This window comes from Mucilaginibacter ximonensis (genome assembly GCF_042686265.1).
GTDB classification, from domain to species: Bacteria; Bacteroidota; Bacteroidia; order Sphingobacteriales; family Sphingobacteriaceae; genus Mucilaginibacter; species Mucilaginibacter ximonensis.
In genome coordinates, this window is sequence record NZ_JBHUPD010000003.1 from 112120 (window position 1) to 227462 (window position 115343).

The 115343-nt window shown below is 44.6% G+C and carries 103 protein-coding genes, 1 tRNA gene and 1 pseudogene (2 of these 105 only partly in view); 57 read left to right on the forward strand and 48 right to left on the reverse strand.

The features are described 5' to 3' along the window. Positions 1–1359 carry the 3' portion of an FG-GAP repeat domain-containing protein gene (locus tag ACFS5N_RS14425; RefSeq protein ID WP_377186902.1) on the forward strand. The gene continues 273 nt to the left of window position 1, outside the view, so 1359 of the gene's 1632 nt are visible here — the last part of the coding sequence; its start codon lies off the left edge, out of view; its stop codon occupies positions 1357–1359. A gap of 332 nt (positions 1360–1691) precedes the next feature. Then, entirely contained in the window at positions 1692–1868 is a 177-nt protein-coding gene (locus ACFS5N_RS14430) for a histone H1 (RefSeq protein WP_377186905.1), read from the forward strand. A 114-nt stretch (positions 1869–1982) separates the two neighbouring features. Here the strand turns inward: ACFS5N_RS14430 and dapA are convergent, their stop codons facing one another. From dapA to ACFS5N_RS14460, 6 genes are all read right to left on the reverse strand, one after another. Continuing rightward, positions 1983–2864: a 4-hydroxy-tetrahydrodipicolinate synthase gene (gene dapA / locus ACFS5N_RS14435; RefSeq protein ID WP_377186908.1), complete on the reverse strand. Its 882-nt coding sequence runs from the start codon at positions 2862–2864 to the stop codon at positions 1983–1985. A gap of 69 nt (positions 2865–2933) precedes the next feature. Further along, positions 2934–5378, reverse strand: coding sequence for a DUF5686 and carboxypeptidase regulatory-like domain-containing protein (locus ACFS5N_RS14440; protein ID WP_377186910.1), 2445 nt, complete (start codon positions 5376–5378; stop codon positions 2934–2936). Between the two features lie 218 nt (positions 5379–5596). Next, entirely contained in the window at positions 5597–6472 is an 876-nt protein-coding gene (gene sucD, locus ACFS5N_RS14445) for a succinate--CoA ligase subunit alpha (RefSeq protein ID WP_377186913.1), read from the reverse strand. Between the two features lie 480 nt (positions 6473–6952). Further along, on the reverse strand, positions 6953–7321 hold the full coding sequence (locus ACFS5N_RS14450) for a hypothetical protein (protein WP_377186915.1): 369 nt from the start codon (positions 7319–7321) through the stop codon (positions 6953–6955). Between the two features lie 205 nt (positions 7322–7526). After that, positions 7527–8756: a C4-dicarboxylate transporter DctA gene (gene dctA, locus ACFS5N_RS14455; RefSeq protein WP_377186917.1), complete on the reverse strand. Its 1230-nt coding sequence runs from the start codon at positions 8754–8756 to the stop codon at positions 7527–7529. Positions 8757–8874: 118 nt separating this feature from the next. After that, entirely contained in the window at positions 8875–9177 is a 303-nt protein-coding gene (locus tag ACFS5N_RS14460) for a hypothetical protein (protein WP_377186920.1), read from the reverse strand. Between the two features lie 166 nt (positions 9178–9343). Between ACFS5N_RS14460 and ligA the strand changes: the two genes are divergently transcribed. The 8 genes from ligA (at position 9344) to ACFS5N_RS14500 (ending at position 18793) form a co-directional block, all read left to right on the forward strand. Next, positions 9344–11359 carry an NAD-dependent DNA ligase LigA gene (gene ligA, locus ACFS5N_RS14465; protein ID WP_377186923.1) on the forward strand — a complete coding sequence of 672 codons (2016 nt, stop codon included), beginning with the start codon at positions 9344–9346 and terminating at the stop codon, positions 11357–11359. Positions 11360–11712: 353 nt separating this feature from the next. Further along, on the forward strand, positions 11713–12075 hold the full coding sequence (locus tag ACFS5N_RS14470; protein WP_377186926.1) for a methionine-R-sulfoxide reductase: 363 nt from the start codon (positions 11713–11715) through the stop codon (positions 12073–12075). 429 nt (positions 12076–12504) lie between these two features. Further along, positions 12505–13476 (forward strand): ribonucleoside-diphosphate reductase small subunit, encoded by a 972-nt coding sequence (locus tag ACFS5N_RS14475; RefSeq protein WP_377186929.1) that lies wholly within the window; start codon positions 12505–12507, stop codon positions 13474–13476. An 86-nt stretch (positions 13477–13562) separates the two neighbouring features. Continuing rightward, positions 13563–15941, forward strand: a complete 2379-nt coding sequence (locus tag ACFS5N_RS14480; protein WP_377186931.1) for a ribonucleoside-diphosphate reductase subunit alpha — start codon at positions 13563–13565, stop codon at positions 15939–15941. A 99-nt stretch (positions 15942–16040) separates the two neighbouring features. After that, the gene (locus ACFS5N_RS14485) at positions 16041–16298 is read left to right on the forward strand and encodes a cysteine-rich CWC family protein (RefSeq protein WP_377186934.1); all 258 of its coding nucleotides are present in this window, start codon (positions 16041–16043) and stop codon (positions 16296–16298) included. A 115-nt stretch (positions 16299–16413) separates the two neighbouring features. Continuing rightward, positions 16414–16815: a hypothetical protein gene (locus ACFS5N_RS14490; RefSeq protein ID WP_377186937.1), complete on the forward strand. Its 402-nt coding sequence runs from the start codon at positions 16414–16416 to the stop codon at positions 16813–16815. 237 nt (positions 16816–17052) lie between these two features. Further along, on the forward strand, positions 17053–17664 hold the full coding sequence (locus ACFS5N_RS14495; protein ID WP_377186940.1) for an RDD family protein: 612 nt from the start codon (positions 17053–17055) through the stop codon (positions 17662–17664). 175 nt (positions 17665–17839) lie between these two features. Further along, entirely contained in the window at positions 17840–18793 is a 954-nt protein-coding gene (locus tag ACFS5N_RS14500; protein ID WP_377186943.1) for a glycoside hydrolase family 43 protein, read from the forward strand. A gap of 96 nt (positions 18794–18889) precedes the next feature. On the opposite strand, the gene ACFS5N_RS14505 is transcribed toward ACFS5N_RS14500, so the two are convergent. From ACFS5N_RS14505 to porW, 4 genes are all read right to left on the reverse strand, one after another. After that, on the reverse strand, positions 18890–19837 hold the full coding sequence (locus ACFS5N_RS14505; RefSeq protein ID WP_377186946.1) for a sugar phosphate isomerase/epimerase family protein: 948 nt from the start codon (positions 19835–19837) through the stop codon (positions 18890–18892). Between the two features lie 90 nt (positions 19838–19927). Continuing rightward, positions 19928–21730: an excinuclease ABC subunit UvrC gene (gene uvrC, locus ACFS5N_RS14510; protein WP_377186949.1), complete on the reverse strand. Its 1803-nt coding sequence runs from the start codon at positions 21728–21730 to the stop codon at positions 19928–19930. A gap of 203 nt (positions 21731–21933) precedes the next feature. Beyond that, entirely contained in the window at positions 21934–24177 is a 2244-nt protein-coding gene (locus ACFS5N_RS14515; RefSeq protein ID WP_377186952.1) for a penicillin-binding protein 1A, read from the reverse strand. Beyond that, entirely contained in the window at positions 24177–27119 is a 2943-nt protein-coding gene (gene porW, locus ACFS5N_RS14520) for a type IX secretion system periplasmic lipoprotein PorW/SprE (RefSeq protein ID WP_449289012.1), read from the reverse strand. Before porW ends, ACFS5N_RS14515 begins: the two co-directional genes overlap by 1 nt. 65 nt (positions 27120–27184) lie before the next feature. Between porW and ACFS5N_RS14525 the strand changes: the two genes are divergently transcribed. The 7 genes from ACFS5N_RS14525 to atpG all read left to right on the forward strand — a co-directional run bounded on the left by ACFS5N_RS14525 (position 27185) and on the right by atpG (position 32995). Further along, positions 27185–27415, forward strand: coding sequence for an AtpZ/AtpI family protein (locus ACFS5N_RS14525; RefSeq protein WP_377186958.1), 231 nt, complete (start codon positions 27185–27187; stop codon positions 27413–27415). 415 nt (positions 27416–27830) lie between these two features. Further along, positions 27831–28871, forward strand: coding sequence for a F0F1 ATP synthase subunit A (atpB, locus tag ACFS5N_RS14530; protein WP_377186962.1), 1041 nt, complete (start codon positions 27831–27833; stop codon positions 28869–28871). 46 nt (positions 28872–28917) lie between these two features. Next, a complete protein-coding gene (atpE, locus tag ACFS5N_RS14535; RefSeq protein ID WP_144249961.1) occupies positions 28918–29127 on the forward strand; it encodes an ATP synthase F0 subunit C in 210 nt (69 codons plus the stop codon). Positions 29128–29222: 95 nt separating this feature from the next. Further along, positions 29223–29717 carry a F0F1 ATP synthase subunit B gene (atpF, locus tag ACFS5N_RS14540; RefSeq protein WP_377186965.1) on the forward strand — a complete coding sequence of 165 codons (495 nt, stop codon included), beginning with the start codon at positions 29223–29225 and terminating at the stop codon, positions 29715–29717. 116 nt (positions 29718–29833) lie between these two features. After that, entirely contained in the window at positions 29834–30379 is a 546-nt protein-coding gene (gene atpH, locus ACFS5N_RS14545; protein WP_377186968.1) for an ATP synthase F1 subunit delta, read from the forward strand. Positions 30380–30414: 35 nt separating this feature from the next. Then, complete coding sequence (gene atpA, locus ACFS5N_RS14550; protein WP_377186971.1) at positions 30415–31992, forward strand: F0F1 ATP synthase subunit alpha; 1578 nt, start codon at positions 30415–30417, stop codon at positions 31990–31992. 115 nt (positions 31993–32107) lie between these two features. After that, on the forward strand, positions 32108–32995 hold the full coding sequence (gene atpG / locus ACFS5N_RS14555; protein WP_377186974.1) for an ATP synthase F1 subunit gamma: 888 nt from the start codon (positions 32108–32110) through the stop codon (positions 32993–32995). A gap of 477 nt (positions 32996–33472) precedes the next feature. Here the strand turns inward: atpG and purD are convergent, their stop codons facing one another. Continuing rightward, positions 33473–34747: a phosphoribosylamine--glycine ligase gene (purD, locus tag ACFS5N_RS14560; protein WP_377186977.1), complete on the reverse strand. Its 1275-nt coding sequence runs from the start codon at positions 34745–34747 to the stop codon at positions 33473–33475. Positions 34748–34820: 73 nt separating this feature from the next. Here purD and ACFS5N_RS14565 point away from each other — a divergent pair, with 73 nt between their 5' ends. From ACFS5N_RS14565 to ACFS5N_RS14585, 5 genes are all read left to right on the forward strand, one after another. Beyond that, positions 34821–35609 (forward strand): hypothetical protein, encoded by a 789-nt coding sequence (locus tag ACFS5N_RS14565; RefSeq protein WP_377186980.1) that lies wholly within the window; start codon positions 34821–34823, stop codon positions 35607–35609. 121 nt (positions 35610–35730) lie between these two features. Beyond that, positions 35731–39039: a preprotein translocase subunit SecA gene (secA, locus tag ACFS5N_RS14570; protein ID WP_377186983.1), complete on the forward strand. Its 3309-nt coding sequence runs from the start codon at positions 35731–35733 to the stop codon at positions 39037–39039. 98 nt (positions 39040–39137) lie between these two features. Beyond that, entirely contained in the window at positions 39138–39611 is a 474-nt protein-coding gene (locus tag ACFS5N_RS14575) for an SPOR domain-containing protein (RefSeq protein ID WP_377186986.1), read from the forward strand. Beyond that, positions 39604–40788 carry a M20 metallopeptidase family protein gene (locus ACFS5N_RS14580; protein ID WP_377186989.1) on the forward strand — a complete coding sequence of 395 codons (1185 nt, stop codon included), beginning with the start codon at positions 39604–39606 and terminating at the stop codon, positions 40786–40788. Before ACFS5N_RS14575 ends, ACFS5N_RS14580 begins: the two co-directional genes overlap by 8 nt. A gap of 104 nt (positions 40789–40892) precedes the next feature. Next, the gene (locus ACFS5N_RS14585; RefSeq protein WP_377186992.1) at positions 40893–41819 is read left to right on the forward strand and encodes a hypothetical protein; all 927 of its coding nucleotides are present in this window, start codon (positions 40893–40895) and stop codon (positions 41817–41819) included. Positions 41820–41942: 123 nt separating this feature from the next. On the opposite strand, the gene ACFS5N_RS14590 is transcribed toward ACFS5N_RS14585, so the two are convergent. From ACFS5N_RS14590 to ACFS5N_RS14600, 3 genes are all read right to left on the reverse strand, one after another. Continuing rightward, the gene (locus tag ACFS5N_RS14590) at positions 41943–45206 is read right to left on the reverse strand and encodes a S41 family peptidase (RefSeq protein ID WP_377186994.1); all 3264 of its coding nucleotides are present in this window, start codon (positions 45204–45206) and stop codon (positions 41943–41945) included. Between the two features lie 302 nt (positions 45207–45508). Beyond that, positions 45509–46942 carry an asparagine--tRNA ligase gene (gene asnS / locus ACFS5N_RS14595; RefSeq protein ID WP_377186997.1) on the reverse strand — a complete coding sequence of 478 codons (1434 nt, stop codon included), beginning with the start codon at positions 46940–46942 and terminating at the stop codon, positions 45509–45511. A 95-nt stretch (positions 46943–47037) separates the two neighbouring features. Further along, a complete protein-coding gene (locus tag ACFS5N_RS14600) occupies positions 47038–47460 on the reverse strand; it encodes a hypothetical protein (protein WP_377187000.1) in 423 nt (140 codons plus the stop codon). A 99-nt stretch (positions 47461–47559) separates the two neighbouring features. Here ACFS5N_RS14600 and mtgA point away from each other — a divergent pair, with 99 nt between their 5' ends. Then, positions 47560–48249, forward strand: a complete 690-nt coding sequence (mtgA, locus tag ACFS5N_RS14605; RefSeq protein WP_377187003.1) for a monofunctional biosynthetic peptidoglycan transglycosylase — start codon at positions 47560–47562, stop codon at positions 48247–48249. A 588-nt stretch (positions 48250–48837) separates the two neighbouring features. Here the strand turns inward: mtgA and ACFS5N_RS14610 are convergent. Continuing rightward, entirely contained in the window at positions 48838–49371 is a 534-nt protein-coding gene (locus ACFS5N_RS14610) for an ABC transporter ATPase (RefSeq protein WP_377187005.1), read from the reverse strand. A gap of 22 nt (positions 49372–49393) precedes the next feature. On the opposite strand from ACFS5N_RS14610, the gene ACFS5N_RS14615 reads away from it, so the two are divergent. After that, positions 49394–49852, forward strand: a complete 459-nt coding sequence (locus ACFS5N_RS14615; protein ID WP_377187008.1) for a hypothetical protein — start codon at positions 49394–49396, stop codon at positions 49850–49852. Here ACFS5N_RS14615 and ACFS5N_RS14620 read toward each other — a convergent pair. Together ACFS5N_RS14620 and ACFS5N_RS14625 are read right to left on the reverse strand one after the other, a co-directional pair. Further along, positions 49847–50614, reverse strand: coding sequence for a (Fe-S)-binding protein (locus tag ACFS5N_RS14620; RefSeq protein ID WP_377188491.1), 768 nt, complete (start codon positions 50612–50614; stop codon positions 49847–49849). The two genes, ACFS5N_RS14615 and ACFS5N_RS14620, sit on opposite strands and share 6 nt — an antisense overlap. A 108-nt stretch (positions 50615–50722) precedes the next feature. Next, the gene (locus tag ACFS5N_RS14625; RefSeq protein ID WP_377187010.1) at positions 50723–52021 is read right to left on the reverse strand and encodes a 4Fe-4S dicluster domain-containing protein; all 1299 of its coding nucleotides are present in this window, start codon (positions 52019–52021) and stop codon (positions 50723–50725) included. Between the two features lie 200 nt (positions 52022–52221). Between ACFS5N_RS14625 and ACFS5N_RS14630 the strand changes: the two genes are divergently transcribed. Beyond that, positions 52222–52294: transfer RNA gene (locus ACFS5N_RS14630), tRNA-Phe, on the forward strand. A 135-nt stretch (positions 52295–52429) separates the two neighbouring features. Here the strand turns inward: ACFS5N_RS14630 and ACFS5N_RS14635 are convergent. Beyond that, positions 52430–52936, reverse strand: a complete 507-nt coding sequence (locus ACFS5N_RS14635) for a hypothetical protein (RefSeq protein WP_377187013.1) — start codon at positions 52934–52936, stop codon at positions 52430–52432. Between the two features lie 617 nt (positions 52937–53553). Here ACFS5N_RS14635 and ACFS5N_RS14640 point away from each other — a divergent pair. The 7 genes from ACFS5N_RS14640 to adhP all read left to right on the forward strand — a co-directional run bounded on the left by ACFS5N_RS14640 (position 53554) and on the right by adhP (position 60074). Further along, positions 53554–54957: an NAD-dependent succinate-semialdehyde dehydrogenase gene (locus ACFS5N_RS14640; protein ID WP_377187016.1), complete on the forward strand. Its 1404-nt coding sequence runs from the start codon at positions 53554–53556 to the stop codon at positions 54955–54957. Positions 54958–55011: 54 nt separating this feature from the next. Further along, positions 55012–55863: a universal stress protein gene (locus ACFS5N_RS14645; RefSeq protein ID WP_377187019.1), complete on the forward strand. Its 852-nt coding sequence runs from the start codon at positions 55012–55014 to the stop codon at positions 55861–55863. A 163-nt stretch (positions 55864–56026) separates the two neighbouring features. Then, on the forward strand, positions 56027–56617 hold the full coding sequence (locus ACFS5N_RS14650) for a YceI family protein (protein ID WP_377187022.1): 591 nt from the start codon (positions 56027–56029) through the stop codon (positions 56615–56617). 2 nt (positions 56618–56619) lie between these two features. Continuing rightward, positions 56620–57966: a hypothetical protein gene (locus tag ACFS5N_RS14655; protein ID WP_377187025.1), complete on the forward strand. Its 1347-nt coding sequence runs from the start codon at positions 56620–56622 to the stop codon at positions 57964–57966. 15 nt (positions 57967–57981) lie between these two features. Beyond that, positions 57982–58389, forward strand: a complete 408-nt coding sequence (locus ACFS5N_RS14660) for a hypothetical protein (RefSeq protein WP_377187028.1) — start codon at positions 57982–57984, stop codon at positions 58387–58389. A gap of 15 nt (positions 58390–58404) precedes the next feature. Further along, the gene (locus ACFS5N_RS14665) at positions 58405–59022 is read left to right on the forward strand and encodes a YceI family protein (protein WP_377187030.1); all 618 of its coding nucleotides are present in this window, start codon (positions 58405–58407) and stop codon (positions 59020–59022) included. A gap of 32 nt (positions 59023–59054) precedes the next feature. Beyond that, positions 59055–60074, forward strand: a complete 1020-nt coding sequence (adhP, locus tag ACFS5N_RS14670; protein WP_377187033.1) for an alcohol dehydrogenase AdhP — start codon at positions 59055–59057, stop codon at positions 60072–60074. A gap of 224 nt (positions 60075–60298) precedes the next feature. Here adhP and ACFS5N_RS14675 read toward each other — a convergent pair whose 3' ends face one another. Genes ACFS5N_RS14675 through ACFS5N_RS14685 form a run of 3 tightly spaced genes read right to left on the reverse strand, consistent with a single transcriptional unit; the run spans position 60299 to position 62469 of the window. Then, complete coding sequence (locus tag ACFS5N_RS14675; RefSeq protein WP_377187036.1) at positions 60299–61369, reverse strand: AI-2E family transporter; 1071 nt, start codon at positions 61367–61369, stop codon at positions 60299–60301. A gap of 6 nt (positions 61370–61375) precedes the next feature. Continuing rightward, positions 61376–61939, reverse strand: a complete 564-nt coding sequence (locus ACFS5N_RS14680; RefSeq protein WP_377187039.1) for a CDP-alcohol phosphatidyltransferase family protein — start codon at positions 61937–61939, stop codon at positions 61376–61378. Between the two features lie 44 nt (positions 61940–61983). Further along, complete coding sequence (locus tag ACFS5N_RS14685) at positions 61984–62469, reverse strand: hypothetical protein (RefSeq protein ID WP_377187042.1); 486 nt, start codon at positions 62467–62469, stop codon at positions 61984–61986. 128 nt (positions 62470–62597) lie between these two features. Between ACFS5N_RS14685 and ACFS5N_RS14690 the strand changes: the two genes are divergently transcribed. Both ACFS5N_RS14690 and ACFS5N_RS14695 read left to right on the forward strand, forming a co-directional pair. Continuing rightward, positions 62598–63455 carry a universal stress protein gene (locus ACFS5N_RS14690; protein ID WP_377187045.1) on the forward strand — a complete coding sequence of 286 codons (858 nt, stop codon included), beginning with the start codon at positions 62598–62600 and terminating at the stop codon, positions 63453–63455. Between the two features lie 19 nt (positions 63456–63474). Then, entirely contained in the window at positions 63475–65994 is a 2520-nt protein-coding gene (locus tag ACFS5N_RS14695; RefSeq protein WP_377187048.1) for a cation-translocating P-type ATPase, read from the forward strand. Between the two features lie 42 nt (positions 65995–66036). Here ACFS5N_RS14695 and ACFS5N_RS14700 read toward each other — a convergent pair whose 3' ends face one another. The 8 genes from ACFS5N_RS14700 to ACFS5N_RS14735 all read right to left on the reverse strand — a co-directional run bounded on the left by ACFS5N_RS14700 (position 66037) and on the right by ACFS5N_RS14735 (position 75564). Then, positions 66037–68070, reverse strand: a complete 2034-nt coding sequence (locus ACFS5N_RS14700) for a copper-translocating P-type ATPase (protein WP_377187051.1) — start codon at positions 68068–68070, stop codon at positions 66037–66039. A gap of 10 nt (positions 68071–68080) precedes the next feature. Beyond that, positions 68081–70315, reverse strand: coding sequence for a multicopper oxidase domain-containing protein (locus ACFS5N_RS14705; protein WP_377187054.1), 2235 nt, complete (start codon positions 70313–70315; stop codon positions 68081–68083). Between the two features lie 43 nt (positions 70316–70358). After that, positions 70359–70841: a DUF3347 domain-containing protein gene (locus ACFS5N_RS14710; RefSeq protein ID WP_377187057.1), complete on the reverse strand. Its 483-nt coding sequence runs from the start codon at positions 70839–70841 to the stop codon at positions 70359–70361. 117 nt (positions 70842–70958) lie between these two features. Next, on the reverse strand, positions 70959–71360 hold the full coding sequence (locus ACFS5N_RS14715) for an HYC_CC_PP family protein (RefSeq protein WP_377187060.1): 402 nt from the start codon (positions 71358–71360) through the stop codon (positions 70959–70961). Positions 71361–71469: 109 nt separating this feature from the next. Then, positions 71470–71673: a hypothetical protein gene (locus tag ACFS5N_RS14720; RefSeq protein ID WP_377187063.1), complete on the reverse strand. Its 204-nt coding sequence runs from the start codon at positions 71671–71673 to the stop codon at positions 71470–71472. A gap of 32 nt (positions 71674–71705) precedes the next feature. After that, positions 71706–72929, reverse strand: a complete 1224-nt coding sequence (locus ACFS5N_RS14725) for an acetate/propionate family kinase (RefSeq protein ID WP_377187065.1) — start codon at positions 72927–72929, stop codon at positions 71706–71708. 12 nt (positions 72930–72941) lie between these two features. Next, positions 72942–75038, reverse strand: coding sequence for a phosphate acetyltransferase (gene pta / locus ACFS5N_RS14730; RefSeq protein WP_377187068.1), 2097 nt, complete (start codon positions 75036–75038; stop codon positions 72942–72944). Between the two features lie 67 nt (positions 75039–75105). Next, on the reverse strand, positions 75106–75564 hold the full coding sequence (locus ACFS5N_RS14735) for a hypothetical protein (RefSeq protein ID WP_377187071.1): 459 nt from the start codon (positions 75562–75564) through the stop codon (positions 75106–75108). Positions 75565–75633: 69 nt separating this feature from the next. Here ACFS5N_RS14735 and ACFS5N_RS14740 point away from each other — a divergent pair, with 69 nt between their 5' ends. From ACFS5N_RS14740 to ACFS5N_RS14765, 6 genes are all read left to right on the forward strand, one after another. Continuing rightward, on the forward strand, positions 75634–77997 hold the full coding sequence (locus ACFS5N_RS14740; protein ID WP_377187074.1) for a phosphoketolase family protein: 2364 nt from the start codon (positions 75634–75636) through the stop codon (positions 77995–77997). 251 nt (positions 77998–78248) lie between these two features. After that, positions 78249–78584, forward strand: coding sequence for a hypothetical protein (locus ACFS5N_RS14745; protein ID WP_377187077.1), 336 nt, complete (start codon positions 78249–78251; stop codon positions 78582–78584). A 233-nt stretch (positions 78585–78817) separates the two neighbouring features. Continuing rightward, complete coding sequence (locus tag ACFS5N_RS14750) at positions 78818–79159, forward strand: hypothetical protein (RefSeq protein ID WP_377187080.1); 342 nt, start codon at positions 78818–78820, stop codon at positions 79157–79159. Continuing rightward, complete coding sequence (locus ACFS5N_RS14755; RefSeq protein ID WP_377187082.1) at positions 79156–79407, forward strand: hypothetical protein; 252 nt, start codon at positions 79156–79158, stop codon at positions 79405–79407. Before ACFS5N_RS14750 ends, ACFS5N_RS14755 begins: the two co-directional genes overlap by 4 nt. Positions 79408–79437: 30 nt before the next feature. After that, the gene (locus tag ACFS5N_RS14760) at positions 79438–79596 is read left to right on the forward strand and encodes a hypothetical protein (protein ID WP_377187084.1); all 159 of its coding nucleotides are present in this window, start codon (positions 79438–79440) and stop codon (positions 79594–79596) included. A gap of 482 nt (positions 79597–80078) precedes the next feature. Beyond that, positions 80079–80417: a zinc ribbon domain-containing protein YjdM gene (locus ACFS5N_RS14765; RefSeq protein WP_377187087.1), complete on the forward strand. Its 339-nt coding sequence runs from the start codon at positions 80079–80081 to the stop codon at positions 80415–80417. Between the two features lie 79 nt (positions 80418–80496). Here ACFS5N_RS14765 and ACFS5N_RS14770 read toward each other — a convergent pair whose 3' ends face one another. Beyond that, positions 80497–80997, reverse strand: coding sequence for a cupin domain-containing protein (locus ACFS5N_RS14770; RefSeq protein ID WP_377187090.1), 501 nt, complete (start codon positions 80995–80997; stop codon positions 80497–80499). 52 nt (positions 80998–81049) lie between these two features. Continuing rightward, complete coding sequence (locus ACFS5N_RS14775; RefSeq protein ID WP_377187092.1) at positions 81050–81631, reverse strand: Crp/Fnr family transcriptional regulator; 582 nt, start codon at positions 81629–81631, stop codon at positions 81050–81052. A 359-nt stretch (positions 81632–81990) separates the two neighbouring features. On the opposite strand from ACFS5N_RS14775, the gene queD reads away from it, so the two are divergent. After that, a complete protein-coding gene (gene queD, locus ACFS5N_RS14780; protein WP_377187094.1) occupies positions 81991–82347 on the forward strand; it encodes a 6-carboxytetrahydropterin synthase QueD in 357 nt (118 codons plus the stop codon). A 97-nt stretch (positions 82348–82444) separates the two neighbouring features. On the opposite strand, the pseudogene arr reads toward queD, so the two are convergent. The 4 genes and pseudogenes from arr to ACFS5N_RS14800 form a co-directional block, all read right to left on the reverse strand. After that, positions 82445–82822: pseudogene (arr, locus tag ACFS5N_RS14785) on the reverse strand (NAD(+)--rifampin ADP-ribosyltransferase); the annotation flags it as partial. Positions 82823–83372: 550 nt separating this feature from the next. Continuing rightward, positions 83373–84590, reverse strand: a complete 1218-nt coding sequence (locus ACFS5N_RS14790; protein ID WP_377187096.1) for a DUF2252 domain-containing protein — start codon at positions 84588–84590, stop codon at positions 83373–83375. Between the two features lie 195 nt (positions 84591–84785). Continuing rightward, positions 84786–85340 (reverse strand): YciE/YciF ferroxidase family protein, encoded by a 555-nt coding sequence (locus ACFS5N_RS14795; RefSeq protein ID WP_377187099.1) that lies wholly within the window; start codon positions 85338–85340, stop codon positions 84786–84788. 13 nt (positions 85341–85353) lie between these two features. Further along, a complete protein-coding gene (locus ACFS5N_RS14800) occupies positions 85354–86889 on the reverse strand; it encodes an FAD-dependent oxidoreductase (RefSeq protein WP_377187101.1) in 1536 nt (511 codons plus the stop codon). A gap of 200 nt (positions 86890–87089) precedes the next feature. Here ACFS5N_RS14800 and ACFS5N_RS14805 point away from each other — a divergent pair, with 200 nt between their 5' ends. From ACFS5N_RS14805 to ACFS5N_RS14815, 3 genes are all read left to right on the forward strand, one after another. Then, positions 87090–87740 (forward strand): response regulator, encoded by a 651-nt coding sequence (locus ACFS5N_RS14805; RefSeq protein ID WP_377187104.1) that lies wholly within the window; start codon positions 87090–87092, stop codon positions 87738–87740. A gap of 139 nt (positions 87741–87879) precedes the next feature. Then, a complete protein-coding gene (locus ACFS5N_RS14810; RefSeq protein WP_377187107.1) occupies positions 87880–88281 on the forward strand; it encodes a response regulator in 402 nt (133 codons plus the stop codon). Then, entirely contained in the window at positions 88271–88630 is a 360-nt protein-coding gene (locus tag ACFS5N_RS14815) for a single-stranded DNA-binding protein (RefSeq protein WP_377187110.1), read from the forward strand. The genes ACFS5N_RS14810 and ACFS5N_RS14815 overlap by 11 nt, the downstream gene beginning before the upstream one ends. Here ACFS5N_RS14815 and ACFS5N_RS14820 read toward each other — a convergent pair. Continuing rightward, complete coding sequence (locus ACFS5N_RS14820) at positions 88620–89267, reverse strand: response regulator (protein WP_377187113.1); 648 nt, start codon at positions 89265–89267, stop codon at positions 88620–88622. The genes ACFS5N_RS14815 and ACFS5N_RS14820 overlap by 11 nt on opposite strands. 406 nt (positions 89268–89673) lie before the next feature. Between ACFS5N_RS14820 and ACFS5N_RS14825 the strand changes: the two genes are divergently transcribed. Both ACFS5N_RS14825 and ACFS5N_RS14830 read left to right on the forward strand, forming a co-directional pair. Further along, complete coding sequence (locus ACFS5N_RS14825) at positions 89674–89877, forward strand: hypothetical protein (protein ID WP_377187116.1); 204 nt, start codon at positions 89674–89676, stop codon at positions 89875–89877. 296 nt (positions 89878–90173) lie between these two features. Then, entirely contained in the window at positions 90174–90983 is an 810-nt protein-coding gene (locus ACFS5N_RS14830) for a mechanosensitive ion channel family protein (RefSeq protein WP_377187119.1), read from the forward strand. An 11-nt stretch (positions 90984–90994) separates the two neighbouring features. Here the strand turns inward: ACFS5N_RS14830 and ACFS5N_RS14835 are convergent, their stop codons facing one another. After that, a complete protein-coding gene (locus ACFS5N_RS14835; protein WP_377187122.1) occupies positions 90995–92194 on the reverse strand; it encodes a glycosyltransferase WbsX family protein in 1200 nt (399 codons plus the stop codon). A gap of 200 nt (positions 92195–92394) precedes the next feature. Continuing rightward, positions 92395–93492, reverse strand: a complete 1098-nt coding sequence (locus ACFS5N_RS14840; RefSeq protein WP_377187125.1) for a hypothetical protein — start codon at positions 93490–93492, stop codon at positions 92395–92397. 86 nt (positions 93493–93578) lie between these two features. Between ACFS5N_RS14840 and ACFS5N_RS14845 the strand changes: the two genes are divergently transcribed. The 3 genes from ACFS5N_RS14845 (at position 93579) to ACFS5N_RS14855 (ending at position 97963) form a co-directional block, all read left to right on the forward strand. Next, positions 93579–93935 (forward strand): DUF1801 domain-containing protein, encoded by a 357-nt coding sequence (locus ACFS5N_RS14845; RefSeq protein WP_377187128.1) that lies wholly within the window; start codon positions 93579–93581, stop codon positions 93933–93935. Between the two features lie 147 nt (positions 93936–94082). Then, positions 94083–96266: a glycoside hydrolase family 3 C-terminal domain-containing protein gene (locus tag ACFS5N_RS14850; protein WP_377187131.1), complete on the forward strand. Its 2184-nt coding sequence runs from the start codon at positions 94083–94085 to the stop codon at positions 96264–96266. 176 nt (positions 96267–96442) lie between these two features. Next, on the forward strand, positions 96443–97963 hold the full coding sequence (locus ACFS5N_RS14855) for a CotH kinase family protein (protein WP_377187134.1): 1521 nt from the start codon (positions 96443–96445) through the stop codon (positions 97961–97963). Between the two features lie 113 nt (positions 97964–98076). Here ACFS5N_RS14855 and msrB read toward each other — a convergent pair whose 3' ends face one another. Further along, positions 98077–98598, reverse strand: a complete 522-nt coding sequence (gene msrB, locus ACFS5N_RS14860; RefSeq protein ID WP_377187137.1) for a peptide-methionine (R)-S-oxide reductase MsrB — start codon at positions 98596–98598, stop codon at positions 98077–98079. Beyond that, a complete protein-coding gene (msrA, locus tag ACFS5N_RS14865; RefSeq protein ID WP_377187140.1) occupies positions 98595–99227 on the reverse strand; it encodes a peptide-methionine (S)-S-oxide reductase MsrA in 633 nt (210 codons plus the stop codon). The genes msrB and msrA overlap by 4 nt, the downstream gene beginning before the upstream one ends. Before the next feature lie 167 nt (positions 99228–99394). Here msrA and ACFS5N_RS14870 point away from each other — a divergent pair, with 167 nt between their 5' ends. From ACFS5N_RS14870 to ACFS5N_RS14880, 3 genes are all read left to right on the forward strand, one after another. Further along, a complete protein-coding gene (locus ACFS5N_RS14870; RefSeq protein WP_377187143.1) occupies positions 99395–99754 on the forward strand; it encodes a hypothetical protein in 360 nt (119 codons plus the stop codon). A gap of 83 nt (positions 99755–99837) precedes the next feature. Further along, positions 99838–101166 carry a zinc dependent phospholipase C family protein gene (locus tag ACFS5N_RS14875; protein WP_377187146.1) on the forward strand — a complete coding sequence of 443 codons (1329 nt, stop codon included), beginning with the start codon at positions 99838–99840 and terminating at the stop codon, positions 101164–101166. Between the two features lie 47 nt (positions 101167–101213). Continuing rightward, entirely contained in the window at positions 101214–103352 is a 2139-nt protein-coding gene (locus tag ACFS5N_RS14880) for a DUF6259 domain-containing protein (RefSeq protein ID WP_377187149.1), read from the forward strand. A gap of 24 nt (positions 103353–103376) precedes the next feature. Here ACFS5N_RS14880 and ACFS5N_RS14885 read toward each other — a convergent pair whose 3' ends face one another. Both ACFS5N_RS14885 and ACFS5N_RS14890 read right to left on the reverse strand, forming a co-directional pair. Beyond that, a complete protein-coding gene (locus ACFS5N_RS14885) occupies positions 103377–103745 on the reverse strand; it encodes a response regulator (RefSeq protein WP_377187152.1) in 369 nt (122 codons plus the stop codon). 146 nt (positions 103746–103891) lie between these two features. After that, positions 103892–104473, reverse strand: a complete 582-nt coding sequence (locus ACFS5N_RS14890; RefSeq protein ID WP_377187155.1) for a thymidine kinase — start codon at positions 104471–104473, stop codon at positions 103892–103894. A 73-nt stretch (positions 104474–104546) separates the two neighbouring features. On the opposite strand from ACFS5N_RS14890, the gene ACFS5N_RS14895 reads away from it, so the two are divergent. Further along, the gene (locus ACFS5N_RS14895; RefSeq protein WP_377187158.1) at positions 104547–105665 is read left to right on the forward strand and encodes a hypothetical protein; all 1119 of its coding nucleotides are present in this window, start codon (positions 104547–104549) and stop codon (positions 105663–105665) included. Positions 105666–105810: 145 nt separating this feature from the next. Here ACFS5N_RS14895 and rodA read toward each other — a convergent pair whose 3' ends face one another. The 6 genes from rodA to purH all read right to left on the reverse strand — a co-directional run bounded on the left by rodA (position 105811) and on the right by purH (position 113187). After that, positions 105811–107085: a rod shape-determining protein RodA gene (gene rodA / locus ACFS5N_RS14900; RefSeq protein ID WP_377187161.1), complete on the reverse strand. Its 1275-nt coding sequence runs from the start codon at positions 107083–107085 to the stop codon at positions 105811–105813. Then, positions 107078–109075 (reverse strand): penicillin-binding protein 2, encoded by a 1998-nt coding sequence (gene mrdA, locus ACFS5N_RS14905; RefSeq protein WP_377187164.1) that lies wholly within the window; start codon positions 109073–109075, stop codon positions 107078–107080. Before mrdA ends, rodA begins: the two co-directional genes overlap by 8 nt. Then, a complete protein-coding gene (locus ACFS5N_RS14910; protein WP_377187166.1) occupies positions 109072–109590 on the reverse strand; it encodes a rod shape-determining protein MreD in 519 nt (172 codons plus the stop codon). Before ACFS5N_RS14910 ends, mrdA begins: the two co-directional genes overlap by 4 nt. Next, positions 109583–110419 (reverse strand): rod shape-determining protein MreC, encoded by an 837-nt coding sequence (gene mreC, locus ACFS5N_RS14915; protein ID WP_377187168.1) that lies wholly within the window; start codon positions 110417–110419, stop codon positions 109583–109585. The genes ACFS5N_RS14910 and mreC overlap by 8 nt, the downstream gene beginning before the upstream one ends. An 82-nt stretch (positions 110420–110501) precedes the next feature. Next, a complete protein-coding gene (locus ACFS5N_RS14920; RefSeq protein ID WP_377187171.1) occupies positions 110502–111524 on the reverse strand; it encodes a rod shape-determining protein in 1023 nt (340 codons plus the stop codon). Between the two features lie 136 nt (positions 111525–111660). Further along, positions 111661–113187, reverse strand: a complete 1527-nt coding sequence (purH, locus tag ACFS5N_RS14925) for a bifunctional phosphoribosylaminoimidazolecarboxamide formyltransferase/IMP cyclohydrolase (protein WP_377187174.1) — start codon at positions 113185–113187, stop codon at positions 111661–111663. Positions 113188–113349: 162 nt separating this feature from the next. Between purH and ACFS5N_RS14930 the strand changes: the two genes are divergently transcribed. From ACFS5N_RS14930 to ACFS5N_RS14945, 4 genes are all read left to right on the forward strand, one after another. Further along, positions 113350–113889, forward strand: coding sequence for a Crp/Fnr family transcriptional regulator (locus ACFS5N_RS14930; protein WP_377187177.1), 540 nt, complete (start codon positions 113350–113352; stop codon positions 113887–113889). 72 nt (positions 113890–113961) lie between these two features. Next, positions 113962–114327, forward strand: a complete 366-nt coding sequence (locus ACFS5N_RS14935) for a hypothetical protein (protein WP_377187180.1) — start codon at positions 113962–113964, stop codon at positions 114325–114327. Positions 114328–114405: 78 nt separating this feature from the next. Further along, positions 114406–114774, forward strand: a complete 369-nt coding sequence (locus tag ACFS5N_RS14940) for a hypothetical protein (protein ID WP_377187183.1) — start codon at positions 114406–114408, stop codon at positions 114772–114774. After that, positions 114767–115343, forward strand: the 5' portion of a protein-coding gene (locus tag ACFS5N_RS14945) for a class I SAM-dependent methyltransferase (RefSeq protein WP_377187186.1). Its footprint extends 260 nt past the window's final position; 577 of the gene's 837 nt are visible here — the first part of the coding sequence; its start codon is at positions 114767–114769; its stop codon lies off the right edge, out of view. The genes ACFS5N_RS14940 and ACFS5N_RS14945 overlap by 8 nt, the downstream gene beginning before the upstream one ends.

Sequence of the window (115343 nt, forward strand, 5' to 3'; positions counted from 1 at the left end):
GTTACTTGGCGCGACCACGTATTGCCTGTAATGGGTAGGTATATGGGCATTAAGTCTGAAATCGAAAGGTCACAGGTAGTTGACCCTGAAAGCGATGCAAGTTATCTGCCAAACACGCCGCAAATTGATTCGACGCATTGGGTGCAAATCATAGCATATTATGTGTCAAAGGCTCCTGAGCGCCTTCCTGTTCAAAAAATTGCCGAACCAATACATCAACTCCCCGTTTTTAAGATACAGCCAACAACTCAGTGGGATTCTATACATGCCATGGCATCGTATGTAAAAATTGATAATAGTGTCAGTCCGCACCGTATAATAGTAGCAGACGGGCTAAATAACCGTCTCATTACGCTTAATGATAAAGGTGAGACCATGAGCGCATCTGTTTTAGGTGGCACCGTAGTGAACATGCTGTTTCAGCAAGATAAGATCACCACTACTTTCATAGGCAAAAACTTGTGGGCTAACAATTTTAAAAATGGTTTTGTTAAAGAAATTAAAATAGCAGCCCATGGAAAGATTACCGAGGCGCCTCAGCCTGAGTATTATCAACTGGGTCGGCCCTTATCAACAGATATCGTCGACTTAAATAACGATGGTAAAAAAGATTACCTGATAGCCCAGTTTGGTAAAATGGCGGGCAGATTAAGTTGGGTTGAGCGCCCTAATGGCCAGATACAGGAGCATGTGCTCAGAGATAAGCCCGGCTGCCTGAAAACCATCATCGCATATAATTCCAAAACAAAAAGCCAGGATATATGGGCGTTGTTTGCGCAAGGCGATGAGGGTATATTCTTTTACGCTAACGACGGTAAAGGCAATTTCACTGAACGTAAAGTGCTGGGCTTCCCACCTTCATACGGTTCAAGTTCTTTTGATCTGGTTGATTTTAATGGCGATGGCTTTAAAGATATTATTTACACCTGTGGCGACAATGGCGACTTTAGCCAGATATTGAAACCCTATCATGGTGTGTATATCTATTTGAACGATGGTAAGGATAACTTTACTCAAAAATATTTTTACCCGATAAATGGTTGCTATAAAGCCATAGCCCGTGATTTTGATGGCGACGGCGATCTGGATATTGCTGCCATAAGCGAGTTTCCGGGCACGGTGAAACCCTGGCAGGCATTTGTATATCTGGAGAACAAAGGCGGGTTTAATTTTCAGGCTTATACCTTACCGCTTGACACCCCATTTAGCAATGGTATGACGATGGATGCTGGTGATATTGACGGCGATGGCAGAATAGACTTGTTACTGGGCAACGGCTATAGCAACGGCAATAATAACAGCCAAAAGCAACCATTATTTATGATTTTAAAAAATATAAGCACGCCTATAGCTAAATAGGCGTCAATTGGTTGTTTGATTTGTGTAAGCAGCAAATAGATTATATAATTAATATGTTTCTGTGCACTAAGGTTAATACCATTACCTTGATTTTCAGTGCTATCGGATGATGCTTGTGTGTATTTTTATTAAAAAGAAAAAAATATTATAATATCGATAAATAATGGTCTGAAACATTATGAATGCCAATTTCTATAGCGGGATAACCTGCTGTAAATGTGGAAAAAAAGCGTATTTAATGCCTTTTGAAGTATTTTTTTTTCAATAAAAACATTTTAGCTTAGCTACAATAAAACAAAAAACCTCAAAGTATTTTAAAAAGGAGTTAACTGATGAAAAAATTCACTGAAGTAAAGAACCTTATTGCGTCGCTGGAAGCCGATGCTGACAAGTTTTACAACAAAGGTAACAGCGCCGCCGGAACCCGTGTACGTAAAGGCATGCAAGACTTGAAAAACCTGGCACAAGCTATACGTCTGGAAATCCAGGACACTAAAAACAAAGCTTAAGATACTTTGGTATCAGCCTAAACAAAGCCCGGCTGCCTGCAGCGGGTTTTTTTGTAAACTAAAAAGGCATCCGGTAAACGGATGCCTTTTTAGTTTTTTACTTAATTAAGGTGGTTATTTGGCAAACTTTTTAAGTTCTTCAATTATTTCTTCTTTCACGCTTTCGCTAACCTGCACCAGGGGCAGGCGAACGGTATCGCCGCAGATACCCAATTCTTTCAAAGCTGTTTTAACACCTGCCGGGCTGCCTTCAACAAAGCACAGGCTGGTGATGTTCAGCAAGTCATAGTGGCCTTGCTGTGCACCTTTGAAATCGTAATTCAAGCATTTGCGAATCATATCAGAAGTTTGGCGCGGTAAGGCATTGCCTACAACTGATATTACACCCACAGCACCCAGCGCAATCATCGGGAAGCTAATCGGATCGTCACCTGATATCATCAGGAAATCTTTAGGCTTGTCGCGCATAATCTGGTTAATCTGGTCAAAATTACCAGATGCTTCTTTGATACCTACAATGTTTTTAAACTCCTTTGCCAGGCGCACGGTAGTAGCTGCACTTACGTTGCTGCCGGTACGGCTTGGTACATTATACAGCAGTATTGGCAGTTTTGAATTTTCGGCAATGGCTTTGTAGTGTTGGTAAATACCCTCCTGGGTGGGTTTATTATACTGCGGGCTGGCAGATAATATCGCATCATAACCCGCAATGTCGAATGCTTTAATCTCTTCGACGACTTGTGCGGTGTTGTTGCCTGCTATGCCTGCAACCAGGTTAACGCGACCGGCAACTGCTTCGGCGGTAAATGCAAAAACCTTCTTCTTCTCTTCGGCAGTCAATGTGGCGCTCTCGCCGGTTGTACCTAACGACACGATGTATTCCACACCGCCATTAACCAAATGGTCAATGAGTCTTTTCAGCCCGTCATAATCAACTTGCCCGTCTGCAAGAAAAGGGGTAACAATTGCTATTCCCGTTCCGTAAAATTTATTCATGTTATTATAAAATGGCTGCTAAGATAATAAATTCTCCTTTAGCGTCCATAAGCGGCATGCACCTATCTTTTAAAAGCTCAAACTAATCCTCATAGCCGAATGCACGTTGGCTCCACTGTTATGCGACTCGCCGTACAATACCCGTAAATTAAGGTATTTAATGCCTGCACCAAGTTCATAGTAATTATGCAGATCGGGCGTGGTAAGGTAGTTTACGTGGATGATCTCCTGTAGCTTCAGTTTTCTTAAGCCGGGAATCTTGTTCATGATAAAACCCGAGAAATTGTGTTCCAGGTGGGCTTCCAGGTATTGCTTATAGGTGCTGTAAGTATAGTAATTCAGCAGCAGGAAACTGTTGGGGTCTGAGCGGTAAAACAACGCCTCATTGCCATGAAATTGTGCGTAATCAGGGAAATAAACGCTGTTGCTGTTAATGAATTTGCCGATGCTCACGTAGTACGACGTTCGTCCGTAAATACCCCAGTTTAGGTCTGTTTGCTGAATATCAAAAGATACACGGTCGTAATCAACATCCGATCCAAAAATACCCTTCATACCCTTGGTATAATTAAAGCCGATAGTTGGGTATGGCGACAGTAAGTAATGCCGGCCGTTTGGATAAGTTTCATACTTATTACTAAAATCATAACTGGTGCGAAGCGTCACCTTAAATGCACGGTTATCTGGAAATAAAGCCCCGCCTGTATTTAAAGCAAGCGGGTTGTTATAGGTATAATTCCGCGTACCAAAAAAGCTATAGCCGGTAGCGTTTTCCAGCCAGTTGCGTTGTGCAAATTCAGCTGTGGCGCTGCCTTTCAAGCCTCCGCTTATACGGCCGGATAACGACGCGTCTACAAATTGTTTCTGATAAAACTTCTCAAAGTTTTGTTTAGCGAACAAACTGTGAACGGTGTTGGCCAGGCGCGATATAGGGTTCAGATCGTTCAGGTCTTCCACGTCGGATCCTCCTTTAAGCGACAGCGTAAAATTATTGCCTATGGGTATTAAACTACTGGCAACAGCATTGAGGCGGTGGTCAGAAAATCCATAACCCAGGTCCAACCCGACTCTGAAATAGCGGTTATTGATCGAGTCTGTTTGTTTGGTGAATGACAAGCCCGGGTTGATGTTAAAACCTTGTACAGTATTAAACTGCACATCGTGAATCAAGGGGTCAAAGTGCCAGTATTCTTTTTTGTAGCGATTGCGGATGTTTATACCGCCGACAATCAGCCCGAAAGGTCTTACTTTATTATATACCCGGTCGATAGAGTCGAGGTAGGGTTTTGATTCCCGCTTAATGGCCAAGGCCTCTTTGCGTTTATAGTCCGTACGTTCCTCATCGGTGAGCGGGATAGGGCGTTCTTCTGCCCAATAGGTGCTGTCTTTTTTGTTCACGCCTTTGGTTATGCGTAATGTTTCGTTAAAATCTTTTCTATTGAAGGTAGGGTTGAGATCGTAACCCTTATAAATTGAAATAAAATAGCCGCCCAGTTTAAAGCCAAACAATCCACCCACAAAATCAAAACGCAGGGTCGAGGTCATGTAGGCTTTATCATTAACCGGTACAAACTGTTGATGGATCCGAATAGTATCCACCAAACTAATGTTTGCCTTTTTAGTGATATACAGGTTTAGCCCAACCAATCGCCAGCTATCATCCTGAATATAAATGTAACCTTCAAAACATGGGTCGTGTTCGCGGCGTGGGATAACCTGGATCTTGTTCACCGTCTTGCCGTTTTCCACGCTTTCGCCCAGCCATTTGTAGTTGTAATAAAAGAATGCATTATCCGCCACCGGCGAAATTAACGGCCGTAGGCTAATGCCCCGCCATTCTTCAAAATTCTCGTAAAAATTAACTTTCAGGTCGCTGGCGCGGTTAAAGCTAAAAGCCCGGTTGCTGCCTGATACTTTTGATGAGATCATCTCCTCATGCACATTATCAGGCGACAGGAAGCTATATTTCGATTCAGACTCCGACAGGTAGATGATGCCTCTGCGGTTGGAGTCAAGGCCAATCTGTTTACCTATCTGGTCAATATTTGCGCCCAGAAACTTCTTAGGTGCCTGCAATAACTTTTGCATCCCCTTAATGTAAACCAGCACGCTGTAGGCTTTAACCTCGTTCAGGTAGGTTTTACGTTTTTTAATAGCCTTGCGCATAATAGCGTAGGCCGGGTCCTTGCCGCCTACGTTAATGGCCTGTAATTGAAATACTTCGGTATTAAAGGTTACATTAAGCGTTTGGTTTTGGCTGACGTTAAGCTCACGGCTTTCCTGTTTATAGCCAACGGCTTTAAATTGTAAAGTGTATTTGCCTTGTTTTAAGCCGATGGAATATTCGCCTTCGCTATTTGCCGATGCTCCTTGTGTTGTATTTTGAATATACACACTGGCAAAGGGTACAGGCTTACCACTGTCGTCAGTTATTTTACCGCTGACGGTAAATTGCTGGGCATATAAACAGGTACTGCTGATTAAAAGCAAGAAGAAAGTAAAGGTAAACCGCATTAAGGTAAAAGATTTATGCTAAGATGCAATTTCGGTGTCAAACGTTACGCAAAGCGTTTGTTAATTATTGTTAAACTAAAAATCCCGGCCGTTGGGCCAGGATTTGTATCAGAGGGTATGTCATTTCGACCAGCGGGAGAAATCTATACATAGACATGCCGTTTTGCTAAGCTTGTGTATAGATCTCTCACTACGTTCGAGATGACACAATTTACGGTTTATTTCTTAGCCAGCTCTTCAGCCATAGCAGCGCCAATTTCAGCAGGCGACGCCACAACGCGGATACCGCACTCGGCCATGATCTTCATTTTGGCAGCAGCAGTATCATCGGCACCGCCTACAATAGCGCCTGCGTGGCCCATACGGCGACCCGGAGGCGCTGTTTGGCCGGCAATGAAGCCAACCACAGGTTTAGTTCCATTTTCTTTGATCCAGCGGGCAGCTTCGGCTTCCATGCCGCCGCCAATCTCGCCTATCATGATGATACCATGAGTCTCTGGGTCGTTCATTAATAATTCAACAGCCTCTTTGGTTGGGGTGCCAATAATCGGGTCGCCACCAATGCCAATAGCAGTGGTAATGCCTAAGCCGGCTTTAACCACCTGGTCAACCGCTTCGTAGGTTAAGGTACCTGATTTTGAAACTACACCTACGTTACCTTTTTTAAAGATAAAACCCGGCATGATGCCAATTTTGCTCTCGTCGGCAGTGATAATGCCCGGGCAGTTAGGGCCAATTAAACGAGCGTCTTTATCTGTCAAATATTCTTTAACCGCAATCATATCCTTGGTAGGGATGCCTTCGGTGATACAAACAATAACTTTGATGCCGGCTTCGGCAGCTTCCATGATAGCGTCGGCAGCAAATGCCGGCGGAACGAAGATGATCGATACATCGGCGCCGGTTTGTTTAACGGCATCGGCAACGGTATTAAAAACCGGGCGATCAAGGTGCGTTTGGCCACCTTTACCAGGCGTAACACCACCAACAACCTGTGTACCGTACTCAATCATTTGCGACGCATGATAAGTACCTTCATTACCGGTAAAACCCTGAACTATAACTTTAGAATCTTTATTTACGAGAACACTCATGGGTATTTGATTTTTTTCCATCGCAAAGCTAAAATTATTTTTGGCCCGCTACAGTTTTGGCGTGTTAATTTTTTATTTGATGATGAAAAATTTACAAAGGGTGGTTTAGTGATTTGAGGTTAGCGGTTAGAGCGGCTTGTGAATAGTTTGTAGAATAAGTTTGATTGTATTGAATATAGTTACTCCTTCAGTCGGCCAGTTGGCGGATCTGGGCCGGTATCCGTTGCTATCCCTTAACGCAACTGTCTGAACCTTGATTTTTGGGATTAGAGGATTTAAGGATTTCCGGTCGCTTAGATAGATAAAGATGAAGGAAGATGAAGGAAAAAGTGTAGAGACCTGCCGGCCGATGCTGTCCAACAATAAGCCGACACTCTTTTCAATAACACAGGAAAAAATCCTTGAATCTCGAAATCCTAAAATCAAGGTTCAGACACTCTTGTACGTCGGCAGCTACCCTATGACAAAACGGACAAGCTCTTAACCCTTCACAATCACCGGCTCCTCGAAAGCGGCGACGTGGATGATATGATTCAAGCAGTAAAAAGCATAATGCTTCAGTTCAGCTATTGGGTCACCGGTTGTGGTGTCGAGTTGCAGGAAGTCGAGATAGTTGGATTGGGTGAAGGTGCGGAATAATGCGGCATTATCCCCGGCTTGTTTGCGGTAGGATTCGTCGATTACGCAATAGGCTGCATAATTGTTAAAATGTATATTATAGGCAGTGGCCAGTATATCGGCGCTCAGGTCGACAGCCCCGATAATGCGGATGTTGAGCGCCAGCTTAGCTTCAGTAATATTTACCAGCGATATCCACCGCAGGTTATTGATCTCCTCAAAAAACTCCATATCAGAACCTAAATGCCGTATTCACTTATTTAGAGGGGCAAATTTGAGGATATGCGTGGAATTTTAAAGGTATTGGGCTGATTTATTTTTTAATGATATAATGCCATGATTAAAAAACGGGGCCGTCACCCTGAGCCCGTCGAAGGGCGAGCGAGGGGCCTACTCACAATGCTTCGACAAGCTCAGCATGACAACGCGCTTATGCCTAATCACTATCTCTAACCACAAACTCCCCCTCACTCTTCGCAATCACCACAGTAGCTACTCCATTACCAATCACATTAGTTATCGCCCGGGCTTCAGACATAAACCTGTCTACGCCCAGCAATATTGCCACACCCTCAACCGGGATAACCTTTATAGCCGCCAATGTTGATGTCAACACAATAAAGCCACTGCCTGTAACGCCCGCGGCACCTTTTGAGGTAACCATAAGTATGGCAATGATGCTCAATTGCTGCTCGATAGTTAGTGGAATATGGAATACCTGCGCCAAAAATATGGTACACATTGACAGGTAAATGGTGGTGCCATCCAGGTTGAATGAATATCCCGCAGGGATAACCAAACCCACTACTGAACGCGAGCAGCCAAACTTTTCAAGCTTCTCCATCATCCCCGGCAGGGCCGACTCTGACGATGACGTGCCCAATACAATCAATATTTCTTCTTTAATATGCTTCAAATAAGCCCACAAACTAAACTTATACAGGCGGCAAATGATATTGAGCACTACAAAAATAAACAGCGCCATGGTTATATAAACCGATGCCATAAGCATGGCCAAAGGTTGCAACGTTTTAATGCCGTAGGTGCTTATGGTGTAGGCCATGCCGCCAAAAGCGCCGATAGGGGCTACCTTCATTACAATGTGCATAATGTTGAAGAACACTTTCGATATCTTCTCAAACAGGTCGATAACTACCTTGCCCGAGTCGCCCATACGGCTCAGGCCAAAGCCAAATAGGATGGCAAAGAAAAGTATCTGCAAAATATCGCCTTTGGCAAAGGCCTCAAAAGCGTTGCTGGGGACAATGTGGGCAATGAAGTCGGTCCAGTGCATTTCGGCAGCAGCTTTTTGGTAAACTTCGAGCTTGCTGGTATCGGCCTTAACAGTAGTTACAAAGCCCTCGCCGGGTTTAATTAAATTGGCTACGGTTACGCCTATAATTAAAGCAAACGTGGTAACGATCTCAAAATACAGTAAAGCCTTACCACCTACGCGGCCCACCTTTTTCATATCGCTCATACCGGCGATACCCAAAACAATGGTGAAGAAAATGATAGGCGCAATCAGCATTGTTATCAAACTGATAAACGTTTTGCTGATGAGTTGAGCGGTTGGGGCAAAAGGTTTGTAGTAAAGCCCTACCACAATACCCAAAACTATGGCAACAATTACCTGAAAGGTAAGGTTGGTAAATAATCGTTTCATTATAACAATAATACGATTATTGGCGGGATTTTGCTCGTCCCCTTATGACATGAGGCTGGCGCAAACAAAAAAGCCCGCCTTAAAACCAGGCGGGCTCTTTTTATAAACGGGTGATATCTTATCTCCAGTAACCCGCAATCCAAATGTAACCACCCGGGCGGCGATCCCAGTGGCCAGGTACCCATACAGCCCGCGGGCGAGGCGGCAATGCCCAATAGCCCGGGCGTTCAACATATCTGCCGTGTCTTACTACCCACTCATTTTCAACCCACACATGGCCGGCTGATGGACGTACCGGACGAACCACAACGGGACCGCGGTGATATAGGCGGGCTCTCACTACAATTTGTGCATTACTGTCGGCAGTGGCAAACACCAGTAAGGCTGCTGTTGCAAATAAAATTTTTCTTAGCGTTTTCATATAGTATTTGTTTGTTGTTAACTAAACTACAGACAGGAAAGCTAAAAGAAAGTTTAATTTTTAGCCTTGATTTTTTTTAATGTTTGTTTGTAAGGCTTTGATTTATTGGTGTTTGTAAATAACAAAATTTTAAGCGGCTGAAAGCGCAAATCCTTATCTTCGTTTTATGTCACCTGCAGAAGCGAAACAGCAAATTGAGGCGCTAAGCGCCGAATTAAAACAACATACCTATAATTATTATGTGCTGGCCATGCCCACCATATCCGACTTTGATTTCGATAAAAAACTGGAGTCGCTGGCAGCCCTTGAGCGGCAATTTCCTGAATTTTTAGACCCTGATTCGCCTACACAAAGGGTAGGCGGGTATATCACGAAAGAGTTTCAGCAGGTGCGTCACCGCTGGCCAATGTTGTCGTTAGGTAACACCTATAATGAACAGGAATTGCTGGATTTTGATCAGCGCATTCGCAAGGCCATCGGTGATAATTTTCAATATGTATGTGAGCTGAAGTTTGACGGCCTCTCCATGAGCCTTACTTATGAGGATGGTAAACTACTGCGTGCCGTAACCCGTGGCGACGGTACCCAGGGCGATGACGTGACCACCAACGTAAAAACCATACAAAGCATCCCCAAACAACTTAAACCCGGTAACTACCCGGCAGAGTTTGAGATACGTGGAGAAGTTTTTATGCACCTGAAAGCTTTTGAGCGCCTTAATAACGAACGTGTGGAAAACGGCGAGCAGCCCTATGCCAATCCGCGAAATTTCGCGTCGGGCACTATTAAGTTGCAAGACTCAAGCGAGGTAGCTAAACGCCCCTTAGATTGCTTTCTGTATTTTTTATATGCCGAAAAGCCACCGTTTAAAACCCATTGGGAAAGCTTACAGGCAGTTAAGGAATGGGGTTTTCATGTTAATGAGCATAGCCGCCTGTGTGATAACATTGACGGCGTAATGGCTTTTATCAAAGAGTGGGACAAGCGCCGTTTTGATTTGAGTTACGATATTGACGGCATAGTTATTAAGGTAAACAGCTATGCGCAGCAGGAGGAGCTGGGCTTTACCGCTAAATCGCCGCGCTGGGCCATATCCTATAAATTTAAGGCCGAACAGGTACAAACTGAGCTGCTGGCTGTTACCTACCAGGTGGGCCGTACCGGTGCGGTTACGCCGGTTGCTAATTTGAAACCGGTATTGCTGGCAGGTACTACCGTAAAGCGCGCCACGCTGCACAACGCCAATGAAATGCTGCGTCTTGACCTCCACGAAGGCGATTGGGTATTTGTTGAAAAAGGCGGCGAAATCATCCCGAAGATCATCAGCGTGAACCCCGAAAAGAGGATAGTTGGCGCTGCGCCTATAAACTATGTAACCGAATGCCCGGCGTGTGGTACGCCGTTAACCCGGGTTGAGGGCGAAGCAGCCTTTTATTGCCCGAATGATGAAGGCTGCCCGCCACAAATTACCGGAAAGATCCAGCACTTTATCGGTCGAAAAGCTATGAATATAGACGGCTTGGGTGATGAGACTATCGAAACGCTTTATCAACGCGGCTTTATCCGTCATATCAGCGATTTATATAGCTTGAACGACCATATCGATGGGCTTAAAAAGATGGAGCGCTTCGGCGAGAAATCTATCAATAACATGCTGGATGGTATTGAAAAGTCCAAACAAATGCCGTTTGAAAAAGTGCTGTTTGGCCTGGGTATCCGCTATGTTGGCGAAACCGTCGCTAAAAAGCTGACAGCATATTTTAAAAACATCGACAACCTGATGGCGGCAACGCTTGATGAGCTGGTGGTTGCCGAAGAAATAGGTGAGCGCATAGCGCACAGCATTATTGAATACTTCGGCGACGAACATCATCGCCGGGAGATAGAAAAATTACGCGCCGCCGGTTTGCAATTTGTAGCCGAAGAAAAAGAGGTTGTATTAGCCAGCAATGCCCTGGCAGGGAAGACGTTTATCATATCCGGCACCTTTGAACGCTCGCGCGATGAGTTGAAGGACATCATTGAGCAAAATGGCGGTAAGATATTAAGCAGCATATCTGCCAAGCTGAATTACCTGGTAGCCGGCGACAATATGGGCCCGTCGAAACTGGAAAAAGCAACCAAGCTTAATATACCTGTTATTAGTGATGTGGAGTTAATGGGGATGATAACACCCCTCTAAATCTTCCCAAAAGCGAGACTTTTGATTTGCATATAGGATGGTTTCACATTTAGCGAAGCCTTTTTTTCAGCCTTGTCATCCTGAGCAAAGCGAAGAATCTTATACGCTTTTCTAATCGCTTATATAAGATTCTTCGCTTTGCTCAGAATGACAGATGTTTATAAATTAATTCGTTTAGTCTCCTCTCCGCCGGCTGGCGGGAGGCCCCCGGGAGGGGTGTCACACCCATGTAAACATCCGCCCAAACCAAAATCGTGGCCAGTTTTTTGTCGTAATTTGTAGCAGAAAGATGGCCAAAACCCATCGGTGAAATCACCCCAAAAAATCTGTGAAATCATAAAGAATTAACTAATATGAAATACAACGAATTAACACCCGACGAAGAGTGGGTAATATTGCATAAAGGTACAGAGCGCCCGTTTACTGGTGCGCTGCTCAATAATAAAGCGCAGGGTTTGTATGTGTGCAAGCGTTGCGATACGCCGCTTTATACTTCTGAATCAAAATTTGAATCGCACTGCGGCTGGCCGAGTTTTGATGACGAAATACCGGGAGCGGTTAAACGTATTCCTGACGCCGACGGCCGTCGTACTGAAATTGTCTGCGCCAATTGCGGGGCACATTTGGGCCACGTTTTTGAAGGCGAATACCTTACGCCAAAAAATGTAAGACATTGCGTCAATTCCCTGTCGATGAAATTTGTGCCGGCCAACTGACAAATTGTTTGCCGATAAATTTCATATGTTATTAATATGCGCTTAATCAACTGTTTTTCAGTAAATAAGAATCCTAACAAAAAACTTGTGAATAACTTATAGGTGATGTGTAAAACTATCACTAACAAGGAGGGATGTCATCGCCTATCTTTGAATCATAAGTTCTTTAAAACGCTCCTATTTATACCGGCGACCTTGCCGGTAAATGTTTAAAAAGAGCTTCAATATCAACCGGCGGTTACGCCGACACACACTGTTTAGAGTAGTTAGTAGCGATTAGTGAGGGTGATTTAAAAAGTAGTTTAAAGGGGATGGTTTCCGGCCGTCATTTTTTTAAAGCAACTGCTTGGCGGCATTGTCGGCTAAAATTACCAGGGTTGATGTGGATGGGGTTGAAGGTTTTAAGAGTTAATAATAAAGTATAAGCGCATGGCAGAGGAAACAGAATTACTATTAAAGGAGAATAAAGACAGGTTTGTCATCCTTCCAATTAAGTATCCCGCTATTTGGGAAATGTATAAAAAATGTGAGGCCAGTTTTTGGACCGCTGAAGAGATTGATCTTTCTGACGACTTAAAGCATTGGGAAAATCTTAACTCGGGCGAAAAGCATTTTATATCGCATATCCTGGCTTTCTTTGCCGCCAGCGATGGTATCGTGAATGAGAATCTGGCTGTAAACTTTATGAGCGAGGTGCAATTGCCTGAGGCCCGCTGTTTTTACGGTTTCCAGATCATGATGGAAAACATCCATTCAGAAACTTATGCGCTTTTAATTGACACATATGTTAAAGACCCTGCCGAAAAAGACCGTTTGTTCCATGCCATTGAAACCGTACCGTGTGTAGGTAAAAAAGCCGAATGGGCGCTGCGCTGGATAAACAACGGCAACTTTGCCGAGCGTTTGGTAGCCTTTGCCGCTGTTGAAGGTATTTTCTTCTCAGGTAGTTTTTGCTCAATATTCTGGTTGAAGAAACGCGGTTTAATGCCGGGCTTAACGTTCAGTAACGAGTTGATCTCTCGCGACGAAGGTATGCACTGCGAGTTTGCCTGCCTGCTGTACAAAATGCTGGATAAAAAACTGTCGACCGAAGTTGTTACCGGTATTATTAAAGACGCGGTTGAAATTGAAAAAGAATTTATTAGCGATGCGCTGCCGGTTAGCTTGATTGGTATGAATGCTAAACTAATGAGCCAATACATAGAGTTTGTGGCCGACAGATGGTTAGGCGAACTGGGTTACCCTAAGGTTTATAACGCTACCAACCCGTTTGATTTTATGGAGATGATATCGCTGCAGGGTAAAACCAACTTCTTCGAAAAGCGTGTAGGCGATTACCAGAAAAGCGGCGTAATGAACACCGCCGAAACGAAGTCGTTCTCATTAGACGAGGATTTTTAATCGACAGAAAAAATAAGAGATTCCAGTAAATAAAATAATTAGTAACCCCAGGTTGGTTCCGGTCCAGCCACTAAAATGCCAAGAAAATGTTTGTAGTAAAAAGAGACGGAAAACAAGAGTCAGTAAAATTTGACAAGATCACCGCACGTATTGAGAAACTGTGCTATGGTTTAAACCCTCAACTGGTTGACCCGGTTGACGTTGCAAAGAAAGTAATTGAAGGTTTATTTGACGGTGTTACTACGTCAGAGCTTGACAACCTGGCCGCTGAGACAGCCGCTTCGTTAACGACAAAGCATCCTGACTACGCGTTATTGGCATCGCGTATCGCGGTATCTAACCTGCACAAAAATACGATCAAATCATTTTCAGAAACCATGCGTAATTTATACAATTACGTAGACCCTAAAACCGGCAAAAATGCTGCGTTACTGGCCGACGATGTTTACCAGATCATAGAAAAAAATGCTGAAGAACTGGATAGCAGCATTATTTATGACCGCGACTTTGGTTTTGATTACTTTGGCTTTAAAACCCTGGAAAAATCATATCTGTTAAAACTGGACGGAAAAATAGCCGAGCGCCCTCAGCATTTGTTTATGCGTGTATCGGTAGGTATCCACAAAGAAGATATCGCCAGCGCTATTAAAACTTATAACCTGATGAGCGAGCGCTGGTTTACGCACGCTACGCCTACATTATTTAATGCAGGTACACCAAAACCACAAATGTCATCATGCTTTTTATTGACTATGAAGGATGACAGTATTGATGGTATTTATGATACCTTGAAACAAACTGCCAAAATCTCTCAAAGCGCAGGTGGTATCGGTCTGAGCATTCACAACGTGCGCGCTACTGGTTCATACATCAGCGGTACCAACGGCACCAGCAATGGTATTATCCCAATGCTGCGTGTGTTTAACGATACTGCCCGGTATGTTGACCAGGGTGGCGGCAAACGTAAAGGTGCATTCGCTATTTATTTAGAGCCATGGCACGCAGATATCTTCGAGTTCCTTGACCTGCGTAAAAACCACGGTAAAGAAGAAATGCGTGCCCGCGATTTGTTCTACGCCCTGTGGGTAAGCGACTTGTTTATGCAACGTGTTGAAGCTAACGAAGATTGGAGCTTATTCTGCCCTCACGAAGCCCCGGGTTTGGCCGATTGCTTTGGTAAAGATTTCGAAAAATTATACAAGAAATATGAAAAAGAAGGTCGCGCCCGTAAAGTGATCAAAGCGCAAGAGCTTTGGTTTGCCGTACTTGACGCTCAGGTTGAAACCGGCACCCCTTACTTGTTATATAAAGACGCTGCCAACAGCAAATCAAACCAGCAAAACCTGGGTACTATTAAAAGCTCAAACTTATGTACTGAGATTTTAGAGTACACTTCGGCCGATGAGATTGCGGTTTGTAACCTGGCTTCGTTAGCGTTGCCACGTTATGTACGCGATGGTGAGTTTGATCACCAAAAATTATATGATGTAACCTATCAGGCTACTTTAAACCTGAACAGAATTATTGATAACAACTATTACCCGGTTAAAGAGGCCGAGTATTCAAACCTGCGTCACCGCCCGATTGGTTTAGGTGTGCAAGGTTTGGCCGATGCTTTCATTTTGCTGCGTATGCCGTTTGAAAGCCCTGAAGCAAAACAACTCAACAAAGAGATCTTTGAAACCATCTACTTTGCAGCCATGACTGCGTCAAAAGACCTGGCTATTAAAGATGGCGCTTACGAAACCTTTAAAGGTTCGCCGTTATCAAAAGGCCAGTTTCAGTTTGACCTGTGGGGTGTAAAACCTGAGAGCGGCCGTTGGGATTGGGAAAACTTACGTTTAGACGTAATGAACCACGGTGTACGTAACTCATTGTTAGTTGCGCCAATGCCTACTGCTTCAACTTCGCAAATTTTGGGTAACAACGAATGTTTTGAGCCATATACTTCAAACATCTATACCCGCCGTGTATTGAGCGGTGAATTCATCATTGTTAACAAGCACTTGCTGCGCGATCTGGTGAACTTAGGCTTATGGGATAACACCATGAAAGATAAGATCATCAGCGCAAACGGTTCAATCCAGGATATTGCTGAAATCCCTCAAGACCTGAAAGATCTGTACAAAACTGTCTGGGAGATCAAGATGCGCGACATCATCGATATGGCTGCCGACCGTGGCGCATACATTTGCCAGTCGCAATCATTGAACTTGTTCATCAACTCGCCAAACGCTTCAAAACTAACTTCAATGCACTTCTACGCATGGAAGAAAGGTTTGAAAACCGGTATGTACTACCTGCGTACGCAAGCAGCATCGCAAGCGGTTAAATTTACGGTTGAAAATCAAGGCGGTAAAAACATGGACCCGGTTATACCAGAAGTGGTACAACAAGTTGCCGACGAAATACCAGCCGGCCCAACCTGCTCAATGGAAGAAGGCTGCGTGACTTGCTCAGCGTAACGCCCCTCCCAAACCCTCCCCGGAAGGGAGGGCTTCAAGATATTTAAAATAAGAGGCCGGAATTTATTTCGGCCTTTTTACATTTGAAAAAACTTTATAATGCACGATGATAAAAAAGTCTCCCCTGCCGGGGGAGATTTAGAGGGGGCTACAAAACACGAAATCATATCCTGCGACCGTTGCGGCTCCCGCATTGAATGTAAGGCTAATTCTTATACCAAATGCCAGTGCAGCGCGGTGCAGCTAACCATCAACGAGGTACAATACATCAGCGAGAATTATGACGGCTGTATGTGCGCCAAGTGTTTGCTGGAGTTGCAGTCGGAGTATAGGGAGATGATGGGGATAGAACCATAGAAAATAGGGGGCTGTCACCCTGAGGCTCTCGAAGGGCGAGCGGTGGCCTTTACCCTCATGCTTCGAGAGCCTCAGTATGACACCACGCTTTTTTTGTTTTATACTAATTAATAACATGTCAACCTTTACCACCCAAATACCCTGCGAGTTCGATATCCATTATTCTTTATTAATTAAAGATGACGGCCGCGTAGCCTATGCGTATTTGCATGAGGACGAAGATGTGATTGGTGATGTTTGGCTGTACAATGTCCAGGAAGCCCCGCAAACTTCATTCTGGTTGCCTGAGGATATGCCGTTTTTGAACCCTAAAGAATATTTATCAAAAGACGCGCAGATAAAACCCATAGCGCACCAAGGCGAGATCAGGTGTGAATGGACAGAGTCAAAAGATGATGGTTTAGTAGAAGTGGGTATTTATATACGTGACAGGTTTATCGCATCGGTGGCAGCAGGTTCTAAACCGGGTTGGTCGGTACTGGTTTGTAAAGATGGCCCGCTGGCTTACGTTTATTAAAAAAGTGTTTCATTTGGGGTGTTTCACTCTAATTGCTTGAAAGTTCATAAAATCACTTAAATAACTAAAATACAAATATTTAAGTGCTTATAATTAAAGTTTTTGTGCTGTTTCACCCTGTTTCAGACACATGTCGTAACTCATTGATAATCAATAGCGGGTGCCATAAAAGTGTTCCAAGGTGTTTCACTATTTAGTGAAACACCTCATGGGTATAAATGCTATCTTTAACCAACAATGTCATCCACTCAAAATACATATCTCCTGGTCGTCAACGGCAAACCTGAAGGGCCGTTCACTATTGATGAATTGAAAGCCCGCCGCGTCAGGTTCGCCGACTTCGTCAAAACCGAAGCGATGGACGACTACAAAGAGGCGCATGAAGTTGCCGAGCTGCGCGAGCTGTTCGGTTTCCAAAAACAGGTGCTGTTGCAGTATTATGGTTCGTTTGACCAGCGCGCGACGGCTGCCTTTGTGGACTGGCTGATTGTTTCGGCGGTTTGTATAATCCCTTCATTTGCCATTACTTTATTTATTACCGATAAGCTGATTGGCCTGGGCCTGGCACTGAGCTTGTTCGCGCTGATACCGGTCGTTAATCTTATCTACCACATCGTTATGGAAAGCTCGCCAAAACAGGCCACCTATGGGAAGCAGCTGCTTAAACTAAAGGTATGCGATATGCAGGGCGCTCGTTTATCCCCGACACTTGCAGCCAAGCGCAACCTGGCAAAGTTATTATCAGTTTTGACTTTGTTTGTGGGTTACCTGTTTACATTCTTTAATAAACAGCAGCAGTGCCTGCACGATATGGTTGCCGGAACCCTTGTGATTAAGGATAGGTTGTAAAATGCTTCCCGTTTGTCATTCTGAGCGTAGCGAAGAATCTTATACGCTTTGCTAGCCGCTTTTATAAGACTCTTCGCTATGCTCCAGAATGACAACTCAATTATAACCAATTCTTTACCATGCGCAATGGGCTGTCTGTATCATAACTTCCTATCTTAGTACAAATTATAAATCCATGAAAGCTGTTTTCCTGCTTTGCGCTTTGCTGGCCGCTATGACCGCTAAGGCACAGTCGACTCAAAAAGATACCATCCAATTGGCCGACCCGACTATATTTTATGATAATGGTCAATACTATTTGTATGGTACGGGCAGCAATCGCGGGTTCCCGGTCTACCAGTCGCCCGATCTGATTAACTGGAAAGCCGGCGTCGGCAGGGCCGAAGGTGGCCTGGCTTTAGCCAAAGGCGATAGCTATGGCGATAAGTTGTTTTGGGCACCGCAGATATTTAAAAGCAATCGTAAATACTACATGGCTTATGCCGCCAATGAAGATGTCGCGATAGCAGAAAGCAACAGCCCGCTGGGGCCATTCAAACAAGCGGCCATTAAAAAGATATCAGGCCCGGTTCATCAGATCGATCCTTTTATATTTAAAGATACTGACGGTAAGCTGTATCTCTATTTTGTGCGGTTACAGAACGGCAACCGCGTGTTTGTGGCGCCATTGAAAAGCGATCTGTCAGACATCGACACCGCGGCCGCCAAAGAATGCGTAAACTCAAGCATGGAGTGGGAGAACACCGCGCACAAAAACTGGCCGGTTTGCGAGGGGCCTACCGTTATCAAACACAACGGCTTATACTACCTGCTCTATTCAAGCAACGATTACCAAAACATCGATTATGCCATCGGCTATGCTACCTCAACTTCGCCCATGGGGCCATGGACAAAAAGTCCGGATAACCCCATCATAAGCCGCCATTTGGTTGGTTTTAACGGCACAGGGCATGGCGACTTGTTTGTGGGTAAAGATGGTTATTTATATTATGTGCTGCATACGCATCATAGCAATAACCTGGTGGGCAGGCGCAAAACAGCAGTCATCAGGTTGGCTTTTACGGCAGACAAGCCTTCAAAATTGGTAGTCAATAAGGATAGCTTCAGGTTTTTGACGATCGATAAGTAGACATCAAAAGAGGGCGTCATCCTGAGCCTGTCGAAGGGCGAGCGTTGGCCTTGGCCCGCATACTTCGACAAGTTCAGCATGACACCCATTTTGATTTTATGCGCTCAAAATAGCGGCCATATATTCGCGGCATTTAGCTACCTCTTTAACGTCGGTGGAGTCCGCAGGTACCTTATATTCCAGCTCAATGGTAGCCGGGAACTTGTATTTTTTTCGTTTCATTAGCAATAACACATCTTTTATAGGGGTATCGCCTTGCCCAAATGTAGTATTTGGGCCGTTATTAACTTTACGATCCTTAATATGCATGCTAGTAATACGGTCATGATGCTTTTCAATAAAAGCTAAAACATCGGTGTTATTACCCGCCACGTAATGCCCAATGTCCAGGTTAATGCAATTGTACGGGGACTGCGACATAGCAGTGTCCCATAAAGTTGGCGTAGCCTGGGTATGGGCGTGATAACCTATACGCATTTTATGTTTAGCGGCTATGTCGCCAATTTTTTGGGTAAGTGCGTCATTATGTTCGGGCATTTCGCAATTGCAATGATTGGCCCCTAATGCTTTGGCGGCGTTAAAGGCGTAGTTAATTTCTTCATCTGTATTATTTGGTCCAAATACTACCGGTTTATAGGCGTAAATGGTAACTCCGGCGTCTTTATACATTTTGCCTATTTCCTTAAATTTATCCATTGGTACACTGGCACGCCAGTCGGCCATGGCTTTATTAAAATCGGCGCCAGATTGTCCCGGAGCTTTTTTAGGAGCACCCGCCGATAGTTCGGTAGCATCGCCACGCAACTCAACACCACTGATGTTATCCTGCAGGCAGTATTGTAACATGTCTTCGGCAGTAACATTTTTCATGTGGCCGTAAGAGTAGGTAGTAACCCCAATTAACACCCCTCCAACCACTGAATTTGGTTTATCCGTACTCAGAAAAGATCTTGCAAAATTAGTTTTAGGCAAAAACAGCATTCCGGCAGCAGCTAATGCACCGCTTCCAATAAACCCGCGACGGGACAGGTGTTTAGTTTCCATACTTTAAGATTGTGTGTTATAAAAGGTTGCGGTAAGGTAGCAAAAAATTAGAAACACAGGCTATTACCGACTGTAAAAGACCGTAACAATTTAGTTAGTACCGTTAAAATAGGCCAGAATGGCTTTGGCTTGTTTCAAGTTTACTACTTCCAAAAGCATTTCCTCATTGGCCTCACGGATCTTTTTAACCGACTTGAAATATTTGAGCAACTTTTCTGCGGTAGTCTTACCAATGCCTTCAATAAGTTCCAATTCTGTTGCCAGGGTACCTTTGTCGCGCTTTTTTCGGTGAAAGGTGATGCCAAAACGGTGAGCCTCGTCGCGCAGATGCTGGATCACTTTCAGGGTTTCAGATTTTTTATCGAGATACAGCGGATATTGATCTCCCGGATAATATAATTCTTCCAGCCGTTTAGCTATACCGATAACGGTAACTTGTTTATCGATACCCAACAGTTTCAAGCTCTTCATTGCTGATGACAGCTGACCTTTGCCACCATCAATCAAAATCAACTGCGGCAAGCCAGTATCCTCATCCAGCACCCTCCGATAACGGCGAAATACCGCTTCTTCCATGGTGGCAAAATCGTTAGGGCCTTCAACGGTTTTCACATTAAAGTGACGGTAATCCTTTTTTGACGGTTTGCCGTCCTTGAAAACCACAATAGCCGAGACGGGATATTTACCCTGGAAGTTAGAGTTGTCAAAACACTCAATATGGCGGGGTAGCTGGTTCAGGCGCAAATCTTTCATCATCTGCGTTAACAAACGCTCTGTGCGCACTTCGGGATTCAGCTTTTCGTATTGGTCTATACGCTCTTTTTTAAAGAACTGCACATTTTTTTGTGATAGATCCAGCAGTTTACGTTTCTCGCCTAACTTGGGGATGGTGAATTTGATATCTGCATCATCCAAATCAGGCTTGAACGGTACTATCACTTCTTTAGAGGTGCTGTTATACCGGCTTCTGAATTCCATTATGGCCAGCGTAAGTAACTCTTCATCGCTCTCGTCCAGTTTCTTTTTAATTTCGATGGTTTGGGTCTGGATGATGGTGCCGTTCATAACTTTCAAAAAGTTTACAAACGCCATTTTTTCTTCAGAGGCTATGCTAAACACATCCACATCAGTGATCGACGAGTTAACTACCGTCGATTTACTCTGATAATTCTCCAGCAAATCAAATTTGCGCTTTAAACGGTGGGCCAATTCAAAGTTCATGTTTGAAACTGCATTATCCATCTCAACTTTCATCTTACGTAAAACCGAACCGATTTTACCATTCAAAATGTCTTTGATCTCTTCGATATTTGATTCGTAATCCTCCTCTGTTTGAAAGTCCTGGCAAGGCCCTTTGCAATTACCCAGTTGATACTCCAGGCAAACTTTAAACTTACCTGCCTCAATATTTTGACGGGTTAACGCCAGGTTGCAGGTGCGTAACGGATAGGTCTCTTTAATCAGTCCTAATATAGCGTGCATCATGCTTACCGAGGCATATGGCCCGAGGTATTTCGAGCCGTCTTTTATAATACGGCGCGTCCAGAATATGCGGGGATAATTTTCATTTTTGATGATGATCCATGGGTAGGTCTTATCATCTTTGAGCATCACATTATAACGGGGCTGATGCTTTTTGATCATGCTGTTTTCGAGCAGCCAGGCATCGACTTCGGTGTCAACAATAGTGAAAGTGATGTTGCGTATCTTGGAAACCAAGACGCGCGTCTTGGCGTTCACATTCAGGTCTTTAACAAAATATGAACTTACCCTATTGCGCAGATCTTTAGCCTTGCCTATATAAATAAGCTCATTCGCCTCATCCCAGTATTGGTAAACACCGGGTTTATGAGGGATATTTTTCAGTGCCGCACGATAATCAAATTTTGTCATTAGTTAATTGGTTCTCAATGGTTCATAGGGCTTGAAGCCGTGGTCTTGCGAGTCCAGACCTTATGAGCCATGTCATTTCGACCAACGGGAGAAATCTATACACTTGCTATTCATAGCTTTGTATAGATTTCTCACTATGTCCGAAATGACAAACTTGTTATTAATTCCCTCCGTTGCAATGATTTGTCGGAGAATGTAGTCTGTCAGAAACTTAGTTTCTTATCGACGTCGTTAGTTCCCTTTTGCTGCTGATTGTATAAATCGCAATCAAGCACGGTATTTAAGCCGCCCTTTGGTAAATCAAAATCTAAATTCTTTTTAATGCCCAATGATTCATCAGCATAAACCTTTTTCAGATACAACGCAAAAATTGGTAGCGCCGAATTTGAGCCTTCGCCCATACGTGTGGTGCGGAAATGAAAGTCGCGGTTTTCGCAGCCGGTCCAAACGCCTGTTACCAGTTTAGGCGTCATGCCTATAAACCAACCATCCGAGTTGTCCTGCGTAGTGCCTGTTTTACCGGCAATGGGGTTAGTGAAATGATATTTCCATCTTAAACGGTTACCTGTGGCGCCCGACATGTCAACCACGCTTTTCAGCATATCAACCATTACATAGGCATTTTGGTCGTTCATTACCAGTTTTACCTTGGGTGTATAATTATATATTTCGTTTCCATTTTTGTCTTCAATACGTAAAAGATAGGTTGGCTCTGTCCATATGCCGTGATTTGCAAACACAGAATAAGCCCCGGTCATGTCCATTACTGTAGCATCAAATACGCCCAAGCAAATACTTGGATATGGGGGCACATCATTGTGAATCCCCATTTTTTTGATCAGTTCCATTACCGGCGTAGGGCCAACCTCATTCATCATATAGGCAGTCACCCAGTTTTGAGAATGCGCCAAAGCTGTACGTAAAGTAATCATCCCGGGGACGGTTTCCAACGGCGATGAACCCGGGGTCCAGTCGGGCGCGCCCGGACTTTTAATGGTAATTGGTACGTTGTCAACCTGGTAACATGGTGAATAACCATTTTCAATAGCTACCGCATAGGTAAACGGTTTAGCTGTCGAACCTACCTGCCGCGCACCTTGTTTTACCTGGTCATACTTAAAATGTGCAAAATCAATACCGCCCACCCAGGCTTTTACGTAGCCGGTGGTTGGGTCCATACTCATCATGGCGTTACGCAGCAGCATTTTGCAGTACACAATGGAGTCGATTGGTTTCATCACCATATCCGTGTCTCCCCGCCAGGTAAACATATTTAGGGTGTCAGGCGTATAGAAGTTATGAATGATATCTTCTTCTGACATACCTTCAGATTTTAATTCACGGTACCTGTCAGACTGATGCATGCCCTGGTCAATCAGCAGTTTATAATTTTTGATTTTCTCCGAGAGTTTAACACCTTTCCACTGACTATTAAATTGAACCTGCAGGTCGCGCATGTATTCGCGTTGTGCCTCCTCGGCATACTGCTGCATGCTGTAATTAATGGTGGTATATATTTTTAAACCGTCACGGTCAATATCGTAAGGCGTACCGTCAGGTTTGGTAATCGTCGACAAAATCTTTTTCACGTCATCTTTTAATACCGCCCTGAAATAGGGTGCCAAGCCATCCACATGGTTGGTTTGATGGTAATCCAATCCCAATGGTTTGGCTTTTAACTCGTTGGCCTGCCCCTCGCTAATATATCCTTCGTCAGCCATACGTTTTAAAACAAAGTTGCGGTTGGCCATAGCACGCTCCGGATGCCTTACCGGCGAGTTTCTGGTGGTTGATGTCAGCATCTGGATCAACACCGCTGCCTGGTCGGCAGTTAAGTTTGCCGGCGTGGTGTTAAAGTAAGTTTGCGCGGCCGAGGCTATACCAAAAGTGTTTGAGCCAAAATCGACCGTATTCAAATACATGGTAATTATTTCCTGCTTGGTATAATGTTTCTCAATACGAACGGCCACAATCAGTTCGCGTAGTTTTTGAATGATACGCTTAATCGCATTATGTGCAGGCTGTTCGCTCGAAAACAAATTCTTAGCTAATTGCTGTGTAATGGTACTGGCCCCCTGTTTTTTATTAAGCAGGTTATAAGGTATGATAGAAAACGTACGCCAGAAATCAATACCTGAATGGCTGTAAAAGTGATTGTCTTCCTTTGCCACCAAAGCGTTGATAACATTAGGGGATATTTCGCGATAGGTTACGCTTGAGCGGTTTTTGAAATAATATTTGCCCAATATTCGTTTATCAGACGAAATAATTTCTGACGCCTGGTCGCTTTTGGGATTTTCCAGGTCGCGCAGGGACGGTAGTGTACCAAATACGCCTAAGGCGGTAAGTCCCAGCATAATTACCACCATCACAAAACAACCAATAAAAAATCTCCAGATGTACCAATTGTATCTTCTTATATCCTGGGGCGATAGCTTTTCAATCATTATTTTAAAAGGGTTTGTTGATAATATTCAATATAATCATCCAACATTTTTTTGTCCGCTAATTTATCCAGATTTTGTTTAGTGGCGATAAAAAAACTGTATTTATCGGCTGGTACCTTCATAATTTGAGCCATAAGTGGAATAATACCACGTGCGTAAGTTTTTGCCGCATCAAAGCCTCTGAATGGCCCAACATAAATTAGTTGGTTATCAGGACCGGCATTTTTTAGCCGGTGCACAATATTACTAAACTGAAAGTTAATACGATTATACTGTCCAATACCAAAACGCGACGACGACAGATCTGTTGTGCCGGTGCTGACATCCACCACAAAAAAATAATTGGTGCTGTCGCGCTCATTAAACACGTGTGGTATTTTTCTGGAGGGCTGCGATATCGATACTTGTCTGCTGCTAGTGGTGTCTGTGGGTTTGGTAACGGGTGCTTTAGCCGTGAAAGCAGTGTCAGCCTTTTTAATTGTCGTATTGCCAACTGCTGCCAGAGGTGTTTTAATTGCTGTTGGTGTGTCTGCTTTTGTAGTTATAGCTGCTGGTTCAACGGGTTTTTCTGTCACCGCTACAAACTGGCGGTTGCGGTTTAGTGCTGCGTCTTCGTGGTTTTCAACAGGCGGACTAAACATCGTTGTGTCTGTGCCCATGATGGCAAATGGTTGTGCTGTAAGCTCAGGCAGGTTGGCATCTACATAAATTAAGTGCTGTTTCACCAATGGGGTAATCAGTGGGTCGCCTGGATATGCTATCGCGATCTGCTGAAGCTCGTCACGGAAAGATGCTACTTTTTCAAGGTGGCCTGACGCTATGGTTCGCAGGTAATAAATCTGTGCAGCGTATTTATTGCCCGGATATTGTTTCAACAAGCTATCGGCACTAATAATTACCTGTGCAAAGTTTTTGCGACTGTAAAGGTTGTATACCTGGTTATAAGCTTCATTAAGTTGTGCGTCTTTATCGCCCAGTTTTTTAGCGTAGTCAGGGTCTATGATAACCTTGGCATAAACAGTCTCCCCATATTCTTTGAGGATGCGATTTTTGTAGTCGGCAGATTTTTGCGGATCGATGTTGCTGTACAAACGATACAGGGAATAATAAATCGGGGCCTTGTCAGGTTGGTTCGGGAACTTGTTTAACAAAAGCTCATAATTGGCGATAGCGTCTTTTTTCTCTTCTAATACATCCCGATAAAAATTAGCCATATCAAGGTATGCATTATAAATCCGGGCGTTTGATTGTGCCAGCAAGGCAGGCGTAACGGGTAAGTTTTGTAATAACTGCTGACGATAATTTCCGGCAGATGCCTGACTGGCGCTTTTGCGAATATCAGCGACAGTAGCATCCGGGTCAAACAAGCCGCTTGAGGGCTGTTGTGCAACGGTTGGGTTACCGGCTAAGCTGGTGCTGGCATCGTTTTTACTGGCGTGGCGCCAGTTGTCGGTAAGTTTGCGGTCGCCCCATCTACGTTTAAAGTCATTGTATCCCTGGCTCACGGCTGCGGCATTGTAGAAATAGAAACTGCTGCCGGTTGCGGCTTGCCCTGTTGGTTGAGCCGGCGTTTTTGCAAACGGGTTATTTGCCAGGCTCTGTCCAGGGCCACCGGTATAAGTGGCCGCCGTGGCAGTTCTTTCTTGCAATATATGTTCATTTACTAATGAGTCGATTGCCTTCGCCCGGTCGGCATCATTTAGTCTGGCCAGGCTTTGCAGGGTATCTTCGCGAGCTATAATTTGTAATTTGTTAACTAATAACTGCAGGTTATTACTTTTCTTTTGGATGCTTTTATAATCCGGGTAATTTGGCGAAAGGTTGATAAGCGTGCTGTCGTAGTATTTTTTGGCGCCCACATAATCGGCTTTTTGGTTAAAGTCTATATCCGCGATACGCATATAGGCTAATCCTTTTTGGTTTTGATTTTTCAGGCTGCTGCGGGCAGACAGGCGGTAATATTTCAGTGCGCTGGAAATGTCTTTGTTAGCCGCGTAGATTTCAGCTACCTGGAAATAGATCTGATCATTAAAATCTATGTTGTTTTGATCCCTCAGCAAACTCAATAGCAAATCAACGCGATTAACCTTAATCCCATTACGCATTTCCTGCAGGCGGATTCTGTTGAGCTGGGCATTGAATGCCATCTCAAACGAAGCATTACTTTTAACAATGCTATTATAGCTTTTCAGAGCCTCGTCATTTTCACGATTCAGTTCCTGTAACTGGCCTAGTATAAAAGTCCAGCGCAAGCGTTCGTCGGTGCTTCCTGTATAGGCAATGGCATTTTTGGCGGCAACTTCAGCGTCGGCGTAGTTTTGTGTGTTGATGTTGTATTGTAATGCGGCAGCATAAATCGCGGCAGGCAAGTGTTGCTTTGGCTTTTTGGGGTCCAAATCCTGAAAGGCTGAGTCCAGCGCTCCCTTTGCCTCTTTATTATTATTTAAATACAGCAGTGATCTGATTTTCCAGGCATATGCCTCCTGGGTCAACTTAATATTAGCCGGATAAGACCGTATCACATAACTGAATAACTCAACCGCGTCAAAATATTTTCCCTTTAGGTAGTTAGCTTTACCCATAACCAGGTAAGCGGTACCCACAAATTTGCTTTGCTCTTTCTCGTTAATAATAGTATTGGCCCGAAAAATCACAGCATCCAGGTCTTTATCGTCTCCGCTGTTATGGGCCAAAGTATCCCGGTAAACACTCAGGATGTTGGAATACTGATCTATATAACTGTTTGCGTAGGTTTCTTGTTTCTGGCGCAGAATCTCGTCAGCATTATATAATATATTATACGCTGCGGTAACATTTTGCATAAAACGGTTAAAGCCTGTCTCTTTTTCGAAAGAACAAGCTGCCAGGAACAAAATAGAAAGTCCCGCTAAAAAGTTAAATGACTTATTTATACTATATATTTGGAAGCGCCCTGAGTTCAAAATTAGAATTATAAAAGCATTGCTAATTTAGTAAACATTATGATGTATGATTTATAAATTTGCGGATGGCAAAAACTGAACAAGATAACGGCGCCGGCAACAAGAATACGGTAACTAATTACGCCAGGTTTATGGGTATGGCTTTCCAGATGCTGGTTATAATTGGCTTATTTACTTTTGCCGGTTATAAAATTGATCAAAGCGCCGGGCACGATACCAAATGGGTTACTGCCACACTGGCGTTGGTTGGTGTATTCATTGCATTATTTATCGTTATCAGATCTATCAAAAATTGAAACTAGCCGTTAAAATATTCCCATTTGTTATATTTAGCTTATTATTGGCCCTAGCGCCCATATGTTTAATGTATTTTGGCGATAAAAGTTTAATTATTCCACAGTTCTGGATACTTTTTTCGTTTGTAGGCGGGTTAACCCTTTTAGCCATCACCGGCATTCTTACCGCGCAAAAAGTAAGCCCCGAATTGGGTACTCAGGCCTTCATGGCCGCAACTGTTATCAAGCTACTGGCATGCCTTGTTTTTGTACTGGTTTTTTTTCTGAAACACAAGGTTAACCGACCCATTTTTATGGCTGATTTTTTCTATTTATATTTCTTAAATACAGGCTTTGAAGTTTATGTTTTGTTGCGTAACTTGCGCAACCAAAATTTAAAGTAAAAAACTTTATTTAGATGTATAAAAGCTCAATTTTGAAATCAAAAATTTTTAGAGGTTTACAGATTTTATGCGTTTTTTTAACGCTGACGGCGTTTTTAACACCGGCAATTGCCCAGGATAAACCTACCCACGAAACTGAAAATGGCACTGAAAAGAAATTTGAGCCAAGCGAAGTAATTTTAGAGCACATTGCCGATTCTCACTACTTCCACATCGGTGGCGAAGTTTCATTCCCGCTGCCGGTTATTTTATATACTGATAAAGGTCTGGAAGTTTTCTCATCTGAACATTTTGAACACGGTAAAGCTAATTATACCGGAAAATATCATACCTATAGTTTAGTTGATAATAAAATTAATATTGTTGACGGAACAGGCTCATTAACTGATTTTTCAATCACCAAGAACGTAGTGAGTATGTGGATGTCTATTCTATTATTACTTATTATTTTCTTGTCGGTAGCATCGGCCTATAAAAAACGCGATGGTAAAGCGCCAAAAGGCTTACAGTCTTTTATGGAGCCTATTATTCTTTTTGTGCGTGACGATATTGCCCGCCCAAATATCGGTTACAAATACCAGCGCTTTATGCCGGTATTGCTAACTATATTCTTTTTTATCTGGATCAATAACCTTATCGGTTTGGTTCCTTTCTTTCCAGGCGGCTCTAACTTAACCGGTAACATTGCGGTAACGTTGGTATTGTCAGTGCTTACTTTGTTTATGGTTAACCTTAACGGTAACAAACATTACTGGGCTCACGTATTTGTACCTGCCGATGTGCCGGTTTGGATATGGCCTTTATGGTGGGTTATTGAGTTGGTTGGTATCATATCTAAGCCATTTGCATTGATGATTCGTTTGTTTGCCAACATCACTGCAGGTCACATCATTGTATTGAGCTTGATCTCGTTGATCTTCGTATTCAAATCAATGGCTATTGCACCGGTTTCGGTAGCATTCGTAGTATTTATGGATGTGCTGGAGCTATTGGTTGCAGCTTTGCAGGCGTTCATCTTTACCTTGCTTACCGCGTTATTTATCGGTACTGCAATTGAAGAGGCTCACCACTAATTAGTAAATAACTATAATACATATATTAACTTTTAAATTTAAAACAATGATTGGAAGTATCGCTGCATTAGGTGCAGGTTTCGCAGTAATCGGTGCTGGTATTGGTATCGGTCAAATCGGTGGTAAAGCCGTTGAAGGTATCGCTCGTCAGCCAGAAGCTGCTGCAAAAATCCAAACTGCAATGATTATCGCTGCTGCTCTTGTTGAGGGTGTTGCGCTTTTCGCTGTGGTAGTATCATTCTTAGGCTTGAAATAAGCCTGAGGCAAAACATTTAACCGTACTTGCAGCGGTTGGCAGCAGGTACGGTTATTTAAATTGAATTTTCACAAGTATTATATAGATATAAATAAATGAATTCATTAGTAACTCCGGATTGGGGCCTGGTATTTTGGACCACCGTATCGTTCGCGGTATTGTTTTTCTTATTGGCCAAATTTGCCTGGAAACCTATCATGACTGCGATCTATGAAAGAGAGCGCAATATTGAAGATGCATTGCTTAAAGCTGAGGCTGCTAAAGATGAAATGTCTCGTTTAACCAACGAAAACGAAGCTCTATTAAAACAAGCCCGGGCTGAACGCGATGTGATTTTAAGCGAAGCTAAAAAACTGAAAGATCAGATTGTTGCTGAAGCTAAAGAAGCTGCTCACGCTGAAGGTGCACGCCAGATTGAATTGGCCCGCGTTGAGATCAACAATCAAAAAGCTATAGCTATGGCCGATGTTAAAAATCAGGTAGCCTCTTTGTCATTAGAGATTGCTGAGAAAGTTTTGAAACAACAGCTAGCAGATAGCGCTAAACAAGACGAGTTGGTTAGCCAGCTTTTAAAAGAAGTGAAATTGTAATTTCGGATTTCGGAATTGCGATTTCGGAATAAGAAATTAGATAGTTACACAATTGAATTTGAATTGACGATAGCGGTAAATCCGAAATCGTAAATCCAAATTCCGAAATCAAAAATATGTCAGAATTAACGGTAGCATCCAGATACGCCAAATCAATTATAGACCTGGCTCAAGAGCAAAATTCTCTTGAGGTTGTAAGTAATGATGTGGTTGATCTTCTGAAAACCTTGAAAGCAAACGCGCAGTTAGCAGCGGTTTTAAGTAATCCTATCATATCGCACCAGAAAAAACTTGGTATCCTTACAGCTTTGTTTGAGGGCAAAATGAACAAGCTTACGCTGGAGTTTTTTAAGCTGATGATTAACAAAGGCCGTGGCAACGTTTTGTTTGCTACAGCGCATGAGTTTGTTAACCAGTACGATGTATTGAAACACATTACCCAGGCTACCGTAGTTTCTGCTACTCCGCTTTCAGAAGCAAACAAAGCTCAAATTTTAGCCGAAGTAAAAGCTGCTGTTGGCGGCGAGGTAACACTGGAAGCAAAAGTTGATGCGTCATTGATTGGTGGTTTTGTTTTAACCGTAGGCGACAGACAGATTGACACCAGTATTGCAAATAACTTAAGGAAATTGAAAAAGAACTTTGCTAAAGGCATCGTTTAATAATTACGTAAAAATCTCAAAATTTAAATAAAACTATGGTAGAGGTAAGACCAGACGAAGTATCAGCCATTTTGCGTCAGCAGTTGGCCGGTTTCAAGTCAGAATCTGAATTAGAAGAAGTGGGTACTGTACTCCAGGTGGGTGATGGTATTGCACGCGTCTACGGTTTAACAAAAGTACAATCAGGCGAGTTGGTTGAGTTTGACAACGGCTTACAGGGCATCGTGTTGAACTTGGAAGAAGATAATGTGGGTGTTGTATTATTGGGCCAGTCTGACGAAATTAAAGAAGGTGATACTGTAAAACGTACCAACAAAATTGCCTCTATCAGAGTAGGTGAAGGTATGCTGGGCCGTGTTGTTGACACCCTGGGTAATCCAATTGATGGTAAAGGCCCCATAGCTGGCGAAACTTACGAAATGCCTATTGAGCGTAAAGCTCCTGGTGTTATTTACCGTCAGCCGGTAACTGAGCCGCTTCAAACCGGTATCAAAGCTATCGATGCCATGATCCCTATCGGTCGTGGTCAGCGTGAGTTGGTAATCGGCGACCGTCAAACTGGTAAAACTGCGGTTTGTATCGATACCATCATCAACCAAAAAGAATTTTATGATGCCGGCAAGCCGGTAATCTGTGTATACGTTGCCTGCGGTCAAAAAGCTTCGACCGTAGCTAACATTGTAAGAGTATTGGAAGAAAAAGGCGCTATGCCTTATTCTATCATCGTAGCTGCTAACGCGTCAGACTCTGCTACCATGCAGTTCTTCGCGCCATTTGCTGGTGCAGCTATCGGCGAGTATTTCCGCGATACAGGCCGTCCTGCTTTGATCGTTTATGACGACTTGTCGAAACAAGCGGTAGCTTACCGTGAGGTATCATTGTTATTACGTCGTCCACCGGGCCGTGAGGCTTACCCTGGTGACGTATTCTATCTGCACAGCCGTTTATTAGAGCGTGCTGCTAAAATCAACTCGAACGACGCTATCGCTCAGTCAATGAACGATTTGCCTGAGTCAATCAAACACATCGTTAAAGGTGGTGGTTCATTAACCGCGCTTCCGATCATTGAAACTCAGGCAGGTGACGTATCAGCATACATCCCAACCAACGTAATTTCCATTACTGACGGTCAGATCTTCTTAGAGTCAAACCTGTTCAACGCAGGTGTTCGTCCGGCTATTAACGTGGGTATCTCGGTATCTCGTGTAGGTGGTAACGCACAGATCAAATCAATGAAGAAAGTTGCCGGTACCTTGAAACTTGATCAAGCTCAATACCGCGAGTTAGAGGCTTTCTCTAAATTCGGTTCAGATTTGGACGCTTCAACTAAAAACGTACTGGACAAAGGTGCACGTAACGTGGAAGTATTGAAACAAGGTCAGTACTCACCAGTATCGGTTGAAAAACAAGTAGCTATTATTTACCTGGGTACTAAAAACTTAATGCGTAGTGTACCCGTAAACAGAGTTCGCGATTTCGAAGCTGAGTATACTACTCAATTAGAGTTGCGTCACCCTGAGGTATTGGCAGGTTTGAAAGCCGGTAAATTTGACGACTCTTTAACCAGCGTGTTAGAAACCGTTGCTAAAGAAGTTGCAGCGAATTATAATTAATGTGCGAATGTGCGGATATGCAAATATGCAGATGATTGCATAGCCGCACATTTGAAATAAATACAAGCAAATTCATTTGCACATCTGCACATAAGCAAATTTGCACATTCAATAAATGGCTAATTTAAAAGAAGTAAGAAACAGGATAAGCTCGGTTAACTCAACTCAGCAAATCACCAAGGCAATGAAAATGGTTTCGGCTGCAAAGTTGAAACGTGCTACCAATGCTATTGTTGAGTTGCGCCCATATGCTAACAAGCTGAAAGAGTTGCTGTCAAACTTATCTTCAAGTTTAGAGGATGGTTCATCACCGTTTTTAGAGCAGCGGGAGCCGGTGCGTGTATTGGTGGTAGCTGTTACCTCAAACCGTGGTTTGGCCGGTGCTTTTAACTCTAACGTTATTAAAACCGCTAACAACCTGATTGCAGAGAAATACAGCGAGCAGTTTAAAGCCGGTAATGTTTCTATCATTGCTATTGGTAAAAAAGCGCAGGAGTTTTATGAGCGTCGTAAATACAATGTTATTGGTAACAATAACGAGGTTTATAACGATTTGAACTTCAATACCGTTTCAGCTATTACCGAAGCTATTATGGAAGGTTTCCTGAAAGGTAAGTATGACCGTGTTGAGGTTGTTTATAACCACTTCAGAAATGCTGCCGTACAATTCCTGATCACCGAGCAGTTATTGCCTGTGCCAAAATCAGAGCAGGAGCAAGAGAAAAAAGACGCTAAACAGGTTGACTATATCCTGGAGCCATCTCAAGCAGAGATTGTTGAGCAGCTGATCCCTAAAAACATCAAGATACAATTGTATCGTGCGGTTTTAGACTCAGTAGCTTCAGAACACGGCGCACGTATGACCGCCATGGATAAAGCAACCGAAAACGCAGGCGACCTGTTGAAAGCCCTGAAGCTTTCATACAATCAGGCCCGCCAGGCAGCCATCACCACCGAGCTTACCGAGATTGTGAGCGGTGCGGCAGCGTTATCGGCAGAATAAGGACCTTGATTTTTAGGATTTAAGGATTACCCCGATTATAACAAAAGGCTTACCATTGGTAGGCCTTTTTTATTTATTCCCCTTTTGTAGAGACGCGATGCTTCGCGTCTTATGCGGTAAGCAATTGCACATAAATCAATATTCCCGTTACAAAGGGTTACTTTTCTAAATTCCCGGTATCAATAAAAACCGAAAAAAGCACTTGCCGGTGCAGTAATCTTGACCTTGATTTATAGGATTTAAGGATTGCCGTGATTAAAAGCAAAAAGGCCGCACAATGTGAGGCCTTTTTGCTTTTTTAAATTACTCGATAAACAAAATCAAGTAATCTCTTAATCTTGACCTTGATTTATAGGATTTAAGGATTGCCGTGATTAAAAGCAAAAAGGCGTCACAATGTGAGGCCTTTTTGCTTTTTTAATTACTCGATAAACAAAATCAAGTAATCTCTTAATCCTATAAATCAAGGTCATGACATTATATCAAATCAAACCCAATATCTTTTCTAAAATAACAACCGTCATAATATATACGGCTGGCATCGGCGGTAGCCTGCTGCAGGGCATCGAACATATTATCGCGTAGCGCAGTGACCATCAGCACACGGCCACCTGTTGCTAAAACCTCGTCGCCGCTTTGGGTAGTGCCAGCCTGGAACACGTGCGAACCACGTACATTCTCAATACCGCTGATGGCTTTGTTTTTCAAATACTCGCCCGGGTAACCACCGGCCACGCAAACTACGGTCGCAGCAACTTTGTTAGATACCGCAAAGTCAACTTCGTTGAGGTTGCCGTTAGCCACGCCTAATAACAGGTCGACAAAGTCGGCTTCAATGCGGGGGAGTACGCTTTCGGTCTCCGGGTCGCCCATGCGGCAGTTGTATTCAATCATGTATGGGTCGCCACCGCAATTCATCAGGCCGATGAAGATAAAGCCCTTATAAGGGATGCCTTCCTGTTTCAAGCCGTTGATGGTTGGGATGATGATGCGATCTTCAACCTTTTTAATAAAAGCTTCGTCAGCAAATGGAACAGGTGATACCGAGCCCATGCCGCCAGTGTTTAAGCCGGTATCGCCTTCGCCTATACGTTTATAATCTTTGGCCGACGGTAAAATTTTATAGCTGTCACCATCAGTTAAAACAAATACCGATAGTTCGATGCCCGATAGAAACTGTTCGATCACGACTTTAGCGCTCGCTGCGCCAAATTTGGCTTCGGTCAGCATTTCTTTTAATTCTCTTTGGGCCTCTTCAAGCGTGGTGCATATCAATACACCTTTGCCGGCTGCCAGTCCGTCGGCTTTGAGCACGATAGGTAAACCGATGGTCGGCAAATAATCCAGGCCTTCCTGTAAAGTATCGGCAGTAAAGGTTTGCGAAGCCGCCGCCGGGATGTTATGGCGAGACATAAACTGTTTTGAAAAATCCTTGCTGCCTTCCAATTGAGCGCCTTCTTTCTGCGGACCGATAACCGGGATGCCTTTAAGCTCATCATCCGCCAGGAAAAAATCATGAACGCCTCTTACCAACGGTTCCTCCGGGCCTACCAACACCAGGTTAATACCGTTGCTTAAAACGCATTCTTTAATGCCTTCAAAATCATTCACGCCAACGTTAACGTTAGTGCCGTACTGGCCGGTACCCGCGTTACCGGGAGCAATAAACAATTTGTCGCATTTGGGGCTTTGAGCTATTTTCCAGGCGAAGGCGCTTTCCCTTCCGCCCGAGCCGAGGATCAGGATATTCATGGCGGCAAAGATAATTATTTGGTGGTAGTTATGATATTTAATAACTTCATAATACTAAACCTCTAATAGCGCTATGAGCCAAATTGTCAAATATATTCTGTGCTTTTTTTTGCTGATGATTGCAGCGCGACTTTCTTCATTCGCACAAACTGCGCTTGATAACCCTTTCGAAGTTTTTCACGGTGCTAAACCCAGAGGTAAAGTCGATTCAGTTTTGATCTATCAGTATCCTTACGAAGGTTCTCAAAACTATCTATATGTTTACAGCGAAAGCGGCCAGCTTATAAAGTTTGATTTATATAGATACTGGATCAATCCGGATTTTGGAACAAAGAATCGCGATACGCTAAAAATGTTCTATAACTATAACAAAGCCGGAAAACTGGTTTCGAAAACTGCAAGGTATGGAGGGAAGCCGGTAGCCTACCAATATTTACCATCCGCATACGGATATGCCATACGCACGTCAACTTACGATTCTACCAAAATCTACGAAATGCGGTTCAATAAATCGGGGAAGATGATTCAAAGTGGTACTTATAGTCGCGATGGTAAGCCTTACCGGCAATATGGAAATTACGACTACCAATATGATAGCAGGGGACATTTGATTGGAAAAATCGAATATTATAATGGCTCAATTCCCTTCTCTAAAATAACTTACAAATATAATGGTGATGGCGACGAAGTAGAAACGAAACAAGTTCTTCCCACAGCGCAGAGAATATATACTTACAAATATTCTAATTACGACAAAAAACATAACTGGACGCTGCAAGCAGTCGATTTCGCGAGGGTTATGGATGGAGATACCATCCATAATCAGATTACATATAGGCGACGTATTACCTATTACAAATAACCCCATTTTAACCTTTTTCTCCTTCTCCCTTTCGCCTCAAAAACGTACCTTTGCCTGTCATAATGACTTTAAAAATACAATGGCTTAATTATTGAGTTTGAGCCGTTATATAAAACTAAATATGTTAAATTTTATAAGTAAGCTTTTCGGAAGCAAATCAGAACGCGATGTTAAGGCGTTAATGCCTTACGTTGAAAAAATAAAGGCCGAGTATGCCAAGCTTGACCAGATTACCAACGATGAGCTGAGAGCCAGAACAGCCATTTTTAAGCAAATAATTAAAGATGGTTTAGCATCAATAGATGAAGAGATACAAGGTATTAAAAGCCAGACAGAGAACGCTGACATAGATGTTCATGAAAAGGTTGAGCTGTATACTCGTTTAGATAAATTACAGAAAGACAGGGACAAAGAGCTTGAAGTTATCCTGTTAAATATACTGCCTGAGGCATTTGCCGTGGTAAAGGAAACCGCCCGCAGGTTTGCCAATAATGCAACTTTAGAAGTTACTGCTACGGATTTTGACCGTAACCTGGCTGCCAAAAAAAGTAACGTGGTTATAAAAGGCGATAAAGCTATACACGCCAATACCTGGGTTGCTGCCGGCAACGAGGTTACCTGGAACATGGTTCATTACGATGTACAGCTAATTGGTGGTATTGTGCTGCACCAGGGTAAAATAGCAGAGATGGCCACAGGTGAGGGTAAAACACTGGTAGCTACGCTGCCTGCCTACCTGAATGCGCTGGCTGGTCAGGGTGTGCACATTGTAACGGTGAATGATTACCTGGCACGCCGTGACTCGGAGTGGATGGGGCCGCTTTATGAGTTCCACGGCTTATCGGTTGATTGTATTGACAAACACGAACCAAACGGCGAAGAACGTCGCGCAGCTTATTTAGCAGATATTACTTTTGGTACTAATAACGAGTTTGGTTTTGACTACCTGCGTGACAATATGACACGTAGCCCTGAAGAGCTGGTACAACGCAAGCTGCACTATGCCATGGTAGATGAGGTTGACTCGGTATTGATTGATGATGCCCGTACGCCTTTGATTATTTCCGGCCCGGTGCCACGTGGCGATGAACATGAATTTTATGAGTTGAAACCACGTATTGAGCGCTTGGTAAATGCGCAAAAAGCGTACATCAACAATGTGCTAAACGACGCTAAAAAAGCTATCGCCGAAGGCAAAACCGGACCTGAAGATGGTGGTATGTCATTATTACGGGCTTATCGTGGTTTGCCAAAAAATAAAGCACTGATTAAGTTCCTGAGCGAGGGCGCTAACAAGCAAACCTTGTTAAAGTCTGAAAATTACTATATGCAGGATCAGAATAAAGAGATGCACAAAGTGGATGCAGAGCTTTATTTTGTGATCGACGAAAAACAAAACTCGGTCGAGTTGGCCGAGAAAGGCATTGAACTGATCACTTCATCGGGCGAAGATCCTAACTTCTTTGTAATGCCCGACGTAGGTGTTGAAATTGCTGAGATTGAGAAGTCCGATTTGTCTGACGAGGAAAAGATCGCCAAAAAAGATGAGCTGATGCGCGATTTCTCGATCAAATCAGAACGTATCCACTCTGTAAACCAATTGCTCAAAGCTTATACTTTGTTTGAGAAGGATACCGAGTACATTGTTGACGAGGGTAAAGTAAAGATCGTTGACGAGCAGACAGGCCGTGTATTGGATGGCCGCCGTTATTCAGACGGTTTGCACCAGGCTATTGAGGCTAAAGAAAATGTGAAGGTTGAAGATGCCTCGCAAACTTTTGCAACCATTACCCTGCAAAATTATTTCAGAATGTACCACAAGCTTTGCGGTATGACCGGTACTGCGGTTACCGAAGCAGGCGAGTTCTGGGAAATATATAAATTGGATGTTGTTGAGATACCAACCAATACGTCAATCAGTCGTAAAGACATGGAAGATCTGGTTTATCGCACCGTCCGCGAAAAATACAATGCTGTTGCCGATGAGATTGTTAAACTAACCCAGGCCGGTCGTCCGGTGCTGGTGGGTACAACATCGGTTGAGATATCTGAGTTGCTGAGCCGTATGCTTAAGCTACGCGGTATTAAACACCAGGTATTAAATGCTAAATTACACCAAAAGGAAGCCGATATTGTTGCCGAAGCAGGCAAGGCCGGTACCGTAACCATTGCTACCAACATGGCTGGTCGTGGTACGGATATTAAGTTGGGCCCTGGCGTTAAAGAAGCCGGAGGTTTAGCTATCATCGGTACAGAGCGCCACGAGTCTCGCCGTGTCGACAGACAGTTACGTGGCCGTTCAGGTCGTCAGGGCGACCCGGGTTCTTCTCAGTTCTTCGTATCGTTAGAAGATAACCTGATGCGTTTATTTGGCTCAGAACGTATATCAAACCTGATGGTGCGTATGGGTATTGAAGAAGGCGAAGTAATTCAGCACTCAATGATCTCAAGCTCTATTGAACGCGCACAAAAGAAAGTTGAGGAAAACAACTTTGGTACCCGTAAGCGTTTGCTGGAGTATGACGACGTTATGAACTCTCAACGTACCGTGGTTTATTCAAAACGTAAAAATGCCCTGTTTGGCGAGCGTTTAGATGTGGATCTGAATAACACCATTTTTGATGTTGTTGAAGACGTAGTGACCGAGTATAAAGAGCAAAACAACTTTGAAGGTTTCCGCCTGGAAGTTATCCGTTTGTTCTCTGTTGACCTGGAAATTAGCCAGGAAGAATTCACGGGCACATCTGTGCATCAGTTAGCCGATAGGGTTTTTGCCGAAGTAACTGAGTTTTATAAACGCAAATCGGACGCTATTGCACAGCAGGCTTACCCGGTTATTAATGATGTTTACACTACCCGGGGTAATGTGATTGAAAGCATCGTAGTGCCATTTACCGATGGCGTAAGGGGCTTGCAGGTAGCCGTTCCATTAAAAACTGCAGTTGAGACACACGGTCATGAAGTAGTTAAATCGTTCGAGAAAAACGTTACCCTTGCTTTGATTGACGACGCCTGGAAAGAGCATCTTCGCGAAATGGACGAATTGAAACAGTCTGTACAAAACGCGGTGTACGAACAAAAAGACCCACTGTTGGTTTATAAGTTCGAGGCGTTTAACCTGTTCCGCTCAATGCTGGCTAATGTGAATAAGGATATCGTAAGCTTCTTATTCAGAGGTGGTATTGCGGTACAACAATCGGCCGGTGAGGTGCAGGAAGCACGCCCTCAGCCAAAAACTGATATGCGCCAAATGCGCACTTCAAAACCAGAACTGGTTGGCGATGGGAGCGGTTTGCCGGAATTTGAAGATACCCGCGAAGTGCAAAAACCAATGCCGGTACGGGTAGAACAAAAAATAGGTAGAAATGACCCTTGCCCTTGCGGTAGCGGTAAAAAATATAAAAGCTGCCACGGCATAGGCCAGGCGTAAATTCTGACCTTGATCCACTTGATTTAAGGATTACCAAGATTATGTAGGGTAACCTAAAATCCTTTAATCAGGCGAATCAAGGTTAAGACACTTTAACAATGAAAAAAGCATCCATTCATAAAGCAATTTTTAGCGGTATGATTGGGTGCCTTTTTTTTATCGCGATGTTTGTTGCCACAACCGCCAGGGCCCAAACCCGTGGCACAGTTGATTTGGTGAAAGACCCGCGTATTGATACTTTAGCCGCGAGACGCGCAAGTTTAAAGGTTGCCGGTGGGCACGCAACCGTAGCAGGAGGATATTCAACCACAGGGTACGGCTATCGGGTGCAGATTTATAACGGGACAAGCCGAAAGGAGGCTTATGATGCACAAGCCCGCTTTAATAACGAGCATCAGAGCATGCGCACTTATATTAGCTACGCTGAGCCAAATTATAAAGTACGTGCCGGAGATTTCAGGACCCGCCTGGAAGCCGAAAAATTATTACAGGAGCTAAAAGGTAAATTTGCAAGCCTTTTTATTATACCGGGAAAAATAAACCCACCCAAAATATCTACAGGAAATGATTAAACAGAGGATACAAGAACTTTCGAAAAACCTTTTTAATGAAGTGGTGGCTAATCGCCGGCATATTCATAGCCACCCGGAGTTATCTTTTCACGAGGTTGAAACCTCGGCTTTTGTAGCTAAGAAACTTGATGAACTGGGCATAGGCTGGGAGCGCATGGCCGATAACGGCCTGGTAGCCTTGATAAAAGGAGAGAAACCTTCTGACAAAGTTGTGGCCCTGCGTGCCGATATGGATGCCTTGCCAATCCTGGAAGCAAATGATGTGCCTTACAAGTCGCAAAATGATGGCGTGATGCACGCCTGTGGACATGATGTGCATACGTCATCGTTACTGGGAACCGCAAAAATCCTCACCGAATTAAAAAGTGAATTTGGCGGTACGGTAAAACTGATCTTCCAGCCGGCCGAAGAAAAGCTACCGGGTGGCGCCAGCCTGATGATTAAAGAAGGTGTGCTTGAAAATCCAAAACCTGATGCGGTGCTGGGCCAGCACGTTATGCCGCTAATTGATGCTGGTAAATTTGGTTTTCGTGCCGGTCAGTATATGGCCTCAACCGATGAGCTGTATGTCACCGTAAAAGGTAAAGGCGGTCACGGGGCACAGCCTCAGCAAAATATCGACCCGGTATTGATCACAGCACATATTTTGGTGGCTTTGCAACAAATCGTTAGTCGTAATGCGCATCCTGCAAACCCTACTGTGCTGTCGTTTGGCAAAGTGATTGCCAACGGCGCCACCAACGTCATTCCAAACGAGGTGAAGCTGGAAGGTACCTTTCGCGCTATGGATGAAGAATGGCGGGCCGAAGCTCACACAAAAATGAAGAAAATGGCCGAAGGCATAGCTGAATCAATGGGAGGTAGCTGCGAATTCAACATCATGAAGGGTTATCCTTTCCTGATCAACGAACCTAAGCTAACCCATGCTACCCGGGCTCATGCTGAAGATTACCTGGGCAAAGAAAACGTAGTTGATCTGGATATCTGGATGGCTGCCGAAGACTTTGCTTATTATTCGCAAGTGTCTGACGCTTGTTTTTACCGCATGGGCACACGTAATGAAAGCCGTGGTATTACCTCAGCGGTTCACACCCCGACTTTTGATATCGAAGAAACTGCTTTGGAGCAAAGTATCGGTTTGATGGCTTATCTGGCTATTAAGCAACTAGGTAATTAATTAAACCAGTTTTGTCATCCTGAGCGATAGCGAAGGATCTGCGAACTTTGCATTCACCGTTTTGGCAGATGCTTCGTTCCTCAGCATGACAAATCTCTAAAATCATGGTCAAAAAAAACCTTTTAGCTTTCTGCTTTTTGCTTTGCGCTTTCAGCTCAAAAGCTCAGCAGCCGCAACGCCGTTTTAATCCCGATACGGTATTAAACGTTGTCATCGACTCGCCTGTCAACATACGGTCGCATAAACTGAATGCGCAGGATTTTATTGATGCGGTACTGGCCGATACAGGTTTCTATAAAGCCTTTCGCAATATGAAACGTTATGGCTTCCTGGCGGCTAATGACATTTACACCTACGATAAAAAGAATAAGATCGACGGCGAGATTCATCGGCGTATCAAACACAGTATTGTAAACGGTAAACTTCAAACCGAATATCTTTTTAAACAAGATAAAGGGAATGTCTATAAACACAACGGCAAGTATGAGCTATACACTGTCGAGATGTTTGATTATATTTTCAATAACGCCTATAATTCTGGCTTTTCTGCTGCAGACCCATTGGCCGGCGTGGGCAAAAACGGGTCGTATAAAGACAAGTTGAAGACGCTGATATTTACGCCCGGGCGTAAAGTAACCGGCATTCCATTCATCAGCGGTAAAACAGAAATTTTTGGCCGCGATATGCGCCAGTTTTATTACTATGAATTTGCCCGCGGAAAATATCTCGACACTATACCCGTTTACCGCTTTAAAGTTATCAAAAAACCAAGCGTAGCCGATGGCGACGTTATGATACGTGAACTGACCACCATTTTTGATATGCGTACGTTCAAAATACTGGGTCGGTATGTAGATATGAAGTACAGCAATTTTCTTTTTGATTTTGATGTGAAGATGAATATCGAATTGCTGCCGTTTAATAACGAACTGCTACCTGCTAAAATCAGCTATCAGGGCAGTTGGAATGTACCTTTTCATAAAGAAGAGCGTGCCAGCTTCCTGATTGTGCAAAAAGATTATAAAAAATAATACGTAAAGAAAAAGGGTGTTACCCTTCGAGAGCCTCAGGGTGACACCCGCCTTTATTTTAATCGAAAAACAAAAAAGCCCGGCTATTACAGCCGGGCTTTTGATTTATCGCGTTAGTAGTTTTTACTTGCTTACTTCTTTCAACATTTCTTTAACGGCTGCCTCCAGTTGCTGGTCTTCGCCGGTTAAAACCTTATTATATTCGTTAGCTACGCGGATATCAGGTTCAAGTTCATGGTTTTCTGTAGGATGGGTTTCGCCATTACCCCAGCTTGATACCATAGGGATACCAAAGATGATCGAATTGTCAATTTGATTTTCCCACCATACTGCTGTACCTGTACCAGCCACCGGCATACCGATTAATTTACCAATACCCAGCTCCTTATAAGCATACGGGAACATAAATGCGTCTGAGTAATTGCCTTCGCTCATCAAAACGCAGCTTGGTTTGGTCCATTTATCGGCCGACTCGCCACCATAAGTTGAGTGACCTTGCGGACGCAGCTCAAAATAACGTTTGCCGCTCAGGAAGGTAACCAATTGATCATGCAGCCAACCACCGCCGTTAAAGCGTGTATCAACAATGAGCGCTTTTTTACGAATGTTTTTACCTAATACCTTATCAAAAAATACGCGATAGCTGCCTTCGTCCATGCCTTGTACATGCACGTAACCTACTTCGCCATGCGATAAGCTGTCGGTCAGATGTTCCATTTTACGTACCCAACGATCATATAGCAGATTGTTTTCAGCGCCGACTGCTATAGGTTTAACTGTTTCGTTATAAACCGTTTTGGTAGCCGGATCATGGAAGGTGATTAGTGTGTACTTACCGGCTTTGCCGTTTAGTAATTTGCTCCAGTCGGTATCGTCAGTAATTGCCGTGTTATCGATCTTGTCGATAACGTAACCCGGCTTCATTTTGGTTCTGGCAATAGCAAACGGCCCGCCGGTGATGATATCTTTAACTACCAAACCGTCGCCGCCTTTGGTGTAATCGTACAGTAAGCCCAGGGCAGCAGTACGCTCTCCGTCAGGAAAGTTGGCCACATAAATACCACCGGTGTGCGATACGTTAAGCTCGCCCAACAACTCGCTCAGCAATACCTGGAAATCATAACCATTGCTGATGTGCGGCAGGAATTTGCGGTAGTTTTCAGTATAGTAGGTCCAGTCGGCACCGTTTAATTTAGGGTCATACAGCTTTTTAGGAATCTCTTTAGCAGCGTGCTCAAAAATGTAAGCGCGCTCTGCCGATGGGTTGAGTACGAATGTGCTGTTGATTGGCACCGGCGTAGCACGGCCGTCATCAACACCAATTTTCATGATTCCACCGCCCGAAAGCATAAACAGTGTTTTACCATCCTTACTCATTTCTAACGATCCGCCACCTGAGTTGATCTCGGCCAGTATACGGCTTTCGTGCGTACGGGTTGAAAGCACCCAAAGGTTAAAGCCTTTGTCAAAGCGAGCTAAATAGTAAAGCTTCTCACCATCTTTTGATAGTTTTGAATCGCCGATATAGCTTGATACCAGGGTTAAACGGGTAGTACGATCCTCAAGGTTATCCAGGTTTGGCATAAACTCAGGGATTGCCGGCGGAGTGATCTTTTTCTTTTGTGCTTTGGCAATGCTGTCGGCTTTGGCAGCAGCTTTTTTAATATCTACCGAGTCGCGTTTGTCAATCTCGGTTCTAAGACCCAGGTCTTCTTTGCTCATTTCAAATTTATCCCAGGCCGCCTGGTCAAAAAACATGGCGTAAATATCGCCCTGCGCACCGCGGCTCAGGTTTTTCATGCCCTCTTTGTCGCTTACCCAGTACATCATCTTATCGTTCATGCCAAATTGTGGGTTGCCATCGTCAAAACCACTTTGCGTTAAGTTTACACGACCTTTTGAGCCATCAGCTTTGATCAAAACGATCTCGCTGTTACCTAATGCATTTGCTTCAGATGACTGGGCCAAAATATATTTGCTGTCGGCCGACCAAACAAAGTTCTGGTCGCCATCGGCATACGAGTAGTTTATACCCTCAGGCAAAATATCAATTGATTTTTTGCTGGCAATGTCATAAACCTTGATCACGTTACGCTCTTCCAGGTAAGCAATCTTCTTACCATCCGGAGATGGCACAGGCTGAAACTCGTCTTTATCTGTAGCAATCAATGGTTCGGTATTTAAAGTAGTTGCCGCATAGAAATAAGGCTCGCTTTTGTTAGCGATAGTTACTTTGTAAATATCCCATGATTTAGCATTTTCAACCGAGTAGATAATGCTTCTGCCGTCTGAAGAGAAATTGATCATACGCTCCTGGTAAGGAGTATTAGTGATCCTTTTCACAATACCGCCTTCAACCGATGTAGCGAAGATCTCGCCGCGGTAAACAAAAGCGATCTCTTTACCATCAGGCGATACTGCCATTTGAGAAGCGCCGCCTCTTACCGCAACGTTTTGTGTTTGGTCGCCGTCAAAATCGGCATTGATATCAATATTAATACGCTGCGGTTTGCCGCCTTCCTTAAGCGTATAAACCTCGCCGTTTTGGGTAAAGGCAAAAGTGCCGTTTTCTGCACGCGACAGGTTACGCACCGGGTCTTTTTCAAATGTGGTTAACTGGGTAATTTTGTTTATGTCAGCTTCGCTGGCGCGATATAGGTTTTGGTTGCCGTTACGCTCGCTCAGGTAATAAAAAGTACCGTTATCGCCCCAAACCGGCTCGCGGTCTTCACCTTTGTAAGTTGATACTTTGGTGTAGCTGCCGTTTTTGGTATTATAAACCCAAATGTCGCGGGTAATACCCGAGGTATGGTGTTTACGATAAGGGTTCTCATAACCTTTACTATCCTGGAAAATAAATTTGTCGCCGGCTTTGTTGTAATGTACAAACTCTGTACCGGCCGAGTTTACCATCACTGCGCGACCACCCTCGGCAGGTACTTTATACAATTTAATGAAGTAAGCATCCTCCGGAAACCTGACAGATGCAGCTACATCATGACGACGGGTGCCAAAATAAATGCTTTTGTCATTACCAGAAAACTCGAATGGAATATCACGGCCCGAATCGAAAGTAAGGCGTTTAGCGACGCCACCATCAGCAGGCATGGTATAAACATCAAAGTTGCCATAACGGTCGCTTGCAAAAGCAATGGTCTTGCCATCATGGCTCCAAACCGGGTATCCGTTGTATGAACTGTTAATGGTTAGCGGAATAGCGGATCCGCCGGTTGAGGCTACTTTAAAGATATTGCCTTTATATTCAAAAGCTATCCATTTGCCGTCGGGCGAGATAGCGGGCTGTTGCATCCACAAAGCGTGGGTTTGAGCAAATGATTGGCAAACAGCCATGCCCATCATCAGCATAATCAGTGAGAACTTTTTCATTATGATAAGTTAATTTCAAGGCGTAAGATAAGGAAAGAACCTGCAAAACACAAGATGTTTAAACGCAGATTAAGAAAGTTTTATGCTTTTGATAATTTGTGGGGTTTGGGATAGAGAGGACGCGTTAAAATAGGGAACGACACAGTATATGGGTGATAAAAAAGCGCATGGGGTAAATGCGCTTTTTTTATTTTCAAGCCTGTCATCTCGAACATAGTGAGAGATCTATATATATGCTAAGCGTAGTAGCTGGTCAGTGCATAGATTTCTCGCTGTTGCTCGAAATGACAAGTGGGATATTATCAAAACTCCGCGTTCTTAGGGAAACGTGGGAAAGGAATTACATCACGAATATTACCCATGCCGGTAACAAACAGCACTAATCGCTCAAAGCCTAAGCCAAAACCGGCATGTGGGCACGAGCCAAAGCGGCGGGTGTCTAAATACCACCACAATTCGTCTTTTGGTATGCCCAGTTCATCCATGCGTTGCTCCAGTTTGTCTAAACGCTCTTCGCGTTGCGACCCGCCCACGATCTCGCCGATACCCGGGAAAAGTATATCCATAGCGGCTACGGTTTTGCCGTCATCGTTTTGGCGCATGTAGAAGGATTTGATGTCCTTTGGATAATCAGTCAGAATTACCGGTTTTTTGAAATGCTTTTCAACCAGGTAACGTTCGTGTTCAGACTGTAAATCAGTGCCCCAACCTTCAACCGGGTACTGAAATTTTTTCTTTTTGTTCGGGGTTGATTCTTTCAGGATGTCGATTGCCTCGGTATAAGTTAATCGCTCGAAATTATTAGCTAAACAGAACTGTAGTTTTTCAATCAGGTTCATTTCTGAGCGCTCGTTCTGTGGTTTCTGCTTCTCTTCATCCAGTAAACGCTGAGTCAAAAACTCAATATCTTCTTTGTTCTTATCCAGCGCATAGGCAATTACATATTTCAATAAAGCCTCGGCGGTATCCATATTATCGATAATATCGGCAAAAGCCATTTCCGGCTCAATCATCCAAAACTCGGCCAGATGGCGGGTAGTGTTTGAGTTTTCGGCGCGGAAGGTTGGTCCAAACGTATAAATATCGCTTAGCGCCATGGCGCCCAGTTCGCCTTCCAACTGGCCAGATACGGTTAAGTTAGCCGAGCGACCAAAGAAATCCTGTTTATAATCAACCTCGCCATCAACCTTCGGTACGTTGTTCAGGTCGAAGTTGGTCACATGGAAAGTTTCGCCGGCGCCCTCTGCATCGCTAGCGGTGATGATAGGGGTGTGCAGGTAAACAAAGCCGCGTTCCTCAAAAAACTTATGGATAGCAAAGGCCAGGCTATGCCGCACTCTGAAAATAGCGCCAAACGTGCTGGTGCGGAAACGCAGGTGAGCGTTCTCACGCAAAAACTCCAGGCTGTGTTTTTTGGGTTGGATTGGGTATTTCTCCGGATCACTATCGCCCAAAATCTCGATAGTTTCTGCAATAACCTCAACAGTTTGTCCCTTACCTTGCGAGGCAATCAGTTTGCCATAAACACTGATAGCAGCGCCAACGGTAATGCGTTTTAGCAGGGCAGGGTCGGTGTTTTCAAAATCAACCACAATTTGTACGTTATTATTGGTCGAGCCATCATTTAAAGCAATGAAACGATTTTGGCGGAAGGCGCGAACCCACCCCTTAACGGTTACATCAATGTCTGTTTGTGTGCTTTCTAATAATGCTTTAATCTTAATTCGCGTACTCATTGTAGTAAAAAATTTAGTGCGCTAAATTACAATTATTTGCCTTAATGACGATGTAAATGCACCGCTAATTTGCCTCGCTCTTTAGCGGTATTTTCTCAGCAAACTCTTGCAATGCCGTTATCTACGCCGGCTTTGATCATTTTGCCGTAGCCATCATTTGGTAAAAACGATGTGAAGTTTAACGCCAGTTGATAATTTTCAATGGCTTTGCCAATATCACCCATGTCCTCATGGCATTTGGCGATATTTAGATATAATGAAGGATACACGGATTTTATTTCGTTTCCATCTACACTTAGTGCGAAGTTTAAGGCAATTTCATCCCATTTTAATTTATCTGCAACGCTTGTTTGGTGCCTTGCAATGTAGTGGGCGGCTGTAAATTTTTCAATGGCATTTGCGGCTTCGTTCCAGGCCTGCTGAAACACCCGGTCAGCTTCTTCTGGTTTTCCTTCGCCCTCAAACTGCATTCCTAGCGCACAAAGTTTATTGATATTGTTTTCAGGGTCAAATTGCATAATGTGCCTCGATGATATTTATAGACGGTGAATTTATATTTTTAACGGAGCTACTACCTAATTTCTGACATCCCGAATAAAAATAATAATTTAGTTGCCATGAAAGGCATAGGTAAGCTTATTTGGCGATTTGTTAAGTTATTCCTTATTCTATTTATCGCTATTACTGTTTTTTGGGTGATATTATATCGCTTTGTAAATCCGCCGATTACCTGGCTCATGATTACCCGTGGCTTTGAACGCAAGGCCGATGGCAAAGAATGGAAAATTGACAAACAATGGCGCGACTTTGACGACATTGCCGACGGTATGAAACGTGCCGCCGTAGCAGCCGAAGACCAGACTTTTTTGGAAAATCATGGTTTCGACTTTCACGCTATCGAAAAAGCTATCGAGAAGAACTCAAAAAGCCGCAAGCTAATAGGTGGCAGTACCATATCGCAGCAAACGGCTAAAAACGTTTTTTTGTGGCCTGGGCGGTCATGGGTACGTAAGGGCTTTGAGGCTTATTTTACATTACTGATTGAAGTTTTTTGGAGTAAGCGGCGTATTATGGAGGTATACCTCAATGTTATTGAAATGGGCGATGGTATTTATGGCGTACAAGCAGCCGCACAAAATTATTTTCATAAAGATGCCTTTGACCTTACCCGCGCTCAATGCGCAGCTATAGTTTCTATTTTTCCGAGCCCGCTTAAATGGTCGCCTACTAACCCGAGCGATTATGTGCGGCACCGCCAGTATTTGATCATGAAGAATATGCGGAGGTTAGGGCCGTTGGATTTTTAAGGAGGAGAGTTTATTCTTCAGTACATAATGATGATGGCGTTTCCCCACGGGCCGCGCTGTTCGCTCATACGCCACAGGGCCTTAAGCGCTTTGGCCGGTATCTGCTTCCATCGCTAACGCAATTGTCTGAACCCTGATTTTAGGATTCCAGGATTGCAAGATTATTTATTTTATAAAAAAGTGCGGTGGCCTGTCAGCTGGACAGCTTCGGGCGAAAGGAGGTAAAACAATGCTGGCTAGTGCGGTTGCAGGGCTGTTGGGAATGTTGTCTGAAGCGAAAGCTTAGTGCGACAAATTGGGGCAACAGGCCTCTGCCCAGGTTTTACCGACTTTGCAGGGCAAAGGCCAATGAGCGCAAAGAAGCATTCCAGATGACTTGATTATTCACAGGTTGTTTATTTTTGGTGTGAATGAGATCGCTGCGCTAAGTATTTGGTTCTTTTCATCAAGGAAAAGAACGAAGCCTACCCGCGGCAATTGAGCGGGACGATCTGCAAATTATAAATATTCATCAATGATAGCATGAAGCTGCAGAGATTGCTTGGTACCTCGAAATGAAATGTGTTTATAAACAACCCAGAGAACAGCTTAATGACTAACTAAATCCCGAAACAATTGGATATGCCAGCTATCCTTAAACGGCACTTCCCATTTGTTTTCTAATTCAGTAAGGTTCTGTACCAGATTGTTGTAAACAACGGTGTCTTTGTTAATACTGCCGTCCTTCAGTTTATCCTCAAACTGATGGCGTGGGAGGGAAAGAACTTCGCCTGCTTCGTTATAAGCCAGGTTAAAGCGGTCAAATAGGCTCAAACCAAATTCCTGTTCAAGGCGTTTCATGAAATTAACCGATTTGTCGATTGAACAGCCGCTGGCGCCCGCTTGTGTTTCATCGACAATAAGGATGAAAAAGCGGTTGTAACGGATCTCGGCCCTGGCTTTAAGCTGATGGTTGTGGGCGGTCCACTCGGCGGCAAAAGCGTTAAGTCGCTGTTGAATTTGTTCAACTACGGCGTCTGCCAATTTTTTGTCAGACTGGTAGATCCATACTCTCGAATTTTCAGAAAATTGCATGGACAAAAATACCAAATAATTAAATTCGAGCGTTATTTTTGTTGTCATGGTAAAATCAGTTCTGCCAAAAATGAGAAAGACAGTATTCTTATTTTCCATTATAGCTACCGCTGCGGTTAGCTTGTGTTTTGTGACTGGCATGACCGACCAGGACTGGTTAAACTGGGGCAATAAATGCCTTAATGAGTCGTACGACTCGTCGGCAGATCTCAAAATCAAAAAGTGGGAGCTTAATTTGACCGGAGATTCTTTTATCCGTCTGCGCAAAATCTATCAAAACGGCAAACAGGAATATTTTTCATTGTATCTGCAAAAACTGGATGATATGGATTATCTGGGCAACGTCAATAGCGGTACGCTGGAACTTAAGGCCAAATCAGACGATATCATCGTGCAAACCTATAATGACCGTCAGGGAAATGTGGACTCGATGGCTAACGTTTTAAAAATTCCCGTAAAAAACATGCAACCCGAGCGTTTGGATAGCTTGGAGCATGCGTTCACTTACTTTAAATCAAAAGGATTATAGTCCGTTTGCCCTAACCGTTATTTCGGCAATATCCAATATTTTTATCTCCTGCTCTTTGTCGTGGTTTTTTACGCCGTCGCTTAACATGGTCATACAGAAAGGGCAGGCCGCAGCTACTACCTGCGCGTTTACAGCTATCACCTCGTCAATACGTTCCATGTTGATGTCTTTGTTGCCTTTTTCGGGCTCCTTAAACATTTGTGCGCCGCCTGCGCCGCAGCATAATCCGTTACTGCGGCAGCGTTTCATTTCAACCAGTTCAGTGTCTAAAATTTCGAGCGCCCGGCGTGGGGCTTCATAAACATCATTGCCCCGACCCAGATAACACGGGTCGTGATAGGTAATACGTTTGCCTTTGAAACTTTCGCCCCCCTCAGCTTTTAGCTTGCCGGCGTCAATAAGTTGCTGTATTAGTTGCGAGTGATGGATAACCTCATAATTACCACCCAGGCCCGGATATTCATTTTTTATAGTATTGAAGCAGTGGGGGCAACCGGTAACTATCTTTTTAATATGATAAGCATTCAGCATCTCAATATTCGTCATGGCCTGCATCTGGAATAAAAACTCGTTACCGGCACGTTTGGCAGGGTCGCCGGTGCAGCTTTCTTCAGTGCCCAGTACTGCATAGCTTATACCAACGTGGTGCAGGATTTTGCATATGTCGCGGGTTATTTTTTGCGCGCGTTCATCAAAACTTCCGGCGCAACCCACCCAAAACAATATTTCAGGTTCTTTGCCTTCAGCCATTAGCTGGGCCATGGTTGGAACCTCACCCCAGCCCTCTCCAAAGGAGAGAGAGTTTTGATTTGCATTATTTGTCAGGTCTTCCATATTTAAGTTTTTGAAGTCCTCCTCTTTGGGGTGGACTTAGGTGGGGTTTGCCCAATTGAAGCGATCGGCGTTGCTGTATTTCCACGGCGCGCCGTTGTTCTCTACATTACCAAACATGTTATTCAAACTGGCCGGCGCCTGCGACTCTTCCATTACAATATAACGCCGCATCTCTGTAATAATTTCTAACGGATTTATATTTACCGGGCAAGCCTCGACGCAGGCATTACAACTGGTACAGGCCCACAATTCTTCACGACTGATGTAGTTATCCAGGAGTGATTTTTCGTCCTGAAAATCCTTGCCGTGTCTGTCAATGTTGTTACCTACCTCAGTGATGCGGTCTCGGGTATCCATCATGATTTTTCGGGGCGATAAAAGCTTACCCGTAATGTTTGCCGGGCAAACTGATGTGCACCGCCCGCACTCGGTGCAGGTATAGGCATCCATAAGGTTTTTCCAGGTCAAGTCAAGTACATCTTTGGCGCCGAAACGTGCAGGCTGGGTAAGCTCAGGTACAAATGAAGGATCAAGCATGGCTTTTACCTCGGCCGTTACCGACGGTAGGTTGCCGAATTTTCCTTTAGGATCTAAATTAGAATACCAGGTGTTTGGGAAAGCCAGCAAAATATGAAAATGCTTGGAATAGGGCAGATAGTTCAGAAAAGCGAAAATCCCTACAATATGGAACCACCAGCACACACGCTCCACTATTACCAGCGTAGTGGGGTTGTTTGGCAAAAAAGGGGCAATCAAGCTACTGACCGGAAAATTACCTGCTTTGATGTAATGGCCGAAATGCAGTGCCTGTAGTTTGTAATCGGCCGCATTCATGGTAAGGAAGGCGGTCATTAAGCATATTTCTATGATTAGGATATAATTGGCGTCACTTTTTGGCCAGGTAGTCATTTCAACGCCGTTGAAGCGTTTTAAATGCGCTATATTTCTGCGTGCCAGGAACGTTATGCAAGCTATCAGCACCAATGCCGCCAATAGCTCAAATGCGCCAATCAGCATTCCGTACAAACTACCCAGCGGTTTTGAAAAAATACGGTGCGAGCCAAAGACACCATCGATCATGATCTCTAGCACCTCCAGATTGATAACGATAAAACCGATATAGATACAAAAATGCATCACCGCTGCCAGCGGACGTTTAACCATTTTACTTTGGCCCAAGGCTACCCTGGCCATTAGCGCCCAGCGTTCTGATCTGCGGTCAGAGCGGTTAATATCTCTGCCTAATAGGATGTTACGGCGTATTTTACCTGCGTTTTTAGCGAACAGGTAAATGGCTGAAGCTAATATAAGAATGAAGATCAGTTGTGAAATCATTATGCATGCATAGTAATTTACTCAAAGATAGGTTTATCTTGCATCTATCAAAATAATACAATGCAAATATGCTCCAAAAGTTTTTCGGTGGAATTAATGGGATGTTATACAGGTGGTTATGATAATATCGAAAGAAAATTGAAAAAAAAATTACCGCTGAATAAAAAAAACGCTACATTTGCAATCCCGAAACGGGCGATGGTATCATAGCTCAGTTGGTAGAGCAAAGGACTGAAAATCCTTGTGTCGCTGGTTCGATTCCAGCTGATACCACAAAAAAGTTTTCGCACTGTATTACGATAGTGTGAAAATTATTTAAGAATTTTTTTACAGAAAGCCTTCAGATTAATTTCCGAAGGCTTTATTTTTTATCAAGCAATCGTTCAAAATTTGTTTCAATATCCGTCGTTAGCTCGTCATAAAATGATTTCCCCCACAGATTCTGATCAGCTTCAGTAAGTTTTTTTTACTGGTATTATAAGCCTTAACTGCGATCAGATATTTCTCATACTCTTTCCATAGTTTTTCAAAATTAGTTTTGTTACTCAGCTTCGTGAAATCATTTAAAATTCCACAGACTCTTATATCGTAGACTGAAAAGTCGTCAGGATAAAGTACAGATAAAATCGCTGACGCCGTTGGCAATAAAAATTTATAATCAGTAAATAATATCCTAAGTCGTTCTTTAGCGCAAGGTGCCTTAGAAATCTTTTGGGTTAATTCTTTGCAGGTTAAATCTAAATTCGCTTTCTCTTTTAAAAGCCTTTCCGCTGTTTTCGACTTTGCTCTATTTGCTTTCCAGATAATTATGCAAAAAAAATCAAATCCGTTTATATATCCTTGTTGACCAAATTTTTTTCGAACTATATTCCTAACATAGTTTTCAAGATTATAATAGACGCTGAAATCTTCCATATTTAAATATAGATATAATTTGAACCGAAATATTTACACGTCCAAATTCGCTATCAAGCGTAAATCAGAAAGGAAATGGTTGGATGTTTGTGTAGTAGCCACCACAAAACAAAAAGCGCTTGATTTTCAAATAGTTAAGCGATTTTTGTTTTTGATGGGTACAAATTTGGTGTTCTCCCGGATATCATTATTGTCTTCTATCAGTAGGATCTTTTTTATAAGCCTGGCAGATCGTTAGACAGATGTTGAACGCCACGATAATTTTAAACTATAAATACCGGTTTAATCCTGTGCATGCCAAGACTGAGTCCGAGCGCCAGCTAGCGGGCATCAGTAATTCTATTAAAAATAAATAGTTAGGTACAGCCTCCGGTCAGACGAAGAGGTTGCACATTTGTTGCCAAAAGTCGTCGGCTTCAGCCGCCTGCTGATCGTATGCTTCATCGATCAGGTCTGAAAATTCGATTAGTTCTCTACTCATGATCTGTTGTTAATTAGACAAATGTGACGAAAAGATCCCCGGGAAAAAGTGAGCGGCCGCATTTCTCCGGATGTTCTTTGTCATTTCCTCCGGCCATCCGTCCCCTAACTTTGAATAAATTTTAATGATCAAAACCATGGAAACAGCCACTCAAAACTCACCGATCAAAACGGTCAACCCTTTCAATAACAAACTTGTCAAAACTTTCGAGGTCATGACCGATGCGCAAATCGAATCGAGGATCGCGCTGGCTGATACTACCTTTCAAACCTGGAAAAAAACGCCGCAGGCCGAGCGGGCGCTATTGCTGCGTAAGGTCGCACATCTGATGCGTGTCCGCAAAACACAGCTGGAAGAACTGGCCACCTTGGAAATGGGCAAACTAGTGAGCGAGAGCCGCGCAGAGGTGGAACTTTGCGCCGCTATTTTTGATTATTATGCCGATAATGGTGAAAAGTTCCTGGCAGATCAGCCATTGGCAACGCACGGAGGCTCAGCTTTCCTGAGCTATGAGCCTATTGGGGTTTTATTAAGTATCCAGCCCTGGAATTTTCCTTTCTACCAGATCACCCGTTCCGCAGCGCCGCACCTGATGGCGGGCAATACCATGCTGCTTAAACATGCTTCCAACGTACCGCAATGCGCGCAGATTATGGAGGATATTTTTCTGGAAGCTGGTTTTCCCGCAGGTGTTTACCAGAACTTGTTTATTCCGGGCAGCAAAATTGATGTTTTGGTTGCCGATAAGCGGATCAAAGGTGTGACGCTGACCGGCAGTGAGCCGGCAGGTTCTGCCATCGCCGCTGCTGCTGGAAAATATATAAAGAAATCTACACTAGAATTAGGCGGCAGCGATGCTTTTGTTGTGCTTGATGATGCCGATGTGGAACAAGCCGCCGAGGCTGCCGTGCGGGGCCGCATGTGGAACGCCGGCCAGGTCTGCGTATCGCCAAAAAGGGTGATTGTAGAAGAAGCGATAGCCGACCTCTTCCTGGACAAAGTAAAGGCCAAATTCGCCGCTTTAAAGGTAGGTGACCCGATGGACGAACAAACTGATCTGGCGCCCCTCAGCAGTGAAAAAGCAGTCGAAGACGTAATTAAACAAATACAAAAAGCAGTGGAACAAGGCGCGACCGTTTTAGCCGGCGGGCACCGCATTGACCGTCCGGGCGCGTTTATGGAGCCTACGATCCTGACCGGGATACAGCCCGGCACCGCGGCTTACCAGGAAGAGATATTTGGCCCGGTGTTTATGTTTTACAAAGTAAAAGACGAGCAGGCGGCTATTGAGCTGGCCAATGCCACTGACTATGGTTTAGGCGGCAGCGTATTCAGTTCGAATAATGAACGTGCAGTTAATGTAGCCAGGCAGATCGATACCGGCATGGTCTATATCAATCACGTAACCGGCATTGCTCCTGAACTTCCTTTTGGCGGCACCAAACATTCTGGTTATGGCAGGGAACAATCGCCTGCCGCTATTTACGAATTTGTTAACGCCAAGTTGATCAGAATTACAACTCCCGAAAGCGCTTATTAAGACGGATATATTTGTGGATTTGGCCAGATTTAACCGGACGTTTAAATATAATTGATGAAAACGATTTTAGTATTAACTGATTTTTCGATTAACGCGGAGTATGTCGCATACTACGCGCTCCACATGGCTCAGCATTTTCAGACGAATCTGTTGGTTTGTAATGTTTTTGAAGATGACAAAAACGAGAATGGTTCGATAAATAGTTCACATCCTTACAGCCGTGCGGAAGAAGAAAGTATTCAAGACCTCGGAGCTGTAGTCGCAGCACTAAAAACCAGTATTGACAAACAGCCCCGGTCGAACAGTTTCCGTCCTGACATCAGCCAATGCAGCGAGGTAGGCACAGTTGATAAAAAGTTGAATGAGCTCGCCCTTAAGCACGATGTTCTGTTGGCCGTGATCAGCTCACATAGCGCCAATAACCTCAGCGGTAGTTTTAAAAGGAACCATGCCCGGGCAATCGTAGAAAAAGCAAACATGCCTATATTGATCGTTCCTTACCAGGTTCGGTTCAAGCCATTTGGTGTCATTGCTTTCGCTTCCGGCATGAATAATGGTGATATCAAGATACTAAACTCGCTGACTGGTCTGGCCAGGTTCTCTGATGCAACGGTTGTGGTAGTACATGTCAGCGCAGAAGACCAAGGGAATAAAGATGAATCTGCCCTTGAACTGTTTTTTACGCAGAACGCCGGTAAAACAAATTACGCTACTACACAGTATCGACATATATGCGGGCGGAACGTAGCAGATAGCTTAAAAGAATTAACTGTTCATATCGATGTTGATTTATTAGCGCTGGTTCACCGCCGCCGCAGTAGCCTACAACAACTGTTCAACGGCGTCGTCCGCAAAATGCTGAATAGCCCATCAAAACCGTTGCTGATTTCCCCTGGATCGGTCTAACGACTCAATAACTGCTTTGAGAAAAATCAAAAAAGCCTGCGATCTGTGATCGCAGGCTTTTTTTTTCTGACCTAAAAACATGATACAGATCACGTCCTGATCTACCTGATGTCATTAGCCAGCTGATCGGCTGAAGGTAATTTTGAGCATAAATAATTAACAAATGAAAACTACAAAATACCGTTGTGCTGTACTGTCGACCTTCTTGGCAGTCAGCCTTTTTTTAGCCACCCCGGGGCGGTTGAAAGCCCAAACGTCCTATAAGCTTGTGCCGGGCAGCACCATCAAAGTACTGGGATCCTCTAACGTCCATGACTGGGTAATGACGTCAGCCGGGGCAGAAAGCCTGGGGCAATTCGATCTGTCAGGCCGAAGTTTGAACACGCTAAACCTTCGGGTGCCTTTTACCACCCTGAAAAGCGAACACGCGTCAATGGATGACCGGACCTACACCGCCGTGAATGCCAAAAAGTACCCGGACATCATTTTTAAACTCAGTTCGGCCGAAGTAACCCCCGGAGATAATAATATGTATTTCATCAAAGCCAAAGGCGACCTCACCATTTCAGGCGTAACCAAGCCTGTCAGCGTAGACGTAACCGCTGTCGCGAATCCAGATAACACGATTACCTGCAGAGGCTCCAAAAAAATTCAGCTAACCGACTTTGGCATCAAACCGCCAACTTTTATGCTGGGCGCCATGAAAGTCTACAACGACCTTAATATTCAATTCAATTTAATCTATAAAAAATAATCATGAAAAATCTTTATCTTCTACTTGTAACTATTGTAGTACTGCCGTTCAGCCTGAAAGCGCAGGAAACCATTCAGTTTTACCGTCCTAACGATCAGCGCGGTATCAACGTGTTTGAGACACACAAACAGGACACAGTACCCTTTACCGGACTGAAAGTGAAGGTCGGCGGTAATTTTGAGCTAACCTACCAGGCATTGAAAGAAAGTAATACCGCTGTTTCTTACATCCCGGCGGGCTATACCAGCAGCGTAACAACATTACAGCCGCTCACCCATGGCTTCCAATTGCCGATGGCTAACTTGAACCTGGATATCCAGCTGGCTGATGGTGTGCGCATGAATTTGACGCAATACCTCGCATCCCGTCACCACGAAAATACCTGGGTTAAAGGTGGCTATATCCAGTTCGACAAGCTGCCTTTTTTACATAGTGATGTGATCGATGACATCATGAAAAGTGTCAGTATCCGCATTGGTCAAAATGATGTGGATTACGGTGATCAGCACTACCGCCGGACAGATGGTGGTAACACCATCTACAACCCATTTATAGAAAACTACCTGATGGATGAGTTTTCGACCGAGCTTGGCGCTCAGTTTTATTACTTCCATAAATCGGGCTTATTTGTTATGGGGGGCATTACAGACGGCTTGCTAAATGAGACCGTTGTCAAATCCACAAAGATCGATGCTAAAACGGGAGCGCCGATTGCAAATGATCCTGCCTTGCTCGGCAAGATCGGCTTTGATAAACAGGTAAACAACGATTTTCGCATTCGCATCAGCGGCTCGGTTTACACCGCCGCCAGCGATTACAGCAATACGCTGATGAGCGGCGACCGCACCGGTTCTCACTACTATAATGTGATGGAGAACGCTGCAGTAGCTGCGGCCACAACGCTGAACGAAGCGGTTGACTATAACTTTACTTCAGGTAGGGTAAGTCCCGGCTTTAGCAATGAGATCCATGCCTTTATGGGCAACCTGTTCCTGAAATACCGTGGTCTGGAATTCTTCGGTACAGCGGAAAATGTGACCGGCCGGGCGGCCAGCGAGCTAAACAACCGCTGGGCTACACAATATGCAGGCGACCTCATTTACCGTTTCCCTGCAGACAAAGAAAATTTTTGGTTAGGTTTTCGTTACAACACTGTTAGCATGAACCTAGCCGGTACCGGCGATATTAAAGTTAACCGCGAAGCTGGTTCATTCGGCTGGTTCCTGACCAAAAATATTATGATGAAGACGGAATACGTCAATCAGCAGTACAAGGACTACCCGGCAAATAATATCCTGAATGGCGGCAAATTCAACGGGGTATTACTGGAAGCATCCATAGCCTTTTAATCAACTTAACCAGGCATGAGAAAGATCATCACCAGCGGCCTGATCGGCGGCTGTATCCTTTTCCCGGTCAGTTACGGGGGACTTTACCTGGGGGTAAAGTTCTTCCCCGGGCTGTTCGTAGCTTACAACAATCCCCTGTTTAATTCTGATGGCAGCCGTGACCTGTTGTTCTACTTACATGCCTTCATCATCAGCTTCGCGCTTTCCTGGTTCTGGGAAAGGTTTAAAAGCCTTTTTAAAGGTCCGCTGGTTTTAAGAGGGTTAGAGTTTGGATTAGTGTATGCCTTAACGGCGCTGCTCCCGGTCATGTGGATCTCCTTTAGCTCATTGGATATTAACCTGGTGATGGTTTCCAGCTGGTTTTTTTACGGGCTGGCACAGGCAACCATCGCCGGATTGGTATTCGCCAAAATCAATCCTTAATCAATGATCCACGCAATGCACTACCGAAACTATTTTTTCAGCGCCTTGCTCTTTTTGGTCATTAGCGGTTTTACCAATAACGATCGTGCGAAGATCAATCCGATTGTAAAAAGATGGTTAGTGAGCCAAAACAGCAGCCTAAACGTGAACGGCAGCACAAATGTCAACAGGTTCACTTGCGTGATTCCAGCCTGCCCCGGAAAGGATACCCTGACCGTCAACCTGGATAAAAGCGATCAGCCGGTCGGGTTAACCGGCCGCATTGGCTTGCCGGTCAGCAGCTTTGACTGTCACCTTTCAGCGATGACCCGTCAGTTGCGGGAAACGCTGAAGGAAAAGCAGTTTCCGGCGCTTTACATCCGGTTTTTAACGCTCAGCCGGTTGCCGCAGATCACTGATGTGCCTACGCAGGTCAACGGCCTGGTCGAAATTGAAATTGCCGGGGTGACCAGGCGATTTGAGATCAGTTACCAGCTTAACCGGGACAGGCAGCAAGTGATTCACCTAAAGGGCACACACATGGTCAATTTCTCTGATTTTAACCTGAAACCACCGACAAAATTAGGTGGTATGATCAAAACCAAAGATGCGCTGAACGTCGATTTTCAATTGAATATAACTGAATTACTATAAACTAAACAACAATTTGCATGATACCTAAAACAATGAAAGCAGCCGTGATCCACGGATTTGGACAACCGTTGCATATTGAAGAAATGCGGGTCAGAGAACCAAAAGAAAATGAAATCCTGGTAAAGGTGATCGCCTGCGGCGTATGCCATACGGACCTGCATGCCTGCCAGGGCGACTGGCCGGCCAAGCCGAAGATGCCCCTAGTTCCAGGTCACGAGGCGATCGGCTACGTCGCTGCCTTGGGCAGTGGAGTTCAGCACATTAAAGAAGGTGATGTGGTGGGGGTACCCTGGTTATACAGCGCCTGCGGTTGCTGCGACTACTGCTATACCGGCTGGGAAACACTTTGTGAGGCACAGCAAAATGGCGGTTATAGCGTGGATGGTGGTTTCGCCGAATATGTGGTAGCCGATTCTCGTTACGTGGCCCGTTTTCCGTCCAACATAAATTTCACAGAAATGGCGCCGATTATTTGTGCCGGGGTCACCGTTTACAAAGGACTGAAGCAAACTGAAGCCAAACCCGGTGAATGGGTTGCCATTTCAGGTATCGGCGGCCTGGGGCACCTGGCTGTACAGTATGCCAAGGCGATGGGCCTGCATGTCGCCGCTATTGATATCGCCGATGAGAAACTGGCGCTGGCCAAAAGCCTGGGTGCTGATTTAATTGTAAACGCCAAGGAAAATGACCCGGGCGCTTTCCTTAAAAAAGAAACAGGCGGCATGCACGGTACGCTGGTCACTGCGCCGTCGAGGATTGCTTTCAGCCAGGGACTGAGTACGCTCAGGCGCAAAGGGGTGCTTTCCTTGAATGGGCTGCCTGCCGGGAATTTCGACCTTTCTATTTTTGATACCGTCATTAATGGTACAACTATCCGTGGTTCTATCGTCGGAACGCGTAAGGATATGGAAGAAGCGATCTCGTTTGCGGTGGAGGGAAAGGTTAAAGCCACCGTTAAAGCCGCCCGGCTGGAGGACATCAATGCCGTTTTTGATGATATGAAAAAAGGGGACATCAGCGGGCGGATGGTGCTGGAGATCGCCAAATCTTAAGGCAGAGCTGATATACTAGCAAAGCCTTTGGTTTTGAACCATTTTAATTCAGCTCTAAATCTGCTATTATTTTTATATTATAAAAGAATATTGTGTTATAATTAAACTCTGCACCACTTTTTAGAAGCTCTCAGATTAATATCTGAGAGCTTTTTTTGCCTTTAGCTAAAGAGGCCTTCGGGATAAAAGGACTTTAAGGCTTATTCGACGGCTTCTGCCAGGGCCTAAACTTGCTGCCGGCTTTTTGATGGCCGGCTGTCGCCCAACAGCACGCCCCATTGCTTATAATTTTCAGTGTGGTCAAATACGAGCTTTAAAATGGATAGCAAAGGCATCGCCAGAAACATGCCTGACAGTCCGGCCATAGCCCCGCCGGCGATAATGCCGACAATAGAAACCAATGGGTTGATCCTGACTTGCGAACCCACAATGCGAGGCATCAAAATATTATTGTCCAGGAACTGCACGACCGTGATCGTGGCCAGGACGATCAGGACATCCGCCAGGCTGTCAGAGGCGGCCAGTGTCAGCAGCACACCCAGGATATTGCCGATCAGGGCACCCAGGTAAGGAATGAGGTTAAGGAAAGCAAAGATGATCCCGATCAGTAAGGCATTCTGTATACCAAACAGCCATAAGCCTCCTCCCAAAAGGATAATGATATAGGTGATTTGTATCAGTAGGCCGATCAGGTAACTTTTGACCATCACTTCGGTCTGCCGGATTACCGCTTCAACTTGTAGATGCTGTTCTTTAGGGAACCACATTAGCGTGAACCGGATAAAAAGGTTCCGGTACAGCATAATAAAAAAGATATAAATGGGCAGCAGGCCGAGAAATATGATAATGCCTGACAAAGACCCCACTGCACCGCTCAAGACGCCGCCCAGGGAACTGAAAAGTTTTTGACTCTGCGTGTTGATGAATTTTACCTGCTCTGCCGGCGAATAGCCAAAGGACCGGCTGATCCAGACACTCAGGTCGTCCAGGTGTTTGGCTACGGTACGCTGGATCTTCGGAAAGTCATCCAGCAGGGCGCTGACCTGGCTGGAGAAAAGCCAGATGAGCAGAATAGCGACGATAGTCAATAATAGGATCGGCAAAAAGACCGCGATCACTTCAGGCACTTTGATCTTTCTAAAAAAACGGAATACCGGCAAAAGCACCAGGCTAAAAAAAAAGGCCATTAACAAAGGCATGATGATGGTGTTTCCGGCCGCGATGATCGACCCCAGGACAAAGAGGCCCAGCAGTTCGATGGCCCGCTTTACGGTGACTGGCATTTCTTTTTTCATGATCACCTACGCTTTTTGTAGGCTACGTTTTTTTATTACCCAATACAGGCCTTTCACATCCGTTTCCCATTGGGCTATTACCACGACGAGAATGATTTCCTCCAATAAGTCGAGAATAGTCAAAGCTGATACCACATAGAATAGTGGATAAACCGGCTCAGGCAGCCAATAGAAAACGACCAGGAATATGCCCTGGAAAACCGTGACAAATTTGGCCAGGTAGGTGTGAAAACTGCTGATTTTATGATAGCGGATCAGTGCAGAACAAATTTGAGTGACAAAAAGTATGAGCTGTATTACAACCAACGCCAGTTCTTTTCGCAGAAACTCCGGGTTCACCAGGATGATACCGAATATCGCCACCGCGATGGTCAGGTCGTCAGAAACAGAATCCAGGATAGACCCGAAGACGCTGGTTACCTGATATTTGCGCGCTAGGTAGCCGTCTACTGCATCGGTAAGGAAACTGACAGCCAGCAGCCATTTAAAAACAGTCAGATGGTCATAGAATAATAACGTCAAGAGTACCGGAGCTGCCAATAACCTGTAAAAGGTGATTGCATTGACCATATAATAACCGGGTTTATGTATGGGCTTGATCGGCATGGCAGATTTTAGTCATTGTCCTTGCCATTTCCACCCTTCAACGGAGACATTGCGTCCGTTCCGATTTCGGTATGCCTGATCTGCCCGCCTAAATAGCCTGTCCGGGCGATGAGTCCGAAGCCAACTAATGCTGCGGTGAGTGCAAGCAATGCGACCGGCCGCGTGAAGGCAGTGCTTTTCAGCGTAACAAAAAGCCCGATAACGGCGATACCGCCCATGATCATTAAGCTGATCAACGAGATCAAGGCCGACTCCGCATGTTCTTCGATCACATTTTTCGATATGCCCGGTAAATGCTCAACCGTTTCTTCGGCACCTTCGCCGGTTGCATAAGCAATGCCGGCGCCTATGGCAGAGATGATCAGCAGGTTATAGGCGGCGGTCAAGGTCGTATCGCTTTTGTTCCATATTCCATGGATCAAAACAAGGACACCCAGCGCAGCACCAACAATAGGCAGGTGGGTAATCAGGAGATGGATATGTGTCTCGTTCATGACATTTTTTTATCGAAGATCGGTATTTGCGCACGCGGTTTAAATAATTGTTGTCAAGTGCATTACTGATCCTCGTCATTTATTTTTAGCCCATAAAGCGCCAATTTTAGGATTTAAAAAAAAGCCTTATGAAGACGATCCTGATGCTCACCGACTTTTCTGAAAATGCGGATCATGCTGCAAAAACCACCGCGAAAGTTGCCCTACCATTGAAGGCCGATATTTTGCTTTATCATACTTATTATGACCATCCTATACTCCCGAGTTATGCCGGCGGTCCCTGGGTGATAGACGAGTTGGTCTTCAGGAAAGATGAAAGCACCGCCAAACTCAGCCAGTTAGCTATTCAACTGCGCCAGATGATGGCAGAATTGGCCAAAGACGGGTTTAAACCAAAAATCGATTATCAATGCGGGGAAGGTTCGCTGGGAAAAAATACCGCGGCGATCATCAGGGAAAATAACATAGGGCTTGTAGTGATTGGCAGCCGTACCGGCAGCGCCATCGATCACCTGATCTTTGGCAGCGATACGATGGATGTGATTGATCACGCGAACTGCCCGGTGCTGATCATTCCGCTTAAGGCCGAACTGAATGCGCCTAAAAAAGTAACACTTGCCATTTCCTTTGAATTATCCGCGATAAACGCAATCAGTTACCTGATCGACTTAGGTAAACAACTCGGCTTCCACCTGGAGATCGTTCACGTTTCCCTGCGGGAAGAAAAGGACGATCCGGTAAAAGAAGGGGCCATTCTGGCGTATATCAACTCGATCAAACAGCAGGATATCACCTACCGGGAGATCAGTGGGAAGAATGTTACGCAACAATTAAGCAGCCTATGCAAAGGCGATGGCTCAGACCTGCTGGCATTAGTTCATCACCGGGACGGTTTTTTTTCAGGGCTGTTCGATCGTTCTACAACGGCGGCTGCTTTGGATAACCAGCATATACCGTTAATGGTTATTCCTGCTGAAATGAACTGATGATTAATCTATCAAACAGATGGCCGTAAATAATTTTAACTTATCCGGACTAAGCAACAAAGAGGTGGTTGCTGCAAGGGCAAAGTATGGAGCAAACAGCCTGTCATTTAAAAAACAAAACGGGTTTGGCGATGCTTTGAAAGGATTGGCAAAAGAGCCGATGGTGATCTTACTGCTTATTACCTCAGGCATCTATTTTATTAGCGGAAATACAGGCGATGGCATTTTTCTGGCTTCTGCCATTGTACTGGTTGCTGGTATCTCTTTGTATCAGGATTCCCGAAGCCGAAACGCGCTCGAAAAGCTGAAGGACTTTTCACAGCCAAAATGTAAGGTCATCAGGGGCGGAGAAATTTTGGAAATAAAAAGCGAAGAATTGGTGGTTGGCGATGCGCTGATAGTTGAAGAGGGAACTTCGATAACAGCAGACGGGATCATCGTACATTCACATGATTTTTCAGTTAACGAAAGCATTCTCACCGGTGAATCGCTGCCGGTATATAAAGATAAGGCCGCTGATGATCCTTTCATCTTTCACGGGACGACCGTGGCCAGCGGTCTGGCCGTCGCCACGATTACGGCCATTGGTAACCAAACCCGTTTGGGCCAGATCGGTAAGAGCCTGGAATCCATTGAAGAAGAAAAAACGCCCCTGGAAAGGCAGATCAATAATTTTGTCAAGAAAATGGTGATCGCCGGCCTGATTGTGTTTTTGGCGGTATGGGCGATCAACTATGCGCATACCGCGAATATTTTGGATAGCCTCATCAAAGCGCTCACGCTGGCGATGAGCATTTTGCCAGAGGAAATCCCAGTCGCGTTCACCACCTTTATGGCGCTGGGCGCGTGGCGGATGATGAAAATGGGCATCGTGGTTAAACAAATGAAAACGGTAGAGACCCTCGGTAGCGCCTCGGTGATTTGTACGGATAAGACCGGTACTCTAACCGAGAATAAAATGAGCCTGGCCAAAGTGTATACCCTTCAGGAAAACCGTATCATGGATGCTAACGCAAAGCTGTTTGCTGCGGCAGAACAGCAGTTGTTGAGCCTAGCCATGTGGGCCAGCGAACCGATACCCTTCGATCCGATGGAGGTGGCTTTGCACGCGGCCTATACCAGCTCCGGGCTTAAAGATGAACGGCCTGATTACCAAATGATCCATGAATATCCGTTGGGCGGCAAACCGCCCATGATGACCCATCTGTTTGAGAATGCAACCGGGCACCGGATCATTGCCGCTAAAGGCGCACCGGAAGCATTGATAAGCATCAGTCATTTAAACAGTGATGAGAAAAAGCGGATTGCCGGCGCCATTGAAGTAATGGCTGCGGACGGGTACCGGGTATTGGCTGTGGGGGAAGCCAGTTTTACACGAAATGATTTTCCTGTCAAGCAACAGGAATTTGACTTCGAGTTTAAAGGACTGGTGGCCTTTTATGATCCGCCTAAAAAGAATATTAGTGCTGTTTTACAGCAGTTTTATCGCGCTGGTATCGCGGTTAAGATCATTACCGGCGATAATGCGGCAACCACCGGCGCCATTGCCCGGCAGATTGGTTTTCAGGGCGCTGATCAATGCATAAGCGGTGACGAACTGATGGCCCTTCCTGATAAAGCGCTTAGCACTCAGGTGGAAACCGCGAATATCTTTACCCGCATGTTCCCGGAAGCTAAGCTAAAGATCATTGATGCCCTGAAAGCAAAAAATGAAATTGTGGCCATGACCGGCGACGGGGTTAATGATGGTCCTGCGCTGAAGGCTGCCCATATTGGCATTGCCATGGGTAAAAAGGGTACTGAGATCGCTAAACAGGCCGCATCCCTGATCTTGCTGGAAGATGATCTTTCGAAAATGGTCACAGCCATCGCTATGGGCCGGCGAATTTATGCCAATTTGAAAAAAGCCATTCAATACATCATCTCCATTCATATTCCGATTATACTGACGGTGTTTATCCCGCTGGCCTTAGGCTGGGTATATCCTAATATTTTTTCACCCGTGCACATTATTTTCCTCGAACTGATCATGGGGCCTACGTGCTCGATCATTTACGAGAACGAGCCGATGGAAAGAAACACGATGCTGCAAAAGCCGCGACCTTTCAGTAACACTTTCTTTCACTGGAAGGAGTTAATGGTAAGCGTAATACAAGGCCTGGTGATAACCGGGGGTACCCTGGCCACTTATCAATATGCGGTCAATCATGGGGCTGGCGAGCCACTGACGCGGACAATGGTATTTGTTTGCCTGATCACGGCTAATATTCTGCTCACCCTGGTCAACCGTTCGTTTTATTATTCAATATTGACAACTATCAAGTATCGAAACAACCTGGTGCTGCTGATCATCGGGTTAACAGTAGCACTTTCTGCAGCGTTGATCTTTATTGGCCCCCTGCGGAATTTCTTTGGCTTCGTACCGCTAAACGTTTCGGAATCGGCCGTCAGTATTACAATCGGGCTGCTATCTGTCAGCTGGTTTGAATTGCTGAAATGGCGGAAGCGAAAAAAGATGGATCATGGCTTTAAGGTTTAATTTCCCGCACCCGGTGCAGGTTCCAGTATTACGTTATTCCATTTAAGACCGAACTCTCAGCAAACTCGCGTTAATAGCTACTACCACCGTGCTAACGGTCATCAATACTGCCCCAATTGCCGGACTTAACAAAATACCCTGGTTATACAATACGCCGGCGGCCAGCGGTATGGTGACCACGTTATAGCCGGTTGCCCAGGCCAGGTTCTGCATCATTTTCCGGTAAGTGGCTTTACCAAACAGGATCAGGTTAACAATGTCTTTAGGATTACTGTTGACCAAAACAATTCCGGCGGTTTCAGCTGCAATATCGCTGCCAGAGCCTACGGCGATGCCAATATCGGCTTGCGCTAAAGCCGGGGCATCATTTACCCCGTCGCCGGTCATGGCCACGAATTCGCCTTTTTGCTGGAGCGCTTTGATCTTCTCCAGTTTCTCATGAGGCAACACCTCCGCAAAAAATCCATCCATTTTCAGTTGAGTGCTTACACTTTCAGCCACCTGCCTGTTGTCGCCAGTGAGCAGGATGGATCGAATACCGTTTTCGTGCAAGGTGGCAATGGCGTCTGCCGATTCCGGCCTGATCGCATCGGCCAGGGCCACAAAACCAGCCAGTTGATCATTGATCAACACAAACACCACCGTCTCATTACCAGCCGCTATGTAATCCGGAGGCAGCTGCAAGTTATTTTCTTTAAGATAGCCGGGACTAACAATCTTAACTTGTTTCCCTTCTGCCGCGCCCGCTACACCTTTACCGGTGATCGCACTGAAATCTGTAACCTGTGGTAGCGTCAGATTCCGTTTCTTTACTTCACTCATGATTCCAGTTGCAATGGGATGCTCAGAGTTAGCTTCCAATGCCCCCGCTAAACGGATCAATTCGTTGTCATTTGGTGCCTGTTCACCTATGGTAACCACCCGCGATACTTCAAACTTCCCTTTGGTCAAAGTCCCGGTCTTGTCAAATACTACCGAGGTGATATTGCGTGAATTTTCAAAGGCGGTCCGGTTTTTAATCAGCAGACCATGCTGTGCCGATAAAGCGGTTGATCTGGCCACAACCAGCGGAACAGCTAGGCCAAGCGCATGGGGACAGCAGATCACGATAACGGTGACCATCCGCTCCATAGCGAAGGCCATACCATAGCCTAAACTTATCCAGGTGACAAACGTAGCAATACCGGCTAAGAGGGCAATAATTGTCAGCCACCTGGCGGCTTTGTCAGCCAATAGTTGTGTGTTGGATTTAGCCTCCTGCGCGCTTCGCACCAGGTCAACCACCTTGAAGAGATAGGAATCCTTGCCGCTATGTGTCACCCGTACTTTCAATGCGCCGTTGCCATTTACCGAACCGGCAATCACCTTTTGTCCTTTAGTTTTTTGAACAGGCTTGGATTCGCCCGTCAGCATCGATTCATTCAGGTAACTGTCACCCTCTTCAACCAGCCCGTCTGCCGCAATTTTTTCACCGGGTTTGATCAGGATAAGGTCGCCCTCCTTCAATGTTTCTGTTGGTACGTCCGTTGTGCTATCGCCTTTGACCATGTGCGCAGTAGAGGGCATGAGTTGTACGAGCAATTCCAACTCGCGCGAAGCGCCTGCCACTGAGCGCATTTCTATCCAGTGCCCCAGCAGCATGATCAGGATCAGCGTAGCCAGCTCCCAAAAGAAATCCATCCCGTTGAGGCCAAATACTATTGCCGTACTATAGCCATAAGCAACGGTAATGGCAAAACCGATCAAAGTCATCATACCCGGATTTTTTGCTTTCATTTCAGAAAGCCAGCCGGTCAAAAAGGGCCAGCCTCCATAAACAAATACTGCTGTCGACAACAAAAAAAGAACATATTGGCTGCCCGGGAAGCTGATAGGCAGATGCAGCCACTGCTGGATCATGTGCGATAACAGTAAGATCGGTACGGTCAATATCAATACGACATAAAAACGCTTCCGGAAATCAGCGATCATGGCGTTGTGGTCGTGGCCGCCATGTCCCATATGCTGGTGATTCATACGATGATGCGCGTTATTATGATCTGCGGTTTCGGTCATGTGGTGATGCTGGTGTTCCATAGCGTTTCTTTTAATAGGTTAATGTTAATCCGGCTCCCAACCCCATATCGCTATCGTAATGGCTGGATACTGAAAAGGTCTTAGTCACAATATAACGTAATCCGCCTGTATATTCTTTATCGGTATTGGCCATCAGTGTCATGCGTAACCGGCTGGTTAATGGTATATCCTCCCGGCCGAGCTGAAATCTAAACTTCCCGTTACCGTCAATGCGAAGATCTGCCACAAATAACATTGGCAACGTATAGGCGATGCCCACAACGGCGGTGTGCCGGTTGTTTTTATTGCTGATTTGGCCAAACATATTTTTCTCTACTTCATCTGTACGTTTGTGGTGATAGTCAAAACCCGCATAAGCATAGAGCCACTGCATTCGGCCGAAGTAACGCCCGAACATGGTCTCACTCTCATAGCCTTTGGTGTCGTTAATGCCCAGGTGCCACATGGTCGAAAACTTCCAGCGGGTATTTGCCAATGCTGCGTTGCCATCGCTGCCGTTAGTTTCCAATCCCAATTTAGCGGAGGCGTAAAATTGACGGTCATCGGCGGCTACCTTTTTAAAACCAGCTACCGGATCGGGCACTTCAGGGTTCGGCGGCGAGTTTTCATAGCTAAATATCCGCCCCATACCGCTCATCATATGGTACAGGATATGACAATGAAAGAACCAGTCGCCGCTTTCCGTCGCCCGAAACTCGATGGTGTCGCGCTCCATCGGCATAATGTCCAGCGTGTTCTTAAGCGGGGCATAGTCACCCTGTCCGTTCAATACGCGGAAGTAATGGCCATGCAGGTGCATTGGGTGACGCATCATGGTATTGTTATACAGGATAATGCGGACATTTTCGCCTTGTTTGATCAGGATTTTATCGCTTTCTGAAACTGTTTTATTGTTGATGGACCATACATAGCGGTTCATGTTTCCGGTCAGCTCAAAGTTGAGCGTTTTAGTAGGGCCCTTCGGCAAAGTGGTTACATGAGCAGCCTTGAGCATGTTATAATTTAAGGTAACGATGTCACTTGCGCCAGTGCCCATATCCATGCCTTCCATCTGACCTGAAGCTTCACCAGATGTTTCAGGATACATCACGGCATTCATGTCCATTCCCTGGTTAGTCATCACCATACCCGTCATCGCTTTCATATTTCCATGCATGTCCATCATGTTGTTCATCATGTTCATGCCTTCAAAGTACTTCAAACGCCCCATTTTTTTAGCCGGATGTTTCATCCCGTTCCCTAACCAAAGGGAAGTATATTTCGTCCGGTCCTCTGGCGTAGCCAGGAATTCATAGCTGCCATCAGCGGGAATGGTTACCACCACATCATAGGTTTCTGCTACGCCAACAATCATCCGGTCTACATCAACCGGCTGTACGTCTTCGCCGTCATTAGCCACTACCTGTATTTTACCCCCGGCCCATTTGAGCCAGAAATAGGTAGATGAACTGCCGTTAACTATACGTAAGCGTACCTTTTCGCCTGCCTTAAATTGCGGAGCCTGTGCTTCAACTTGGCCATTGCTAAAAAAACGGTCGTAATAAACGTCACTTACATCCATGGCATTCATACGCTTCCATTCGTTGGTCAGCTTGGTTTTCAGGTGCCCGGTTTTCAAAGCGGCGAGGTAGTCTTGTGTACTGCCTTTACGGATGGCGTACCAGTCGGTAGCATTGTGCAGGCGGCGCTGCACCTGCTCAGGGTTCTCGTCTGTCCAGTCGCTTAGCAATAAGGTGTACTCCTTCAATATCTGCGGTTTACGCTCATGGATAATAAAAGCGCCGTACAGGCCGCTTTGTTCCTGTGTCATGGTATGCGAGTGGTACCAATAGGTGCCGTGCTGCACCAGCGGGAATTTAAACAAGTGCGTTTGTCCCGCAAGAATAGGCGTCGTCGTTAGATAAGACACACCATCGTAACGGTTAGGCAAAATCAAGCCGTGCCAATGGATGGAAGTTTCCATCATCATTTCATTATGCACATATATCTCCGCCGTGTCACCCTCGGTAAACTCCAGCGTCGGCGCGGGTATACTGCCGTTGATGGCCATAGCTGATGTTTGCTTACCGGTATAGCTTACGGTAGTATCGTTAATATACAGGTGATAGATGTCCCGGTTGCCGATCCTGGTATGCAACGGAAGATGTTTGCCTTGAGTATGGCCGCCCATCACCATCATGCGATGCTGGGCGAAGGCTGCTTCGAAAAGCAGCAAAGGCATGATTAATAAGATAAGCTTCTTCATAGTACAATGAAAGGCCAAAGCTTGCGCTCCGGCCTTTATCTATTTATTGGGCTGCAGGTAAAGTTTCCTTAACCTCGCCGCAGGTGAGCATTTGGTTACCGTAATACGGATTTTTGATGGCTGATGATTCGCTTAGCCAATAAGACTTTTTCATCGGGCAATAGTCGCGGTAAACCGGTGCACTGTTAAACTTGCCGGCTTTTACCAGGGTATATACATTCTCTGATAGCCTGGCAAAATGTTCGCGCTGGTGGGCGATATCATTGCTCTCGCCGATATGACGGGCATCGAACAGCAATTTATCTTTTTGTGCTTCGGATAATTGATCGGCAGGTACGGCATTGACCGCGCTTTGAAATTCTTTTGCTTTTGCATCGGCAGTGGCTGCATTACCACTGACGAGGGCGTTCTTTACCCCGTAATAGGCGGTCAATATGGCGTCTTTAGAGGCATTGGTTTGTGCATTTACTGACGTAAAGGAAAATAACGCCACAAAGGCACCTATGAAAACTTGAAGCTTTTTCATGTTCTTAAATTTTAAAATAAATATTATTCCTGGTGAACAGGATATTATTGAGTTTGAATGTGAATGGATGATCAAATGATCATCAGCTTCTTCAGGATTGAAGAAAATAGAAAGGGGTCAGATACGAAAAACGCAGTTACGCAAAAATACAGGGACAGCCGGCACGGATGGCGGTGCCTTACTAGCCGGGTACTGCACCGTTAGGGACACAGCATGATAAGACAGTGAGCCGAAGAAAGGAACTGACGGTAGCACAATCGGGCTGGTGCCCAGGATCAACTGGCTGTATGTAACCGAACCGCTTTTATCTGATTTGAGCTGCTGGTGCTTGTCTGTACAGCACTTTTTAGTTGATTTCGATTTAAGGTCCATACCGCAGGTATGGCATTTTTCGGTGTGACTGTGCCATAGCGATACCTTGACCAGCCTGCCCATACAGAACTGGTAATGCAGCGTGGCCCCGGAAGAAACGCCCAGGTACAGCACGGCTAAAAACGTTATGAACAGCTTTTTAATCACGATACAAATATCATTAATATAACGGAAATCGTTTTATATAATTTTCTATTCTGTTTAAAAAAAACCGGATCGGCATGGCAGCTGAGCAGCGCATAATGGTCCAATTTAATTAAAACGTACCTATTGCCACTTCGCCGCGAAACGGTTGTGTTGTTTCATACTGCAAATATAGGGCCTCTGCTGCCCGTGCTAAATGATCTTGCTTTGCGCAATTAATGACCAGCATCACCTTTTGCGATGTAAGCAGCAAGGCTAATCCCCGGTAGAGGTTTGGCGGGTCGTCCGGGAACTTGTTCGCGGAACTGTTTGCCATGCTGCAGCCTTATTACGCGGGCAATTTTAAAGTTAGGATGATTCCAGGTTAGGATGACCTTCAGCAACCAGCGTTCGGCATACTCTGGCGATCGCCAGCTCCTCATTGGTTGGCACCACTAAGACGCGGGCGCTGCTCCCCCCGGCGCTGAGATCGCGCAAGCCCTTTTCCCGCAGCTGATTTTTAGCTATGTCGATGTGGATGCCAAATACCTCCATATCGCGGCAAACCAGTTCACGCGCCAGCGCGTCGTTCTCGCCGACACCTGCTGTGAACACAAGGGCATCCAAGCCGTTCAAAGCAGCGGTATAAGCGCCGATGAACTTTTTGATCCGGTAAGTGTACAGTTCATAAGCAAGTTTGGCGGCAGGGTCGTTTTCATGATACAGCCGGCTGATATCCCGCATATCATTATGCCCGGTTAGGGCTAGCATACCGCTTTGTTTATTCAATAGTTTGGTCAGTTGTTCAGCCGTATAACCTTTTTGCTGTTGCAGGTAAAGCAGTACAGAAGGGTCTATCGCGCCACTGCGGGTACCCATCACCAGCCCGTCCAGCGGTGTGAGGCCCATACTGGTATCGATGCACCTGCCGCCGCTTACCGCAGCCATGCTGCAACCGTTCCCCAAATGAATGGTGATCAGTTTGGCTACCGGGTTTTTTAGCCAGGTCATAGCTGCGCCGGCCACATACTGGTGACTGATGCCGTGAAAACCGTATACGCGGATACCATCTTCGCGGTAAAATTTATCCGGGATCGCATACCGAAAAGCCTTTTCGGGGAGGGTTTGATGAAAGGCCGTATCGAAAACGGCGATCTGCGTGGCTGTGGGAAATAACTTTTCAGCCACTTCGATACCCTTGATATGGCCGGGGTTGTGCAGGGGAGCTAAAGGATAAAGCGCTTTAATCTTTGCTTTAACGTCTGCGGTAATGATCGTGGGTTCGGTCAGCGTTTCGCCGCCGTGCACAACCCGGTGACCTACCGTTCCAATCTGCGCCGGATCTGCTATTACGGCGATATCCTTACGGGTAAGTAAACCAGCCAGTAGCTGCATCCCGGTTTCATGGTCTTTGACGCGTTGATCCAGCTTGAGGGTTTGCGCGACATCCGCCCTAAAGATCTCGTGCGTAACCTGGCTATTGTCCTGTCCAATACGTTCGACCAGACCGCTGCAAACCGGTTGATCGCTATCCCTTGGAAAAAGCTGGTATTTGATGGAGCTGCTGCCTGAGTTTATAATCAATATATACATAAGCAATAAGAATTAGGCGGTCTCGTCCTGGCTTTGGATCGCCGTAATGATGACCGTATTAAAAATATCGTCGACCGTACAGCCGCGGCTGAGGTCATTAACCGGTTTATTAAGCCCTTGCAGCATCGGACCGATGGCTAGGGCTCCGGTTTCGCGCTGGACGGCTTTATAGGTGTTATTACCGGTGTTCAGGTCCGGGAAGATCAGTACGCTGGCCTGGCCGGCGACTTCCGAATCGGGCAGTTTCTGGCGACCCACTACCGGGTCAACCGCCGCATCGTATTGGATCGGGCCTTCGATTTTAATATCCGGACGTTTTTCTCTAACAAGCTCGGTGGCCCGTCGCACCTTCTCGACATCTTCCCCAACACCTGAGGTTCCGGAGGAATAAGACAGCATGGCCACACGTGGCTCAATGCCAAAACGTTTGGCGTTATCGGCCGAGGAGATCGCGATCTCTGCTAATTCTTCTGATGTGGGATCGGGGTTAACGGCGCAATCACCGAATACCGAAACCCGGTCGGCCAGGCACATAAAAAAAATGGAGGATACCGTAGAGATACCTGGTTTAGTCTTGATAAACTGTAAAGCCGGCCGGATGGTATGCTGGGTTGTATGGACCGCGCCTGAAACCATGCCGTCGGCCTCGCCTTTGTAGACCATCATCGTGCCGAAATACGAAACATCGGTCATCAGGTCACGCGCCATTTCCGGCGTTACATTTTTACCCTTACGTAGTTCATAAAGCGTTTGTACATAATCTTCAAATTGCATCGCCTTCGCAGGATCGACCACGCTGATTTTTTGCAGGTCAAGATCCAGACCCAGGCGCTTGATCGACGCGGCTATGTTCGCCGGATCGCCCAGCAGGATCAGTTTGACCACGTCCTGCGCGACAAGCCTGGCTGCCGCCTGCAGAATGCGGTCGTCATCACCTTCCGGTAAGACGATTGTTTTTTTCTGCTGCCGGGCCCACTGTGTCAGCTGGTACTGGAACATGTGTGGCGTCATTGCCGCTGATCGGTGCAGCACGATCTTTTCATTCAAGGCTTCCTGATCGACGTAACGGCCAAAGGTTTCTATCGCCAGCCTGATCTTTTTAGAATCGTCCGGGCGTATCCGGGAATGTACACCCGCAACTAAGTTGGTGGTTTCAAAAGTGCCGGTATTGACCGCCATGATCGGTACCACAACCTGGAGTCCTTCGATCAACCGCATCACGGGCGTTTCAGGTACGCTACCTGCAGTCAAGACGATGCCGGCTACCCGCGGGTAACTGGTCGACATATTGGCCTGCAGCGAACTGATAATGATGTCCCCGCGGTCGCCGGGGGTCACAATCAGGACATTCTCTTTTAAATAATTCAGAAAATTCGGCACCTGCATAGCCCCGGTCACAAAGTTGTCCACCGGGTTTTCCAGCAGCGTTTCTCCAAATAATAACCGGCCTCCCAGGCGGTTGAATATCTCACCCACACTCGGGTTTTCGAGGGCTTTGTCGGCAGGGATGACAGCGGTCAGGATGCCTGTAGGGAGCTGGGCGGCAAGTTGTTCGCGTACTTCGGCAACTTCTGCTGCCGCCAGGCGGTTGATAACCACGGCCAATACCGGGATGTCCTGTTCCTGGTAAGCCTGCCAGAAGTTAAGCGCGTCCTGTACGGTTTCCGCAGCGGTTTTATGGTTGCCCGATACCAGTAATATCACCGGGGCGTTTAGATTCCTGGCCATGAGGCGGTTCAGTTCGAATTCGACTGCGGTGCCGCTGCCCGTAAAATCACAGCCTTCTACTATCGTAAAATCAGAATCGGCTTCCAGGGTCTTGAACGAGTTGATGAGTTGATCCAGGAACTCGCCCTGCCGGTGATCCTTCAAATAGTGCAAAGCCTCCTGCCTGGTAAAAGCCCAGGCGTCCCTGTAAGGCTGTTTCAATTGAAAATGTGAAAGCACTGCCTGAATATGCGGGTCGGTTGGCTGTTCGGCCGAGCTAATGACCGGCTTAAAATAACGAATTTTTTGTGCACGCGCCAGCAGCATGTTGACCAGGCCTAAGGCCAGGATAGATTTGCCGCTGTAAGGTTCGGCGGAGGCAATAAATATACTTTTTGTCAATTTTCTCTGATAGCTTAATGGCTGAATAGTTAACGTTCGAGACCCTTAATTGTTGCTGCTAACGCCATCAAGCTGCCCGCCGGGCTTCGACCAAGGCATATTTGATCCCTTTCAATACGGCCAGGGCGTCCAGTACTGCGGTCTGCAGGGCAATGAAATCTTCCAGCAATTTCAAGTTTGGATCCGGATTGGTCTGCAGCAGCAGCGGTTCCAACTGATTGATAAAACCATCCAGCTGACAGCGGATATATTGGTGTACTTGCCGGGCATTCTGTAGCCGTGCAGCCAGGTTTTGCTGTTTGCTGGCTTTAAGCGGGGTATGCCCTGCCGCGCTAAGCTGTTCTTCCAAAAAGGTTGTCTCCTCTTCCAGGAAAGCAAGGTCGCTCAACCATTGCTTGCTGGTCAGGTAAACTTCCTGCAGTTCAAATTCCAGTTCCGGGTCTTCATTGATCTTTTTCATATCCTGGTTATTTTTAATGAAACAAATTTCCGCCGCAGCGCTTAAGGAATTAAGGTTCAACGTCATGCCCTAAAATGACCTTGGTCACTATTACTGAAATTCCTTTAGTTCATTTTTGTCTCATCAGAACATTTTATGCAAGATTTGATAACAGAAAAAGAAATACAGTTGCTAAACGCTTACTGGCGTGCCAGCAATTACCTTTCGGTCGGCCAGATCTATCTGCGCGATAACCCCTTGTTGCGCGAACCTTTGCGGATCGAACATGTCAAGCGCATGCTGCTGGGCCATTGGGGCACAACTCCGGGACAGAATTTCATCTACGTGCACCTTAACCGGGTGATCAGGAAGTATGCTCTGAATATGTTCTACATATCGGGCCCAGGCCACGGCGGGCCGGCAATGGTAAGCCAGACGTACCTGGAAGGCACCTATAGCGAGGTTTACCCGGATATCAGCCAGGACGAAGCCGGCCTTAAAAAATTATTTAAACAGTTCTCTTTTCCTGGGGGTATACCCAGCCATGTCTCTCCGGAATGCCCCGGCTCGCTGCATGAGGGCGGCGAACTGGGTTATTCGCTGAGTCATGCCTTCGGCGCCGTTTTTGACAATCCGGATCTCATAGCTGCCTGCGTAGTGGGCGATGGCGAGGCCGAAACTGGTCCGCTGGCTACTGCCTGGCATTCAAATAAATTCCTGAACCCGGTAACGGATGGGGTTGTTTTACCTATTCTTCATTTGAATGGTTATAAGATCGCTAATCCTACGGTACTGGCCCGCATCCCCGAAAAAGAGCTGCTCGCCCTTTTCGAGGGCTATGGCTGGAAACCTTACCTGATCTCAGGTGAAGATCCCTTAACGATGCATCGGGAAATGGCGGCACTGCTGGATAAGGTAGTTGAAGAAATTAAAGCGATCAAAGAAAGGGCAGCAACCGATGAGCACGCTGCAAGGCCTTGCTGGCCCATGATCATCCTGCGGACGCCAAAAGGCTGGACGGGGCCGAAGTTCGTGGATGGCTTACCGGTGGAAGGCACTTTCCGGGCCCACCAGGTGCCCTTATCCGATCCTGCTGCTCACCCGGAACACCTGCAGCAACTGGAAACCTGGCTGAAGAGTTACCGGCCTGAGGAATTGTTTGATGATCAGGGGCGATTGCTGCCGGAACTGTTAGCCCTGGCACCCGCCGGCGAACGCCGCATGGGTGCCAATCCACATACCAACGGTGGCTTGTTACTAAGAGACTTACGCCTGCCGGATTTCTGTGAATACGGCCTTTCGGTTAAAGAACGCGGGACCGCTGGTCCCGGCGATACGCTGGTGGCCGGCCGTTTTGTGCGCGATGTGATCCGGCTGAACCTGGAAAGCCGAAATTTCCGTGTATTTGGGCCTGATGAGACGCTCTCAAATAAACTGGATGCCGTTTTTGAGGTTACCGAACGTCAATGGGAAGCTGAAACTATAGCGACAGATATGCTGCTCGCAAAAGAAGGCCGCGTGCTGGAGATGCTAAGCGAGCATCAATGCGAAGGCTGGCTGGAAGGCTACTTGCTGACCGGGCGGCACGGGCTTTTTAACTGTTACGAGGCTTTTATCCATATTATCGATTCGATGTTCAACCAGCACGCCAAATGGCTGAAGGTTACGGCAGAACTATCCTGGCGGCGACCGCTGGCTTCACTAAATATCCTTTTGGCATCACACGTATGGCGGCAGGACCATAACGGTTTTACGCACCAGGATCCCGGTTTTATCGATCATGTAGTCAATAAGAAGGCCAGCGTAGTACGTGTTTATCTGCCACCGGATGCGAATTGCCTTTTGTCTGTAATGGACCACTGCTTGCGCAGCCGCCATTATGTGAACGTGATGATAGCGGGCAAGCATCCCTCGCCGCAATGGCTTTCTATAGAGGAGGCAACATTGCATTGTACCAAAGGTATTGGTATCTGGGAATGGGCGAGTAATGATGAAGGGCAGGAACCTGACGTGGTTATGGCCTGCGCAGGCGACGTGCCTACCCTGGAAACGCTGGCGGCGGTATCCATCCTACGGGCCGTCCTTCCTGAATTGAAGATCCGTGTGGTGAATGTGGTCGACCTGATGAAGCTGCAAGCCGAGCACGAGCACCCGCATGGTTTAAGTAACGCGGATTTCGATGCCTTATTCACGAAAGACAAGCCGGTGATCTTTGCTTTCCATGCTTATCCCTGGCTGATCCATCGGTTGACGTATAAGCGGACCAATCACGATAATATTCATGTGCGCGGTTATAAGGAAGAAGGTACCATTACTACGCCGTTCGATATGACTGTACTGAATGAAATGGACCGTTTCAGCCTGGTGCAGGATGTGATTGACCGACTGCCGCAGCTGGGCGACCGCGCGGCTTATCTTAAACAACAAATGAAGGATAAACTGATCGAACACCGCCGGTACATCCGCGAAAATGGTATTGATATGCCGGAAATCCGCGAATGGCAATGGAAGGGTAAATAACTGCTGATGTTAGCTTCAAGATAACTGGCCAAATCGACGAGACGGGAGTTAAGCAGATGCTCTGGTGAAAAAGGTCCCTGCTTTGCCGCAAAAAAGACTGACCATCAATCTATCTATTCAATTATGAGGGTTCTTTAGATGTTGTGTTGCGTCGCCCGCCTTTTTGAGTGGTGGGCCTTTTCGGTAATTTCAGCGTATCAGATGTGCAAACAACACCCCGGGTTTAGTGTTTTTTAAGAAAACAACAGACAATGACTGACGAACAATTTCGCGAACAATACCATCCGCTGCATGTTCCTGCCCATTTTGAAGCGGGTGCACCCTTAGCAGACCATATACTTTTTGCACTAGCTCAATTAGGAACCGGCACTGCAGACGAAATCATCAGCAAATTAAAAGAACTTGATGAAAGCTTGGAAGACAAGTTGCTTATAGCGGATGTACATGCACAGCTTACGCAATGGCATACCCAGGGCCTGCTAGCCGCTGACGAACAAGATGGCAGCCTTGTTTATAGCTTGCAAAAAATTACTGCAGGTAACGATGGCGCTGTTGATCCTGACCTGTTAGCTCCAGGGCTTGACTAAAAGAATTGACTATCGGGGCAACGTCGTTTCCTTTTTTGCTCATTGTTATTACTCTTGGTCACCTATTGACTGTTTTTTGTTCGTTTAGCGCGCTTATTTAAAACACCGCGATTAATTGGGCTTTATAACCGACATGTTTATTCAAGTATTTTACACCTGAAAAACAGGTAGTTTGATCCAAACTTGCGCACCTTTTTCCAAGTTATATTTAGGTAAAACATATAGAAAAAGCCATGGAAAACAATCAGGAACAACAAAACACGCAGGGGGAAATTAACCCTGGTCAGGAAGGAAACATTAACAGCAATTTCAATGAAAATGATGGCAACTCAGGGCAGCAAGGCAGTGATGAAGACACAGATACTACCGGCAGTGACTTTGCCACAGGAGACGATGCGGATGACGCGATCGAGGAGGATGACGAACTGGGCAGCGGTGGTGAGGAAGAGCCAGATGAATCTGAAGACAGTGACATTGGCGACCCGGATGGCAATTTAGCAAGTGGTCAGGATGCTGGTCTACAGTCAGATGGTGAAGAGAATGAAGAAAACCAGGATTTGACCGGCGCGCCATGAAAATTGGGAAAGAATTAGAAAAAATACTTTCCCGAACCTACTCACCCGACAGCAATATCGAGCGGCGAATGGGCCGTTACGATATTGCTGTTAAAACAGACAATCAAGGCAGGCCGATACTATTATTTATCGGCCAGAAGACGGCACAGGGCCGTATTAAAGGTGAACGATTTTCGCGCCGATTGATTGCAGATGATAGTGGAAATGTAATTAAAGATCATTGGGATAATCAGGGTGGAGTTTCATAACGCCTATGACGGTAATTAAATGTAAATAAAATGAATACCAGTTTTCAAAAAGGTCAGAAGGTATTTACACCAGATGGACAAGGTTTAATTGAAGAAGTGATTGGCGAAAAAGTAATCGTGAAATTAAACTCAGGTGAGACAGAAACTTATGGCGTTGAACAAGTTGAAGACGATTCTGATCAGGGATAATCGGTATTTATCAGACCATATAATAATAATAGCACAAGCATGCCTGAAGCTTCGATGAGATATCTCCTTTTAAAAATAAAGGAATTAAAAAGTAAACCAGTGGATAATAGACTAGCGCCAGGCTGACTGTGTTGAGTAGCGCCAGCTGAAAAATCACTGGGTTCCAAAGTTTTTATAGTAATTAAATAAGATGAACGAAGTGTACCAATAAACCAGCAATTCCAGCGTCCAGAAAAGCAGGTGCGCACTAATGCTAGTTGCGGTTGGCAGCCAGCTTACTGGTTAGGTACGCAAAATTCGTGTTCTAATTTCAGCTTCAGAAATCACTTTTACGAGTTTTTTTGACAAATGCCGTCCTGTCACCAACGAAGATACTGTAAAAGCCAACTAATGCTTGATGCTGTAATGAAGGTTTGATTTCTCATCGGGGACATTGAATGGTCAAATTGCGGATAATAATTTATCTTTGCCAAAACTTTAATATGACTGCGCTAGCTCCTTGCCCACTATGTAAATCAACTTTCACTTATGAAATGAACGGCCTGCTGGCTTGCCCGGAATGCGGACACGAGTGGAACCTGGAAGAAAATGGCAGCGAAGACCAGGAGTTTGTTGTAAAAGACAGCAACGGTAATATACTGCGAAATGGGGATGCAGTAGTCGTGATCAAAAATCTGCCTGTTAAAGGTTCGCCCCATGGTATTAAGGCAGGTACAAAGGTTAAAAACATCCGCCTGGTAGACAGCGATCATAATATTGACTGCAAGATCGATGGGTTCGGGGCAATGGCCCTTAAGTCAGAGTTTGTAAAGAAAGCCTGAACACTGTCTGCCTCCGTGGCCTTCACTTTAGGGCGCATCGGTTAACTATAGCGGCTTTGTTAAATTTCAACATAACTTATTAAGCCTTGATCTGCCGGTTATCTATATGTTTTATGCCGAATTTTTCTTGTAACGCAGCCGCACGTTTTAACCAGTCTTCCGGTGGCGGCCCCAAAGTGCCTCCGGGAAAATCCAGCTTGTCTGCAGGTTGGCTTAGTTCTATAAACATTGTTTCCAGGCCCGCCGGTGACAGGTGTATCAGCACTTTTGCTGTCGGGGTCAGAACCTTGAAGGTGTGATGCGTACCTTTTGGCAGGTGAAGGAATTCTCCTTTTTGGAGCGCATAAGTTTGGCCATCAACGGTAAACAGTAATTCGCCATCCAGCAGCTGAAAAGATTCATCTTCATAACTATGTGTATGCGCCGGTGGCTCGGCACCCTGCCGCAGGTTAGCTTCTATCAGGCTGAATTGCCCGGCAGTTTCAGCGGCGGTGGCTAAAAATGTCCAGTAACCGCCCATATAAAAACGGGTGCGGGCAAGCTTGTTGTGTAAGTGATAAACACTTTTTGTAGTTTCCATACCACGAAATTAACACTCGCATTCTTGGGAAACGTTGACTTGGATCAATAAATCAAGCTTTAAGCAGCCGTTTTTTGATACGGCTTAGTGTCTCGGTGCGGATGCCCAGGTAGTTGGCTATGTAATGCTGTGGTACCCGCAATACCAACGAAGGATGGTCGCGCAGTAGTTCCTGGTAAAGCACCTCTGGCGGTTCGGTCTTCAAACGGTTGGCCTGTTCCAGTAACCTGGCATGGTCAGCCGGGTATTTTTTCAGAAAATAGCGCTGGTACCAGGGAAACTCAACCATTCCGCGGTCAATGTTTTCAAGCGTGATCCCTAAAGCTTCACAAGGTTCCAGGGCTTCCAGAAAAACATTGGTAGGCGTTTGCGTGCGCATACTGCCAATCTGTCCCGCCCAGTTTCCTTCCTCGTTAAACAGAATGATCTGTTCTTCACCCTTCTCATTCAGCGTATATTGCCGCAGGCATCCCTTTAGTATAAAAGGGCTATAACGCGGTATCTCACCCGCCCTGTAAAAACAGTCTCCCTTTTTTAACTTGAGCGGTACCAACAATCGAATAAATTCCGGGAAATCCGATTCTGGAACGTCCACATAGGAGCGTAAGTGCTTTAAAAACAGTGCAGTTTCCATCAACTTATTTAATGCTAAACGCAAATGTTATGATAACAATGAAGCTTGTGAATACCAGATGAAACAATGCCGTCTCATTTAAAAGGAAAACGCGTAATTTCCTGATACGAAGATAACAATGCGCCGGATTTTTATTGCAGCGATAAGCTATGTTTTCTTTGTTGCTTTCTGAATAAAGTTTATAATATTTTTTTAAAAAAGTACACATCCTGTGGCCCGGTACAAGTCGGTCATCTTATTCCCTTATACCGTGTCTAATCGCAACAGTTGATACCTAATTACCGGGTGTATTTAAACGAAAATGACTTAGATCATATAGTAATCTATTAAAATTGACTTGTTTTGCCGAAAACAAATGAATGATTATTTACAAGCATTTTTCTTTCGATGCCGCACATTATCTGCCTAACGTAGCAGAAGGGCACAAATGCCGGCAGATGCACGGTCATACTTATCATCTTACTGTTTATCTTGAGGGGCAAATACAACCGCACGAAGGCTGGGTGCTTGATTTTACCAACGTCAAAGATGCGGTAAAACCCTTAGTAGAACAGCTTGACCATGCGCTGTTAAATAATATAGAGGGCCTTGAAAACCCAACTGCCGAACTGCTTGCTGTATGGATATGGGATCGTGTTAAACCGGTATTGCCTGGTTTAAAGAAGGTAGAGCTAAAAGAAACTCCCACATCTGGCGTAATCTATGAGGGTTATTAAATCCGCATGATTTCGTGTTTTTGGAACCGTTAAACGTTTAACAATCGCGGTTTTTTTAAGTGAATTACTCAGGCGTGTATAGCTGAGCCTTAACTTGCTAGTTAATGATCTCGCCTTTATTAGCTGCCAATTTTTCGCGCCATTGTTGTAATTGTTCGGGTGTTTGCCTTAACCAATCGGTTACTTCGCCGATGATTTTCAAAGGTTTTTGAGTCCTGTAAGAACGGGTTGGGTTACCAGGGAATTTTTTATTGGTCACGTTAGGATCATGCTCAAAATCACCGGTGGGTTCCACAATATAAACGCGCTCGTGGTCGTTACTTCTGGCCAAAGCGGCAGCAAGGCCAGCGCCGTTTACCAGGGCGGTAAAATAGATATGGTTCATCACCAGGCCTGATTGGTAGTTAGACATACGCCCGGCGGTCAACAGTTCACCTACGTTTAGATCGGCTCTTGTGCCATGATAAAACGGACCTTTGTCAGCGGGTTTACTAACGGATGTAAGTGCTAACTCACGTTGTTTCTTCGCACGGCCGTAGTCGCCTAATTCTTCATAACACTGAGCTATGTTAGTATACAGCGAAGGAAAAGCAGGCCTGACTACTTCGTTGTCGATATTTAAAGCCAATTGCAACGCGGTTTTATACCACTTCAGTTTCCCGGACGCTTCTGGCTGCTGTCTGGCAATATACCAGGCGGATATAAATTTTTCGAAATCGTTCGTCGCCTCGTCCCAGGCTTGACGAGATAAATTAGCGGCCTCATCAAAATTGCCGCTTTCCTCCATTTGCATTCCCTGCATACAAAGCTGAACGACGCGATTATCCGGACTAAACTCCATGTTTGTTTCCTCAAAAAATGTTGATCTTTTTCGAAGATAATCGGCCAAATCGGTAAAAAAATATGATTTGAAGTATATTTTTTTTAGCGCACTATGGCGCTAATTCATACGTTATCTAGAAGTATATTACTGATAAATAAAGCCTGCTCTCTGGCAATATCCTGCTTTTAAACTTAAAACATCTTTAACTAGCCGATTGGTTTTTCATTGATAGTTTATTTTTTATGTTGCAGAACTCGTGGTAGTATTTTTTTACCTGTTCACAATAACTAAAAGCATAATCAATTACAGCTTGTTGCCAACCACAATCTGCACCAAAAGCTATGAGGTCGTCAATAGTGGACGACCCTTGCATTCCGCCGCTGCGCAACTGCGCTGAGGCTGTCAACATGCCCATATCATCAATAACCTGGTACATATTTCGATAATCTTTTTTTAGCGATTTAAATTTGAAGGAATCTTTTACAGGCTGCAGTTCCTGTATTAAGAATGGCCTGCCACGAAATTCGCTTGTGCTAAGTAACGCAACAGGCGCATATTGCATTCTCTGCTGGATTTTGGTAACCCGTGCTGCCTCGTTATCCCAATTTAATTGTTGCGTGGGCAAATATGGGCTCAGGGAAGATGGCCTGCATTCTTTCATATCCAACAGCAGATATTCATTTTTGGTGTGGGTGCTTTTTAATAAAAATAGATAGCGTTGCACACCAATGCTTCCGGTTCCGGCTAAGCGAAAGATTACGCTCTTTACCTGATAATGATAAGGCCCGTCGTTGCTGTGGTTAATCCAATTTTGCATATGGGCTTTAAGCTCTTTTCGTAATATTTTATCGAGTTTAAAATGGCGCTCATCTTCTAGTGACAGTAATAATGTCTTTTTCTTGCTAATTGTCCTTTTCTTGAGCAATTCTTTGTAACCTGTGGCCGCTGCTGATTTTAAGAAATCGCAGACAATGCCTTTGGCTGTACGTGGTTCAATGGCCCTGGCTTTGCCTGCTGTTAATGTTTTAGCATAACTACCCAAATAAAGTGTTACCATGCGCTGGGTAATCTCTTTATCAATACCTAGTGTATCAAAAGCGACGCAAATACTGGTTACCAGCCTCACCAGTTCCCAGGATACTGGCGCCAGTACAGCCTCGTCAAAATCATTCAGGTCAAAATAAACCAAATGATCGTCGCCTCTGTAAGAACCAAAATTTTCCAGATGTAAATCGCCGCATATCCAGGCGAGCGGAGATAGCGGCAGTGGAGCCGCCGCAGCCAGATCCTCATAAAATAAATGGCAAGTTCCGCGAAAAAAGCGAAAAGCGTTTTCGGCCATCGCATCATACTTGCGTTTTACTTTATCCGGGAGCAATGGCTCGTTAAATTTTTGGAGTCTTTCGGCTAATGTATCCATGTGATAAGCAACAATATATGCCAGGCTTAGTTTGGCAGGTTGAATGGCAATAAACCGAGCTGACGTAAAGCCTTTATAATTGTTGCCGGTGTTATTGCTTCTTGATAATTACCGTTGGTTGGCCTGCTCTAAAAATTAATTAAAAAGCCGTCCAATATTAGACGGCTTTTTAATTAACAACTAATCAATCACAAATTATTCGGTTTCAGCAGCGGCCATTTCATTAATAGTATCGGCTGCTACACTTAATAATTTATCTGCATTTTTCTCTTCATCCAAAGTTTGTTGCAGCAGATCCTGCGCTTCATCAAAGCCCAAAGTACCTGCTAAAGTACGCAGTGTACCGTATGAGGCGATTTCATAGTGCTCAACTTTTTGAGCCGCCGAAATTATAGCTACATCACGCACTTCTGTGCCTTTGTCGGTTTCTTTTAATAGTTCATCGGCCTCTTTTAATAAACCATCCATAGCTTCGCATTTTACCGCTTTGGCTTTCTCACCTATAGATTCAAAAACCTGCTCAAGGCGACTTACGTGGCCCTCAGTTTCGGTTAGGTGTTGCTGGATGGTGTTTTTTAAATCGTCAGACGTAGCGCCTTTCATCATTTTAGGAAGCGCTTTTACCAGGTGCTGTTCGGCCCAGTAAATGTCTTTCAATTCGTCGATAAATAATTCTTTCAAAGCGCTTTCCGCTTCGGGAGTGCGCTGTGGCGCTGCCTTGGCAGCTGTTTTGTTTTTCGTAGTAGGCATAATAAATTGATTTTTAGATGTATTTAATTGTTTGTAATGCTTTTGTTGGCGGACCGGTGATTACCGATCCGTCAGTATTGAACCGACCGCCGTGACACGGGCAGTCCCAGGTCTTTTCGGCCGCATTGAAGTTTACAATACAGCCGGCATGTGTACAAACCGGACTTAGTGCCTGAATGCCGCCGTCTTCGCCGCAATATACTGCCAGTTTGCTACCATTAAGTTCGAGTACTTTGCCGGTTCCGGGCGCCAGTTGTTTCAAAGAATCTGTTTCGGGGATGCCGAAGCGATCGGCCACAAAATGATAGGCAACATCTGCGTTTTCCTTGACCAGCTCAGTAAAGCCGTCAATTGGTTTGAGGCGCGATGGAGAAAATATTTTACTGTAACGGTTTTCGATGCCCATTACCTGATCAGCCAGTATTTTAGCTGATATGCTGCCAAGCATCATGCCGTTTCCGTTAAAGCCTGTGGCGGTAAAAATGCCATCTGGCATAAATGGAATTTGACCAACGTAAGGAAATCCATCAGCAGGAATATAGTACTGCGACGACCATCGATACTCAATTGATGCCACATTATAATATGTGCGCGCATATTTCTCCAGATCATCAAATGCTTTTTCAGGATCATCATGCCCGGTTTTATGATCATTGCCGCCAATTAATAGTAGCGGTTCCTCATCAATTACATGCGTACGAACGTAGTGATAAGGATCTTGCAAATCGTAGATCACCGCATCCGGATAAGTATCATCGGTTAGTTTAACAGCCAAAACATAACTGCGATATGGCGCGCAGCGAAAACTAAACACATTTATGCCCGGCGGCATATGTGTAGCATAAATTATGTTTTGTGCCGCTATGCTTCTTTCGCCGGATGAAGCGACGTGTAAACCGTCATTGCTCTCGATATTATCAATAGGTGTATTTTCTAAAAGTGTCCCGCCTAGCGCAATAAATTCATCCCTTAATACCAATAGGTATTCTATCGGGTGAAACTGTGCCTGCCCGGGTAATTCAAGCGCTTTTTTAAAAGCAACCGGTGTTGGTACATTATGCTGGTAATGTGCAGGTACACCTACTTTCAGCATCGCCTGGTAAATTTCGTGCAATAGTTTAACCTGTTCATCTGTTTCGGCATACAGGTAGCCGGTTTTCTCTGCATAATCGCAATCTATTCCCAGTTCATTTATATTATGTTTAATCAAGTTAAACCCATCCCGTATGGCATCTGCGAAAAGCTGTGCTCCATCTTCGCCAAAAGCACTTTCGGCTTCGGCAAAAGTGGTGTCGGCAAAGGTGTTTATATGCGCAGAGGTGCCACCTGTAGTACCAAAACCTAAAGTATGAGCTTCGGCAATAATCACGTTTTTGCCGGCTTGTTGTAATAACAGGCCGGTTGTTAAACCAGTTATACCTGCCCCCACAATCAGGCAATCATATGTTTGCTGAGTAGAGGTACTAGTTGCGGCAGTGTATGCTGCAGTTTGCCATGGGCTCTCCAAAGCGCCGTCTCTTTTAGCAATATTTCCTGTCGTTTCGTGCATAGTAGAGGTATAACCATAGATTGTTTAAGAAGTTGAGGTTCTTTTTAGAATACGTATTTTACACGTTAAATTTACGTATTTACCGAGGGAGGGCGTAGCGGCTTAATTGTTGATGACTGTAGTTTTAATCAGCAATCAATAATCTATCTAAATTTCAGCTCTGTTAAACCTATAAGTATATTTTGGCGTTAATTGTTGATATGATCAGGATCATTCTTGCCGAAGACCACAATATCGTTCGCGATGGCATACGTAACCTTTTGGAAAAAGAAAAGGATCTTAAAATAATAGGCGAATCGCTGAACGGACAGGAAGTGATTGACTTGATAAATCAGGGCGTTATTCCGGATGTTATTTTAGCCGATTTCAATATGCCGGGGGTGACGGGTATTGAAATGTTAAGCCAATTACCATCGACAGCGAAAGAGACTAAAACAATTATTTTAACCATGCTTGATCATGAGCAGTATGTGTTACAAGCTTTTCAGGCCGGAGCAAGCGGTTACCTGCTTAAAAATATCAGTGCCGACGAGTTAATCTTTGCGATTCGTCATATCCATATTGACGGCCGCTACATTTGTTCAGAGCTGGCGTTACGGTTTCTTGACCGCTTAATGGCCCAGCCAGATCGCCGCCAACATGAAGCCGAAAGTGGCATTGAATTTTCAACGCGGGACATTGAGGTGTTGATGTTAATTGCTGACGGTTTAACCAACCAGGAAATAGCCGACCGGCTATATACCAGTAAACGAACCGCCGAAGGATACCGCCAGGCGTTAATCGAAAAAACCGGCGTCCGTAATACAGCTGCGCTAATACGGTACGCCGTTCAACACGGTTTAATAAATTGACCTAGGGGATTTATAAGGATACGTTATTTAACCAGTAGTTAAAATACGTATTTACCGAAGTGCCATCTGCGTATAAATACTGTATTTGTAAAAATTATAGGCCGTAATTTAGTGTACTTGTTCTAAATGACGTTTACCTATGACATCGAGCAAAATAAATAAAAGGATATTAGTGGTTGACGATGACAACGATATCTTGGAAGTTATAGAAGAAATACTTACCTACGAGGGATTCGAGGTACGCAGCTTGGGCGACATCAATAATATATTTCCTGAAATATCCAGCTATTCTCCTGATGTCATCATCCTTGATTATATTTTGAAGGGAATTAATGGCGGCGAAATCTGTCATCAGATAAAAGTTAACCCTCATACAGCAAAAGTCCCGGTTATTTTAATGTCTGCTTATCACCGGGTATTCAACTCGTTGGGTAACTATGGCTGCAATGCATTCATAGCCAAGCCATTCAATCTAAACGACATCGTAGACCACATACATCATTTAATTAGCTCTTCGCAAAACGTAACACATGTTAGATAAAAATACCGTAAATAAAGTAATGCTAATGGGCCGCATTGGTCAAGAACCCCGCTGGCACAATATGATGGGGCAAAAAATGTTATATTTTACACTCGTCACCAGTGAGAAAATAAAAAAGGGGCAGGAAATGATTACGCACGAAGAAACTACTACTATCAACATTCCTGAAAATTTTGTTCCTTCAGACGCATTGAGCCCCGGTACTACTGTGTATGTACAAGGGCGCCTGCAAACAAAAATGTCTTTGGATGAAAATTTTGTGCGCCATTACCGAACTGAAGTAGTTGCCACCAGTGTGGAGATTATAAGTGTGGCATTTACTCCGGTTCAGGTACACACTAATCAATAAGTTTCTTGCGCATGGCAAAGCGTACCAGCGCCGCAGTGTTTTTTACGCCGGCTGCATCAATCATCGTACGGCGGTAACCTTCCACAGTACGTTTACTGGTGAAAATGCGGTCTGCAATCTCCTGATTTGTGTAGCCTTCAGCTATCAGCCGCAATATTTCAAGTTCGCGTTCTGAGAATGATACCTGAGGTGCGTTTTCCTGGTCTATTGGAAATGGAGAGGCAAGTAATTGATTGAGTAAACGAATGGATAATTCAGCACATAAATATTGTTTGCCCCTATGTACCTGTTTAATTGCAAATACCAACTCCTCGGCGCTGATATTTTTAAGCAGATAAGCAGCTACACCGGCTCGTATAGCTTTGTTTACATATTGCTGATGATCGTGCATGGTTAGCAGAACAACTTTTATAGGGCTGGCCTCAATGCGCAATTTTTCCGCAAGTTCAATACCGCTGACGCCAGGCATATCCATGTCTGCCATAATAATATGAGGCGAAACCGTTTTCAACAGCTGTAACGCTTCTTCTCCGTTAGTGGCCTCACCAACAATACGGATATCGGTTTCTTTTTCTATCAAATTTTTAATGCCGTTCCTGACTATGCTGTGGTCATCGGCGAGTAGAATGTCAATCATTAACAGGCTATGTGCTTCCCTTACAAGTCTGTAAAATTTGCCGAATTATTAAGTATAATCAATACGGTAAATACCTAAAAACTTATCGTATTTATCGCTAAATGTTTGCGTATTTTTTGTAATACTGCATTCGAATTATTGTTTTTCTGCAAATGTTACACCTTGATCAAATAGACTGCATTTAAGGCATAGTAACATTTTGCTGTGCGATGGTTTGTTGAAAATACAAAATCAATTTCCGTATTAATCAAATTCGATTGCGTATTTATCCGGCAGACTTTGGTACTGTACTTGTTACTATTTTAGATGAATACCCATTAAGCAAAAAGCTGAACAGCTAAAGCAAGCCGTCGCACCCACGCATGCAACGACAAACAAGAACGACTGAAAGAAAGGGAGAATACAAATGAAAAAGGGAATGAATAACAGGTACAAGATGGGTAAAATTCTTCAGCTTAACCCTGCCAATATGGTTAAGATAACCAAATACATCAGCGAAGCGGTAAAGGTAGTTCAAATTACAACGCTTAAAGAAGTTTTTGCCAACCCACTGCCAAAAAGAGGCGCCAAGGTGGTTTCAATGTTTGATTATGGAAATTGTTTGGCCTGATTGACTATATTCCTGTCGAATATGACAATGAACAGCACTAAGTGTGGCATTTAATATCGAAGCTAACTAAAATAAGTCGATTCAATGATCTAGGTGGGCCATCGTGCTGATTGGAATACATCGCTTAACATAATCTGAGTTGTTTTCATAATAACATATTGTTTATGCTTCTGGTTTTCAAAGATATCAGAACAGGTATTTTTCGGTAAACCGGCCCGTAATTATTACAACACTGTGTATTTAAACTGAATTTCAGATTGTACGAACAAAGCACCAAATGTTTATGTTAAAAAGTCATGCTAGCTTTTATAACAAAACAGATTGAGATTGATAAGCTATACGATAAAGCTTACAACGCGTTGATTACTTACGGGCCAAAGTTTTTATTTGGCATTGTTGTACTTTTTATTGGGTTATGGTTTATTAAGTTAATGCTCAACTGGTCGCATAACAAAATGCACACCAAGGAGGTAGACCCTACTATCAAGCCCTTTTTAATGAGTTTGATAGGGGTAGTACTACGCGTAATGCTGATCCTTGGTGTAATGCAGATCATTGGTATACAGATGACCTTGTTTGCTACCCTGATTGGTGGTTTAAGTGTGGCTGCGGGACTTGCGTTGGCCGGAAATCTTCAAAACTTTGCCAGTGGTATTGTGATTTTACTGCTTAAGCCTTTTGTTGTAGGCGACAATATCAACACGCAGGGCACGGAAGGCACGGTAACGTCCATTCAGATATTTTATACTATTATTCTGACTTTTGATAACCGCACCGTCATTGTCCCTAATAGCCAGCTATCTAACCAAACTATTATTAATACAAGCCGCGAGGGTACGCGCAGGTTGGATATAAACTATAAGTTTCCAAACAATGTCGATATCAAACAGGCGCGATCTGTTATCGCCAAAACTTTGGACGGATCAGAGCAGTGTTTAAAATCGCCTGAAAAGCGTATTGGAATAGGCGACCTACAGCCGGATGGTTATATAATGGCCATAAGCGTATGGGTTAATGCGCACGGTTTTCAGGATACACGTTTAACTATACAAGAAAAACTTTTGCAAGATATTAAAGATGCCGGCATCAAGATACCCGGCATGTAATGGTTCTCTGCTTAATTTTGATCTAAAAACACTTTTTTAACTGCCTCCAGGTAGCCGTAACCATTCACATTGTCAGGCTGCAGGTAGCTGGTTTCTGTCCATTCGTTCCAACTGTTTATGGTAATTAGCGGCGTTTGTTTGGGATGAGCATCGGTATATTCCCTGGCCATGCGTAACGCCTTTTCAAAGTTTGCCGGTGTATTGTTTTTAACCACCGCGCTTTGCCCGGTACGCGGACTGTTATCCCAGCCTATGCTGATATGCGGATAGTAGGGTATATCAAATTCCTGATCAATTTTTGCCCATTCCTGTTTTACGGTCTCTAAAATGTTTAAATAATCATCGTTCACATTCACAAAGTGTGCAAACTGATAATGTGTGAGGCTGCTGAAGCCCAATTGCTTCAGTACTGTATTTTTAGGTTTTTCGCCTTTATCTTTATCAAAACCACTAAAATTAAAGTTACTGCCCCACATGGTAAACTGCAGGTCGAGGCCTGGAAAACCAGCTTTTTTTGTTTCATTGCAAAACCATTTCAGCGCGGATATAGTTGGTTGTAACCCGCCTAGACCATTAATCAGGTTAGGCAGGTCATATATCATAAATACAGGTTTGCCATCAATCTTATAGTATTGTGGCAGTTTAAAATATTTGTCGATGTTACGTTTACAGATCCTTTCAAATTCGGCACGATCTACGCGGCCTGTCCAGATCACATTGTCCTCATGATATTTGGCCAGACGGGTGTCCCAGGTGTTCACTACATCGTGATTAGCCCACATCAGGTAAAACTTCATTTTGTCGCGGTTGCCCGCCCGCAGAAAGCCATTATCTAAAGTAGTCTCCATAAAAGGGCGGCCATCGTACCAATACCAATCAAAAATAAATACGTTAACACCGTGTCCGGCTGCCTGATCTATTTCCATAGACATTACTGCAGAATCGGCCTCATTAATAGTGCCCCACAACGGTTTCCGGTTCCAATAATGGCCAGGGTAGCGTTCCTGTATATTAGTTACGGTTTCCCACTCTCCAATGCCAGATGGCCAGAAAGGGCGCAATCGCGGATCGTCGCTGGCGTACGCGGGGTATAAAAATGCGGCTACATCGTAGTGTTTGTGGCTGATTGGTTTTTTTTGTTGCGCTGATGCAGATAAACAGCAAAAAACAGCAACAATTATACTCCACAAGTAATTGATCTGATATTTCATGCAAAAACATAGTAGGGCGAGGTCGCCTCCAAGTCAGTTTATATATTAGTCTTAGACTAGTCTCAGTAGCTAGCCATCAGCGTAAAAATATCTAATCTGATTATATAAACCGTCATGAACTGTCTTGCTGCGCTGGTTACCAGTTTCTTCCTTAACTACTGCATAAGGCGCAGAACTGATGGATGCGATATGCACATTAATTATTGCTTCAATATTTCATCCACCGATTTAAGGCTCAAGCCATAAATAAACTTTTGGCCCGGATAGTATTTTTCACGCAGCTCAAAATTTTCAAATGCCGCGCCTCCGGGTACAGCTACGTACTTTTTTGCATCGCGACTGGCTAGGGCCCAGTACCTGGCGCGGCCGTTTACACGTACTTGCAATGAAGGGTCGTAAGCCTTGCCGTCTTTACGCCAGTATTGCGTTAACTTAAAATCAGGCCGGTAACGCCAGCCGCGTTTGGCGTAATAAGCGCTGTCAGACGGCCATGCGCTTAGTTGAGTCATGCTTTCATTCTGCGTTGCTAAGGCTATCGGGCTGCCATCTTTTAATTTTAGCATCCGGGTTACCGGGTAGGCATCTTTTTCAATAAAATCTATACCCTCAAAGCCACTGTATAGTTTACGCGAGTCAACCACCTCATTGTTTAAATGAAGCAAGCGTAAACGAGAGTAGTTGCCCATGGTAGCTGTTAGCGCACAACGATCCATAATTGCGCTGTTTGCTTTGTTATTAATTTCGAAACATATTTCCTCAGGTTTGTCACTGCGAATACTGATCTTTAAAAAAGGAGAAGCCTTGTCAAGATATTGTTCCATAAATAGAAACAACGTAAGCTGCTCAATTTGCGGATGGTTTGTATCGGGGTGCGATATTAAACCATGACTAATGTTGGCCGGGTTATACGCATCGTCACTTTCACTATCGCTTGCCCAAATTAGTTTACCCCATTTACCATCGTTATTTGAGGGCGATATCTCGCTGAATTCTATCTTGCCGTCGACAATAGGCTCAATGGCTATGTAATTGATCAGGTAAATTTTGCCTTTGTGCTCATAGCCAATACGTAGCAATCCACGGGGGCCGCCTGTACCATGGTCGCCTGTTTCAACGCCGGTAGGCCATAAGCTAAACACAATACCATCATGTATGCCCCACATTTGTTTATCGGCTGATGTTTCAGGGCGTATCCATTTTGTTTGCGCAATAGCCGTATTTAGAAGCAGGCTCAATACTATCGCGCAGCAAAAAAACAATAGCTTGTGTTGTTTATATGGTTTGTTTACAAAAAGCATTGGTGATTTTTTATCAGCGGGCTAAAGATATTTTTTATGACACAACCTGACAAGAAAATTAGTTGCCAACCTTAAATTTGTAGTAGATGACTACTATTAAAACGCTTGAAGGCTATTACTTGTCAAAACCTGAACCATACCAGAGCTGCATGCTGGCCCTGCGGGATATTGTATTAAATGCAAACCCGCATATTGAGCATATACGCAAATTCCAAATCCCGTTTTTTACTTACCGGGATAAAAAACTTGGCTATATGTGGCTGGATAAGAAAACGCTGAAGCTGGGCTTTTGTTGGGATAAGAGTTTGCAACCGATAATTGACGGCGTACGGCCTAAAGATAAATATGAGTCGATGATCATTAACCCCAATGAAGATATCCCGATAGATATTGTTCTTGGAAAACTAAACTATTACCTAACTCTGATAGATGAAGTGCGGTAGCCCCGGCCATATAACTTTAAGTGTCGTAACAATTTTGTGTACATAAGTAACGGTACTGCTGCATAATTATATTTGCTATGTTGCTTATTATAAGCTATGAACCAATTGTAGCTTTCTGACGTACAGACGCTAATTAAACCAAAATAAATGAAAGTAAACTTAAACGGTCAAAAGCTGGCCCTTGCTTTTTTGCTGGCAAGCCTTGTGGCCGGCAGCAGTGCTGTAGCTCAAACAACCGGCAAGCCTTTATATCTTGATTATAAGCAACCGGTCGAGGCGCGGGTAAAAGACCTTATATCGCGCATGACGCTTGAGGAAAAGGCTGAATATCTAAACCATGTCGGCCCGGATATACCCAGGTTTGGCATTAAATCAGATAAATGGAACCAGAGCCTGCATGGCGTAGTTTGGAACCGCCCCACAACCATGTTTCCCGTGTCAATAGCTATGGCTGCAACCTGGGACCCCAAACTTGTTTTTACAGAGACGTCAGCAATATCAGACGAAGCCCGCGCCATTTACAACGGCTGGCATAATGACCCTGACTTCCAGGGCGAAAAGAAAGGCTTGATATACCGTTCGCCAGTAATTAATATTAGCCGGAACCCATACTGGGGGCGTATAAACGAGTGTTTTGGTGAGGACCCGTATCTGGACGGCCGCATTGGTGTAGCTCATGTTAAGGGTTTGCAGGGTAATGACCCTCACTATTTAAAATTGGTATCAACTCTGAAACATTACGCGGTTAATAACGTGGAGACCGACCGTACAAGCCGCTCGGCCACGGTGAGCGAGCGCATGTTGCATGAGTTTTGGCTGCCGCATTTTAAAGATTGTATCATGGAGGGCGGTGCGCAATCAGTCATGGCATCGTATAACGCAATCAATGGCGTTCCAAACAACATCAACCACCTCATGTTAACAGACATTTTAAAAAATAGCTGGGGCTTTAAAGGTTTTGTAGTGTCTGATCTTGGAGGGGTAAACACCATGGTGAATGGTCATGAGAAAGGCCAGATGAGTTATGAAGAAGCGGTTGCTCAATCTATCAATGCCGGCTGCGATTTCTCTGATAAAGAATTTATGCAATATATACCGGTGGCTGTGAATAAAGGTTTGCTCACGATGGACAAATTGGACGAGTCGTTGGGCCGCGTTATGCGCGACCGCTTCTTGTTAGGCGAGTTTGACCCGCAAGACCGCGTGCCATATAGCAAAATACCGATGACTGTTATTGGCAGTCAGGAGCACATAGCCTTAGCATTAAAAGCAGCGCAGGAGGCGATGGTGTTGCTAACCAACAAAAATCACATTTTGCCACTGGATAAAAACAAAATCAAAACCATAGCGGTAATTGGTCCGCATGCCAATATGTTTACTGCCGGCGGTTACAGTGGTAAACCAATTAATGCGGTAAACCCAATGCAGGGTATTAAAAATCGCATGGCTCCGGGCACTGAAATTATTTATGCCGCGGGCGCCGAGATTACTCCGCGCCGCAACGGCCCTGCGTTTGACAAGGCTGCCGAGTTGCAAAAAGCCGTTGATGCGGCAAAAAAAGCTGATGTGGCCATTTTATATATCGGCACAACTTTAAATGTAGAGGCCGAAGGTAAAGACCGTACATCGCTGGGTTTACCCGGTAACCAGGAAGAGTTGGTTAAAGCTGTTTTGGCCGTCAATCCGCGCACTATTGTGGTGCTGATGAATGCAGGGCCGCTAACTATCCCTTATGTTAAGGAAAATGCACCCGCTATTTTAGAAGCCTGGTGGCCTGGCGAACAAGGCGGTAATGCCATTGCCGATGCACTGTTTGGTAACATAAATCCCGGCGGTAAAATGCCTTTGACCGTTTATGCTTCTGAGGCGCAGGTACCATCGCAGGACGAGTATGACGTAACTAAAGGTTTTACCTATATGTATATCAATGGTGCGCCGCTGTTTCCATTTGGTCATGGGTTAAGCTATACTACTTTTGCGTACAGCAACTTGAAGCTATCTGCCAAAAAAATTAAAATCAATGACGATATTACTGTATCTGTCGATGTGAAAAATACCGGTAAAATGGCTGGCGATGAGGTTGTGCAACTGTACATGCACGATGTTAAGCCAAGCCTGAAGCGCCCAATGAAAGAGCTGCGTGGTTTTGAGCGCGTTACTTTAGCTCCCGGCGAAACAAAAACAATTAAAATGAATATACCGAACAGCCGTTTGGCTTTTTATGATGAAAAGATCCATAATTTCCGCGTGGAGGCCGAGCCTATTGATGTGATGGTGGGGAGTTCATCTGCCGACATCCGTTTAAAGTCCCAGTTCAGTGTTGTGAACTAACCGCGTTTTAAACCAAGAAGAAAGCGTCGCCATGTTACCTTTGGCGACGCTTTCTTAATTTATAAATAATATTTTTTTAAATAAAGTGTTTATTTGATAGTTAATGGTTGGTTAATAACTAATTTTGGCGATCAATTTTGTAGCCCTTGAAAAAGTATTTAGTGATTTTGTTCGTCATGACGACGCTATTTAGTTGTAAGAAAAACAATGCAACGCCCGGCGACGGAAAAACTGCAGCTACTACTGCCGATATTATATCAGCCAAAATAGAAGTAAAAAATAACACCGGTAAAATTACCGCCGATGTCGATTGTACTATAGCCGGCGACTCGATAGTAGCTGTCATTCCCGAGATGTTAGGCAGCAAAAAATTAGCCCTGACATTTGCCACAAAGACTGCAGGCACGGTAGTTACTGTTGCCGATACCGTGCAAAAAAGCGGCGTAACTATCACCGATTATTCAAAAATAGTTCCGTATGCGGCTACATCAAGTAGCGGCGATACCAAGCTTTATAAGGTCATCATACGCACATTTACCGGTCTGCCTATTTTTTATATTAACACCAGTACAGGTAACGATGTTACATCAAAGGATACCTACATTACCGGTAATCTGCTGATTGATGCTAATAATGGTTATAAGCAGGATGTTACCAACATGTCTATGCAGATAAAAGGACACGGAAATTCTACCTGGACCCTGTACCCCAAAAAGCCTTATAAAATTAAGCTCGATAAAAAACAATCTATGCTGGGCATGGGCTCGGCAAAAGACTGGATACTGGTAGCCAATTATAACGACAAAACCTTGATGCGTAATAAAATCGCAATGGAGCTCGCCCGTCGCATAAAATCTGATTTTGCACCTGAAAGTCGCTTTGTTGAAGTGTTGCTGAACGGCAAATATTGGGGGAATTACTTATTAACCAGTGACGTGGAGATTAATGCCAACCGGGTTAATATCAGCGAAATGACTCCCGATGATGTTGCGCCAAATATCACCGGCGGGTTTTTGGTAGAAGAGGATTACAAGCTTGATGCGCCTGTAAATTGGAAATCTACCCAAGGGGTACCCTTTACCGTGAAAGATCCGAATGTGTTAACTAACAATCAGATAGCTTATATCAAGAACTACATGCAAGCTACCGAGGATGCGCTTTACGCAGGCAACTGGACCGACCCGAACCTGGGGTATGCAAAATATATTGATGCCGATTCATTTATGCGCTGGTACGCGGTGAATGAAACCGTCAAAAATCAGGATTCCTGGGATTTTAGCAGCATTTTTTACTACAAGGATAAAAACGGTAAATTAGGCATGGGCCCCGTTTGGGATTTTGACATCAGCGCCGGAAATTGCGATTATTCCGTATCAAAAGATCCAACCGGGTGGTATACACGCTATGGTAAATGGATGATCCGCCTGGCGCTAGACCCGGCATGGAATTTTAAATGGCGCGCCATGTGGAAGTCGATGCGCATAAAAGAAGTACAGCAGATGTTTACGGATATTGACAATACGGCTACTTATCTGAAGCTGTCGCAGGAACAAAACTTTAAACGCTGGCCTATCCTGAATACTTATGTTTACCCAAACGCCGTTGTCTTGGGTTCGTACGATAAAGAGGTGGCTTATATGAAAGATTTTATTACTCAGCGCGTAGCCTGGATGGATGCTAATATAGGCAGTTATTAAGCTCGACTAGACGCGCCAGGTCGATTTTGTAGAGACGCGATGCTTTGCGTCTCCAACCTACGCAGAAACAAAATGACAAATAAAAAGGGAGATCACCGAATCTCCCTTTTTTGTTATTGTTTAAATCCGTCAGGCAAAAAATCAAGCGAAACGGAATTCATACAAAACCTTTTACCGGTTGGCGGCGGGCCGTCGTCAAATATATGGCCCAAATGCGAGTCGCACCTGGCGCAGGTAACTTCTATACGGTCCATGCCAAATGAGTGATCTTCGTGATATTTAACGGCATCTTTGCGTACCGGCTCAAAAAAGCTTGGCCATCCGCAATCACTGGCAAACTTCGCATCCGACCGGAACAGCTTATTACCGCAAACGGCGCAGTAATAAGTCCCCTTGTCGTCGCTTTTCCAGAATTTGCCGGTAAAAGGGCGCTCGGTAGCTTGTTCGCGCGCTGTAGCATACAAATCGGGCGGCAGAATTTTTTTCCATTCGGCGTTTAATACGTTTAAATGGCGCGTATCTGTGCTGGAATAATAGGGGTTATTCTCGTGGCCGGTTTTGGTTTTCAGGCGTTGTGCATCAGCTGATAGCGCACATCCTAAAAACATTACAGCAAATAGCATTAGTTTATTCATGGCTTCAGTTTGTTTTTAAATACGGCTTTAAATTTTTCTAATTCGGGCTGTATCACATACTTACAATATGGCTGACTGCCGTTCAAATTATAGTAGTTTTGGTGATAGTCTTCGGCGTTATAAAAAACCTTAAAAGGCACCACTTGTGTTACAATAGGCGATTTATAAGCTTTCGCTGTATTTAGCTTCGCGATGTAGTAGTTGGCCTTGTTTTTCTGATCAGCATTATGATAAAAAATGGCCGAGCGATACTGCGTACCCACATCGTTACCCTGCCGATTAAGCTGAGTTGGATCATGCGCTACAAAAAAGGCTTCTAACAATTCATCGTAACTGATCACCCTGGGGTCGTAAATAATATTACAAGTTTCGGCATGACCGGTGGTGCCGGTACAAACCTCTTCGTAACTTGGGTGGGCCACGTGTCCGCCGCTAAATCCGGAGATCACTTTTTTAACGCCACGCAATTGCTGAAATTTAGCTTCAGTACACCAAAAGCAGCCCATGGCAAAGGTTGCAGTATCTACCGCTGCTGCGGTTTTAGGGTTAGCACTTTTAACCGGGGATGCAAACAGCGACATAGCGCCGGCCTGCATCAGTATTAATAAACAAATTATCTTCTTCATCATGTTTCAATTAACGAAGATAGTCGCCCTAAGGATGTTTTCCTTACAACAAATACTTGCATTTTGATAATGATCTGACAAAAGAAGAGGCCAAATTAAATATTTTGGTATTATGTATTGCATAGTACTATATAAATTGTTTAACTTTGTTTTAATAAAAAAAGGATAGTATGAAAACACTAACAATCAGTTTAATAGGAGCGTGTGTTTTGCTTGGCGCTTCTGCTTGCGAGCATTCAGGCAGGCATGTAGTAATTAAATCGGGCGATAGCTACAATACGGTGAAGATTGAATATTACGGCCGCGCCGTATTTGATCGGGAAGGCACCACTATTTTGCACATTAGCCCAAACGGCTCGGTTGAATATAGCAGTAACGGCGACCATTTGCTTGCTGAGGGCGATCAGTCGGGAAATGTTACCTATAGTATTAATGGGGGTGAAAAGGAAAAACAACTTAATAAACAGGAAAAGGCATTGGTGGCCAATGCAGTGAAAGTTATGATCAAGCATGGTCATAACGATGATTAACAGCGGCGCCGGCATAAAAAAATACGACTCTTTCTAAACATACTGGTTAACATGCTGTTTACTTTGGTGCAGCACGTTTTTGAATGACTACTTGTTTTAGAAGATATTTTTTACTGTTCCTGATTTTAATCTGCATTCAGTCTGAACCGGTCAAAGCGTATGGGGTTTTGACGCATGAGGCTGTTATTGATGCTAGCTGGAATAAGTCTTTAAAACCCGCTATTCTTAAACGTTATCCCAATCTGTCAGACGATGAGTTACGTGTAGCACATTCATATGCTTATGGAGGTAGTTTAATGGCAGATATTGGGTACTCTCCATTTGGCAGTGCATATTTTACCAATTTAGTGCACTACGTGCGATCGGGCGATTTTGTAAATAACCTGATCTCCGAATCGGGGAATGCAAACGAGTTTGCATACGCCTTGGGTGCATTGTGTCATTACATGGCAGACAGGTACGGGCATTCGGTTGGCACTAATATAGTCGTACCCATGACTTATCCTAAAGTTAAGGAAAAATACGGCGATGTGGCTACTTACGAAGAAGACCATATGGCTCACAGTCGTGTAGAGATAGCTTTTGACGTTTTGCAGGTTGCGCGTGGTAATTATGCCTCGCAGGCTTATCATGATTTTGTTGGGTTTAATGTGGCCGTTCCGGTGTTGAAAAGAGCCTTTTTGCGCACTTATGGTGAAGATTTGAATGTGGTGTTTCCTAATTTCAAACATTCTATTAATAATTACAGGTGGGCAATTAACAGCTTAATGCCAACGGTAACACGCAGCGCCTGGGTTTTAAAAAAGGGCGATATTATGAAAACTTCGCCGGATATGACGGCGCGTAAATTTCATTATAGCATGAGCCGCAAAAAATATTTTGCTGAGTTTGGCCGCGACCGTGACAGGGTTAAGTTTAAGGAGCAATTGCTGGCTTTTTTTTTAAAGATAGTACCTAAAATTGGCCCTTTTGAGGTTTTTAAATTTAGAACCATCAATAAGCAGGGCGAGGCACTTTTTGTTAAAAGTTTTGAGGACGTTACCAGGCATTACGAGGAAGCTTTGAGTGTACTTGATTATAAAAAGCCGCATTTGCCCAATGTTGATTTTGATACAGGCAAACTTACCGTTTACGGCGAATATCAATTGGCAGACCAAACCTACGACGATATGCTTGACCAGTTACAAAAATGCAATTTCGCGGCGCTTACAAAATCGCTGAAGGATAATATAGATAATTTTTACGGCAAAGCTGATACTGCTATTCTTGCAAAAAAATATACAGGCAACTGGCCTCATCTAAAAGAGTTACTTAAAAGTATTTCCTCGGCGCCGGTAGTTGTTTTGGCAGATACACTGACTACCATCCCTAGCGGAAATAGGAAGGCTATGATTATTCAGCCAAATCACTAACTTTACGTTGGCCTGTAAGGCTTTATATACCAATATAACCTGCTTTCATGAAAATTATTGTGCAATTAGCTCTTGCTATGACATTGCTGTGTCCTGCTTTTGTGGCGCAAGCCAAACCTGTTGCTAACGATGAAATAGTTATCCAGGACGATTCATTATTGGTTGCTTTTGATACGGCTACTGGCGCGCTGGTGCGTATGGAACGTAAAACTACACACTGGGTTATTGAGCGCCGCCCCGAATTAGGCACCACGTTCAGGATGCTGGTACCGCTGCCAAACCAGCGCAGCAATTATATAATGGGTACCGGCCAACCTGCAAGGATTGAAAAAGTATCAGGTCATGAGGTACGTATTCATTGGGATAAACTCACCAGCGACCACGGCGGCGCGTTGCCCATTAAGTTTACAGGCGATGTGGTGCTTAACCATGGTCAGCTTACTTTTTCAGGAATATTGGAGAACCATTCTGCTTTAACTGTTGAGACAATTGATTACCCTTATCTGGGCGACTTCAGTCGTCCGGACAAAACGTCAGCCATGCAGGTACGTACTATGTGGTATGGTAACCTGGAATCGGCAGAGCTTTTTCCTAATTTTGGAAACGACAAAGGTTACTGGGGCACCTTTACACCGATAAAGACTTTCGATACCAACCGTAGTTTGTTCTGCCTCATTCAGACGCCGGGGCAGGGGATGTATGTGGAAATGCAGGACCCTTTTCAACGTTATTTGCTGGAGTTTACTTTTGTGCAAAATCCAGGTGTTGAGCAGTCTGTAAACGCGCCTGTGCCGCAGACTGATGAAATTGATGGACATCCCGTAAATCTGGAATTCAGAGTCTGTCATTTCATTTTCGCACACCCGCATAGTAAATTTAGTTTGGCGCCGGTAGTGATGCAGTGCTATAGTGGCGACTGGCACCAGGGTGTTGATCTATATAAAAAATGGCGTAACACCTGGTTCAAAGCGCCGCATGAGCCGGCATGGGTTCAGGATGTACATTCCTGGTTTCAATTGCAGATCAATTCTCCCGAACAGGATTATCGCATAAAATACAAGGACATTATACAATACGGAAAAGAGTGTGCCGATAATGGAGTGCGCGCAATACAACTGGTGGGCTGGAATGAAGACGGGCAAGACGGTGGCGACCCCAGTCAAAGTACCGACCCTAACCTGGGCACTACACAAGACCTGAAAGACGCCATAAAAAAAGTACAGGCCATGGGTGTAAAGATGATTATGTTTGGTAAACTCAACTGGGCAGATAAAACCAAAGACTGGTATAAAAAGGAACTATATAAATATGCCGCAACCGACCCCTACGGTATCCCGTACGAACACGGTGGCTACAGCTATTATACACCGACGCAACTGGCCGGGATCAATACCCGCCGGCGGGCAGTGATGGATTTCGTGAGTCCCCAATATCGTGACCTGATTACAAAGGAGTTTCAGAAATTGCTGGACCTGGGCGGCTCGGGCTGGTTGTTCGACGAGAACTGTCACCACGGGCCGGTTAAATATAGTTTCGCTACCGGTCATGGTTATACTGCGCCGGGTTACATTTATGGCGGCGATATGCCGCTGGCCGCGCAACTGCGCGAAGCTGCCGATAAGATCAGTCCTGATTTTCTATTCGCTGGCGAGGGACATATGGATTGGCTGATGCAATATTACTCGACATCTTATTTCCGTATCAATGGCGGTTCAGTACCGGTTTGCCGTTACCTTGATTCGCATTCGCCGCTTATTGTTGCCGTAAATGGTTTTGATGACCGTGAGATGCTGAACCTGATCTTGATGAATCGCTATATTATCAGCTATGAGCCATATAATTTTAAAGGCCACATCACCGATTTTAAAATGACCCTTGAGTATGGTAAAAAGATAGATGCTTTGCGTAAACGCTACCGTGATTATTTATGGGATGGCGAGTTCCACGATACCCTGGGGGCAACTGTCTCTGCTGATGGTGATCATAAATATTCGGTATTTACCACGCCATCAGGTAAACGGGCCGTGGTATTGGTAAACCCGGTACGCAAAGCAGTTCATTGCAAGGTGAATTTGCCCAACGCGGGTAAGCTGTTAATGGCATCGCCTGAACACCATAATACAACGGCTACTGACGGTAATGTGGACGTTCCCCCACGGTCGGCAGTAGTAGTGATGGAGCAATAATTATTACAAAAAATATTACAGAGGTTACTTCAAATGCTTTTCAACAATATCGGTCAACTCGGTTAAATCAAAGGGCTTTTTCAGATAGGCATCGGCAAGGCCGGCTTTGGCTATTTCTTTGATATTGCTTACTGCAGAGATAATAATCACCGGGATGTGGCTTGTCGCAGGGTCGCTTTTTAACTGGCGACTGAGTTGCTCGCCGTTGGCATCGCTTTTCCACTCGGTAAGCCAGTTATCCAACAGCACCATATCAGGCTTGATTTCGTTAATTGATTTCAGAATTTTTGAGTCCTCAGAAGAAATTACCTCATAATTTTCTTCCTCTAAAACATAAACAATAGATTCTCTAATGTCTTTGTCGTCCTCAATTACTAATATCTTTTTTGCCATTACAGTATAGGTGGTAGTGTAAGCGTATAACAATTGATTATAGCCCTTTTGTTTTAACGCGAAGCGAATTTTGGTTGATTATGACGTATTTGTCACGGTTGGCAGGCAGAAATGGCTGGTAAAAAGAAATGCTTGTCTCTTTAGTCTTAAAACGTCTTGCTATTATAACAAACCCGGCATCGCGGTTCATAGCTTTCTTTCTCGCCTAGAAGCACCTTGTCCTTGCTCGGTACAAGGCGGTAAGAATACATGGCTTGCGCACCGCAATGCACGCAAACAGCATGTACTTTGGTTACAGACTCGGCTATGGCCATTAGTGTAGGCATGGGGCCGAAGGGGCGGCCTTTAAAATCCATATCCAGCCCCGCAATAATCACCCGTATACCTTTATTGGCCAGTGTGGTGCAAACCTCGGGTAATTTGGCATCGAAAAATTGCGCCTCATCAATACCAACCACCTGCGCATGGCCGGCCAGTAATAATATTTCTGATGATTTGCCGACGGGTGTAGATTTTGCTGCTGTTGAATTGTGTGACACTACATCATTGTCATCGTAACGTACGTCCAATTTTGGCTTAAATACCTGTACGCTAAGTTTGGCGTAACGCGCACGGTTAATGCGGCGAATCAATTCTTCTGTCTTGCCCGAAAACATCGAGCCGCAAATAACCTCAATGCCGCCACCGTTCTCACTCTTTCGCTTAAAAATCTCCTCGGTGACTTGCATGGTAAACTTTTTGTAAAGGCCTAATATCAGAATTTAATGCTTAATTTTGATAAGCAATTTGTAAAGTATTGTAATGAAGCAACTCGAAGTATTTAATAAAATAGGCGGCATCCTCAAGGAGCTAAATGAGCAATATCAATATATTCAAGCTGACCCTGAAAATATTAACGACCTGGAAATGGAGCTATTCGTCGCCAACGCACATTTCCTGACAGATCATGCTGAGATTCTGAACAAACTGAATCAGCGTAGCAAGGCGCAGAAAGCGGAGGAGGCCCAGGCAGACAAAGTGGGCACAAAAGCGGACAGTAAACTGCCGCCTCGTCCTGCGGCAGTTGAGTTGCCCGAAAGAAATTTTGAGCTACCGGTAAAACCTGTCGGGTTGCAGAAACCGGCCGAACAGCCCGAACCAGAGCTGGTAAAATCAGAAGAGCCGTTAATAGTCCCTGAACCGCAAAAGATAGAAGAATTTAAAAAACTTGAAGAGCCTGAAAAAGTTCAGGAACCGGTAAAAACCAGAAGTTTTGTAGAGAAGTTTTTTGAGCCGGTAGTAAGACCCATCAAACCTAAACCAGCTGAACCTGAGCAACCGGCGCCAGTTATAGATCTTTCGGCAGAAACGCCTAAGGACAGTTACACTTTTATCATGGAACCGCCGGAAGTGATACGTCACGAATTGGAGATTGATCCGGACGATAATTTTGCCGATGACGAAGACATTGCCGACACTGCACCCATTGATGCGGAAAGGGAAGAAATCACTCCTGAACCCTTAAAAGCCGAAGCACCAAAACCTGAGGTTAAAGAGCAGCCGCAAGCCCAGGTAAAAATTGAACCCAAGCCGGCTGAAAAGAAAGAAGAATCAATTAAAAACAAAGAAGATGTGCTGACTATTAACGAGCGTATGTCGGCCCAGCGCGGCGGTTCAACGCATCATACAGAACAAGCTGCCCAGCCGGTTACTAATCTTAAGGCTGCTATTACATTAAATGATAAACTGATATTTATTAAAGACCTGTTTAACGGCTATAGCCTGGCTTACAGCGAGGCTATAGAGATATTGAATCGCTTCAATACTTTTGAAGAAGCTAATCGCTTCCTGACCAAAAATTATACTACTAAGAATAACTGGGAGAGCAAGCCGGAAACTGCTGAGAAGTTTTTTGCGTTGCTGAAGAGAAGATACGCATGACCCCTCCCAACCCTCCCCGAAGGAGAGGGCTTTGATTAGCAAATTTTTCATTCGAGCCAATTCATATAAAAGGCAAAGGCTTCACATTGTGAAGCCTTTGCCTTTTATCGTAAAGCCCTCTCCTTCGGGGAGGGTCGGGAGGGGGCTACGCATAAATCATTCCCATCCTGTTTGAGTCTAACTTAATCAGGATGAACAGCATGATGGTAAAACTAATTAATGACGAACCTCCGTAACTTATTAGCGGTAACGGAATGCCTATGGACGGTACAATACCTATCGTCATGCCCACATTGATTACCACGTGGAAGAAAATGATGGAGGCAACTCCATAGGCGTAAATACGTGAAAATGGCGATCGTTGCCGTTCAGCGATGTGTATGATACGTAGTACCAGCAAAAGGTATAAACTAAGCACAACTACAGATCCCGCAAAGCCAAATTCCTCGCCTACGGTACAAAAAATAAAGTCGGTACTTTGTTCTGGAACAAACGAATATTTGGTTTGAGTGCCGTGCATATAGCCCTTTCCCCATAACTTGCCCGAGCCAATAGCAATCTTGGATTGATTAACGTTATATCCTTTTCCGCGAGGATCGTTAGTAATACCCAATACAATATCAATACGTACCTTTTGATGGGGTTTTAATACTTTGGTATATAAAAATTGCACACTCAGTACAAAGGCTATCAAAATACCGGCACCAATACCCATGGTGACCATTAGTTTACGGTTGCGTTTAAAAAGTAAAATAATGGCAATTGCCACTAATACAATAGCTCCGATAATAAAGGGCAGGTTGCCAAACTTAATAGTTATAACAAATAACGCAATAAATAAACCTTCCAATATCAAAAAGTAAGGGGATAAGCCTTCCCTGTATAATACAAACAACAGCGAGCTAAAAACTAAGGTTGAACCTGCATCCGGTTGCAGTAAAATCAGCAACATCGGCACAAAGATGATAGCTGCCGCCGTGGCGAATGATCTAAGCTCGGTGATTTTAACGTTGGTTGCGCTTAGATATCGCGCCAGCAATAAGCAGGTAGAAAACTTGGCAAACTCTGATGGCTGCAGTCTGAAACCGCCAGGTAAAGGTATCCAGGCCTGGTTGCCGCCTACGTTTCGGCCCACTACAAGTACCAGCAACAACAATATAGTGGTGACTACATACATAGCAGGCGCCAATGCTGACAGGAACCTGCTTTCTAATAACAGAATAAATATTGCAAGGGTTATTGCCACAATAACAAATACAAGCTGCTTGCCGTAGTTGGTATCCAGGTCGAACCAGTTAGGGTTTTTAGGATCAAAAACCGCCGAGTGGATGCAAAGTACGCCAATGGTACAAAGCGCCAGGTAAATAAGCACCAATAGCCAGTCGACATTGAAAAAGAAGCTGCGTTGCTGGTTACTCATCTTTATTAGGTATTACGGCCAACAAAAAATTGGTAGCCGCCGGTTTTTTATTTTTATTCGATGCCGACTTTATCGTACGCGCTTTTTTAATGGAATCCATTCGTGCCTGGCGTATACTGTCCCGTCGAAACTGCTTTTTCTGCTGACTGATATAGTATGATATATCAGGCATGAGGTTGGCATCCATATAACGTTGCGGGCTAATGCCCGATGGACGTGCAGTAATACTGTCGCGCAGATATTTTTCAACCATAAAACTCGCTATAGGTGCGGCCCAACTGGCGCCCTGACCGCCATTTTCAACCACTACGGCTATAGCTATTTTAGGGTTTTCTCGCGGTGCAAATGCTACGAATACGGAGTGGTCCTCTCCGTGTGAGTTTTGCGCTGTACCAGTTTTACCGCACATAATAATGCCGGGTATTTTAGAACTTGCAGCCGTGCCATGATCAACTACAGCTTGCATGCCGTCAATAACCGGTTCAAAGTATTGTGCGCTAACCCCAACGTAATTTTTTACCGTGTATTCGGTTTTGATAACTTGCCGGTCACCTATAGATTTAATGAGGTGTGGTTTGTAGTAAAATCCGCGATTGGCGATAGTTGCCTCTATATTGGCCAGTTGTAAAGGTGTGGCTAACAATTCTCCCTGGCCGATACCTAAAGAAATAACAGTACTTGAGCGCCATCCGCCTTTGTGATACATTTTGTCATATAACGATGCCTGAGGCAAAAGGCCGGTACCCTCACTTGGTAAATCAAGATCAAGCTTGCCTCCTAAACCAAATTTAGCAACCTTGTCGCGCCACGAGCTAAAAGCCGAGTCGGTTTTTTTGGGACCTAAACGGTTTATTAATTTTTCAAACACCATATCGAAATAGCCATTGCACGATTCAGCTACAGCGCTTGACAGTGTTACATAACCATGCCGCTCATTGTGAAAGCAATTAATACGCCTGTTACCGGCAATGTAATAGCCCGGGCAATTATACCCAGTTTGCGGAGTGATAATGCCCTCTTGCATAGCAATTAATGCACTTAATGGCTTAAATGACGATCCCGGTGGATAACTGGCCTGTATCGGCCTAACTAAAAATGGCTGATATGGGTCGTTAGCAAGTTTTTTTATGTTAGCGCTACGGTCGCGCCCTACCAACAGGTTTGGATCATAACTTGGTGTACTTACAAAAGCCAGAATTTCGCCCGATGAGGGCTCGATAGCTACGATACTACCTACTTTATTTTGCATTAGTTTCTCGCCCAGCTTTTGGAGTCGTACGTCAAGTGATGAGGTTAGCTTTTCGCCGGGCACAGCAAGTGTATCGAATGCTCCGTTGGCGTACGAACCTTTTTGCACACCTTTTGAATCAACCAACATGTTTTTTACACCGCGGGTGCCGCGCAGCACATTTTCGTAGGCTTTTTCCACACCTGATATCCCGATGTAGTCTCCCAGTCTGTAATAACCACCAGATTTGGCTATCATGTTGTCATTAACCTCGCCTATGTAACCCAGGAAGTGTGCTGCCACTGAATCCGGGTAGGTACGGGTGGGATGGGGGCCAACCCTAAAGCCTGGAAATTCTGAAAGGCGCTCCTGCAAAGACGCATACAGTTGCGGAGACAACTGTTTCTCGAAGGGTGATTCGAGGTTTGGTGAATATTTTCTGGCTTTAGCCAATCGTTTATCAAACTCCGCTTTGTCAATACCCAGTAATTTGCAAAACTCCAAAGTGTCAAACGACTTCACTTCTTTCGGAATAACTTTTACGTCGTATACCAGCTCGTTAGTCACTAAGGTTTTGCCATTACGGTCAAGAATTGGCCCGCGGGCAGGGTATTGGATAAACTGACGGATTACGTTTTTGCTGGCAGATAGGGCATACCTGTCATCGATAATTTGAATATAAAACAGGCGGCTAAGAAGTACGAGAATTAAAATAATGAATATCCCGCCGATAACGTATCTCCGCTCAAAATACTGATTCATTTACGCTCTTTACTTTTATAGAATATCAGCCCTGAAACCAGGATCAAAAATACAGTAAAAATTGAACTTAGCAGCGCCCGGCCAAGTGTATACTGAATTTCTGAAAACCTAAATACCTCCAATATAAATAAGAAGAAATGATGGAATAAAGTAAGAATAAGCGTATAAGCAAAAAACCACCTGAAGCCCATAATACTTAACGTAGGCTCAGGCTCATTATCAAAGCCCTCTTTTTGTACGGTGATGCTGATAAACAGTATGCGTACAAAAGCCAGCAACACGCAGGCGGTAGTGTGCAGGCCGGGTGTATCATAAAAGGCATCAATAGTTAAACCTAACAAAAACGATAAAGCAAACAGCAATATGTTAGGCGTTTCAAAAGGCAGTAACAGGATGAAAAGTATATAAAGATATGGGGTCGATAAATTGTACAAACTGATGTTTTTAAGCAGAAATACTTGTACAAATACCAGCGCAAAAAAGCGGAGAATGTTAATAATAATAGTTCTACTCATCCTTTTTTTCCTGGGCCTCCAGTCCCAACTGTTCAGTAGCTAACTTATTGTTAACTACATAAACATATTGCAGTTTGCTAAAGTCGACAGATAAGGTGACATCCATATTCAGGAATGAACCTTTACCTGATTTTGAATGCAGATTGGATATTTTACCTATTGGCACGCCGGTTGGCCATAATGAAAGGTCTGATGTTACCACCAGTTCGCCAACTCTTGGCGAGGCACTGTTTGAAACATCGTACATCAGGCCCTTATGCGGGTCCATATCGTCGCTCCAAACAAATGAACCCAGATCTTTGGTGCCGGCCAACGCCGCACTGATGATTGTTTCTTTATGTAAAAGCGATTGAATAACCGAGAAATGTTCGCCCACCAAAACAACTTTACCCACCACTCCCTGCGGACAAATGACGCCCATGCCTTTAGCCACGCCGGCGCGGCTGCCTTTGTTTATAGTGATATAGTTATTACGGCGGTTTATAGAGTTGTTAATTACTGCAGCGTCAATATACTCATACTGTTGTTTGTAAACGGTATCAACCACTTTGTGTTTAGCCGCCGAGTCAACATAAAACGATGTTTTAAGTTGATTACGCAAACGGGCATTTTCGCGTGCCAGGCTGTCATTCACTTCTTGTAAAGAGAGGTAACTTTTTAGCTTGCCAACCTGACGGTACATGTTGCCGGTTACCTGGTTAGTACTATTTATGAAAGTAGCCTTTTGGAAAGAATTGTATTTAACGTAAATAACCAGCGCACTAACCTCAAAAATAATAAACAGAAAAAACGCGTTGTACTTGGTAATGAATATTAGCAGGTTACGCATTGCTGTATTTACGAATTTAGATTTACGATTTACGAATTTAGATCGACACTCGTAAATCTAAATTCGTAAATCGTAAATGAGGTTATTGCATTAAGAATTTAAAATTACCGATATTTTTTAAGGCAGTGCCAGTTCCGCGTACTACGGCGCGAAGCGGATCTTCGGCAACGTGCACAGGTAATTTTGTTTTGGCTGATATACGTCTGTCGAGCCCGCGCAGCAACGCACCGCCACCAGTTAAGTATATACCTGTTTGGTAAATATCTGCCGACAATTCCGGTGGAGTTATTTCTAACGCTTTTAGAATCGCCTCTTCAATTTTTGAGATCGATTTATCTAGGCAGTGCGCAATTTCGGTATAGGATACCATGATCTGTTTTGGTACACCGGTCATCAGGTCACGGCCTTGTACGGCGAAGTCGCCCGGAGGGTCGCTAAGCTCTGGCAATGCAGCCCCAACTTCAATTTTTATTTTTTCGGCAGTACGGTCGCCAATCATAATGTTATGCTGGCGGCGGATGTACTGAACAATGTCAGAGTCAAAGTTATCACCCGCAACACGGATAGATTGGTCGCAAACGATACCTGACAAGGCAATAACCGCAATCTCGGTAGTGCCGCCACCAATATCAATGATCATGTTACCCATTGGCTCTTCAACGTCAATGCCGATCCCTACAGCAGCAGCCATTGGCTCATGGATGAGGTAAACCTCTTTAGCGCCGGCAATCTCGGCACTGTCGCGCACGGCACGCTTTTCAACCTCAGTAATACCAGATGGAATACAGATAACCATACGCAATGACGGAAAGAACCAGCCTTTACCCTGGTTGATCATTTTGATCATTCCGCGTATCATATGCTCGGCAGCGTTAAAATCGGCAATCACACCGTCTTTAAGCGGGCGCACGGTGCGGATATTATCGTGAGTTTTGCCTTCCATTTGCATGGCCTGGCGCCCAATGGCTATAACTTTATTGGTTGTGCGGTCAAAAGCTACTATCGACGGTTCGTCAACAACAACTTTGTCGTTATGTATGATGAGGGTATTTGCGGTACCCAGGTCAATTGCTATTTCTTGTGTGAAAAAGTTAAATAAGCCCATTTTTCGTTTGCTTCAAATAATTTGCAAAGTTGTTAAATATAGTTGATTAACTTAAAATAAGTTGACCAATAAAACGCATTTATTTTAAAAATAATATAAAATATCTGCTTTTATTGGTCAAGCATCAAATTAGGCCTTAGTGTTTAAAGTGACGGACACCGGTGGTTACCATTGAAATGTTTTTTTCATTGCACATTTCAATTGAAAGTTTATCGTTGATTGATCCGCCGGGTTGCAATACGGCTAAAATGCCGGCTTCTGCAGCTAGTTCAACGCAATCAGCAAATGGGAAAAACGCGTCAGACGCCATAACAGCACCTCTTAAATCAAAACCGAAGCTTTCTGCTTTTATAACTGCCTGCTTTAAGGCATCTACACGCGAGGTTTGACCAACGCCGCTTGCTAATAGCTGGTTGTTTTTAGCAAAAACAATAGTATTTGATTTAGTATGCTTAACTACTTTGTTGGCAAAGTATAAGTCTTTCAGCTCTTGTTCGGTTGGTTTGCGGTTGGTTACCGGGGTCATTTGGTCCGGGCCTTCAATAACCTTGTCATAGTCCTGCTCTATAACACCGTTCAGCAAGGTTTTAAATTGCTTAGCCGGTAACTCGACAGGTTGACGAACCAATAAGATACGGTTCTTTTTGCCTTGCAGTATTTGTACTGCCTCGTCGGTAAACGCCGGGGCAATTAGTACCTCGTAAAATAGTTTGTCAATCTCGGTTGCCGTTTCAGCGTCAATTTCTCCGTTGGTAATAATCACGCCGCCAAAGGCAGAAACCGGATCGCAAGCCAGCGCATCTATCCAGGCGTCTTTTATAGTTGAGCGCGAAGCAACCCCGCAGGCGTTGGTGTGTTTTAATATGGCAATAGTTGGCTCTGTAAATTCATCAATCAAGGCTACAGCAGCATCCACGTCAACCAGATTGTTGTAAGATAGCTCTTTGCCATTCAATTTGTTGAACATGGCATCAAGGTTACCATAAAACACGCCTTTTTGATGCGGGTTTTCGCCGTACCGCAGGGTCTGGCTGGTTTGTATGCTGTGTTTAAATACTTGCAGCGGCTCATCCTGGTTAAAATACTGGAATATAGCGGTGTCGTAATTTGAAGTAATGTTAAAAGCTTTCTGAGCGAAACGCTTACGCTGATCGATAGTTGTAGTTCCGTTTTGCGATTTTAAAAGGTCGGCCAATTCAACGTAATCGTCTTTGGATGCCAGAATTACCACATCCTTGAAGTTTTTAGCCGCTGCACGGATCAGTGAAATACCACCGATGTCAATTTTCTCGATCACATCATCATGTCCTGCGCCTGACTCTACAGTTTCTTCAAACGGATAAAGATCGACAATTACCAGGTCGATCTCCGGTATCTCATATTGTGCCAATTGCTCTTTGTCGCTATCATTGCTTCTGCGAGCCAAAATGCCCCCAAACACCTTTGGGTGCAATGTTTTAACACGACCGCCTAAAATTGATGGGTAAGAAGTAAGGTCTTCAACAGCAATTACATCTACCCCAAGGCTGCGGATAAATGTTTCTGTACCACCGGTGCTGTAAATGTTGGCACCAAGGCGGTTTAACTCATGAATAATAGGCTCCAGATTATCTTTGTAATAAACTGAAATAAGGGCATTTTTAATAGCGACTGGCTGACTCATTTGCGAGGTGTTTTTTTGAGCCGCAAAGGTAGGCATTACAGATTAGAGATTAGCGATTGGAGATTAGTTTTTTTTATAAAAATTGACAGTGGGGCAAATCTGCTTAAAATGGCCATTGCAACGGTTTAAGTTTGTTATCTTCGTGAAGATCACAGCTATAAAATGTCAGCTAACCCCGATCAGATCAGAGCCGCCTGGCGCAAATATCACCACTTGTGGAAGCACGAGGAAGCCGGGGCGCGACAAATTTTGTTGAAAGAAGGAGATATTGGCCGTAAGCTGTATGTGATTGATAAAGGATGTATGCGCGCCTGGTTTAATCATGACGGCAAGGATATCAGTTTTCAATTTTTTTTTGAGGGCGATGTCGTTTACTCGCCCGAGAGTTTCAGGAAGAATGTTTCGAGCCCCTTTGCTATTGAAACCATTGAGCCGGTAAGCCTGAGGTGGTTAAACCAGGACGATATGGCTTTGGTACGCGGTGATGCCCTTATTTTCAGCGAAATGGTAGAGCGTGCAGCTCACAAGCAAACCGAGTTTATGTATCACTTCTTTTCATTTCTGAAAAATACGCCTCAGGAACGGTATGAAATGCTGATACGGCAACATCCTGAAATTATAAAACGGGTGCCGTTGCAACATATCGCATCCTATTTGGGCATTACACCGGTATCGTTAAGCCGTATTCGTAACCGGCAGTAGTTTTCTTAACAATTGTAAAATGAAATATGGGTTTTGAAACCGAGCTTTGTGGTAATCAAAATCAGATCAGTAATGAAACTTACTAAAGTAATTCCGAAAATATTTTATACAGACATTAAACACGGCCTGGAATGTTTTGTCGACGTTTTGGGGTTTACCATAAGTCATCAGGAAGCTAACCCGCCATTTTACATCGTTGATCGTGACGGATTGACGCTGTTTTTGTTTGAAGATGACGAATATGCCAAAAAAGACCGACCTGAAATACGTATTGTAACTGATGATATCAATGCGCTTTACGAGGAACTTGCATCTAAGGATATTAAGTTGTTTCATCCCAACCTAAGTAAAGTTACTTTACGCCCCTGGGGTGTTTGGGAATTTGCGTTGGCCGATAAGGGTGGGGTTTGTGTGGTACTTGCTCAAGCCAACAGATAATTAATTTCTTAACAATTGTAAAGTGAAGTCTGATTTAAGCGGGCGAGCTTTGAGTAAATTTAAATCGCGTTAGTAATTATGAAATTGAACAAAGTAATCCCCCAGATATTTTACTCAGATATTAACCATGGCCTCGAGTTATTTATTGATGTATTGGGTTTTACCGTAAAATATAAAGACCAAGAGCCTGCCTTTTATATCATCGACCGGGATGGGGTGACGTTGATGTTGGTGGAAGATGACGAATTTGCCAGGAAAGATCGCCCCGAAATTCGTTTGGATACAGATGACATTGAAGCATTATTCAATGAATTGAAAGCCAGGCCAAAGCAGTTGTTCCACTCAAATCTGCCCGAAGTTAAACTGCAACCCTGGGGATTAAAAGAATTTGCCCTTCGCGATAAAAGCGATGTATGCGTGATTATACAACAACATACAGGTGAATAAAGACGCAGCCAGCTCAACCGCCGTTGGTGCAGCAATGCTCAGGGCCGCGCACCAGGTTATTGATGGCGAATATAAACTTCTTGATGATCCTATAATACTGAAATTAATTGGCGAGGACGCTGTAGCGCATATTTGCGAACGGCGCAATGACTTTTATTTTCCGGGCATACTTGCTATGCGTACCCATATTGTTTTAAGAAGCCGCTATGCCGAAGATTGTCTGAAGGATGCTTACGATGCAGGTGTCGATCAGTTCCTGATCCTCGGTGCGGGTATGGATACCTTTGCTTACCGGCAACCGGAGTGGGCCAACGGCCTAATGATCGTCGAGGCTGATCATCCCGCCAGTCAGGTCAATAAGCTGGAGCATTTAACCGACGCCGGAATTGCCATCCCCGAAAATGTATCATTTGTAAAGGTTGATCTGGAGCAGGACGCTCTGGCTGAGATTTTCAAAAACAGCAAACTCAATCTGAATAAACCTGTGTTTGTAGCCTGTTTGGGTGTGTTGGTTTATTTGACGAAAGATGCCATCGCTAAAATATTCAAATTTGTTGGAGGCCTGCCCA

Excerpts from the sequence above, each read along its gene's own strand:
- ACFS5N_RS14430 (WP_377186905.1), top strand. The coding sequence starts at position 1,692 with ATGAAAAAATTCACTGAAGTAAAGAACCTTATTGCGTCGCTGGAAGCC.
- dapA (WP_377186908.1), bottom strand. The coding sequence starts at position 2,864 with ATGAATAAATTTTACGGAACGGGAATAGCAATTGTTACCCCTTTTCTT.
- ACFS5N_RS14440 (WP_377186910.1), bottom strand. The coding sequence starts at position 5,378 with ATGCGGTTTACCTTTACTTTCTTCTTGCTTTTAATCAGCAGTACCTGT.
- sucD (WP_377186913.1), bottom strand. The coding sequence starts at position 6,472 with ATGAGTGTTCTCGTAAATAAAGATTCTAAAGTTATAGTTCAGGGTTTT.
- ACFS5N_RS14450 (WP_377186915.1), bottom strand. The coding sequence starts at position 7,321 with ATGGAGTTTTTTGAGGAGATCAATAACCTGCGGTGGATATCGCTGGTA.
- dctA (WP_377186917.1), bottom strand. The coding sequence starts at position 8,756 with ATGAAACGATTATTTACCAACCTTACCTTTCAGGTAATTGTTGCCATA.
- ACFS5N_RS14460 (WP_377186920.1), bottom strand. The coding sequence starts at position 9,177 with ATGAAAACGCTAAGAAAAATTTTATTTGCAACAGCAGCCTTACTGGTG.
- ligA (WP_377186923.1), top strand. The coding sequence starts at position 9,344 with ATGTCACCTGCAGAAGCGAAACAGCAAATTGAGGCGCTAAGCGCCGAA.
- ACFS5N_RS14470 (WP_377186926.1), top strand. The coding sequence starts at position 11,713 with ATGAAATACAACGAATTAACACCCGACGAAGAGTGGGTAATATTGCAT.
- ACFS5N_RS14475 (WP_377186929.1), top strand. The coding sequence starts at position 12,505 with ATGGCAGAGGAAACAGAATTACTATTAAAGGAGAATAAAGACAGGTTT.
- ACFS5N_RS14480 (WP_377186931.1), top strand. The coding sequence starts at position 13,563 with ATGTTTGTAGTAAAAAGAGACGGAAAACAAGAGTCAGTAAAATTTGAC.
- ACFS5N_RS14485 (WP_377186934.1), top strand. The coding sequence starts at position 16,041 with ATGCACGATGATAAAAAAGTCTCCCCTGCCGGGGGAGATTTAGAGGGG.
- ACFS5N_RS14490 (WP_377186937.1), top strand. The coding sequence starts at position 16,414 with ATGTCAACCTTTACCACCCAAATACCCTGCGAGTTCGATATCCATTAT.
- ACFS5N_RS14495 (WP_377186940.1), top strand. The coding sequence starts at position 17,053 with ATGTCATCCACTCAAAATACATATCTCCTGGTCGTCAACGGCAAACCT.
- ACFS5N_RS14500 (WP_377186943.1), top strand. The coding sequence starts at position 17,840 with ATGAAAGCTGTTTTCCTGCTTTGCGCTTTGCTGGCCGCTATGACCGCT.
- ACFS5N_RS14505 (WP_377186946.1), bottom strand. The coding sequence starts at position 19,837 with ATGGAAACTAAACACCTGTCCCGTCGCGGGTTTATTGGAAGCGGTGCA.
- uvrC (WP_377186949.1), bottom strand. The coding sequence starts at position 21,730 with ATGACAAAATTTGATTATCGTGCGGCACTGAAAAATATCCCTCATAAA.
- ACFS5N_RS14515 (WP_377186952.1), bottom strand. The coding sequence starts at position 24,177 with ATGATTGAAAAGCTATCGCCCCAGGATATAAGAAGATACAATTGGTAC.
- ACFS5N_RS14525 (WP_377186958.1), top strand. The coding sequence starts at position 27,185 with ATGGCAAAAACTGAACAAGATAACGGCGCCGGCAACAAGAATACGGTA.
- atpE (WP_144249961.1), top strand. The coding sequence starts at position 28,918 with ATGATTGGAAGTATCGCTGCATTAGGTGCAGGTTTCGCAGTAATCGGT.
- atpF (WP_377186965.1), top strand. The coding sequence starts at position 29,223 with ATGAATTCATTAGTAACTCCGGATTGGGGCCTGGTATTTTGGACCACC.
- atpH (WP_377186968.1), top strand. The coding sequence starts at position 29,834 with ATGTCAGAATTAACGGTAGCATCCAGATACGCCAAATCAATTATAGAC.
- atpA (WP_377186971.1), top strand. The coding sequence starts at position 30,415 with ATGGTAGAGGTAAGACCAGACGAAGTATCAGCCATTTTGCGTCAGCAG.
- atpG (WP_377186974.1), top strand. The coding sequence starts at position 32,108 with ATGGCTAATTTAAAAGAAGTAAGAAACAGGATAAGCTCGGTTAACTCA.
- purD (WP_377186977.1), bottom strand. The coding sequence starts at position 34,747 with ATGAATATCCTGATCCTCGGCTCGGGCGGAAGGGAAAGCGCCTTCGCC.
- ACFS5N_RS14565 (WP_377186980.1), top strand. The coding sequence starts at position 34,821 with ATGAGCCAAATTGTCAAATATATTCTGTGCTTTTTTTTGCTGATGATT.
- secA (WP_377186983.1), top strand. The coding sequence starts at position 35,731 with ATGTTAAATTTTATAAGTAAGCTTTTCGGAAGCAAATCAGAACGCGAT.
- ACFS5N_RS14575 (WP_377186986.1), top strand. The coding sequence starts at position 39,138 with ATGAAAAAAGCATCCATTCATAAAGCAATTTTTAGCGGTATGATTGGG.
- ACFS5N_RS14580 (WP_377186989.1), top strand. The coding sequence starts at position 39,604 with ATGATTAAACAGAGGATACAAGAACTTTCGAAAAACCTTTTTAATGAA.
- ACFS5N_RS14585 (WP_377186992.1), top strand. The coding sequence starts at position 40,893 with ATGGTCAAAAAAAACCTTTTAGCTTTCTGCTTTTTGCTTTGCGCTTTC.
- ACFS5N_RS14590 (WP_377186994.1), bottom strand. The coding sequence starts at position 45,206 with ATGAAAAAGTTCTCACTGATTATGCTGATGATGGGCATGGCTGTTTGC.
- asnS (WP_377186997.1), bottom strand. The coding sequence starts at position 46,942 with ATGAGTACGCGAATTAAGATTAAAGCATTATTAGAAAGCACACAAACA.
- ACFS5N_RS14600 (WP_377187000.1), bottom strand. The coding sequence starts at position 47,460 with ATGCAATTTGACCCTGAAAACAATATCAATAAACTTTGTGCGCTAGGA.
- mtgA (WP_377187003.1), top strand. The coding sequence starts at position 47,560 with ATGAAAGGCATAGGTAAGCTTATTTGGCGATTTGTTAAGTTATTCCTT.
- ACFS5N_RS14610 (WP_377187005.1), bottom strand. The coding sequence starts at position 49,371 with ATGACAACAAAAATAACGCTCGAATTTAATTATTTGGTATTTTTGTCC.
- ACFS5N_RS14615 (WP_377187008.1), top strand. The coding sequence starts at position 49,394 with ATGAGAAAGACAGTATTCTTATTTTCCATTATAGCTACCGCTGCGGTT.
- ACFS5N_RS14620 (WP_377188491.1), bottom strand. The coding sequence starts at position 50,614 with ATGGCCCAGCTAATGGCTGAAGGCAAAGAACCTGAAATATTGTTTTGG.
- ACFS5N_RS14625 (WP_377187010.1), bottom strand. The coding sequence starts at position 52,021 with ATGATTTCACAACTGATCTTCATTCTTATATTAGCTTCAGCCATTTAC.
- ACFS5N_RS14635 (WP_377187013.1), bottom strand. The coding sequence starts at position 52,936 with ATGGAAGATTTCAGCGTCTATTATAATCTTGAAAACTATGTTAGGAAT.
- ACFS5N_RS14640 (WP_377187016.1), top strand. The coding sequence starts at position 53,554 with ATGGAAACAGCCACTCAAAACTCACCGATCAAAACGGTCAACCCTTTC.
- ACFS5N_RS14645 (WP_377187019.1), top strand. The coding sequence starts at position 55,012 with ATGAAAACGATTTTAGTATTAACTGATTTTTCGATTAACGCGGAGTAT.
- ACFS5N_RS14650 (WP_377187022.1), top strand. The coding sequence starts at position 56,027 with ATGAAAACTACAAAATACCGTTGTGCTGTACTGTCGACCTTCTTGGCA.
- ACFS5N_RS14655 (WP_377187025.1), top strand. The coding sequence starts at position 56,620 with ATGAAAAATCTTTATCTTCTACTTGTAACTATTGTAGTACTGCCGTTC.
- ACFS5N_RS14660 (WP_377187028.1), top strand. The coding sequence starts at position 57,982 with ATGAGAAAGATCATCACCAGCGGCCTGATCGGCGGCTGTATCCTTTTC.
- ACFS5N_RS14665 (WP_377187030.1), top strand. The coding sequence starts at position 58,405 with ATGCACTACCGAAACTATTTTTTCAGCGCCTTGCTCTTTTTGGTCATT.
- adhP (WP_377187033.1), top strand. The coding sequence starts at position 59,055 with ATGAAAGCAGCCGTGATCCACGGATTTGGACAACCGTTGCATATTGAA.
- ACFS5N_RS14675 (WP_377187036.1), bottom strand. The coding sequence starts at position 61,369 with ATGAAAAAAGAAATGCCAGTCACCGTAAAGCGGGCCATCGAACTGCTG.
- ACFS5N_RS14680 (WP_377187039.1), bottom strand. The coding sequence starts at position 61,939 with ATGGTCAATGCAATCACCTTTTACAGGTTATTGGCAGCTCCGGTACTC.
- ACFS5N_RS14685 (WP_377187042.1), bottom strand. The coding sequence starts at position 62,469 with ATGAACGAGACACATATCCATCTCCTGATTACCCACCTGCCTATTGTT.
- ACFS5N_RS14690 (WP_377187045.1), top strand. The coding sequence starts at position 62,598 with ATGAAGACGATCCTGATGCTCACCGACTTTTCTGAAAATGCGGATCAT.
- ACFS5N_RS14695 (WP_377187048.1), top strand. The coding sequence starts at position 63,475 with ATGGCCGTAAATAATTTTAACTTATCCGGACTAAGCAACAAAGAGGTG.
- ACFS5N_RS14700 (WP_377187051.1), bottom strand. The coding sequence starts at position 68,070 with ATGGAACACCAGCATCACCACATGACCGAAACCGCAGATCATAATAAC.
- ACFS5N_RS14705 (WP_377187054.1), bottom strand. The coding sequence starts at position 70,315 with ATGAAGAAGCTTATCTTATTAATCATGCCTTTGCTGCTTTTCGAAGCA.
- ACFS5N_RS14710 (WP_377187057.1), bottom strand. The coding sequence starts at position 70,841 with ATGAAAAAGCTTCAAGTTTTCATAGGTGCCTTTGTGGCGTTATTTTCC.
- ACFS5N_RS14720 (WP_377187063.1), bottom strand. The coding sequence starts at position 71,673 with ATGGCAAACAGTTCCGCGAACAAGTTCCCGGACGACCCGCCAAACCTC.
- ACFS5N_RS14725 (WP_377187065.1), bottom strand. The coding sequence starts at position 72,929 with ATGTATATATTGATTATAAACTCAGGCAGCAGCTCCATCAAATACCAG.
- ACFS5N_RS14735 (WP_377187071.1), bottom strand. The coding sequence starts at position 75,564 with ATGACGTTGAACCTTAATTCCTTAAGCGCTGCGGCGGAAATTTGTTTC.
- ACFS5N_RS14740 (WP_377187074.1), top strand. The coding sequence starts at position 75,634 with ATGCAAGATTTGATAACAGAAAAAGAAATACAGTTGCTAAACGCTTAC.
- ACFS5N_RS14745 (WP_377187077.1), top strand. The coding sequence starts at position 78,249 with ATGACTGACGAACAATTTCGCGAACAATACCATCCGCTGCATGTTCCT.
- ACFS5N_RS14750 (WP_377187080.1), top strand. The coding sequence starts at position 78,818 with ATGGAAAACAATCAGGAACAACAAAACACGCAGGGGGAAATTAACCCT.
- ACFS5N_RS14755 (WP_377187082.1), top strand. The coding sequence starts at position 79,156 with ATGAAAATTGGGAAAGAATTAGAAAAAATACTTTCCCGAACCTACTCA.
- ACFS5N_RS14760 (WP_377187084.1), top strand. The coding sequence starts at position 79,438 with ATGAATACCAGTTTTCAAAAAGGTCAGAAGGTATTTACACCAGATGGA.
- ACFS5N_RS14765 (WP_377187087.1), top strand. The coding sequence starts at position 80,079 with ATGACTGCGCTAGCTCCTTGCCCACTATGTAAATCAACTTTCACTTAT.
- ACFS5N_RS14770 (WP_377187090.1), bottom strand. The coding sequence starts at position 80,997 with ATGGAAACTACAAAAAGTGTTTATCACTTACACAACAAGCTTGCCCGC.
- ACFS5N_RS14775 (WP_377187092.1), bottom strand. The coding sequence starts at position 81,631 with ATGGAAACTGCACTGTTTTTAAAGCACTTACGCTCCTATGTGGACGTT.
- queD (WP_377187094.1), top strand. The coding sequence starts at position 81,991 with ATGATTATTTACAAGCATTTTTCTTTCGATGCCGCACATTATCTGCCT.
- ACFS5N_RS14790 (WP_377187096.1), bottom strand. The coding sequence starts at position 84,590 with ATGGATACATTAGCCGAAAGACTCCAAAAATTTAACGAGCCATTGCTC.
- ACFS5N_RS14795 (WP_377187099.1), bottom strand. The coding sequence starts at position 85,340 with ATGCCTACTACGAAAAACAAAACAGCTGCCAAGGCAGCGCCACAGCGC.
- ACFS5N_RS14800 (WP_377187101.1), bottom strand. The coding sequence starts at position 86,889 with ATGCACGAAACGACAGGAAATATTGCTAAAAGAGACGGCGCTTTGGAG.
- ACFS5N_RS14805 (WP_377187104.1), top strand. The coding sequence starts at position 87,090 with ATGATCAGGATCATTCTTGCCGAAGACCACAATATCGTTCGCGATGGC.
- ACFS5N_RS14810 (WP_377187107.1), top strand. The coding sequence starts at position 87,880 with ATGACATCGAGCAAAATAAATAAAAGGATATTAGTGGTTGACGATGAC.
- ACFS5N_RS14815 (WP_377187110.1), top strand. The coding sequence starts at position 88,271 with ATGTTAGATAAAAATACCGTAAATAAAGTAATGCTAATGGGCCGCATT.
- ACFS5N_RS14820 (WP_377187113.1), bottom strand. The coding sequence starts at position 89,267 with ATGATTGACATTCTACTCGCCGATGACCACAGCATAGTCAGGAACGGC.
- ACFS5N_RS14825 (WP_377187116.1), top strand. The coding sequence starts at position 89,674 with ATGAAAAAGGGAATGAATAACAGGTACAAGATGGGTAAAATTCTTCAG.
- ACFS5N_RS14830 (WP_377187119.1), top strand. The coding sequence starts at position 90,174 with ATGCTAGCTTTTATAACAAAACAGATTGAGATTGATAAGCTATACGAT.
- ACFS5N_RS14835 (WP_377187122.1), bottom strand. The coding sequence starts at position 92,194 with ATGAAATATCAGATCAATTACTTGTGGAGTATAATTGTTGCTGTTTTT.
- ACFS5N_RS14840 (WP_377187125.1), bottom strand. The coding sequence starts at position 93,492 with ATGCTTTTTGTAAACAAACCATATAAACAACACAAGCTATTGTTTTTT.
- ACFS5N_RS14845 (WP_377187128.1), top strand. The coding sequence starts at position 93,579 with ATGACTACTATTAAAACGCTTGAAGGCTATTACTTGTCAAAACCTGAA.
- ACFS5N_RS14850 (WP_377187131.1), top strand. The coding sequence starts at position 94,083 with ATGAAAGTAAACTTAAACGGTCAAAAGCTGGCCCTTGCTTTTTTGCTG.
- ACFS5N_RS14855 (WP_377187134.1), top strand. The coding sequence starts at position 96,443 with ATGACGACGCTATTTAGTTGTAAGAAAAACAATGCAACGCCCGGCGAC.
- msrB (WP_377187137.1), bottom strand. The coding sequence starts at position 98,598 with ATGAATAAACTAATGCTATTTGCTGTAATGTTTTTAGGATGTGCGCTA.
- msrA (WP_377187140.1), bottom strand. The coding sequence starts at position 99,227 with ATGATGAAGAAGATAATTTGTTTATTAATACTGATGCAGGCCGGCGCT.
- ACFS5N_RS14870 (WP_377187143.1), top strand. The coding sequence starts at position 99,395 with ATGAAAACACTAACAATCAGTTTAATAGGAGCGTGTGTTTTGCTTGGC.
- ACFS5N_RS14875 (WP_377187146.1), top strand. The coding sequence starts at position 99,838 with ATGACTACTTGTTTTAGAAGATATTTTTTACTGTTCCTGATTTTAATC.
- ACFS5N_RS14880 (WP_377187149.1), top strand. The coding sequence starts at position 101,214 with ATGAAAATTATTGTGCAATTAGCTCTTGCTATGACATTGCTGTGTCCT.
- ACFS5N_RS14885 (WP_377187152.1), bottom strand. The coding sequence starts at position 103,745 with ATGGCAAAAAAGATATTAGTAATTGAGGACGACAAAGACATTAGAGAA.
- ACFS5N_RS14890 (WP_377187155.1), bottom strand. The coding sequence starts at position 104,473 with ATGCAAGTCACCGAGGAGATTTTTAAGCGAAAGAGTGAGAACGGTGGC.
- ACFS5N_RS14895 (WP_377187158.1), top strand. The coding sequence starts at position 104,547 with ATGAAGCAACTCGAAGTATTTAATAAAATAGGCGGCATCCTCAAGGAG.
- rodA (WP_377187161.1), bottom strand. The coding sequence starts at position 107,085 with ATGAGTAACCAGCAACGCAGCTTCTTTTTCAATGTCGACTGGCTATTG.
- mrdA (WP_377187164.1), bottom strand. The coding sequence starts at position 109,075 with ATGAATCAGTATTTTGAGCGGAGATACGTTATCGGCGGGATATTCATT.
- ACFS5N_RS14910 (WP_377187166.1), bottom strand. The coding sequence starts at position 109,590 with ATGAGTAGAACTATTATTATTAACATTCTCCGCTTTTTTGCGCTGGTA.
- mreC (WP_377187168.1), bottom strand. The coding sequence starts at position 110,419 with ATGCGTAACCTGCTAATATTCATTACCAAGTACAACGCGTTTTTTCTG.
- ACFS5N_RS14920 (WP_377187171.1), bottom strand. The coding sequence starts at position 111,524 with ATGGGCTTATTTAACTTTTTCACACAAGAAATAGCAATTGACCTGGGT.
- purH (WP_377187174.1), bottom strand. The coding sequence starts at position 113,187 with ATGAGTCAGCCAGTCGCTATTAAAAATGCCCTTATTTCAGTTTATTAC.
- ACFS5N_RS14930 (WP_377187177.1), top strand. The coding sequence starts at position 113,350 with ATGTCAGCTAACCCCGATCAGATCAGAGCCGCCTGGCGCAAATATCAC.
- ACFS5N_RS14935 (WP_377187180.1), top strand. The coding sequence starts at position 113,962 with ATGAAACTTACTAAAGTAATTCCGAAAATATTTTATACAGACATTAAA.
- ACFS5N_RS14940 (WP_377187183.1), top strand. The coding sequence starts at position 114,406 with ATGAAATTGAACAAAGTAATCCCCCAGATATTTTACTCAGATATTAAC.